This is a genomic window from Streptomyces sp. NPDC050264 (genome assembly GCF_040655895.1).
Taxonomy (GTDB): domain Bacteria; phylum Actinomycetota; class Actinomycetes; order Streptomycetales; family Streptomycetaceae; genus Streptomyces.
Map to the genome: position 1 here is coordinate 1 of NZ_JBFAKV010000021.1, position 113,579 is coordinate 113,579.

The window sequence follows — 113,579 nt, forward strand, 5'->3', positions numbered from 1 at the left end:
CCCCCACAAGAAGGCGCCGAAGAAGAGCCCGGTGCCGAAGGTCGCCGCGACGCCCGCGGCCGCCGTGCCCGTCCCGCAGAAGACCGCGACGAGCGAGCCGCCCAAGAAGAAGCCCACCCCCAAGGCGGCCCCGAAACCGCACTGGAGCACCGCGACCGTCTCCGCGCCCAGCGCCCTGGAGGTCAACCAGGCCTGGACGACCAACCGCATCCGCATGGTCATGCAGGCCGACGGCAACCTCGTCGTCTACAACGAGAAGGACAAGCCCATCTGGGCGTCCATGACCTTCGGCGCCAACCACCGGGCCATCTTCCAGAGCGACGGCAATCTCGTCATCCACAACGGCGACGACCGCCCCATCTGGGCCTCCAAGAGCCACGGCCACGAGGGCGCACAGCTCCTCCTGCGGGCCGACGCCAAGGTCGTCATCGTGTACAACGGCGGCGTCATCTGGTCGACCTGACCGAGGACCGAGGGTCTGGGGCCCAGGGCCGAGGTCAGGCTCTCAGGGGTGCGTCATCGAGACCACGTAGACCATGGGGTGGTCCGGGTTCGAGCGGTTCACCACGACGGTCTGGGTCGGCGACGGGTCCTTCTGGCTGTGCGTCAGGCCGTACCAGGGGCCGGGGCCGGTGAACTCCCAGCCGGCCACGGACCGGTCGCGGTCACTGACCGCGAAGTCGCCCTCCTTCAGCTCGGCGGGATCGCTGTCGATCTGCTCGAGGAACGTGTCCAGCCCCTCGTTGTCGGTGAGGAACTGCGCGTACAGGCGGCTGACCTTGTAGTTGTTCGTCTCGTAGTAGGCGACGTCGCGGGAGGACGGGGGGATCGGGATCCCGTAGAGACGGCGCTGCACCTTGGACGGCCAGCCGATGGTCAGCCCGGTCGCCGAGTACTTCGCCTCCTTGTCCTTGCCGCTGTTGCGGCTCTGGTTCGCGGAGATCACCAGGTACCCGGCGGGGATCCCGATGAGCAGCACGATGGTCAGGAGGGTGAGGGCACGGCGGCGGATCACCCGGCCCCGGTCCGGGCGCGGTGGCTCCTCGTCCGGGGACGAGGGCTGGCGGGGCACGGTCGTCATCGCTGGCATTCCTGTCGCTCCGCTCTCACTGGCCCTCGGCGTCGCCGCGTGTGCGGGTGTACCGCTCGTAGCGCTCGTACCGCTCCACGCGGCGGCGCTTGGCGCGACGGAAGCGGCGGGCGACCAGGCGGGCGAGGTCCGCGGCGCCGACCATGCCGGCCTCGGGGCCGAGCTGGGCGCGGGCGATGCGGGCCTCGGGGCGGTAGCCGCGGCCGGTGAGGTGCCGCTTGAAGGCCTCACGGGCGGGGCCGATGAGGAGGTCGTCCGCGGCGGACACGCCCCCGCCGATGACGAAGCAGGACGGGTCGAGGGCGGCGGCGAGGTTCGCGATGCCGACGCCGAGCCACTGGCCGATGTCCTGCAGCAGCTCGATGCACATGGCATCGCCCTCGCGGGCCAGCTCGGTGATGAGCGGCCCGGTGATGTCGGGGACGCTGCCCTTGACCCGTTCGATGATGTTGTACGCGACCGGAGAGTCGGCGGCGGCCAGTTCACGGGCCTCGCGGACCAGCGCGTTCCCTGAGCTGTACTGCTCCCAGCAGCCGCGGTTGCCGCACGGGCAGCGGTGCCCGCCCGGCACGACCTGCATATGGCCGAACTCGCCCGCGACGCCGAACTTGCCGCGCTTGACCTGCCCGTCCTCCAGGATCGCGCCGCCGATACCCGTACCGAGGGTGATCATGACGAGGTGGTCCTCGCCGCGGCCCGCGCCGAACCGCCACTCGGCCCACGCGGCGGTGTTCGCGTCGTTGTCGACCAGGACCGGGACGGAGAGGCGGCCCGCCAGACGGTCGCGCAGCGGCTCGTTGCGCCAGGACAGGTGCGGGGCGAACAGGACACGGTTGCGGTCCGCGTCGACCCAGCCGGCCGCGCCGATACCCACCGCGTGGACGTCGTGCCGGTCGGACAGGTCGAGGACCAGCTCGGTGATGGTGTCCTCGACGACCTTGGGGCTCTTCGACTTGTCGGGCGTCTCGGCCCGCAACGTCTCCAGGATGATGCCGTCCGCGTCCACGACACCCGCCATCACCTTCGTGCCGCCGATGTCGATGCCGACGGTGGGGACGCGGGGGGCCGTCAGGTGCGAGCGGCGCTCCCGGGTGCCGACGGTCCGCAGAACGGTGGCCCGGGCGCTGCCCCGGTGGGCTAGGTCGCGGTAGGTGCTCATTGCGGCGATTCTGCCTCACGCACCGGCTCCGCCGCATGCCGGGTTTCTGGTCCGGCGGGGCTCCCGCCCAGGGGTGGGGTGGTGCGGCTCTCGTCGGCGGCCGCGGGCCCGGTGGGGGCTGGTCGCGCAGTTCCCCGCGCCCCTGAGATGCGCGCTACGTGCGCCATCTCAGGAGGCGCACGTCACGCGCCCCCATGGGGCTGCGGCGAAGCCGCATGCTCCAGGGGCGCGGGGAACTGCGCGACCAGCCACGACGAAACCCGCACCCGCCGACGAAACAACCAGCGCTGCGGCGAACCGGCGCTACTTCTCGGCGCCGCCCGACGTGTGCCCGCCCAAATGCGTAGGCACGGGCGCCCGCTCCAGCTCATGACGGAGGTCGTCCAGCTCGTTGCCGCCCGCCATCTGACGGGTCAGCTCGTCGAGGGTGATCTCGTCGCGCGTGTGGCTGCCGAACATGGCGCCCCGCTTGAGGAGGACGAACCGGTCGCCGACCAGGTAGGCGTGGTGCGGGTTGTGGGTGATGAGGACCACGCCGAGGCCCGCGTCCCGCGCCGCGGCCACGTACTTCAGGACGACGCCGGACTGCTTGACGCCGAGCGCGGCGGTGGGCTCGTCGAGGACCAGGACCTTCGCGCCGAAGTAGACGGCGCGGGCGATGGCCACGCACTGGCGCTCGCCGCCGGAGAGCGTGCCGACGGGCTGGTCGACGTCGCGCAGGTCGATGCCCATGCGCAGGAGTTCCTCGCGGGTCGTCCTGCGCATCAGGTCGACGTCCAGGCGCCTGAAGGGGCCCTTGCCCTTCGTCGGCTCGGAACCGAGGAAGAAGTTGCGCCACACCGGCATCAGCGGGACGACGGCGAGGTTCTGGTAGACCGTGGCGATGCCGCGGTCGAGGGCCTCGCGCGGGTTGGCCGGCTTGGCCTCTTCACCGTCGATCGAGAAGGAGCCGGCGTCGTGCCGGTGCAGCCCCGCGATGATCTTGATGAGGGTGGACTTGCCGGCGCCGTTGTCGCCGAGGACGCAGGAGATCTCGCCCGCGTTCACGACGAGCGAGACGTCCTCCAGGGCCTTGATGTTGCCGTAGTACTTGCTGACGCCGTCGAGCTCGATCAGGGGCGTGGGTCCATCGGCGGCCGCTTGGTCCGTACTCACTTGATCGCCTCCGCGCGCTTGCGGACCCATGCGTTGAGCAGGGTCGCGAGGAGCAGCATCGCCCCGAGGAAGAACTTGAACCAGTCCGAGTTCCACTCGGCGAACACGATGCCCTTGCTGGTCATGCCGAAGATCAGCGCGCCGATGGCCGCGCCGACCGCGGAGCCGTAGCCGCCGGTGATCAGACAGCCGCCGATGACGGCCGCGACGATGTAGATCAGTTCGTTGCCGACCCCTTCGCCGGACTGCACGACGTCGTACGAGAAGAGCAGGTGCTGGCCGGAGATCCAGGCGCCGAACGCGACGCCCATGTACAGGCCGATCTTGGTCTTGTTGACCGGGACGCCGACCGCGCGGGCCGCGTCCAGGTCGCCGCCGACCGCGAAGATCCAGTTGCCGACGCGGGTGCGCAGCAGGATCCAGGTGGCGACCAGGATCAGGGCGATCCACCAGAGAATCGTGATCTTGAAGTCGACGCCGCCGATGGTGAACGTCGAGGCGAAGACGGACTTCGCGGAGGAGAAGCCCTGCATGTCGGAGATCGACTTCGTCGAGACCGTGCCGCTGATCAGCTTGGTGAAGCCGAGGTTCATGCCGGTCAGCATCAGGAACGTGCCCAGCGTGATGATGAAGCTGGGCAGTTTGGTGCGGGTCAGCATCACGCCGTTGAAGACGCCGATGGCGAGGGTGACCAGGAGGGACACTCCTACGCCGACCCAGGTGTTCGCCGTCATCTGGTAGCTGAACATCGACGAGATCAGCGCCGACGACGTCACGAGGACACCCGCCGACAGGTCGAACTCGCCGCCGATCATGAGCAGCGCGACCGGCACGGCCATGATGCCGAGGGTCGACGCCGCGTACAGGACGGTCGCGAGGCTGGCGGCCCGCAGGAAGCTGTCCGCGAAGATCGCGAAGAAGATGAAGACGGCGACGGCGCCGACGACCGAGCCGAGTTCGGGGCGGCCGAGGAGCTTCTTCCAGGGAGAGGCTCTCAGCACTCTCTCGTCGAGCTGTGGCCCGGGAGTCGTGGTGGTCATCGTGTCCCCCGCTTCGCGTATTCCTCCAGCTTGGCGGCCTCGTCCTTGGTGACGATCTGCGGGCCGGTGAGGACCGGCTTGCCGCCGCCGAGCACGTTGGCGTTGTACCGGTAGAGCCACAGCAGGTCCACGGCCTGGTAGCCCTGGAGGTAGGGCTGCTGGTCGACGGCGAAGCCGAGCGAGTCGTCCTCCAGGCCCTGGGCGACCTTCTCGTTCAGGTCGAACGTGTCGATCTCGGCCTTGCTGCCCGCGTCCTCCTTGGCCTTCACGGCGGTGGCCGCGAAGGGGGCGCCGAGCGTGACGACCGCGTCGACGGAACTGTCGGACTGGAGCTTGGCCTCGATGGAGGACTGCACGTCGGGCATGTTGGTGCCCTCGACGTACAGGTTCGTCATCGTGCCGTCGAAGGTCTCCTTGGCGCCCGCGCAGCGCTGCTCATGGCCGACGTTGCCCTGCTCGTGCAGGATGCACAGGGCCTTCTTCCTGCCCCGCTTGTTGAGCTCCTCGCCGACGGCCTCGCCCGCGATCTTCTCGTCCTGGCCGATGTGCGTGAGCGCGCCGAACTTCTTGGACTCCTCGGAGCCCGAGTTCACCGTGATGACCGGGATGCCGGCCTTCTCGGCGCGGGCCACGGCCGCCTTCATCGCGTCCGGCTTGGCGAGCGTGACGATGATGCCGTCGACCTTCTTGTCGATGGCGGCGTCGACGAGCTGCGCCTGCTGGTTGGCCTCGTCGTTGTGCGAGTAGAGGAAGTTGATGTTGTCCTTCACGGCGGCCTGCTTGGCGCCGTTCTGGACGATGTCCCAGAAGGTGTCGCCGTCGCCCGAGTGGGTGATCATGGCGAAGGTCCAGCGCGGGGTGTTCACCGCGGCCTTGCCCTGGGCGGTCTGCGCCTTCCTGGCGTCCTCCGCCCGCTTGCCGCCGGTGCTGCTGCATCCCGCCAGCGTGAGGCCGAGCGCCCCCGCTACGGCGATGCTCACCCAGGTCCGAAACCGTGCCACGAGGCCGTGCCCTTCTTGGTCTGCTGCGTCGTACACCGGGGCCGGCGACGAGCCGGGCCCGGTGGACCGTTTACCGGTCCTTGAAGACCGCTTTGCGGTCCCAAACGCACAAGTATGGGTCACGGGGATCATCCAACGGTTCACCGGGTACCGCGCGCGGTGTACTTCTCCAGCTGGGGCACGTCTTGCGCGGTGACGAGCGCGGGTCCGGTGAACACGGGTTTCCCGCCGCCCAGCACGTTGCCGTTGGTCTCGTGGAGCCACAGTTCGTCGACCGCCAGATAGCCCTGCAGATACGGCTGCTGGTCGACCGCGAAGGTGACCTCCTTCGCCTTCAGCCGCCGGACGACCTCGGCGTTCAGGTCGAACGTGGCGATCTCCGCCTTGCTGCCCGCGTCGTCCTTCGCCTTCACCGCGAGGGCGGCGACGGGGGCGCCGAGCGCGACGATCGCGTCGATGGACTTGTCGGCCTGGAGCTTGGCCTCGATGGAGGACTGGGAGTTCGGGGCGTTCGTCCCGTCGACGTTCAGGTTCTCGACCGTGCCCTTGAAGGTCTTCTTGACGCCGGCGCAGCGCTGCTCGAGGGAGACGTTGCCCTGCTCGTGAATGACGCACAGGGTCTTCTTGCGGCCCTCCTGCGCCAGCCTGGTGCCGACCGCCTCGCCGGCCACGGCCTCCTCCTGGCCGATGTGGCTGAGCGCGCCGAACTTCTGCGAGAACTCGGAGCCCGAGTTGATCGAGACCACCGGGATGCCCGCGGCCTTCGCCTTGGCGAGCACCGACCGCATGGCCTCCGGCTTGGCGAGGGTGACGACGATGCCGTCGACCTTCTTGTCGATCGCGGCCTGGACGAGCTCGGCCTGCCCCTTGGCTTCCTTGTCGTTCGAGTAGAGGAAGTCGACGTTGTCCTTGGCGGCGGCCTGCTTGGCGCCGCTGCGCACGATGTCCCAGAAGGTGTCGCCCTCACCGGAGTGCGTGATCATCGCGATCTTGAGGCGGGGCGTGGCGACCCCCTTGCCGCTTGACGGGGTGTCCGCCTTGTCCTCGGAGTCCCTGCCACCCGATCCGCTGCAGCCGGCGGCGAGGGCGATCACCGCGACGAGGGCCGCGGCCGTGCGAGCTGTGCGGGTCGTCGTACGCGTCGTGCGCATCGTGGAGCCACCTCTCCTCCGGCCGCGCGGTGCGGCTGGAGGATTTTGTAGCGGGGTCCCATCGCAGCGTCAATGACTTTGTCAGAACATTCGGACCACGGTCGCGGATCGCCTTCAGGGCCGTACGAAGATCACGACCGTACGAGGAGCTGGAACTCGAAGGAGTAGCGCGAGGCCCGATAGGTGTGCGAGGCGAACTCGACCGCGCGGCCCTTGTCGTCGAACGTCGTGCGCTGCATCGTCAGCAGCGGCGACCCCTCCGGCTCGGCGAGGCGTTCGCCCTCGGCGGCGGTGGCGGCGCGCGCGCCGACGGACTGGCGGGCGCTGTGCAGGGTGATCCCCGCGGCGCGCATCAGCCGGTACAGACCGGTGGCCTCCAGGCGCTCGTCCTCCAGCGGGAGCAGGCCGGTGGGCAGGTGGTTGCACAGGTACGCGACGGGTTCGCCGTGGGCCAGGCGCAGCCGCTCGACGCGGTGCACCTCCTCCCCTTCGCCGATCGCGAGCGCGGCGGCGATCTCGGCGGAGGCGGGCACCAGCGTGTTGCCGAGGACCCGGGTCTCGGGGCGCTGGCCCGCGGCCTCCAGGTCGTCGTAGAGGCTGGACAGTTCGAGGGGGCGCTTGACCTGGCTGTGCACGACCTGGGTGCCGACGCCGCGGCGCCGCACGAGGAGTCCCTTGTCGACGAGGGACTGGATGGCCTGGCGGACCGTGGGCCGGGACAGACCGAGGCGGCCGGCCAGCTCGATCTCGTTGCCGAGCAGGCTTCCGGGGGTCAGGGCGCCGCGCTCGATCGCCGACTCCAGCTGCTGGGAGAGCTGGAAGTACAGCGGGACCGGGCTGGTGCGGTCGACGCTGAGTTCGAGCCGGACGGTCGGGTCGGCGAGGGGTTTGGCCACGGGCCGAGCGTAGCGGCGGGAGATGTTGACGGGAAGTCCTGAAGTCCGATTGTCCGGACAAACCTGGGGCGGGTGTTTGTCAGGACAAAGGATTGACAGCATCTGGGCGGGACGGCACGTTGGGTCCATGCGCATCGGACTCATCGGAACGGGCCGGATCGGAACCTTTCACGCGGGTGTGCTGGAGCGGTACCGGGAGGTCGGCTCCCTCCTCGTCACCGACGCCGAGCCCGCGCGGGCCGTCGCGCTCGCCGACCGGATCGGGGCGACCGCGGCGCCCAGCGTCGACGAACTCTTCACATGGGGCGTGGACGCCCTGGTGATCACGGCGGCCACCGCCGCGCACGCCGAGCTGATCGGGCGGGCGGCGCGGGCCGGACTGCCCGTGTTCTGCGAGAAGCCGATCGCCCTCGACCTGCCCGGGACGCTGGCCGCGCTGCACGAGGTCGCGGCGGCGGGCACCGTCCTGCAACTCGGATTCCAGCGGCGCTTCGACGCCGGGTACACGGCCGCGCGGGAGGCCGTGCGGGCCGGGGCGCTCGGCCGGCTGCACACCGTGCGGGCGATGACGTCCGACCCGGCGCCGCCCCCGGCCGCGTATCTGCCGCTCTCCGGCGGCCTCTACCGGGACTGCCTCGTGCACGACTTCGACATCCTGCGCTGGGTGACGGGCCGCGAGGTCGTCGAGGTGTACGCGACCGGGTCCGACGCGGGGCCCTCGATGTTCCGGGAGGCGGGGGACGTCGACACGGCGGCGGTCGTCCTGACCCTGGACGACGGAACGCTGGCCACGGCCACGGCTACGCGGTGCAACGGCGCCGGGTACGACGTGCGGATGGAGCTCTCCGGTGAACGGGACACAGTGGTCGTGGGTCTCGACGACCGGACCCCGATCACCTCGACGGAGCCGGAGGGCCCGCCGGCCGCCGCGAAACCGTGGCCCGGATTCCTGGAGCGGTTCGCGCCCGCCTACGAGGCCGAGCTGAAGGCCTTCGTCGACGTGGTGCGCGGCGAGCGGCCCAATCCGTGCGACGGGTTCGAGGCGCTGGCGGCGCTGCGGGTCGCTGAGGCGTGCGAGCTGTCGCGGGCCGAGCGGAGGGTGGTGCGGGTGGAGGAGGTGCCCGGGGCTTGACCGGCTCGGGCCCGCTCTTCTGCGCGCATGCGCCGTTGCGGGCCGGCTTCGTGGGCGTGGCCAGGTCCCGTCGTCGTTGCTCGCGCCGTCCCCGTGCCCCTGGCGGGGCGCTTACCAGCGCACCGGGAGCTCCCGGACCCCGCGCATCAACACCCCGGGCAGCCACGTGTCCGGCTCGCCGTCCAGGGTCAGGTCCGGACAGCGCTCCAGCAGGGAGCGGATCGCCGTGCGGCCCTCGATACGGGCCAGTGGGGCGCCCAGGCAGAAGTGGATGCCGTGGCCGAACGCCATGTGGCCCCGCGCGTCGCGGCGGATGTCGAAATCGTCGGGGCGCGGGAAGCGGTCCGGGTCGCGGTCGGCCGAGGCGATACCGATCAGGACGGGCGCGTCCGCGGGGATCACCACGCCGTCGATCTCGACCGGGCCCGCCGCGAAGCGGATGGTGGCGGTCTCCACCGGTCCGTCGTAACGCAGCATCTCCTCCACCGCGCCGTCGAGGAGGCTCATGTCCGCGCGCAGTGCGGCGAGTTGACCGGGGTGCGCGAGCAGGGCCCGTACGCCGTTGCCGATCAGGTTCACCGTCGTCTCGTGGCCCGCGATCAGCAGCAGGAAGGCCATGCCGCGCAACTCGGACGGGGAGAGCCGGTCGCCGTCCTCCGCGGTGGTCCTGATGAGCGCGCCGAGCAGGTCGTCGGCCGGCTCCGAGCTGCTCTTCTCCTCGATCAACGCGTCCAGGAACCCGGCCAGTTCGACGTAGACGTCCGCCTCGTCGGCACCGCTCGTCGGCGCGACCACCTGCGTCGACATCCGGCGGAACCGCTCCCGGTCGATGTCGGGGACGCCGAGCAGCTCGCAGATGACGACGAGCGGGAGCGGGAAGGCCAGCGCCCCGATCAGGTCGGCGGAGCCCCGCGGCACCATGTCGTCGAGCAGCTCGTCCGTGATCTTCTGGATGCGCGGCACGAGTCCGGCCACCCGGCGTGCGGTGAACGCCCGGGTGACCAGGGAGCGCAGCCTGCCGTGCTCGGGCGCGTCCGCGAAGAGCAGATGCCGACCGATGACGTCGTCGTCGAAGCCCCAGGGCGGGGACTTGACCAGGCGCGGGTCGGTGAACGCGGCCCGGGACGCCTCGTGGCCGACGATCAGCCACAGCTCCTCCTGGGGCCCGGGGCCCGGCGTGCGCACGTGGTGCACGGTGCCTCGCCTGCGCAGCGCGTCGTACACGGGATAGGGGTCGGCGTAGAACGACCGTGCGCTGTCCGCGAATTCACCGAGGTCGACGATCTCGCCCAGATCTGCCATGACTGCGTGCTCCCGTCCTCGTCCCGCCGCCGGGCGGCTCTCACCCCATCCAACTCGCCTTGCTCACGATCCGTTCCCGCTCGGCCCCGCCCGCCTCCAGGAACCGGGCGAGGGGCAGCGTCGCCGCGCCGACCGTGACCGCGTCGGCGCCCAGGCGGCCGAGTTCGACGGTGGTCTGCGCGAAGGGGTGGCGCAGCGCGTACGCGGCGGCGGCGCGGCGCACCGGTTCGATGAGCCGCGGGCCGAGCAGCAGGCCGGCCCAGCCGCCGAGGACGATCCGCTCCGGGTTGAAGAGGTTGACCAGGTCGGCGATGCCCGCGCCCAGGAACACGGCCGTCTCGTCGAGGAGTTGACCGGTGCCGGGGTCGGCGAGGAGTTCGGCGAGCGCGCCCTCCTCGTCCGGCGACGTCCAGCTGCCGCCCGCCTCCCGCCACCGTTCGAGGAGCGCCTCCGCGCCGACGTACGCCTCCAGGCAGCCGCGGGACCCGCACCGGCAGGTCCGTCCGCCGACCTGGAGGACGGTGTGGCCCCACTCCCCCGCGCTGCTGGAGGAGCCCTGGTAGGGCACGCCGTCGGCGATCACGCAGGCGCCGACGCCGGAGCCGATGAGGGTGATCACCGCGTTGCGGGCGCCGCGGCCCGCGCCGAACCACATCTCGGCGCGGCCGAGGGTCTTGGCGCCGTTGTCCACGAACAGCGGGATCTCCGGCGGGAGTTCGCCGGATGCGCGCAGCATCGCTTCCAGGGGCACGGCCTCCCAGCCGATGGTCTGGCCGTGCACGACGGCGCCGGACGCGCCGGAGGCGTCCACTGTGCCGGGCACTCCGATACCGACGCCGATGAGCGACGCGGGCCGCACGTCCGCCCCGGCGAGGACCTGGGTGAGGCCGCCCGCGATGAGGCGTACGACCTCGTGGGCGTCGTACGTGCCGTCCGGCGCGGCGAGCGGCAACGGGGCTTCCACGCGCGCGAGTTCGCTCAGCGACAGGTCGAACAGCTCCACGCGGACCCGGGTCTCGCCGACGTCCACCCCGACGACGTGGCCGCTGCCGGGCGCGACGCGCAGCAGGGTGCGCGGGCGGCCGCCGTCGGAGTCGACGGAGCCCGCCTCCTCCACGAGCCCGTCGGTGATCAGATCGGCCACGACATTGCTGATGGAGCCCGAGCTGAGGGCCGTGAGCGGGCCCAACTCCTGTCTGCTGAGCGGTCCGTCGAAGTAGAGCTTGCTCAGTACGGTGGCCCGGTTGTTGCGGCGCAGATCGCGCACCGTCCGCCGACGTGGTCCTGCCATCCTTCGCTCCACCCCTAGACCCCTTCACCCCACACTTAGATCACGGTGTGAAATTTACCGTGGTTCCGCGGACGGTCAGGTGTCGAGCAGGCCCGCGTCGTGGACGAGCAGCGCGATCTGTACGCGGTTGTTGAGGTTGAGCTTGGTCATGATGCGCGAGACGTGCGCCTTGACGGTGGCGACGCTCAGGTAGAGGGTCGCGGCGATCTCCGCGTTGGACTTGCCCCGGCCGACCTCCACGGCGACATCGCGCTCGCGGTCGGCGAGATCGGCCAGACGGCGCCGGGCGCCCGCCGCGCGGACGTCGCGCTCGGAGGCCGCCGCGTGGGTCATCAGCTGGCGGGTCACGGCGGGCGAGAGCACCGGGTCGCCGGCCACGACGCTGCGTACGGCGTCGAGGATCTCGGCCGGGGTGGCGTCCTTGAGCACGAATCCGGCGGCGCCCGCGCGCAGCGCCCGTAGCACCTGCTCGTCCGCGTGGAACGTGGTGAGGACGACGACCTCGGGGGCGTCCGCCCGCGACCGCAGCCGCTCGGTGGCCGTGAGTCCGTCCATGTTCGGCATGCGGATGTCCATGAGGACGACGTCGGGCCGGGCCGTACCGGCGACCGCGAGGGCCTCTTCGCCGTCGGCCGCCTCTCCGACGATCTCGACGTCCCGCGCGCCGCCCAGCATCAGGGTCAGGCCCGAGCGGACCAGCGGGTCGTCGTCGACGAGCAGCAAACGGATCGCGTTCATGCGCCCCACCGTAGCCAAGCCGGGATCGTCACCGGGCCGGCCGGTCAGCCGCTCCACGGCAGCCAGGCCCGGACGACGAAGCCCCCGTCGGGCCCGGGTCCGTGGTCGAGGCGGCCGCCCGCGAGGCCGGCCCGCTCGGTCAGGCCGATCAGGCCCTGCCCGGAGCCGGGGACGTGCGGCACCTCGCCGGGCGGCGGCGGGTTGCCGACCGTGATGGTGAGGCCGTCACCGGGGGCGCCGCCGACCGTGACGGCCACCTCGGCGCCGGGCGCGTGCTTGCGGGCGTTGGTCAGGCCCTCCTGCGCGATGCGGTACGCGGTGCGGCCCGTGGAGGCGGGCACGGCCTCGGGGTCGGTGACGTGCTGGTCCAGGACGACCTCCATGCCCGCTTCGCGGGACTCGGCGACCAGCGTGTCCAGGGCGGCGAGCGTGGGCTGGGGGCGGCCGGACTCGTCGCCGTGGTCGGCGGCGCGCAGCACGCCGATGATCTCGCGCAGGTCCTGCAGCGCTTCGTGCGCGCTCTCCCGGATGACGCCGGCGGCCCGGGCGATCTCGGCCTGAGGCGCGTCGGGCCGGAACTCCAGGGCGCCCGCGTGCACGCTCAGCAGCGTCAGACGGTGGGCCAGCACGTCGTGCATCTCGCGGGCGATGGCCTCGCGGGCGAGGCGCTGGGCCTGTTCGGCGCGGAGTGCCGCCTCGGTCTCGGCGCGGTGGGCGCGGTCCCGCAGCGACAGCAGGAGCTGGCGCCGGGAGCGGACGTACATGCCCCAGCCGACACAGGTGGCCGCGATGATCACGGTGAAGGCGACCGAGACCAGGTAGGGCGAGCTCGGATCGGGGCGGACGGCGAAATACACCGGGACCAGCGCGATGGAGGCGCCGGCGACCCAGCCCACGAAGCGGAACGGACGGTGGACGGCCAGCGTGAAGATGGAGATCGCCACCGCGCCGCCCGCGCTGTCGGACACCACGCCGACCGGCACCATCGCGAGGGCGAAGCCGAGCGGCCAGCGGCGGCGCAGCCAGACCGCGGCGCAGGCCAGGGCGCCGACGAGCTGGTCGACCGTGGCGAAGTCGTGCGAGAGGTTCGGGTTCTGGTCGAGCTGGTCGGCGGCGACCAGGCCGATGAAGACCGCGATGACGAAGCAGACGAAGTCGACGATCCAGTCCCTGGCGGTGCGCCGCCTGCGGCCGGGGCGGCCGTCGGGGTCGAGGTCGAGTTCGCCGCCGGCCGTCACCGCCGGCTGCAGTCGGCGGCGCCATCCGGGCCGCGGTTCGACCGCCCGCCCGGGGGGTGCGGTCTGCTCCTTTGCCTCCATGGTCGACAAATCTACGCACCGTGGGGGCTCCGTACCGCCCCGCGCGAAGGGAAGGCGACCAAAGTCGCGCGGCGGCCGACTTCGGTCGCCCGACCGCCGCCCGGACAGCGACTCATGTCGTACGTGCCTCGCCCCGCGGCCGATGTGCGAGGGGGGTCCGCGGGGCGAGAGTTCCGTGGATGAACAAGAAGCAGTGGTGGCAGATCGTCGAGGTCATCGCCGCCTTCGCCCTGATCCAGGGCGCGGTCGGCCTGCTCCACGAGTTCACCGGCCGGCTGAGCTGGGGCCTGATCCGGCACATCGGCTTCCTCGACGGCCGCGAGGTCTACGGGAGCATCGCGCTGATCGTGCTCGCGATCGCCCTGTTCGCGGCAGCCGAGAGCCAGAAGAAGAGTTAGGTCCTGTCTTCGAACTCCCCTCTGCCCGTCCTCCGGGCGACGAGGGGAGTTCGAAGACAGGCCTCAGGGACTCAACAGTCGTGGTCGACGAGGTCGAAGGACTCGTAGTGGTCGGCCGTGTAGTAGTCCTGGCTCGCCGAGCCGGTGACGATGCGGCGGGCGCCGCGGTCGGAGGAGCCCGGCGTGATGACCGTGTACTCGTGGTAGTAGCCGGTCGACTGGGACGGCAGGACACCTTCCCGGTTCTGGAAGACGACACCGTCCTGGTCGTACGGGAACGGGCCGCCCTGCGCGATGAGGTCCAGGGTGTCGTGTGCCTGGGACGGCAGGGCGGAGTAGCAGATGTCGCCGACGGCGGCGGCGGAGAACGTGGACGCGGCGGCCAGGGGGGCGGGGGCGGCCTGTGCGGCGACCGTGGCGGGACCGCCGACGAAGAGAGCGGCGGCGAGGGCAGCGACGCTGATGAAGCGTGGGGGAATCTTCATGCCCCTAGTGTGACGCGCGTAGACGGGTACACGTCAACACCAACAACGGCTTGTTTTCCGTGAGTTAACTTGCCGCCCCTCGGCCCCAGCCGGTTCCGGCCAGCACCAGGGCCCCGCCCAACAGGCCCACCATGCCCAATTGTTCACCTCCCAGCGCGATGCCCGTGGCCGCCGCCCACAAGGGTTCGGTCCCGAGGAGCAGACTGACGCGGGAGGGCGAACTGCGTCGTACGGCCCACATCTGTACGAAAAACGCGAACAGCGTGCAGAAGACGGACAGGAACAGCAGCCCGGCCCAGTCGGCGGGTCCGAAGGCGGCCGCCGCGTCCCACGGTGCGGCGCCCGTGCCGGGCACGGCGCACAGCATGGCGAACACGACGACGGCCGTGCCGAGTTGGACGGTCGTCATCGGCAGCGCGTCGGCGCCCTGGGCCGACTTCAGCCGCGCCATGAACAGCACGTGCACGGTGCGGGCGAACGCCGCGAGGAGCATCAGGAGGTCGCCGCCCGACGGTGTCGTGAAACCGCCGCTCTGGGTGAGCAGGACGACGCCGAGTACGGAGGTCGCGGCCGCCGCCAGGAAGGTGCGGGACGGCCGGGTACGGGTGACCGCCGCCTCGGCGAGCGGGGTGAAGATCATCGTGAGGCTGATGATCAGGCCCGCGTTGGTCGCCGAGGTGTGCACGACGCCGTACGTCTCCAGGAGGAAGATCCCGCTGAGGATCAGCCCCAGCGTGCCCGCGCCGCGCCACTGGGCCGCTGTCAGAGCCTTCAGCGCCCGCCTGCCGGCCACGGCGAGTACGGGCAGCACGATCCCGAAGCGCAGGACGAGGACCGCGAGCACCGTGGACTGGGTGGTGACGCCCTTGGCCGCGAGATAGCTGGCGCCCCAGACGACGGCGACCGCGAGGAGCGGGACGTCGGTGAGCCAGGCACGGGGTCGGGGCGCGGGCAGCGCGAGCGAGGTCAAGGGCGTCTCTCCGGCTACGTATGCAGCTACGTATGAAGGGTGTCGAGACGTCGGTGGCTCGCACGGGAGCGATCACCGTACTCGCGGCGTGATCGGGTCGGCTACGGCCGACCGTCAGAAACTGCCGTACGTGGGGCGTCCTTCGAGGTCGTACGAGGAGATGACGACGCCCTTGCCGGTGGTGCGGGTGGCGGTGTGCCGGAAGGCGGTGGGCACGGCGCCTTCCTCGAAGAGGCGCTTGCCGGTGCCGAGCACGACCGGGAACGTCAGCAGGTGCAGCGTGTCGATCAGGTCGTGCCGGAGCAGGTACGCGGCGAGCGTGCCGCTGCCGTGGATCTGCAGCTCGCGGCCCGGCTGCTCCTTGAGCGCGATGACGTCCTTGACGAGGTCCGTGCCGCCGATGAACCGGGTGCCCGCCCAGTCGCCGCTGGTCAGCGTCTTACTGGCGACGTACTTGGGCAGGGCGTTGAGCTTGCCGGCCACCGGGTCGGACGGGTCGGTGTGCTCGGGCCAGTACCCGGCGAAGATGTCGTACGTGCGGCGGCCGAGCAGGAACGCGTCGACCCGCCCGAAGGCCTCGGTGACGAAGGCGCCGAAGTCCTCGTCGTCGTACGGGAACGACCAGCCGCCGTGCTCGAAGCCGCCGGACCGGTCCTCCTCGGGGCCGCCGGGCGCCTGGTGCACACCGTCGAGGGTGACGAACTGGGTGAGGGTGAGCTTCACGGTGGGCTCCGTCTCGTGGATGCGGATGCTTCTGTCCACTGAGACCCCGCCCGTGCCCGGAACTCATCGATCCCCGCCCCCGGTCTCGGAGTCCGATTGCCGCCGGATTCCGGCGCCGCACAGCGCTGTACTCGAAGCCACGGCAATCGATGACCTCAGGAGAGAGCATGAACAGCAAGGTGGCTCTGGTGACCGGCGGCAGCCGCGGCGTGGGCGCGGCGACGGCGCTGCGGCTCGCGCGGGACGGCTTCGACGTGGCGGTCACCTACGTCCAGGGCAAGGAGGCCGCCGAGGAGGTGGTCCGGCGCGTCGAGGCACTGGGGCGGCGCGGGCTCGCGGTGCGCGCCGACTCGGCGGACGCGGGCGAGGCGGCGGACGCGGTGTCGCTGACCACGGAGCGGCTCGGCCGGCACGGGCGCCTGGATGTCCTGGTCAACAACGCCGGCATCGGTGTCCTCGGGCCGCTGGAGAGCCTGACCCTCGCCGACGTGGACCGGGTGCTCGCCGTGAACGTGCGCGGCGTCTTCCTCGTCTCGCAGGCCGCGGCCCCGGTCATGGACGCGGGCAGCCGCATCGTCACGATCGGCACGTGCATGACCAAGTACGTGCCGGGACCGGGCGGCACGCTCTACGCGATGAGCAAGTCGGCCCTGATCGGCCTGACGAAGGCCCTGGCCCGGGAGCTCGGCGCGCGCGGCATCACGGCGAACATCGTCCACCCGGGCCCGATCGACACGGACATGAACCCGGCGGACGGCCCGTACGCGTCCGGCCAGGCGGAGATGACGGCGCTCGGCCGGTTCGGCACGGCGGACGAGGTGGCCCGGACGGTGGCCTACCTGGCGGGTCCCGCGGCCGCCTACGTCACCGGCGCGGAACTCGCGGTGGACGGCGGGCACGCCGCGTAAGGGGCGGGCACGGTCGTGCGGGGCACACCGGTGCTGTCGGGCCGGTGTGCCCCGCAAACCCTTGCGGGGCGGAGTCTACGCACCCAACTCCGCGCGGCGCGCCGCGAGTTGGGAAGCGCCTTGCTCCGTGAGGGAGCCGAACAGGCGCAGCCGAGAGATGCCGCCGTCGGGGTAGATGTCGACGCGCGCGTGGCTGCCGACGGCCGGCGCGTCGAGCACGAAGCGGTGGTTCGTGTCGGGCTGGAGGCGGGTACGGGGCAGCACCTCGACCCAGTCGCCGTCCTCTCCGTCCTTGACGGAGACGGACGCCCAGCCGGCGCTGTTCCCCTTGAGGTACGCCGTGTCGATCTCCAGGGCGCGGATCCGCGCCTGGGCGACGAGCCGGTAGCTGATCCAGTCGTTGCCGTTGTCGCGGCGGCGCCGGGTCTCCCAGCCGTCGTCCATCTTGCGGGAGTAGCCCGGCTGGATGGTGTTGGAGGCGGGCGAGTAGAAGAGGTTCGAGGCGTCCTCGGCACGGCCGCCGTTGGCCAGGGCGACGACGTCGAAGGTGCCGAGCGTCGCGAGCCACTCCGGGTCCGGGACGACCTCGCCGTACACGCGCAGGCGGGCGATGCCGCCGTCGGGGTGCTGGTTGACGCGCAGGTGCGTGAAGCGCTGCTCGACCGTCACCTCGAAGCCGTTGGCCGCGTGACCGCCGACCGCCGTGCGGGGGACGAGCGTGGTCCACTTCACGTCGTCGGAGAGGAGCTCCTCCGGCGTGGGGGCGCCCGCCACGGAGGCCGCCTCGACCGAGACGGCCTGCGGGTAGTTGCCGCGGAAGTGGGCCGTGTCGACGACGATGCCGCGGATCACGCCGGGGGCGCCGAGCCGGACGAGTGCCCAGTCGTGGTCCTCGGCGGTGGGCCACGGGTGGTCCGCGCCCGTGCCGCGGCGACGGCGGGTCTCCCAGCCGTCCATGATCTTGCCCTTGTGGCCGAAGTGCTCCGGGTCGAACTCGGCGCGCCCCGCGAGGAGGAGGTTCTCGCGCTGGGCGAAGAACTCGTCGTTCGCGGCGATCACCCCGGCGCCGAGGGTGCGGGCGGCGAGGTCGGCGTGCCGGGTGAAGGGGAAGTCCGCGGTGCGGTAGTCGGCGTACGGGTCGCCGCCGCCGTAGGGGCTGGCGTCGCCGGTGAAGCGGGGTATTTCGGAGGATGCGGCCACGGTCTTACTTGGTCCTTTCGAGCAGCTTGCCCTGCGGGGCGGTGAACTCGCCGTCGGCGACGATGCGTTCGCCGCGCAGCCAGGTCGACTTGACGACGCCGTGCAGCGTCTTGCCGGCGTACGCGGTGACGCGGTTGCGGTGCTGGAGCGCGGCCGGGTCGACGGTGAAGGTCTCGTCGGGGGCGAGCACCGCGAAGTCGGCGTCACGGCCGACGGCGATGGCGCCCTTGCGGTCGTCGAGGCCGACCAGCTCCGAGGTGCGCGCCGACATCCAGCGGACCACGTCGTCGAGGGAGTACCCGCGCTCGCGGGCCGCGGTCCAGATCGCGGAGAGGCTGAGCTGGAGGCCGGAGATGCCGCCCCACGCGGTGGCGAAGTCGTCGGTCTTCAGCTCGGCGGTGGACGGCGAGTGGTCAGTGACGACGCAGTCGATGGTGCCGTCGGCCAGCGCCTGCCAGAGGAGGTCCTGGTTGGCGGCCTCGCGGATCGGCGGACAGCACTTGAACTCGCTCGCGCCGTCAGGGACTTCCTCGGCGGTGAGCGTGAGGTAGTGCGGGCACGTCTCGACGGTGAGCCTGACGCCCTCGGCCTTGGCGGCGGCGATCAGCGGCAGCGCGTCGGAGGAGGACAGGTGCAGGATGTGGACGCGGGCGCCGAGCCGCTTGGCCGTGTCGATGAGTCCCTTGATCGCGGTGTCCTCGGAGATACGGGGCCGGGTCGCGAGGTAGTCGTCGTACTTGGGGCCGCTGGTGTGCGGGGCGACGTCCAGCTCGTGCGGGTCCTCGGCGTGCACGATGAGCAGCCCCCCATCAGCACCGAAGCCGGCGATCTCGGCCATGGAGGCGGTGAGCCGGTCACTGTCCAGGTGCGGGAACTCGTCGACGCCGGACGGCGACAGGAAGCACTTGAAACCGAAGACGCCGGCGTCGTGCAGCGGCCGCAGGTCCTTGACGTTGTCGGGCAGGGCGCCGCCCCAGAAGCCGACGTCGATGTGCGCCTTGGCGGCGGCGACCTCCTGCTTCGTGCGCAGGTTGTCGACGCTGGTGGTCGGCGGCAGGGAGTTCAGCGGCATGTCGACGAGGGTCGTGATGCCGCCGGCCGCGGCGGCGCGGGTGGCGGTCCAGAAGCCCTCCCACTCGGTGCGCCCCGGGTCGTTCACGTGGACGTGCGTGTCCACGATGCCGGGCAGCAGCGCGTGGTCGCCGAAGTCCTCGACACGGGCGCCGGCCGGTACCTGCGCGTCGTGCGCGAGCACCGCGACGATCTTCCCCGCGGCGACGGCGACCGACGCGGGCCGCGTACCGTCGGGGGTGATGACGCGGGTCGAGCGCAGCACCAGTTCGACTTCGACGTCCGACACCCTGGACCTCCTCTGTTCCACCATTTGTTTCAACGTTCTGTTGAAGGAGTCTTCACTCCTCGTTCGCGGTCCGTCAAGGGTCCGCGGCGCGCACCGGATGCCCCGCGCGACCTCTGGACGTTTCCACAAAGTGGAATTATGATTCCGGTAGGCAGAATGTAGCTACCGACGAACTTCCAGGTCAAGGGAGGACCGGCCGGGAACCCGCCGGTAGGCTGCAGCATCACCCGCTTGTCCTCGAAAGGAACGCGCTGTGCCGACGTCCGACGCCAGCACCACTGATGCCGCCAAGTCCGCGCCCAGCGGTGGTGTCCAGTCCCTCGAGCGCGCCTTCGACCTCCTGGAGCGGATGGCCGACGCCGGCGGCGAGGTGGGTCTCAGCGAACTCTCCGCGAGCAGCGGCCTCCCGCTGCCCACGATCCACCGCCTGATGCGCACCCTGGTCTCCTGCGGCTACGTACGCCAGCAGCCCAACCGCCGCTACGCGCTCGGCCCGCGCCTGATCCGGCTCGGCGAGTCCTCCGCGCGTCTGCTCGGCACCTGGGCGCGCCCCTATCTCGCCCGGCTCGTCGAGGAGACCGGCGAGACGGCGAACATGGCACTGCTCGACGGGGACGAGATCGTCTACGTCGCCCAGGTGCCCTCCAAGCACTCCATGCGGATGTTCACCGAGGTCGGGCGCCGGGTGCTGCCGCACTCCACCGGCGTGGGCAAGGCGCTGCTCGCGCACACGCCCGCCGGCGAGGTGCGCTCGCTGCTCGCCCGCACCGGGATGCCGGCGGCGACGGAGAAGACGATCACCACGCCCGACGGTTTCCTCGACGCGCTGGAGGAGGTGCGCCGCTCCGGGTACGCGGTCGACGACAACGAGCAGGAGATCGGCGTGCGCTGCCTGGCCGTGCCGGTGCCCGACTCGCCCACGGCGGCGGCCATTTCGATCTCCGGCCCGGCGGGACGCGTCACCGAGGCGGCCACCGACAAGATCGTGCCGGTGCTTCAGCAGGTGGCCCGTGAATTGTCGGAGGCGCTGGCCAGTTCGGGCGCGGGCGCCGGATCTTAGTTGTTCGTTGCCGAGTGCCGGCCGGCGGGGCTTCTCGCGCAGGCCGCCGCACCCCGCAACGAACCACCTAGAACACGGCCGCCGCGAGACGGCCGTCCACCATCTCGACCACCTGATCGGCGACGCCCAAGTGCCCCCGGTCATGTGTGACCAGCACCGTCGCGACCCCCCGCTCCCGAGTGAGCCGCGCGAGCAACTCCAGCACGACGACCCCCCGTTCAAAATCCAGCGCACTGGTCGGCTCGTCGACAAGCAGCACCCGGGGCCCGTTCACCAGCGCCCGCGCGATATTGATCCGCTGGCGCTGCCCGCCGGACAGCTGATGGGGCCGCCGATGAGCCAGGCCTGCCAGGCCCACCGCGTCCAGCAACTCCGCGGCGCGGCCCCGGACTTCACGCGGGCGGCGCCCGTCCAGATGCGCCATGACCTGGAGCTGTTCCAGGGCCGTCAGGGACGGCAGCAGGTTGGGCTGCTGGAACACGATGCCGACGGCGCGGCGGCGCAGCTCCGCCGCGGCGGCCCGGCTCAGTCCGGTCGCCTCGGTCCCGTCGATCACCACCCGCCCGCTGTCCGGGGTGACCAGGGTCGCGGCGACCGCCAGCAGACTGGACTTGCCCGAGCCCGACGGGCCCACCACGGCGCTCACCGTTCCGGCGGGGACCTCCAGGCCCACCCGGTCCAGAGCCGTGAGGCGGCCCTCCCCGTCGGCGTAGGTCAGGGTGATGTCGTCGAGCAGCAGGGTCATCGGGCGCTCCCGAGGGCGGTGAGGGGGTCGACGGCGGTGATCCGCCGGATGGACAGGGCGGCGCCGCAGACGCCGAGGACGGTCATGACGGCGGCGGGGCCGACGCTGGTCAGCGGCTCCAGTACGAACGGCACGCCGTCCGGCACGAACGCCCCGATGAGCGCGGCCAGCGCGGTTCCCACGGCGGTGCCGCCGACGAGCAGCACGACGGCCTGGCCGAGCGCGTCCCGCAGCAGGTAGGACGTGGAGGATCCGAGCGCCTTCAGGACGGCGACGTCCCCGCTGCGCTGGATCGTCCACACGGTGAAGAACGCCCCGATGACGAGGGCCGAGATGACGAAGAGGAAGCCGCGCATCAGTTGCAGCGAGCCGTTCTCGGCCTGGTAGGACCCTATGGTTTCGAGGGCGCCCCGCACGCTGGTGGTCGAGGTGCCCGCGGCCCGGTCGGCGCCCGCCGCGTCGTATCCGGAGGCGGTGTCGAGGGCGACGACCGTGGCCTGTTCGCCGCTGCCGCCGGCCCGGGGCGCGAGGGACTGCCAGTCGCCGAGGTCGGTCCAGACGACCGGGGTGTGGCTGTAGGAGGCGTCACCGGAGACGGCCGTGACCTTCAGCGTCGTACCGCCGAGCGTGAGGGGGCCGCCGACTCCGACGCCCAGTTCGTCGGCGGCCTTGTGCGACAGCACGGCGGTGCCGGGTGCGGTGGCGTCGGGCGCGAGGCCCGACTTCTTCTCGACGCCGAACGCGGAGACGGCCGCGGTGCGGGCGCCGGACCGCGCGTTGACGGTGCCGATGCCGAGCGGATGCGCGCCGGTGACGCCGGGCTGCCGGGCCAGCTCCCGCCATTGCGCGCGCTGGACGGCGGAGCCGGTGAACGACACCGGCTGGCCCCCGGCCGGGCGGGCGAACGCGAGGCGGTCGGCGGGCAGCCCGGTGAGCGCCGACGTGTTGTCCCGGGCCAGCCCGGCGGTCAGCCCCGACAACAGTCCCACCAGCAGCGTGATCAGTACGATCACGGTTCCCATCAGGGCGAATCTGCCCTTGGCGAACCGTAGGTCTCTCCATGCGACGAACATGGCTTCCACCCTGCTGCCCCGGGCCCGGCGCGGGCATCGCGCCACAGCACGCTTCACCCGAATCGAAGGAGGGAGGCCCCTTTCAAACTTTCGGTTGACCGGGTTTCGGGGGCCGGCTTCGTACGCTGGTGAGCAGTATGGATACCCGTTCCCTCACCCCCGCCCTGCGCGCCCTGCGCCTCTGCCTGCATCTGCTGATGGCGGGGCTGCTCGCGCTGGTCGTGGTCCGCGGCCTGTCCGGCCGCTCGCACGAGCCGGTCGGCGCTGTCGTGACCGTGGCCGTGGCCCTGGGCGGCGCCTACGCGGCGGGCCCGCTGCTTCCCGTCGTACGGGCCACGCGCGCGGGCGCCGCGTGCTGGCTCGGCGCGCTGGGCGCGGTCTGGGCGGTGCTCCTCGTCCTCTCCCCCGACGCGCTGTGGCTGGCCTTCCCGCTCTACTTCCTCCTCCTGCACCTGCTGCCCGCGCGGTGGGGCGTTCCCGCGGTGGCGCTCGCGGCGGGCGCGGCCATCGCCTCGTACGTCGGACATGACGGGGCGTTCAACCCGGGCGCCTTCATAGGCCCGCTGCTCGGCGCGGCCGTCGCCGTGGCGACCGTGCTCGGCTATCAGGCGCTGTACCGGGAGAGCGAGCGCCGGCGCCGGCTCATCGAGGAACTCGTCGCGACCCGCGCCGAACTCGCCGCCGCGGAGCGCGCCGCGGGCACCCTCGCCGAGCGCGAACGGCTCGCCCGCGAGATCCACGACACCCTCGCGCAGGGTTTGTCCTCGATCCAGTTGCTGCTGCGCGCCGCCCAGCGCGACCTGCCCGACGGCTCGCCCGCCGCCGCGCACGTCGAGCAGGCCCGGTCGACCGCGCAGGACAACCTCGCGGAGGCCCGCCGCTTCGTCCGCGCGCTCACGCCGCCCGGCCTGGCGAACGGTTCCCTGGCCGGATCCCTGGAGCGGCTGTGCGCCACGGCTCCCGCCCTGAGTGCCCGCTTCACGACGAGCGGCACCCCGCTCGAACTCCCCACCCCCTATGAGGTGGCGCTGCTGCGGATCGCCCAGTCGGCGCTCGGCAACACGGTGCGGCACGCGTCCGCGCGCCGCGCGGAGATCACCCTCAGCCTCATGGAGACCTCGGTGGCCCTGGATGTGGTGGACGACGGTCGCGGTTTCGACCCGGACCCGGCCCTCGCCGTGCCCGGCGGCGACGGCGGCTTCGGACTGCCCGCGATGAAGGCGCGGGTGCGGGCGCTCGGCGGTACGTTCACGGTCGAGTCGGCGCCCGGCCAGGGCACCGCGGTCGCCGTCACCCTGCCGGTTCCCGCCGGGGGTGGCGCGTGATCCGGTTGCTGCTCGCCGACGACCATCCCGTCGTACGCGCCGGACTGCGGGCCGTCCTCGACGCCGAGCCGGACTTCGCGATCGTCGCGGAGGCCGCCACGGCGGAACGGGCCGTCGAGCTCGCCGCGGCCGGGCGGCTGGACGTCGTACTGATGGACCTGCAGTTCGGCGCGGGCCTGCACGGCGCCGAGGCGACCGCGCGGATCGCGGCCCTGGACGAGGCGCCGCGCGTGCTCGTCCTGACCACGTACGACACCGACGCGGACATTCTCGCGGCGGTGGAGGCCGGGGCCTCCGGCTATCTGCTGAAGGACGCGCCGCCTGAGGAGCTGGCGGCGGCCGTCCGCACGGCCGCCTCCGGCCGGTCCGCGCTCGCCCCGGCGATCGCGCTCCGCCTGATGGACCGGTTGCGGGCGCCCTCCGAGGCGTTGAGCCGGCGGGAGCTGGAGGTTCTCCAGCTGGTGCGGGACGGCTTGTCCAACGCGGAGATCGCGCGTCAGCTGTTCTTGAGCCAGGCCACGATCAAGTCCCATCTGGTGCACATCTACGCGAAGTTGGGGGTCGATTCGCGGACGTCTGCTGTGGCCCAGGCTCATCAGCGAGGTTTGCTGAGACCCCGATAGGGGCTCAGAAATCCGCCGGAGTCATATGGCGCAGGGCACGCAATTCCGCCCGCCCTGCCAAGCGCACCGGAACCGAGAGGACCGGGCACACCGCGTGCCGCCGTACGAACCGGTGCACCCCGCCGCGGCGGCCTCGTACGCCGATGACGATGAGGTCCTCGGGACCGGTCGCCAAGGCGGTCAGCGCGGGTCCTGGCCGGGAGCGTACGACGCGGAGCGACACGTCCGGGCCGCCGGGCGGCGGTCCGCCCAGCGTCTCCCCGACGGCCCGGGTCAGCTCGGCGCGCGCGAAGGAATGCCAGTGCTCGGCCCACTCACGGTCCGGTCGGCGCCGGTACATGCCCTCGCCCTCCGGCGGCTCCCAGGCCCGCACGGCCACCAGTTCGCGCCCGCGCCGCGCCGCCTCGGCCGCCGCCGAGCGCAGGGCGACGCGGCTCGCCGGGGAGCCGCTGACGCCGACGACGACCCGGCCGGGCCGGTCCGGCGCGGCCGGGGATCGCGGCCTGCGGCGGGTCCCCCACAGGCGCCCGCCCGTCGCTTCCTCCGCGCGGCGCTGCAGCACCCGCTCGTACCGGTCGCTGAAGCCGCTCCTGTCGGCGTGCATGACGTGCCTCCTCGTTCCCACCCGGGCCACCTCTGTGGGCCACTTCCGAGTCTGTAGATAGATTGGCCTGGACAGCAGGGCCAATGACGGGAATGTGGCATGGCAGGCGGAGCAGGAGTCCACGGCCTGGACAGCGCGGCCGGGCGGCCGGGAGCCAAGCGCCTCGCCGCTCTGGTGACGGGCGTCGCCGGGGAGCGGCCGGGCTACCGCGCGCTCGCGCAGGGCATGCGGACGCTGCTCCTCGACGGGCGGGTGGCGCTGCACACGCGGCTGCCGGCCGAGCGCGGGTTCGCGGTGACGCTCGGGGTCAGCCGGGCCACGGTGACGGCCGCGTACGACCTGCTGCGCGAGAGCGGGTACGCGCGCAGCAGGCGCGGGGCCGGGACGTGGACCGAGCTGCCCGAGGGCGCGCGCCTGACGAGCGTGCGCACGCCGGAGGCCGGGGAGGACGTGATCGATCTGGCCATCGCGGCTCCCGGCGCGCTGGCGGACGAGCTGGCCGCCGCCTACGCCGCCGCGAGCCAGGATGTGGCCCGGCACGCGCTGACGCCCGGCTACCACCCGTACGGTCTGGCGGAGCTGCGGGGGGCGATCGCCGAGCGGTACACGCGGCGCGGTCTGCCGACGCGGCCGGAGCAGATCCTGGTCACGTCCGGCGCCCAGCAGGCGGTCGCGCTCACCCTCACTCTGCTCGGCAGGCCCGGCGACCGGATCGCCGTGGAGAACCCGTCGTACGCCAACGCCCTTTCCGTGATCCGGCAGTTGGGGCTGCGCACCGCTCCCGTGCCGGTGACGGAGGACGGCTGGGACGCCGAGCTGTTCGGCGCGACCCTGCGGCAGTCGGCGCCCCGGCTCGCCTATCTCATCCCCGACTTCCAGAATCCGACGGGCCGGCTGATGCCGCCCGACCAGCGCCGGCGGATCATCGCCGACGCCCGCGCGACGGGCACCTGGCTGGTCGTCGACGAGACGATCGCGGACATCGCGCTGGACACCCCGACGCCCCCGCCGTTCGCCTCGCTGGCGCCGAACGGCGGCGAACAGATCGTCACCGTCGGCTCGCTGAGCAAGGGGCACTGGAGCGGTCTGCGGGTCGGCTGGGTGCGGGCGGGCGCGCGGCTGATCACGGAGCTGACGGCGCAGCGTGTGATGGCCGACATGTCAGGTTCCGTGCTCGACCAGCTGGTGGCTCTGCGGCTGCTCGGGCGTGAGGAGGAGATCCTGCGCCGGCGTCTGCCCCTGCTGCGTGACCAGCGCGATCAGCTGGCCGGTCTGCTCGGGCAGGAATTCCCGGACTGGCGCTGGCAGGTCCCGCCCGGCGGGATGTCCCTCTGGATCGACCTCGGCCGGCCGATCGCCTCGGCGCTGGCCGGCGCGGCGCTGCGGCACGGGGTGCGGATCGAGGGCGGGTCACGGTTCGGCGCGGACCCCGGCACGTTCGAGCACCGGCTGCGCTGGCCCTATACGCAGCCGGCCGAGGTCGCCGAGGAGGCGGTGCGCCGGGTCGCCGCGGCCGTCGACGCGGGGGTCGGCGGCCTCGGCCAGGCGGGCGACGAACCGGGCCGCCCGCACTGGGTGGCCTAGGTCCAATGCCGTTGCGTTACGGGCGATCTTGCCCTTCGTCGCCCCAGGCTCATGAACCGCCGTGACACGGTGGACTCCTGCGGTTCTTGAGAATGTCACCAGGATGCGCGCCGCGCCTGCGCTCGGGGGTGCACGCACCAAGATCGCGGCTAAGGCAACGGCATTGGACCTAGGGCCTGTCACCGGTGCGGAGCCGGTCCCCCGAACAGTTCGATCGCTCCGCGCACCTCGGTGAGCGCTGCCGACAGGGCGCTGACCGACCCGATCGCGCCCGCGACCAGCAGCAGCGAGCGGCGCAGCCGTGGTACCTCGGGGCTGCCGCGGCCCACCATGGCGTCGAGGGCCGCCAGCTCGTCCTCGGCGATGCCCCGGTCCGCGAACTCGGCCGGGTGGGCGGCGAGTTCGCGGCGCAGCCGGGACACTGCCGTGCGCAGTTCCGCCACCCGCGGGTCCTCGTCGCTGCCGGTCACCGGAGTCCGCCCCTGTCTGTGCTCCACGCTCCGCAACACAGGTCTCCCCCTCGCACCTCGTTGTGCGCCTGTCGTACGCCTTCGCCGCGAACCCGCGCGGGGCGCTGATCGAGCGCCCAACTCGGGTTCGAGGGCGCCCAGTTAACGCCACGACCGCCTTTCGCGCCAGTCCGTTGCGTAAGGCAACTCTGCGTATGCGGGCACCGGCCGGCCCCGTGCGGTATGCAGGGGGCATGACGACCAGAGAAACGGACGGGGTGGCCGGACTGCTGCTCGCCGCGGGCGGCGGGCGGCGGCTCGGAGGGCGCCCCAAGGCCCTGCTGTCCCATCGCGGGCGCCCGCTCGTGGAACACGCGGTGCGCGTGCTGCGCGAGGGGGGTTGCGGGCCGCTGCACGTGGTACTCGGAGCGGCGGCCGGTGACGTACGGGCGCGGGCCGGGCTCGAAGGGTGCGTGATCGTGGAGAACCCGGAGTGGGAGGACGGCATGGGGTCGTCGCTGCGGGCGGGCCTGGACTCCCTCGCCGGCACGGGCGCGGCCGCCGCGCTCGTCCTCCTCGTGGACCAGCCGGGTATCGGCGCCGCCGCGGTCGCCCGGGTCCGGTCGGCGTACCGCTCGCCTGCGTCCCTGGTGGCGGCCGCGTACGACGGGGAGCGCGGGCATCCGGTGCTGTTCGGCCGGGACCACTGGGCGGGGATCGCGGCGAGCGCGGACGGGGACCGCGGGGCCCGCGCCTACCTCAAGGAGCACGCGGGGGCCGTGGAGCTGGTGGAGTGCGGGGAGGTCGCCGAGGCGTACGACATCGACACGGCGGCGGACCTCCGCCACCTTGAGTGAAAGACGTGGCACTGAGCGCCACGTTCTGTCGACTCAGAGAATCTCGACATCAACAAACGATTGAACTTCCACGATAAGGAAACTAATATCCACTGCTGAGAAGGGCCGGTCCCGGAAAACGGGGCCGTCAGCCGTACCCAGGCGCCCCGGCACCGCATGCCGCCCGCGCCGCCGCTCGCTGAAGGAAGTGACAGCCTCATGTCCGCACCAGCGCCGTCCCCGCTGGCCATCGTCGACGCCTCGCCCCTGCCCCGGCAGGACGAGGTGCTCACCGATGCGGCCCTCGCCTTCGTGGCCGAGCTGCACCGGCTGTTCACGCCCCGGCGTGACGAGCTCCTCACCCGCCGCGCCGAGCGCCGCGCCGAGATCGCCCGCACCTCCACGCTCGACTTCCGCCCGGAGACCGCCGCGATCCGCGCGGACGACTCCTGGAAGGTCGCCCCCGCTCCCGCCGCGCTGAACGACCGCCGCGTCGAGATCACCGGCCCGACCGACCGCAAGATGACGATCAACGCGCTCAACTCGGGCGCGAGGATCTGGCTCGCCGACTTCGAGGACGCGTCGGCGCCCACCTGGGAGAACGTGATCGGCGGCCAGCTGAACCTCACCTCCGCGTACACCCACTCCATCGACTTCACCGACGAGCGCACCGGCAAGTCGTACGCGCTGAAGGACGCCGACGAACTCGCCACCGTCGTGATGCGCCCGCGCGGCTGGCACCTGAACGAGCGCCACCTGGTGGACGGAAGCGGCACGCCGGTCCCCGGCGCCCTCGTCGACTTCGGCCTCTACTTCTTCCACAACGCCCAGCGCCTCATCTCGCTCGGCAAGGGCCCGTACTTCTACCTGCCGAAGACGGAGTCGTACCTGGAGGCCCGCCTCTGGAACGACATCTTCGTCTTCGCCCAGGACTACGTCGGCATCCCGCAGGGCACCGTCCGCGCCACGGTCCTCATCGAGACGATCACCGCCGCGTACGAGATGGAGGAGATCCTCTACGAGCTGCGCGACCACGCGAGCGGTCTCAACGCCGGGCGCTGGGACTACCTCTTCTCCATCGTCAAGAACTTCCGTGACGGCGGGCAGAAGTTCGTCCTGCCGGACCGCAACCTGGTGACGATGACCGCCCCCTTCATGCGGGCGTACACCGAACTCCTCGTGCGCACCTGCCACAAGCGCGGCGCGCACGCCATCGGCGGCATGGCGGCCTTCATCCCGTCGCGCAAGGACGCCGAGGTCAACAAGGTCGCGTTCGAGAAGGTCCGAGCCGACAAGGACCGCGAGGCCGGCGACGGCTTCGACGGCTCGTGGGTCGCGCACCCCGACCTGGTGCCGATCGCGATGGCCTCCTTCGACGCGGTCCTCGGTGAGAAGCCGAACCAGAAGGAGCGGCTGCGCGAGGACGTGGCGGTCGCCGCCGGTGACCTGATCGCCATCGACTCGCTCGACGCGAAGCCCACCTACGACGGTCTGGTCAACGCCGTCCAGGTCGGCATCCGCTACATCGAGGCGTGGCTGCGCGGCCTCGGCGCCGTCGCCATCTTCAACCTCATGGAGGACGCGGCCACCGCCGAGATCTCGCGCTCGCAGATCTGGCAGTGGATCAACGCCGGTGTCGTCTTCGAAAATGGCGACACCGCCACGGCCGACCTGGCCCGCAAGGTCGCCGCCGAGGAGCTGGCGAACATCCGCGCCGAGATCGGCGAGGAGGCCTTCGCGGCCGGCAAGTGGCAGCAGGCCCACGACCTGCTGCTCCAGGTCTCCCTGGACGCGGACTACGCGGACTTCCTGACGCTGCCGGCGTACGAGCAGCTCGGCTGAGCGACCCGTGTCCAAGCCCCCGGCATCGCACGGTGCCGGGGGTTTCGGCGTCCGTCGCCCGGTCGTCGGGTGCGGGTCTCGTCGTGGCTGGTCGCGCGGTTCCCACCGGCCGTACGCCGAAGGCCTACCCGCTCAGCCGAGATGCACGGACCAGTCCTGCTCCGCCCCGGGCTTGCCGTGCAGGTCGGGCACCTGCTTCAGCCAGGCCGGCCGGCCCTTGCGGGTGGCGGCGGCGCGCCGCGCGTCGGCGACCGCCAGTTCGTCGCGGGACGGGAAGTCCGTCGGCAGCCACACCGCCGAGCTTCGGGCGCGGGCGAGCAGATACGTGACGTAGGCGTCGCGCACCGCGTCGGGGCTCTCGAAACCCGGCTCGTCGGTGAGCCAGGCGTCCGGTACGAGGGCGACGACCTCGCGCAGCAGTTCCTCGGTGACACGGGGTGCCAGTTCGGCGTCGGCCGCGCGGGTGTCCGGGGCGTAGCCGCCGAGCGCGTGGTGCCGGAAGTCGTAGGCCTTGTCGGGCGCGGCCGCGTCCCAGCGGTGGTGGAAGACGAGCGCCGCGCCGTGGTCGATCAGCCAGAGCCTCGGCCGGACCGTGCCGGACGTGGGCCAGACCATGAGGTTCGAACTGTGCACCGTGCGGTCGACGTTGACGGTCAGCGCGTCCAGCCAGACGATCCGGCCGGCCTCCAGCGGGGTGACCGGGAACTCCTCGGCGACCTCCGGCGTGAAGTCCGCGGCGCCCGGCAGGAAGTCCATGCCGAGGTTCAGCCCCGCGCTCGCCCGCAGCAGGTCCTGGACCTCCTGGTGCGGCTCGTCGGCGGCGACCGCCGGGTCGAAGTGGGCGAGCACCAGCTCCGGGAAGCGCAGCCCGAGCCGCCGGGCCAGCTCCCCGACGACGATCTCGGCGACCAGCGCCTTGACGCCCTGCGCGGAGCCGGTGAACTTCAGCACATACGTCCCCAGGTCGTCGGCCTCCACCACCCCGGGTACGGAGCCTCCGGTGTGCAGCGGGTTCACGTAGCGGGTGGCGGTGACTTCTCTCAGCATTTCCTCAGGTCCCCTGCCCCTTCGACCTTGCGAGCCGGCATGAAGGGGGCATAGTAACCGAGGGTGATCGCCGGATGCCCGAGAGCCCTTTCCGGCGGCTTTCAGATCGCGATCGACTGCTGAAGCCATCGGCTGACGCGATACGGCAGCCACCACGCGTACGCGCCCACTTCGAGGACGAGTTGTTCCGTGCGGAAGTCGTCGAGGACGCTCTTCGCGACGGTGTCGGCGGGGGCGCCGTAGTCGAGCAGGCCGATGGCCGTGTCGTACTCGGGTTCGTCGGCGGTGAAGCGGCGCAGTTCTCCCCAGCGGCGGTCGCGGATCTGAATGAAGCCAGGACCTTTGCGCCACAGGCACTTGCACAGGTAGTGGCCGCGCCGCCACGTCCTCAGCGCTTCCTCCTCACCGCCGTCGGGGCCGTGCAGGGAGGCGGGCGGCTGGAGGTGGCTGAGCGGCCGCCAGCTCTCCCCCGCCCGCGGGTCCAGTCGCAGCTCCCACTCGACCATGACCGCGCGCGCGGTCAGATCCCGGACCAGGGAGAGGCCGTACAGGGCGGCGGCCGGGTCCGCGGCGGCGGTCAGGTCGATCGGGGCGGGCAGCCGTACCCGGCGTGCGCCCAGCTCCCACAGGCGCGCGGCCTGGCCGCGGGCCGGTCCGGGCAGCGGCACCTCGCCCAGGGACATGCCGGGCAGTTCACATGCGGCGGGGTCGTAGTCGCGCCAGGCCAGGAGCGTCGGCGCGGTGACGGTGGCGGTCATGTCGGGGTCCTCCGGTTGCGTCCGGGACGGGCGGGGTCAGGCCGGCTCGGGGACGGCGGTGCCGTCCTGCGCGACGGCTGCGCGGTCGGCGTCTGCTTCGGCTTCGGCCGCGTGGATGTGCCGCATGAAGTCCAGGCGCAGCAGGTCCTCGTTGACGGCCGCCGGGGCGATGTGGACGTACTGGCCCGCGTCGGCGAAGACGATGCCGAGAGCGCGCCAGGAGTCGAGGAGCTGCTGGACTTCGTCTTCGTCGCGGGCCGTGCCGGTGGCGCGGGCCGCGGCCTTGCGGGTGAGTGCCTGGACGCTGTGGGGCTGGTCGAGGAGGCGGAAGACGGTCAGTTCGAAGGGGTCCGTCAGTTCCATGGCACGCCAGGCGAAGGCGCGGCGGCGGCTGACCAGGACGATGCGGTCTCCGTGGTCGTCGTGGGTGAGGCGGGCGTCGGTGTGGTGCTTCTTCCAGTCGGCGAGGGCCGCGTTGAGCCCGCTGACGGTGGGTTCGCCGATGCCGCGGGCGGGCGCCTCGAAGACGTACGCCATGCCGTACAGCTCTTCCTCGGGCAGATCGTAGGTGAAGCGGTAGTGGGCCTCGGGGCGCAGGCCGGTGAAGCCCAGTTCGGGGCGCTCGAAGTAAGGGCTGAAGCGTTCGATGGCGATACGGGCGGACAGGTCGACCGGCGGGTCGAGGTGTTCCAGGGCGGGAAGCTGGGCGATGACGGGGTCGTAGTCCTCGGCGCTCTCGCCGGGGAAACCGTGCAGGTAGTTCCAGGCGACGGAGAGGCCCGTCTCGGCGCCGTCGCGGAGCATCCGCACGTTCTGGCAGCCACTGACCCCCTTGTCCATCAGGTCGAGGACCCGGCTGTTGAGGCTCTCGATGCCGGGCTGGACGTAGATGAGTCCGGCGTCGGCGAGGGTGCGCAGCTGGCTGCGCTTCATGTTGGCCTTGATCTCGATGTGCAGGCGCAGGTCGTAGCCGCTGTCGATGATGCGGGGCAGCACGGTGGTGAGGTAGCGCATGTCGAGGATGTTGTCGACGACGTACATGTCGAGGACCCGGTGGCGGCGGGCCAGCTCCATGATCTCGTCGTAGAAGGTGTCGGGACTCTTCGAACGGAACTCCATGAACGAGCCGTTGAGCCCGCAGAAGGTGCAGTGGTGTTTCTCGCCCCACCAGCAGCCGCGCGCGCCCTCGACCACGAGTTTGGGTTCCACCCAGTTGCGGGCCACGGAGGCGGCGAGGCGCTCGAAGTAGCCGCTGTAGTCGGGAGGCAGGATCGCGGCGGGTGGCAGCGGCCTGGTGGCCATGGCGTTGGCGACGCTCCGGCCGGTGGCGTCGCGGTGGCAGAGGCCCGTGATGCCGTCCAGCGGGGTCTTCTCCGCGAGTGCGGCGAGGAGGGCGGGGAAGGCGGCCTCGCCCTCTCCTCGTACGACGTGGTCGACGAAGGGGAAGTTGCGGTGCACGGTGGCACCTTGTTCGCCGTCGCAGTTGGCACCGCCCATGACGGTCACGATGTGCGGGGCGAGTTCCTTGACCCGGCGGGCCGCGGCGAGCGCGGCGGTGTTCTGCTGGAAGGTGGAGGTGAAGCCGACGACGTCGGGTTCGCTCGCCACGATCTGCCGGGCGATCATTTCGACGAACTCGGGGGCGATCCTGTGCAGTTCGCGCGTCATTCTCATCCGCGCGGACTTGAGCCTGCCGGTCATCGTGGCGACGAATTCGTCCTCGCGCCAGGCCGGATCGTCGTACAGGGCGGAGGAGAAGACCCAGTCGCCGCAGCCCATGAAGTAGGAGGAGAGGGCGTAGTACTCGTAATCGTCACCGGTGAACTCGGTGCGCTCGGTGATCCAGTCGGTGAACATGAGGTTGGCGTGCAGCACTTCGGCGGTGGCGTCGGGAACGCGCTCGTCCACGCTCCGTTTGAGGATGCCCAGGGCCAGTGACGGCAGGTCGATGGGCGACCAGGGCATGTTGACCAGCAGTACGCGCATGGGCATTTCCTCCTGACGGTGGTGAGAGCCCGGGACATGACACAGGCTCTGAGGGCCGGCCGGCCCCGGGCGTCCGGGGCCGGCCGGTGTGGATCAGTCCTCGACGGTGTCGTCGCCGTCTTCGGCGTTACGGAACGGGACGGTGACCGTGATGCCGACGCTCGGCTTCCGGTTCGTCTCGTCCTCCGCCAGCGGGTCGTTGTGGATGACGTCCTTCTGCATGGGCTTTCTCCTTCGGCTTCAGTGTTCGACGGTGTGGTGCACTGACCCCTCTCCGGACGGAGAGGGGCGTCTTGGTGGGGTGGTGCGAGCGGTGCCGCGGAGCTCCTGGTCGAGGAAGCGCACCGCGCGGCGCAGCACGGTCACGTGGTCGCTGCCGTCGTAGCCGTCGTGCCCGGAGTCGAGCCACAGGGACTCGTGCGGGGCGCCGGCCGCGTGCAGGGCGGCGAGGTAGGAACGGACCTGTGCCGGGGGGCATTTGGTGTCGTGTGTGGCGGCGACGACCAGGAGCGGATCGCGCACCCGGGCGGCATAGCGGATCGGGGAGCTGCGCGTGTACGCGTCCGGTACTTGTTCGGGGGTGCCGCCGAACAGTCGCTCGTCCAAGGCGCGCAGTGCGGGCGGGGCGGCGACGTGGGCGGCGGTGTAGTCGGCCACGGGTTTCACGGCGACGCCGGCCTGCCACAGTCCTGGGTGGGTACCGAGGGCGAGCAGGACGAGATAGCCGCCCCAGGAGGTGCCCCACAGCCCGGTGGCGTCCGGGCGGATCAGTCGCCGCCCGGTGAGGTCGGCGTGCACGGCGGCGAGGTCGGTGACCTGGGTGTGCCCTACGCCGTTTCGGTAGGAGCGCTGCCAGCGAGAACCGTAGCCGGTGGAGCCGCGGTAGTTGACCCGGGCCACGGCGAAGCCGGAGGCGACCAGGGAATGCACGGTGCCGTCGTAGGCGTCGCGGTCGTGATCGGCGGGGCCGCCGTGCACGAGGAACACGGCGGGGTGGGGTCCGGGCCCGGACTCGGGGAGGCTGAGCAGGGTGTGCACCGGGCCGTCCGGGCCCGGGGTGTGGATGTCACGGAGGGTGCCGGGGACGCGGCCGTCGACGGTGCCGAGCGGGGGCAGCGGGGTGCCGGCCGTGGAGGTCATGCGGGGCGGGTGGGCGCTGTCGGTCCACAGCGTGTGCAGGTCGTCGCCGGGGCGGGGGGCCGCGTCGAGCAGGGCGCCGGGCGGGGTGGGGACGGGGTCGAGGGTGCGGCGTGCGAAGTCCGCGCGGTGGAGCAGGGAACGGCCGTGGCGGTCCTGGCGAATCAGTGCGGCGTTGCCGTCGGGGTACCAGCGGGCGGTGAACTGGGTGTCCAGGGTGCACCAGTCGTGGGTGACGGTACCGGTGGCGGCGGTCCAGGTGGCGAGCGCGTAGCAGTCCTCGCGCTCGCGGGCCAGCAGCAGTGTGGTGTGGTCCCGGGCGGGGCTGAAGCCGAGGGCCCACAGCCTGCCGTGCGGGCCGTCGCCGGGCAGGACCGCGACAGTGATGCCGTCGGGGGTGAGGAGGGTGACGGCGCGGGACGCGTCGGCGGTGCGGGCGAGGGCCAGCAGTTCGCCGCGGGGGGCGAGTCCGGCGAGCGAGGCGGGGCCGTCCACGCGCGTCACCTCGCGGCCGGGGCCGCCGCGCGGCCCGACGCGGATCGTGGTGTGGTCGTCGAGGCCTACGCCGAGGGCGGCGGTGGCTTCGGCGGTGACGGCGAGTCCACGGGCGGTCCCGTCGGGGACGCCGGTCAGACCGGGCCGGTCGCGGCCGCCCCCGAAGGGCTGGAACCGCCAGTGCCCGACGCCCCGGGCGTCCTCGGCGAACCACCACACCCGTGCGTCCGCGTCGATCGCGCCGTGCAGGGTGCCGCCCGGCCGGTGGGTGACGCGGCGGGCGCGGCGGGCGGCGGCGTCCCAGGTGAAGACCTCGCAGCGGCCCTCGGCGTCGGCGGTGAACACCATGCGGTGCGGATCGGTGGCGCACACCTCGGGCAGGGCGGCGCGGTAGACCTGGAAGCGGCTCACGCTGCGGCCTCCGTGAGGGCGGCGCGCCGGGTGGTGTACGCGGCGAGCAGGACGAGCAGGGCGGCACAGCCCAGTGCGGGGACGGCGGAGTCCACCTGGTCGGCGAAGAGACCGGCCAGGACCGGCGCGAGGGCGGCGGTGGCGCCGGAGGCCGTGGCGATCACCGCGCCGACCCGGGCCTGCAGTTGAGGCTCTGTCGTCAGCAGGGCGCGTGCCTGAAGGACGACCGCGGGCAGCGGCAGGAGGAGGCTGATCCCGCCGAGCAGCACGCCGTACGTCCACGGCCCGTCGGCGAGTGCGAGGGCCGCGGTGAGCGGGACCAGCAGCCAGGTGACCACGATGAGGATGCGGGCGGCGCCCAGTCGGGCCGCGGCCCTGGGTGCGGCGAGAGACCCGGCCAGGCCCGCGGCGCCGGTGACGGCGAGGACGAGGCCGAGCGGGAGCGCGCCGGTGCCGGAACGTTCCAGCACGAACACGGCGGAGTAATACAGCGTCACGGCCACGCCGTTGACGAGCGCGACCCATGTCAGGACGAGACGCAGCAGTGGCCTTCGCCGCACCAGCCGCAGCCCGGCGGCGGCCTCGCGCAGCAGTCCGTCGTCCGAGTCGCCTGAGCGGCCTGGGTTGTCCGGGTCGTCCGAAGGGACGTCACCGGCCTTCAGGTCCGTGCGCATCGCACGTACGCAGCAGGCGACGACGGCATAGGAAAGGGCGTCGGCCACGAAGGGCAGGGCGCGGAAGAGCTGGTAGGCGGCTCCGCCGAGGGCAGGACCCAGGACGAGCGCGCCTTGGTCGGCGGACGCGAGCCGGGCCACGGCGCGCGGCTGATCGCCGGGTGGGCAGACCAGGGCGACCGTGCCGCGCGACGCGGCGTCGTGGCAGGCGGTGGCGAACCGCTCGACGAGGACGGCGACGACGAGGTGCGGGAGCGTGAGGTGTCCGACCACGAGGGTCACGGCGATGGACCCCATGGCGAGCGCGGCGACGGCCGCGGACCAGACCATGATGGCCTTGCGGGCGCCGCGGTCGGCGGGAACGGCGGCGAGCGGCCCGAGCAGCAGTCCGGCGGCCAGCGAGAGCCCGGCGACGAGCCCCGCGGTCTGCGGTGAGTGGCCGAGACCGAGAAGCAGCAGCGGCAGAACGGCTCCGGACGCCTGGGTGCCGAGCGCGTCGGCGGCGTTGGCCCACCAGAAGAGGCGGAAATCCCTCGCGGAAGCCTTCTTCGACGGGGAGGGAGAACCTCCGGGGCGCAAGGAACCGGAGGAGGTGCGGCGGCCCCGGAACAGCCGGGGCCGTGTTAAGTCATCGCGGTGGTGCGGCGCTCCCGCCTGCGTAAACGACTCCACGCACTTCCCTCACATAAATGAAGTAATCGTGCAGGGTATGTAGAAAGCGAAACGAGCGGGATCGTAGCCAGCGCTCAGAGCGAGCTACAAGGTGGCGAAGTGACTGGCTGAAAAGAGTGCAGGCGCGGAGGAGCGGTGGAGGTTCCCGCGTCCACGCCTGAGGGAAGGGGGCCTTCCGGTGCTGTCTGCGAACCGGGTGGGGTTTGAGTGGCAGGTGTGAACTGTGAGGCACGCCGATTCGACGTATCCCCTCAGGCGCCACCGAGGTGAGAGCGAATGGTGAGGCGTCGGCTCCGCTCCTGGACAGGGCCGGCGCCGGTTCCCTCCCGGCCGAGGATGGCCAGTTCTTGTCGCCCCGTTCCGCCCACGTCCTGGCTGAACGACCGGGCGCCGTACGGCGCCCGCCCCGGGTTCTCGCCCGGTGGCTCGCACCTGCGAGGATCATCCGCGGCTTCCGCCAGCGGACCGCCCCCTTCCCCTACCAGAACGGAACGGACACACGGACATGGGCAAGAGCACAGCATCCGTCGCGGTCGTCGGCGCCAGCATCGCGGGCTGCGCCGCGGCCCTCGCCGCGCACCGCGGCGGCCTGCGCGACATCACGGTCCTCGAGCGCGCCACCGGGCCGCTCGGCGAGCGGGGTGTGGGGATCACGTTGCACAACGCCCGTTACGCCGAGCTGGAGGCGTCCGGCTATGTGGACGCCGGGATGCCTTGGGTGCAGATGACGACGCGGCGCTGGTACGTGCGGGACAAGCGGGCCGGGGCGCCGACCGGGCGGGCACTGTGGACGACTCCGCTGCCCTTCCGCACCTACAACTGGGGACCTCTGTGGCAGGAGTTGAGGCGCCGGATCCCCGCGAACGCCGACTTCCGGGCCGGGGCACAGGTCCAGCAGGTGACGCCGGCGCCGGACGGCGCGGGCGCCCTCGTGGATCTCGGCGCCGGCTCGCCCGAGCACTTCGACCTGGTGATCGGCGCGGACGGCTACCGGTCCGTGGTGCGGGCCGCGGCCTGCGGCGACGTACGCCCCGCCTACGCGGGGTACTTGGCGTGGCGCGGCGCGTTTCCCGTCGAACGGCTCACCGCGCCGGAGCTCTGGCCCGAGGACGAGGCCGCGTACGTCGTCTTCCCCGGCGGCCACCTGGTCGTGTACCGCATCCCCGACCCGGCGACCGGCGGGCTGCGCGCCAACTGGATCCTGTACACGACGCCGCCGCCCGGCCACGACGCGGCGCTCTCCTCCCCCACGAGCCTGCCGCCGGGCACCGCGTCGGACACACTGCGGGACCATCTGGCGTACGTGGCAGAGGAGTTGCTGCCCCCGTTCTGGGCCGAGGTGGTCATGGCCACCACCCCGGACGAGCTGATCCTCCAGCCCCTCTACGACTTCACGGCCGACCGGTACACGGCGCCCGGCATGCTCCTGGTGGGCGACGCGGCGACCGTGGCCCGGCCGCACACCGGCGCGGGCGCGGTGAAGGCCCTCCAGGACGCGACGGTCCTCGAATCCGCCCTGACGTCGACCGCCACCCTGCCCGACGCCCTGGCCGCGTACGACGCGGACCGCACCCCGGCGGGCCGCGCGATGGTCGGCCTGGGCCGCGGCATGGGACAGGCGATGGTGACGGAGACCCCGGACTGGGGTGCGCTGGACGCCGCCGGGATGGAGGCCTGGTGGGCGGGGATGGACAAGGCGGGTGCTTTCGGGGGACGGGAGTTGGCGCGAGGGCGCGAGCAGAGGTCTCGTTTTGGCGTGTCTCCGTCCTGATCCATAAGATCCGCCGATGATCACAAGACAACGGCTGGCGGCGGGCGCGTGCGCCGCGCTCGCCGCCCTGGCCCTGGGCGGCCTCGCGCCCACCGGCATCGCGGCGGCCGCCGACGAGCCCGCCGGGGACACGCCCGCCCCCAAGGTCGAACTCGTCCTGGACGTCAGCGGTTCCATGCGCGCCCGCGACATCGACGGCGACTCCCGGATGGCCGCGGCGAAGCAGGCGTTCAACGAGGTCCTCGACGCGACGCCCGAGGAAGTGCAGCTCGGCATACGCACGCTCGGCGCCAACTACCCGGGCGAGGACCGCAAGACGGGCTGCAAGGACACCGAACAGCTCTATCCCATAGGCCCGTTGGACCGCACCGAGGCGAAGACCGCCGTCGCGACGCTGCAGCCCACCGGCTGGACCCCGATCGGCCCGGCCCTGCTGAAGGCCGCCGACGACATGGACAAGGGCGAGGCCGGCGGCACCCGCCGCATCGTCCTCATCAGCGACGGCGAGGACACCTGCCAGCCGCTCGACCCGTGCGAGGTGGCCCGCGAGATCGCCGCGAAGGGCATCGGCCTCACCATCGACACGCTCGGCCTGGTGGCCGACGCCAAGACCCGCGCGCAGCTCTCCTGCATCGCCGACGCCACCGGTGGCACGTACACCTCGGTCCGGCACAAGGAGGAACTGAGCGACAGGGTCGGGCAGTTGGTGGACCGGGCGGCCGACCCCGTGGTCACGCCCGTCGCCACCGAAGGTGCCGCGCAGTGCGCGGACGCGCCCGAGCTCAAGTCCGGTCTCTACACGGACCGCGAGAAGTTCGGCGAGCACCGCTACTACCGGGTGGACGTCGAGCCCGGCAAGGAGCTGCGCGCCTCCGTGAGCATCGCCGCCGACCGGGCCGTGAACCGTGACTACGGCGTGCTGCTGCGCGCGGTCACGAAGAGCGGCCGGGAGATCGTGCGCGGCCAGGAGTCCGGCGACGGCCGCACCGATGTCGTCTCGACCGGGCTGCGTTACCCGAAGGCCGAGCAGGACTCCGACGACGACGGCGGCGAGGCGCAGGCGGAGACGGTCTGCCTCCAGGTCTCGAACTCCTACTCCGCGCCCGCCTCCGTGAAGACGACCCCGGGTCTGCCGGTCGAGCTGACGGTCGACGTGGTGGACGGCCCGGACGCGGCGTCCGACGTGGCGGCGTTCGGCCTGGGCCGCGGCTGGTGGCTGCTGGGCACGCTGGTCGTGGTCGGTTTCCTCGCGGGTGTGCTGTGGGGCTGGGTCTCGCGCTGGCGTGTCGCCGTATGGAGGACCAACTGATGCGACGTACAGGGTTGTTGACAGGGCTGCTGCTGGGCCTCGCCTCGCTGGCGGCATTCACGGGGACCGCCGTAGCCGACGACGGTGACGGCGCGGAGAAGGCGCCGACGGAGGCGGGCACGTCGTTCCGTACGGCCACGTCGATCGCGCAGGAGCAGAAGGCGACGGCGAGCGCGTCCACGGGCGACTACCTGTACTGGTCGTTCGCGGCCGACTCGGGGCAGCGGCCGACGGTGAAGGCCACGGTCGACCTGCCCGAGGCGCAGGCCCGGCACGGCGCGCAGACCTGGCGGATCGACGTGTACGACGGGCTGCGCCGCCGCCAGTCCTGCATGTACGGGACCCAGGCGCGCACGGTGGCCGCCGACGCGGCGCACGTCGACCTGGCGTGCACGCTGCGCACGGTGCGGGCCTGGTCCGAGCCGTGGGCGAACGACCCGCTGCCCGGCACGTACTACGTACGGCTGACGGTGACCGGGCTTTCCGACACCGACCTGGGTGTGCCGGTGTCGGCGTCGGTCGAGGCCGCGTCCAAGGAGATCGGCGGCGCGGCGGCGGTGGACGGTTCACTGTCGACCCCGCTGGTTCCGGGCTCGACCGTCTCCGCCGACGACCACGACTGGGCCTCCGGCTGGTGGACCAGTCGCTGGGTCTGGACCGGTGCGGGCGCGGTGCTCGCCGCTCTCGCGGGTATCGGGGGTTACGCCCTGACGCGGGGCTCGGGCCGCCCCGGGCGGATCCCGCCCACCGTCTGACGCGAGCGGGTGCGCCCCGTCAGGGGCGCGGGGAACCGCGACCAGCCACGACGGTGGCGCACCCGCGAACGCGATCCCAGCCCCTACGGCGCGAGGGCACGGGGCTCCGCCCCGGACCCGCTCCTCGAACGCCGGAGGGGCTTGATCAGTTGGAGGAGCCGGACGGATTCGGACCCCTCAGCACCTTGGCCAGCGCCCCGTCCCCCGCGACATCGGCCCGCCCCCCGCGCACGGCCTCCACCAGCCGCACCGCTCCCCGGGCGACATCACCGCCGACCTCCCCGTCGAGCACGATCCGCACATCCGGTTCGCCCTGCGTGTACGCGCCCTCGCCGTACACCGGCTCCCCGCCCACGCGTACGTGGAACGCCCCTTCGTCCAGGCGCACCTCGACCACCCCGGGTTCCCCGAATTCCGCCAGCTCGCGCAGCAGGGGCAGGGCCAGCCAGTGCGCGCGCACCGCGTCCGTGGGCCGGCGCTCGCCCAGTTCGGGCGCGCCCCACTCGCCCAGTGCCAGCAGGACGGGCAGCAACCCCTGTCCGCGCCCGGTGAGTTCATAGACGTACGCCGAAGCGGGTGCCGGAAGTCTGCGGCGGGTGGCGAGCCCGTCGCGCTCCATGTCCTTCAGGCGTGTGGCCAGCATGTCCGTGCTGACACCGGGCAGGTCGGCGTGCAGATCGGTGTAGCGGCGCGGACCCGCGAGGAGCTCCCGGACGATCAGGAGCGTCCAGCGGTCCCCGACGGCGTCGAGAGCGCGGGCGGCGGCGCAGTACTGGTCGTAGCTTCGGCGTGGCATGGCTCGCAGTCTATGCAACTTGTTGGACTTTCCAAGCTCAAGCTTGGTAAAACCAAGTAACAACAGTCGCCTGGTCCGTACAGACAGGTCCGCACAGTCCGCACCGACACCCTGGTCCGCCTGGAGGGCACGCGCATGGAGTTCCGGCAGTCGAGCAAGCTCAGCGAGGTCTGCTACGAGATCCGCGGCCCGGTGATCGAGCACGCGAACGCGCTCGAGGAGGCCGGCCACAGTGTGCTGCGCCTGAACACGGGCAACCCGGCGCTGTTCGGCTTCGAGGCGCCCGAGGAGATCGTCCAGGACATGATCCGGATGCTCCCGCAGGCGCACGGCTACACCGACTCGCGCGGCATCCTCTCGGCCCGCCGCGCCGTCGCCCAGCGCTACCAGGGGCTCGGCCTGGAGGTCGGCGTCGATGACGTCTTCCTCGGCAACGGCGTCTCCGAGCTGGTGACGATGGCCGTGCAGGCGCTCCTCGAAGACGGCGACGAAGTCCTCATCCCCGCCCCCGACTTCCCCCTGTGGACCGCGGTCACGACACTCTCCGGCGGCAAGGCCGTGCACTACCTCTGCGACGAACTGTCCGACTGGTACCCGGACCTGGACGACATGGCCGCCAAGATCACGGACCGCACCAAGGCCGTCGTGATCATCAACCCGAACAACCCCACCGGCGCCGTCTACCCCAAGGAGATCGTCGAGGGCATCCTCGATCTCGCCCGCCGGCACGGCCTGATGGTGTTCGCGGACGAGATCTACGACCAGATCCTCTACGACGACGCGGTCCACCACAGCGCCGCCGCCCTCGCCCCCGACCTCGTCGTCCTCACCTTCTGCGGCCTCTCCAAGACGTACCGCGTCGCGGGCTTCCGCTCGGGATGGCTGGTCGTGACGGGGCCGCGGCAGCACGCGAAGAACTATCTGGAGGGCCTGACGATGCTGGCCTCCATGCGGCTGTGCCCGAACGCGCCCGCCCAGTACGCCATCCAGGCCGCCCTCGGCGGCCGCCAGTCGATCCGTGAACTCACCGTGCCCGGCGGCCGGTTGCACGAGCAGCGCGACAAGGCGTGGGAGAAGCTGAACGAGATCCCCGGCGTCAGCTGCGTCAAGCCGAAGGGCGCCCTGTACGCCTTCCCCCGTCTCGACCCGAAGGTCCACCGGATCGTCGACGACGAGAAGTTCGTCCTCGATCTGTTGCTGCGCGAGAAGATCCAGGTGGTCCAGGGCACCGGCTTCAACTGGCCGCGGCCCGACCACTTCCGCATCCTCACCCTCCCGTACGCTGACGATCTCGATGCCGCCATCAGCCGGATCGGCCGCTTCCTGAGCGGCTACCGCCAGTGACGCGGCCCCTCGCCGGACCGACGGGAGAGTCAGTGACGCCCTGCACCACCTGCGCGTACCCCAGCCAGACCCAGTTCGCCTCACCCGAGCTGGTCGGCCCGATCGTCTCGGGCGGGTTCGACCGGGCGCTGGACCCCGCGTGGCGGGAGTCGGGGGCGGCGACGGTGGAGGACTACGCGCGCTGGTGCGGGCATCTGTGCGGGGTGACGTGCCTGCGCATGGCGCTCGGCGCCGGGGCGCCCTCGCTGTTCGAACTGCGCGACGGAGCCCTGAAGTTCGGCGCGTACACGGTGGACGCCGACGGCGAGATCCATGGGATGGTCTACGCGCCCGCCGTCGAGTACGTACGGGAGGTGCACGGCGTCGAGGCGCGGGTGCACCGCGAACTGACGACGGACGGGATCGGCGAGCTGCTCGACGCGGGGCGGCTCGTCATCGCCTCCGTGCACTACGCGATCCGCCGCCCCCACGAGCCCTCCCCCGGCCGCGGCGGCCACCTGGTCCTCGTCACGGCCCGCACGCCGGACGGCACGGGCTTCCACTTCCACAATCCGTCGGGCACGGATCCGGCGACGCGCATGGCGGAGCTGCCGGTGGAACGGTTCGGGGAGTACTTCGCGGGGCGGGGCATGTCGGTGGGCCCGAGGGCGTAGCCGGCCCCCGGGCCCGTTGAATGCCACTCGTGTCGCACACCGGCCCACTTGAGGACCTCGGTCAGTTTCACGATCCCGTGTCCTGCCGTTGGACCACCGCCCATCGAGCTGGGCGGGCCGGATTCGAACCGGCAATTCGGGATCCTGGGCCGGGCCCGGTCGATCCGGTGCTGAGCGGCGAATGCTGAGTCTGGAGCGAGAGTCTGAGATTGACGGCGGTACGCGTCACGGGTCGTACCCGGCACGCACCACTTCCTTCACGACAAGCTTCAGTTTCAGCTTTGCGCTCCTCGCGCACCCCGGCCGCGGTTCACGACGCACGGCCGGGGAGTCTTCATGGTGACAGCGGTTCAGCCGAAGAGGTAGCCGAAGACCGGGTCGCCGACGCGGCGGTCGGTGACCTCCGCCGCGTTCGCCTCCTCCCGCGCGAACTTCACCGCCTGCTGCAACTTCTCGACCCGGTCGAGCAGTTGGCTGATCCGGCGGGCGGGCAGCGCGCCCGAGAACTTCACCGTCGTCCAGTAGCCGACCGGCACGTCCTCGTAGTACACCTCGACCTGCGCCGGGTGCTTCTCCGTGGCCTCCGCCTTCACGTGGTTGCGCGGCACCTTCTTCGTCCGCACGGTGCGCACCGGCTCGGTGCGCCAGTCGTCGGTCGAGGGGTCCTGCGTCCACGACTCGGCGGCGTCGAGCACGGGCAGCCTGCGCACGAAGGTGTTCAGGTCGGTCAACTGCTTCTCCAGGAAGAGGAGATAGGAGACCGGCACCTGGCTGATCAGCACCTGCCCGTCGACACTCACGTCCGCGCGGGCCTCGCGGTTCGCCCAGTCCTTCGTGGCGGTCACGTCGAAGAGCCGGGTGAGCGACTCGGCCGTCCTGCGCAGCACTTCCTCGGCGCGCACCTGCACCCGCGTGGACTCCGGGGGCAGCTGCTCGCCCTCCTCGTCCTTGGGCTGGTACGTGCGCGCGATGCCGGTCAGCAGCGCGGGCTTCTGCAATCCGTGGTGAGCTGCCGTCAGGTCCTGGTGGGCCTTGGCCTTCACGCCCTTCTCGACAGCGATGATCTGATTGAGTTTCGTGGACACGCCCCTGACGGTAGTCAACGGGGGCGCTTGAAATCGACCTGTTTTATCGCCCGTTGACATCGATCGGCACTGACCGGCCGATCGGCATTGAGGAGTACGGAACGTTGGACGCGGCACTGATAGCGGTGTTCGGCACCCTGCTCGGCTCGGTGGTCACCCACTACTTCCAGGGCCGCGCGACAGTGCGCGGCGCGGAACTCGCGCGCGCCGAGCAGCTGCGCCAGGAACGCATCGCGAGCTACAGCGGGTTCGCCGGCGCCCTCTTCGACTACCGGCGCGGCCAGAACGACCGCTGGTTCCGCGCCCATGAGAACCCCGGCGCGCCCGAGGCGGAGGCGGCACGCTTCGCCTCGTACGAGGCCCGCATCGCGGCCCGCCAGGCGCTGGCCCGGGTCCAACTGGTCTGCGATGTACCGCGAGTGCGGCAACTCGCCGAGATCGCCTTCGAGTTGGTGAACTGCCTGCACGAGGCCGCGGACGAACAGGACCGCGACCGCCGCTCGCAGCGCTGCAAGGACGCGTTGTCCGCGTTCGTGGAGGCGGCGGCGCCGAGCGTGCAGTAGGCGCGCCGGGGCCGCGCCGGAGGGGTGGAAGGGTTCACGGGTGCCGCGGAAGGCGAGCGAGGCGGCGGCCACCGCGCCGGGGCGCAGCTCCTCGATCCGGCCCGCGTCCGCCAGGGCCGGGCCCAGAACCTGCTGCACTGCGGGCAGGCCGCGGGCGACCGGAGCGGAGGCGCGGAGGCCGCGGAGCCGGCCGCCTCCCTGGGTGCGGCGCCCCTGACCCGCCGCATCACCCTGGCCGCCCGTCCTCCCACGACCGACAGCGGCCTCACCGCCCGCGAACACGACGTACTCGCGCTCATGGCGCAGGGTTTGAGCAACCGTCAGATCGCCGCACGCCTGCACATCTCACCCAGCACGAGGGGCCGCGGGCATCGCCCACCGGCGCGGGCTGACGGGCGAGCCCGGGTCAGACCCCGCCGAGCAGTGAGTCCAGGGCCGACACCGGGTCGGGGGCGGGCTCGCCCCTGGGCCACCAGTCCTCGCGGCCCGCGTCGGACTCGTAGCCGTACCACAACCCGTCGCGGCCTAGCCGGAGTTGGAGGGACTGCGTCGACAGGTGGTTGCGGCGGGGGCGGAACTCCGGGTGGCCGGTGGCGAGGAGCGCGGGGCGGGCTCGGTCGAACGGGCCGGCCGGCGGGTCCCACTCCTCCTCCAGGACGGAGAGTCCCGCGAGGCCGCCCTGGCGCCAGGCGGCGACCGCGCGGGCGAGGTCGGCGGGGGTGCGTCCGGTGCCGCGGGCGAGCGAGGCGTACAGCGCGCGGGTGGTCGCGGTGAGGCCCGAGCCGGGGTGGGCGGCGGCCAGGCGGACGGCGTCCTGCCAGGGCGTGAGGCTCGCGAGCGGATCCGCTCCCGTGGTCAGCAGGGTGTGCGCGCGGGTGGCGGCCTCCGTGGCCAGCAGGTCGAGGGCGAGCGGGTCGGGGGCGCCGGGCGCCTGAGGGTAGGACGGCGGCCGCCCGGGGTGCGCGGGTGCGGCGAACTCCGGGGGCAGCGGCGGCAGTTGAGCGGAGCGGGCGAGCACTTCCCGGGCGGGCACCGAGTCGAGGGACGGCGTCTCGGCGGGGCGCTGCTCCTGCGCGGTGTGCGCCGCGTTGCGCCGCGTGAGGTCACCGAGCAGCTCCTGCTCGCCGCGGCCGCGCAGCAGGAACAGGACGAACGGGTCCTCGTCGACGAGCCGCGCCGTCTGGTAGCACAGCGCCGCCGCGTGCTTGCAGGGGTGGACGCGGTCCGGGCAGCTGCACTCGGGGATCAGGTCGTCGACCGCGGGCAGCAGGTCGACGGCGGCGGCGAGCGCGTGCGGCACGTCCTTGTCGAGCAGGGACGCCATGTGGTCGGGACGGGCCGCGGCCGTCTCCACGAAACGGGCCCACTCGTCGTCCGACAAGGTGCGCAGGCGCAGTTCGGCCCGGTAGGGGCGGGGACGCGAGCCGTGGACGTAGGCGACGACGCGGCCCGGGGTGACCGTGATCGCGTCGACGTGGCCGCGGTCGGCGTAGGTGCGGCCGCGCGCGAGGCGGGCCGGGTCGAGGGCGGTGTCCTCCAGGGCGTCCACCCACGCGTTCCCCCACCAGGTCAGGGCGGATCCGTCGCCCTGCTGGGCGCGCGGCGGCAGCGGCGGGAAGGTGCGGCGGGTGTCCGTGTGCCGGGCCTGCGCCTGTTCCCCGGCGCCGGCCCGCCCCGGGATGTGCGCGCTGTGCCGTCCCGTACGAGAAGGACTCATGCCGGCTCCCTCCGCAGCGAGACCAGATCGGTCAGCTCCCGGTCGGACAGCTCGGTGAGCGCCGCCTCGCCGGAACCGAGCACCGCGTCGGCCAGCGCCCGCTTGGCCGCGAGCAGTTCGGCGATCCTGTCCTCGACGGTCCCCTCGGTGATGAGGCGGTGCACCTGGACGGGCTGGGTCTGCCCGATGCGGTACGCGCGGTCCGTGGCCTGCTCCTCGACCGCCGGGTTCCACCAGCGGTCGAAGTGGACGACGTGGCCCGCGCGCGTGAGGTTGAGCCCGGTGCCCGCGGCCTTCAGCGACAGCAGGAACACGGGGACCTCGCCGGACTGGAAGCGGTCCACCATGCGCTCGCGCTCGGCGACCGGGGTGCCGCCGTGCAGCAGCATGCTGGGGATGGCGCGGGTGTCCAGGTGCGTGGCGAGGAGCCTGGCCATCGACACGTACTGGGTGAAGACGAGGACGGAGCCGCCGGAGCCGTCCTCGGCGACGATCGTGTCCAACAGCTCGTCCAGCAGGTCGAGTTTGCCCGACCGGCCCGCGAGGCGGGGACGCCCGCCCTCGCTCTCGCCCTCCTTCAGGTACTGCGCGGGGTGATTGCAGACCTGCTTGAGAGAGGTGAGCAGCTTCATGATGAGGCCGCGGCGGCCGATGCCCTCGGCGGCCTCGATGTTCGCCATCGACTCGCGCACCACGGCCTCGTACAGCGACGCCTGCTCCCTGGTGAGCGGCGCCGGATGGTCGGACTCGGTCTTGGGCGGCAGCTCGGGCACGATGCCCGGGTCGGACTTCTTGCGGCGCAGGATGAAGGGGCGTACGAGGCGGGACAGGCGCTCGATCGCCTCGGGGTTCTCCAGCGGACCCTCGCCCTCCACCGCGCGCGCGTGCCGGGCGCGGAACGCCTTCAGCGGGCCGAGCAGGCCGGGGGTCGTCCAGTCGAGCAGGGCCCACAGCTCGGACAGGTTGTTCTCCACGGGGGTGCCGGTGAGCGCGACGCGCGCGGGGGTGTCGATCTGGCGCAGCGCCTTCGCCGTCGCCGAGTTCGGGTTCTTGACGTGCTGCGCCTCGTCGGCGACGACCATGCCCCAGGTGTGGCCCGCGAGTTCGGTGGCGCGGGTGCGCAGGGTGCCGTACGTGGTGAGGACGAAGCCGCCGTCGAGCCCGTGCAGGGTGCGGTCGGCGCCGTGGAAGCGGCGCACGGGGACACCGGGGGCGAACCGGTTGATCTCCCGCTGCCAGTTGCCGAGCAGGGAGGCGGGGCAGACGACCAGGGTGGGCGCCGTGCGATTCCTGCGCAGGTGCAGGGCGATGAGCGTGACCGTCTTGCCGAGGCCCATGTCGTCGGCGAGGCAGCCGCCGAGTCCGAGCGAGGTCATGAGGTCCAGCCAGGCCAGGCCGCGCAGTTGGTAGTCGCGCAGTGTCGCGTGGAGGGCTTCGGGCTGCTCGACGGTGTCGATGCCGCGGGTGAGGCGGTCGCGCAGCTCGGCGAGGCGGCCGGTGGGCACGGCCGCGACCCGCTCCCCGTCGACGTCGGCCTCCCCGGTGAGCGCGACGGCGAGTGCGTCGACGGGCTGCAGGAGGCCCAGCTCCCGCTTGCGGGCCTTGCGGACCAGGTCGGGGTCGACGACGACCCACTGGTCGCGCAGCCGGACCACGGCGCGGTGCGACTCGGCGAGCAGGTCCATCTCGGACTCGGTGAGCGGGTCCCCGTCGAGCGCCAACTGCCAGTTGAACGCGAGGAGTTCGTCGCTGTCGAAGAAGGTCGTGCCGTCGGTGGCCGAGCCGGGCGCGGCCTGCGCCCGCACCACGGCTGTGGCGGCGAGCGAGCGGGCCAGCTCGCGCGGCCAGTGCACCGTGACCCCTGCCGCGGCGAGCCGGGCCGCACCGGGCCCGAGCAGATCGATCAGCTCGCTCTCGGCGAGGGCGAGCACGTCCGGCACGTCCTGCTCCAGGAGCCGGCCGAGCGGCGGCCAGGCGGCGACGGCGCGGCGCACGGCGAGGACGGCGTCGATCCGGGCGCGCGGCCCGAAGTGGTCGTCGGCGACGCCCTCCCACAGGTGCGCGGCGTCCACCACGCGCGTGGGGTCGGCGAGGCTGTGCACCTGGACGACGGCGGCCCCGGCGCGCCGCTCCCCCGGGTCGTCCGGCGTCTCGCTCTCCTCGGCGGCGTCGAACAGCAGGTGCTGGGAGAGGTCGAGCCGCAGGGACACCCGCACCCCCGCGTCGAGCCCGGCCGCGGCCTCGACGGCCCAGGGCCGCGCGTGCGGGATGTGCTGGGGTGCGGCGGCGGCGAACGGGGCGCCCGCCGCGTGCGCCGCGGCCGGGGTGCGCGGCAGCGCGTCGGCGACCGCGTCGAGGAAGGCGCGGACCAGCGCCTCGGGATCGGGCAGCCGGACCGGTCTGCTGCCGGGGACCGGTGTCGCGTACCCCTCCGGGGGCAGGGCGGCGGCGATGCCCTGGAGCTGCGCGACGTCGTCGGCGTCCAGCGGACCCGCGCGCCACGCGTCGTGGTCGGACGCGGTGAGCCCGGGCAGCAGCCGGCCGCGGGCCACGAGATGCAGGGCGTGCGCGGCGGCGGCGCCCCAGGCGGCCGCGGCGGGATGGGCGTTCCGGGTGCGGCGGGCCCGTACGAGCAGCGGCAGCGCGTCGACGACCGGCAGGACGAGCGCGGGCACCTTGCGGCCGCGCACCCCCGGCCCGTGCGGCCGCACGACCGTGATCTCGGCGTCGGTGGCGGGGAGGCCCGCGCCGTCCGGCGACCAGAACGCGACCTTCCCCTCGCGCGGCAGCGCTGCGGGCAGGAAGACGGCGGCGGCGCCGAGGGCGACGCCGGGCAGCTCCGGCACGGCCATGCCACCTCCCCTCTCCGCTCATCCGGCTCACACGATGTTGGACCTCTAGACCTTACGGGCCGGGTCCGACAATCCCTGATCCGTGGGGTGCCGCGCGAGGTCCGCGCCCGCTGCGGCGCGGGGTGCGCAGGCCCGGGCCCCGGGGCCCCGTGTACGGTTCGTTCAACAATGTCCCCGTCCCGAACCGACCCCAGAACAGGCGTGCACCGTGGGTGATCTGCTCCTCGTCCGGCACGGTGAGACCGAGTGGGCGCTGACCGGTCAGCACACCGGCCTCACCGACATCCCTCTCACCGAGAACGGCCGCGAAGAAGCGCGCAGGGTCGCGCCCCTCGTCGGCAGTTACCACATCGGGGCCGTCTTCGTGAGCCCCCTGGAGCGGGCCCGCGAGACCGCCGAGCTGGCCGGCCTGCACCGCTTCACCATCGACCCGGACCTGCGGGAATGGGACTACGGCGGCTACGAAGGCGTGACCACGCGGGAGATCCAGCGCACCCGCCCCGACTGGTACCTGTTCGACGACGGGGTGCCGCCGGGACCGCCCGAGCACCCGGGCGAGACCCCGGAACAGGTCGGCGCGCGCGCCGACCGGATGCTCTCCAAGGTGGACGCGGCGCTCTCCAACAACGAGGGCAGTGTCGTCCTGGTCTCGCACGGTCACTTCCTGCGGGTCCTGACCGCACGGCGCCTGGGCCTGCCCCCGTCGGGCGGCGCGCACTTCCTGCTGGCGACCGGCACGGTCAGCCGGCTGAGCACGGAACACGGCAGGCCCGTGGTCTCGGGCTGGAACCTGCGGCCGCCGACCAGCTGACCCCGCCCGGCCACTGGTCCCAGCGCGTTGTCAGTGCCGTCGTGCACCATCGTCGGCAGGAGGTGCGCCATGACCAGACCGCCGACCGCCGCGCAGCGGCGCATCATCGACGCCGCCGATCCGCGGACGGGCCGGATCAGCGGCAGCGCGGCCCAGCTCACGCGGCTCGTCGTGCTGAAGCTGGCGTTCCGGCATCCGCGGCCGCCGCACGACCACTTCCTCACCCCGGCCGGGCACCTGCTCCGCGAGGCCGGCCCGGAATCCGCCCCGCCCGAGCCCCCGCCGGCCGCGTCCGACGGCGTGTTCACGGCACGCCTCGGCGGCGAGCCGGACACCGTGGCCTCGCCGGTCCGGGCGCGTGAGGTGCGCACGGCCTGGCAGGGGCTCATGGAAATACGCCGTATGACCCATCCGGACGGCGCCACCGACCGGCCCTGCGCCTGGGAGCGGGGCCGTCTGCCGCACGCGGCGGCGCTCGCCCTGGAGGCGGCGGGGTGCCCGCCGGCGAGCGGCACGGCGCCCGGCTACCGCGTCACCGCCACCCCGCAGCCCGAGGCCGTCGCCGTGCGCCATCCGGAACCGGCCGGCCTCGCGGAGTGCGCGGCGGCGCTCCAGCGGGCCGGGTGGCAGGTGAGCGAGCACGCGGCGGCGCGCGGCGGCGGCCGGTATCTGCTGGCCTCGCCCAGACGGGCGTAGCGGCGTCGCGGAATGACCCGTGTACCGTCCCAGCACCGTCAGATCGTCGAGAGGAACGCCGTGTCAGAGCCGTTTTCCGTCCGGGTCGAGGTCCGTGGATACGAGACCGACTCGCAGGGGCACCTCAACCAGGCGGTGTATCTGCAGTACGCCGAGCACGCGCGCTGGTCGATCCTGCGGCACGGCGGCATCGAGCAGAGCAAGCTCCTCGGCCACGGGGTGGGCCCGGTCGCCCTGGAGACGAACATCCGCTATCTGCGGGAGCTGCGCGCCGGCGACCTTGTGGACGTGGACTGCGTTTTCGAGTGGGGCGAGGGCAAGACGTTCCGTATCCGGCAGACGGTGAAGAAGAGCGACGGCACCGTGTCGGCCGAAGTGGCCTCGGTGGGCGGCCTGTTGGACCTCACCGAGCGCAAGCTGGTCAAGGACCCGAGGGAGGTCTTCAAGGAGCTGGCGACGGACCCGGGCGTCTTCGGTCTGTGACCGGACACCCTGGATCCACGGCTGTCGCCCCGGGGGCCGGGCGGTGAGCCCTGAGCGCCCGGTGGCCCACCGCGCCGTCCCACCACGGGCCCCGCCGAACCCCCCGTTCATGTGCGCCACGCCTGCCCGCCCGCGCGGCGTCACGCACCACGCGGCGCGGCCGGGTATGTACTCACCATGCCCCTGGCCCGCCGTACGTTCCTGACCGCGCTCGCCGGATCGGCCGCGGTGTCGTGCACCGGCTCCTGTGCCGGCCGCGCGGACTCCGCCGATCCGAAGAACCCCGCCGACCGGGAAGACGGCGCGTCCCCCTCGTCGTCGTCCCCGCATGCCGCGGCGGCCGCCGCGCGCCGCCTGCTCGGCCACCACGCGGACCAGCTGTCCTTCCGTCCGCTGCCGGGCGCGCGCGACAGCTTCCGTGTCGACGGGCGGCCCGGCCGCATCCGGATCGCCGGCACCTCGCCCGCGGTGCAGCTCGCGGGAGTGCGGCAGTATCTGAAACAGGTGGCGCACGCCAACATCTCCTGGGCGGGCGAGCAGCTGAACCTGCCCGGCCTGCTGCCCGCGCCGCCGCAGCCGCTCACCGGCCGCGCGAACGTCCCGCACCGCTTCGTCCTCAACGACACCAACGACGGGTACACGGGGGCGTACCACGACTGGGCGTACTGGGAGCGGGAGCTGGACGTGCTCGCCCTGCACGGCTTCAACGAGGTCCTCGTGTACGCCGGGGCGGACGCGCTCTACCACCGGGTGATGACCCGCTTCGGCTACAGCGACCAGGAGACGCGGGAGTGGATCCCCTCCCCCGCCCACCAGCCGTGGTGGCTGCTGCAGAACATGGCGGGTCCGGCGGGCGGCCCCGTGTCGGCAGGGCTGCTCGCCGCGCGCGCCCGACTCGGTCGCCGGATCACCGACCGGTTACGGGAGTTGGGGATGGAGCCGGTGCTCCCCGGCTACTTCGGGACGGTGCCGCCGGGGTTCGCGGCGCGCAATCCGGGTGCGCACGTGGTGGAGCAGGGCGACTGGTACGGGTACCGGCGGCCCGACTGGCTGGATCCGCGCGGCCCGCACTTCGGGCGGGTGGCGGCCGCGTTCTACCGTACGCAGGAGGAGATGTTCGGCCCGGCGAAGCTCTTCAAGATGGATCTGCTGCACGAGGGGGGCAAGGCCGGTGACGTGCCGGTCTCCGACGCGGCGCGCGGTGTCGAGAAGGCCCTGCGCACGGCCCACCCGGAGGCGCTCTGGGTGATCCTCGGCTGGCGCCGCAACCCGCCGAAGGAGATCGTGAACGCCGTCGACAAGCGCCGCATGCTCGTCGTCGACGGCATCTCCGACCGCCTCCCTGCGGCGCCCGACCGCTCCGCGGACTGGGACGGGACCCCCTACGCGTTCGGCTCCATCTGGAACTTCGGCGGGCACACCACGCTGGGCGCCAACACCCCGGAGTGGGCGGAGTTCCACAACAGCTGGCGCACCCGGCCGGGCGGCGCCCTGCGCGGTACGGCCCTGATGCCCGAGGCCGCGGACAACAACCCGGCGGCGTTCGAGCTGTTCTCCGAACTCGCTTGGCGCGAGGGCGCTTTGGAGCTGCGCGACTGGTTCGAGGAGTGGTCCGTGGCGCGGTACGGCGGGCGCGACGCCGAGGCCGTCGCCGCCTGGGACGTGCTGCGGCGCACCGCGTACGGCACGACGCGCGCCGACGGCTGGGCCGAGGGCGCGGACGGCCTGTTCGGGGCGCGGCCCTCCCTCGCGGTCCGCACCGCCGCGACCTGGTCACCGAAGCAACTGCGCTACGACGCCACCGAGTTCGAGCGGGCGCTCGACCACTTGCTGGCCGTGCGGCCGGGGCTGCGGCGCTCATCGGCGTACCGCGGGGACCTGCTCGACGTGAGCCGCCAGGCCCTCTCGAACCGCAGCCGGACGCTGCTGCCCCGGATCACGGATGTGTACGAGGCCGGGGACGCGGCGGGCCTCGACCGGCTGGCCCGCGACTGGCTCGGCCTGATGGACCTCCTGGAGCGGTTGCTCGCGACCGACTCCCAACAGCTGCTGGGCCGCTGGGTGGAAGAGGCGCGCGCCTGGGGTTCCGACGACGCCGAGCGCGCCCGTCTCGCGTACGACCAGCTGTCCCTGGTCACGGTCTGGGGGACGCGTTCGGGGGCCGAGGCCGGGCTGCACGACTACGCCAACCGGGAGTGGGCCGGCCTCGTCGGCGGCCTCTACCGCGAGCGCTGGAAGACGTACTTCGGCGCGCTGCGCACCGCGCTCGACGAGCGGCGCCCGCCGCGTCCGATCGACTGGTTCGCACTGGAGGAGGCCTGGGTCCGCGCCCCGGGCAGGCTTCTCACCCGCCCCACCGGAGACACGTACAAAGTCGCTGTTCAGGTGCGCGAACGCCTGCGCAGAGCCTGAACTTCCCGCCCGCCCCGGTCTCAACTCACGTCACACAAAGCCGTCTTGACGGTATACGCCACTCGAATTCTCTGGTAGGAAACCTTCCTAACAGTCGACGGAACGACGAACTCCCCCCAGGAGGCCCCGTGTCCACCCCCCACATACGCACCTCCCGTCGCACGCTTCTCACCTTCCTCGGCGCCGCCGTCGTGACGGCGCCACTGCTCACCACGCAGCTCGCCGGCGCCGCCCCCGGCGCGGCGGCCGCGAGCGGGCTCGACGACCCGGCGAAGAAGGAAATCGCCATGAAGCTGGTGTCGAGCGCGGAGAACTCCTCGCTCGACTGGAAGGCCCAGTACGGGTACATCGAGGACATCGGCGACGGCCGCGGCTACACCGCCGGCATCATCGGCTTCTGCTCCGGCACCGGCGACATGCTCGACCTCGTGGAGCTGTACACCGACCGCGAGCCCGGCAACGTCCTCGCGACGTACCTGCCCGCTCTGCGGGAGGCCGACGGCAGCGACTCGCACGACGGCCTCGACCCGGGCTTCGAGGGCGACTGGGCGGAGGCGGCCGAGGACGCCGCCTTCCAGCAGGCCCAGAACGACGAGCGCGACCGGGTCTACTTCGACCCGGCGGTCCGGCAGGGCAAGGACGACGGGGTCGGCACGCTCGGCCAGTTCACGTACTACGACGCCATCGTGATGCACGGCAACGGCTCCGACGGCACCGGCTTCGGCGGCATCCGCAAGCGCGCCCTGGGCCAGGCGAAGCCACCGGCACAGGGCGGTGACGAGGTGACGTGGCTGAACGCCTTCCTCGACGCGCGGGTCTGGGCCATGAAGCAGGAGGAGGCGCACAGTGACACCAGCCGCGTCGACACGGCACAGCGCGTCTTCCTCGACCAGGGCAATCTGAACCTGGACCCGCCGCTGGACTGGAAGGTGTACGGGGACAGCTACCACATCGGGTGACAGTCCGGCGGGCGGCGCCCCGCGCACCCGGGCCCTAGCGGGGCGCCACCCCCTCAAGCTCCTCCACCGAACCCGACATGATCAGCCGGACATGCTCGGTGATGTGCTCCAACGGCCAGTCCCACCAAGCCAGTTCGAGCAAGCGGGCGACCGTGCCAGCGTCGTGCCGGGTGCGGATCACCCGCGTCGGGTTGCCGCCCACGATCGCGTACGGCGGGATGTCCTCGGTGACCACCGAACCGGTCGCCACGATCGCGCCGTGCCCGATCGTGACGCCCGGCATCACGGTGACCCCGTTGCCGAACCAGACGTCGTGGCCGACGGTCGTGTCGCCCCGGGTCGGCAGGCCGGTGATCAGGTCGAAGTGGTCCGCCCAGCTGCCGCCCATGATCGGGAAGGGGAACGTGGACGCGCCGTCCATACGGTGGTTGGCGCCGTTCATGATGAAGCGGACGCCGGTGCCGAAGGCGCAGAAACGGCCGATGCGGAGCTTCTCGGGGCCGTAGTGGTAGAGGACGTTGCGGGTCTCGAACTCGGTGGGCGCGTCCGGGTCGTCGTAGTACGTGAACTCGCCCACCTCGATCAACTCCGAGGTGATCAGCGGTTTCAGGAGCACCACGCGCTCCTGGCCGGGCATCGGGTGCAGCGCCGTCGGGTCGGGAAGTGTCGGTGACATACAGACGATCATCACCCGCGCCCCACGCCCGCCGCACCCGATATCGCCGGACCGTCAGTGCACCGTGGCCGTGGACGTGCCCGTCCGCTGTTCGGCGATGGCCCCGCCCGACTCCATCGGCGCGGTGACCTCGTCCGCGTCGCCGCGCCGCCCCAGGTGGTTGAAGACGAAGTTGAGGAGCACGGCCGCGACACAGCCCGTCGAGATGCCCGAGTCCAGGATGATCTTCGCGGTCTCCGGGAACGCGTGGTAGAACTCCGGCGCCGCGATGGGGATCAGGCCCACGGCGAGCGAGACCGCGACGATCAGGACGTTGTTGTCCTTCTCCAGGTTCGCCTTGACCAGGGTCTGGATGCCGCTGGCCGCGACCGACCCGAACAGGACGACACCCGCGCCGCCGAGCACCGGTCGCGGCACGACCGCGATCAGCGAGGCCGCCACCGGGCACAGCCCCATCAGGACGAGGAAGGCGCCGCCGGTCGCCACGACGTACCGGCTGCGGATCTTCGTCATCGCCACCAGGCCGATGTTCTGCGCGAACGCGCTGCACATGAAGCCGTTGAAGAGCGGGCTGACCGCCGTGCCGAGGGTGTCGGCGCGCAGGCCCGCCGCGATCGTCTTCTCGTCGGCCGGGCGGTCGACGATCTCCCCGAGCGCGAGCATGTCGGCGGTCGACTCCGTCATCGACACCACCATCACCACGCACAGCGACACGATGGCCGCTCCCGCGAACTGCGGTGCGCCGAAGTGGAACGGCGTCGGGAAGCCGATGATGTCCGCGTCGCCGACCGGCGAGAAGTCCGTGACGCCGAACGGGATCGCGACGACAGTGCCGATGACCAGGCCGAGGAGGACCGCGATCTGCTTGACGAACCCGGTCGTGAAGCGGCGCAGCAGCAGCACGATCACCAGCGTGATGCCGGCCAGGGCCAGGTTCTTCATCGAGCCGTAGTCCGACGCCTTGGTGTCGGGGCCCTGCGCCCAGCCGAACGCGACCGGCATCAGGGAGATGCCGATGAGGGTGATGACCGTGCCGGTGACGACCGGCGGGAAGAAGCGGATCGCCTTGGAGAAGAAGGGCGCCGCGATGAACCCGAGGACACCCGCGACGATCACCGCTCCGAAGATGATCGGCAGCGCGTCGTCCTTGTCCTTCGTGGAGTCGACGACGGCGAGCATCGGGGCCACGCCCGCGAACGTCACGCCGTTCACGAAGGGCAGCCGGGCGCCGATCTTCCAGATGCCGAGCGTCTGGAGGAAGGTGGCGAGGCCTGCTGTGAACAGACAGGCGCCGGTGAGGAAGGTGAGTTCCTTCGCCGAGAGGCCTATGTACGCGCCGACTATCAGCGGGGGCGCGACCACGCCCGCGTACATCGCCGCCACGTGCTGCAGCCCCGTCGTCGCCATCTTCAGCGCGGGCAGCTTCTCGTCGACCGGATGTTTGGTATGCCCCGCTGTCTCTTCCGCGGGGGTGGTGCCTTGCTTGGTGAACCTGGGCTTCGTAGCCACTTCGGCTCCTCCGGTTGTTTTCCAGCCCCGGCGGGCCGCCGGCACTTTTCGCTTCTGGGAGGTGGTGCAAGGTCGTGCTGTCGAGCTCTGTTATGGAGTTGTGGTGGTGCGCCCAGGTGGTTCAGGTAGTACTGACCGCCCCGGGAACGTGAAGCTTTGGGCCACGTGCCGGGGCGGCACCCGAGCAGCCCGCTCGGCTGCTCGGGTCCGGCCGGGGACCGTCCTCCCCGGCCGGAGTTCCAGGCGTGTCAGGCCTGCGCGGCGATCCGCGCGAGCCGCTGTGCCTCGTCCCGCGTGGAGCGGGCGATGGCGTCCTCGTCGACATGCAGGAGGCGGCTGTCCGCCACGACCGGCTTGCCGTTGACGAGGGAGAGGGTGACCGGCGCTGCCGCGCCGAAGACGAGCGCGGTGACCGGGTCGGCAATGGAGGAGTGGGCCAGGGTGTCCAGCTTCCACAGGACGAGGTCGGCGAGCTTCCCGGCTTCGAGCGAGCCGATCTGGGTCGCGCGGCCGAGGACCTGGGCACCTCCGTACGTCCCCAGGCGCAGCGCCTGACGGGCGTTCAGGGCGGCCTCGCGGTGGGCGCCGAGCCGGTTGATGAGCAGCGCGTTGCGGAGTTCGGTGTGCAGTTCGCCGGACTCGTTGGAGGCGGTGCCGTCGACGCCGAGGCCGACCGGTACACCGGCGGCGAGCATGTCGGGGACGCGGGCGATACCCGCTGCCAGCCGGGCATTTGACGACGGGCAGTGCGCCACGCCCGTCTTCGTACGGCCGAAGGCGGCGATGTCGGAGTCGTTCATGTGGACGCTGTGCGCCATCCACACGTCCTCGCCGAGCCAGCCCGTCGACTCGAAGTAGTCGGTCGGGCCCATGCCGAACAGCTCGTGGCAGAACTTCTCCTCCTCGACCGTCTCACTGCCGTGGGTGTGCAGGCGTACACCGAGGCGGCGCGCCAACTCGGCGCCCTGCTTGAGGAGTTCGGTGGAGACGGAGAACGGCGAACAGGGCGCCACCGCGACCTGCGTCATCGCGTCGAAGGACGCGTCGTGGTGCTTCTTGACCGTCTCCTCGGTCGCGGCGAGCGCGCCGTCGAGGGTCTCGACGGCGAAGTCCGGCGGCAGGCCGCCGTCCTTCTCGCTGCGGTCCATGGAGCCGCGGGCCAGGGTGAAGCGCACGCCCATCTCGGAGGCGGCGCGGATGATCGACCCGGAGAGGTCGCCCGAGCCCTGCGGGAACACGTAGTGGTGGTCCATGGCCGTGGTGACACCGCCCCGGACCATCATCGCGAGGGAGCCCTGCGCCGCCGCGTACGTCATCCGCTCGTCGATGCGCGCCCACGTCGGGTACAGCGTCTTCAGCCAGTTGAACAGGTTGTGGTCCGTGGCGAGGCCCCGGGTGATCCACTGGTAGAAGTGGTGGTGGGTGTTGACCAGGCCGGGCGTGGCGAGGTGGCCGGTGCCGTCGATGCGACGGACCACGTTCTCCAGGCCCTCCGGTGCCCGGCCGGCCCCGATGGACTCGATCCTGTTCCCGGCCACGACGATGTGACCCGACGCGTACTCGGTGTCGTGGGCGTCGACGGTCGCGATGGCGACGTTCTCGATGACGATGCGGTCGGTGACGGTGCGGTCTGCCGTGGAAGGTGCCATGGTGCGTCCTTCATTTCGGTGGTGGCGATGGGGCACGGCAGGACCCTAGGTTGATTTGAGTGCCGCGGCGGCGTTGGCGCTGCCGCGGGTGCCGAGATGGTGGAAGAACAGGTTCAGCGATACGGCGACGAGCGCGCCGGCGCTGATGCCGGAGCCGAGCACGGTCTGTGCCCAGGCGGGGAAGTCGGCGTAGAAGGTGGGGGCGGCCAGCGGGATGATGCCGGCACCGAGCGAGACGGCCACCAGGATGATGTTGGAGCTGTCGTCGAGGCCCGCCTCGGAGAGCGTACGGATGCCGCTGACGGCGATGGAGCCGAAGAGGACGATGCCCGCGCCGCCCAGGACCGGCATGGGGACCAGCGAGACGACCGCGCCGAGCATCGGGAACGCGCCCAGGATCAGGAGCGCGCCGCCCGCCACCGCGACGACGTACCGGCTGCGCACCTTGGTCAGCGAGACGACGCCGACGTTCTGGGCGAAAGCGGAGGTCGGGAAACCGCCGAAGACCGGGCCTGCCAAGGTGGCGATGCCGTCGGTGCGCAGGCCGCGCGTGATGGTGCGGCCCGAGGTCTCGCGCTCGCAGATCTCACCGATGGCGAGCATGCCGGCCGACGACTCGGTCATCAGGACGAGCATCACCAGGCAGAGCGAGACGATCGCGGCGGGCTGGAACTGCGGGGCCCCGAAGGCGAACGGCGTCGGGAGGGCGGCGACCGGCGCGGACCCCAGTGCGCTGAAGTCCGCCATGCCGAACGGGATCGCGGCGAGCGTACCGATCAACAGGCCGAAGAGCAGGGCGACTTGCTTGACGAAACCCTTGCCGAAGCGCTGGATCAGCAGGATCACGACGAGCGTGAAGCCGGCGAGGGCGAGGAAGCGCATGTCGCCGTAGTCGGCGGCGGTCGCGTCGCCGCCCTGGGCCCAGCCGACGGGCACGGGCATCAGCGTCACCCCGATGAGGGTGATGACGACGCCGGTGACGAGCGGCGGGAAGAAGCGCAGGAGGCGTCCGAAGAACGGGCCGATGGCGAGACAGAAGACGCCCGCGACCATCACCGCCCCGTAAATGGCGGGGAGTTGGTCGCCCTTGGCGTTGGTCTCGGCGATCGCGAGCATCGGTGCGATGCCGGCCGAGGAGGCGGCGTTGACGAAGGGCAGCCGGTTGCCGACGAAGCCCTTGACGCCGAGGGTCTGGAGCAGGGTGGCCACACCCGCGATGAGCAGGGACGCGGCGATCAGCCGGGTCCGGCCCGCGGCGTCCAGGTGGACGGCCTGCCCGATGATGAGCGGAGGGGTGACGACGCCCGCGTACATGGCGGCGATGTGCTGGAGAGCGGCGGGGACGAGCCGCGAGGGGTGGAGCTTCTCATCCACCGGGTGCACCTGTGTCGAGGCACTCAACGGTGGGGTGGAACACGGGCCTTCGGCTTCAGCCGACCCCTTTGCTGGCACTGCCATTGCGATGTTCCCTCCGGTGCGGCGCACCCCCGCCGACCGTGGTGGACGGGGGCGCGCTGTCGCGTCCGACTACGCCTGGGGCGTCAGAGGTTGGTCATGTCGACCGGGATGCGCTGCTCGGCGCCGTCCCGCAGGATGGTGGCCTCGATCAGGCCGTAGGGGCGGTCGGCGGCGTAGTACACGGCGCCGTCCTTCGCCTCGTTCTCCAGGCCGAAGGGCGACAGGTCCTGGCGGAAGTGGTGCTTGTTCGGCGCGGAGAAGCGGATCTCGTCGATCTCGCTGCGGTTGTTGATGACGCGCGAACCCATTTGGTACAGGGTCTGCTGCAGCGAGAGCGAGTACGTCTCGACGAAGGCCTGGAGTATGTGCTTCTTGGACTGCTCGTAGGACTTCTCCCACTGCGGCATGCGCTGCTCGTCGCTGGTCCAGTTGTGCCGCCACCAGGTGGACAGCGACGTCGCGAGGATGCGGTCGTAGTCCTCCTTGAGCGTCGTGTACTTGTCCTTGATGTAGCCCCAGAACTCGGAGTTCGTGGAGTTCATCACGGTCAAGTCCTTGAGCCCGGACAGGACTTCGAAGCTCGTGCCGTCGTACGTGATCTGCGCGAGGCGCGTCTCCTGGCCCTTGCGGACGAAGGAGTGCCTGACCTCGTCGGCGCCGATGAACTTGGCGTTCGCGTCGGAGCCGGCGATGCGCTCCCAGGAGTACTCCTCGATGCGGATGCGCGCCCGGTGGATGGACGGCTGGCTGTCGACGAAGTGCCGGGCGAGGTGGATGCCGTACTGCTCCGCCGAGTCGATGCCGTATTCCTTGGCGAAGGCGAAGCAGGTGTTCTTCGTGGTGTCGGTCGGCAGGCAGTTGGCGTTGGACCCGTTGTAGTGGACGTCGTCGAGGTCGCCGCTGAGCGCGACCGAGACGTTCAGGTCCTTTATGTGGTGGGTGTCGCCGTCCCGCGTGATCTTGACGACGCGGTTCTCTGCTTTGCCGTACTGGTTCTGGCCGAGAATCGTGGGCATGTCTGCTAGCTCCCTCGGTAAACGGAGTAGCCGAACGGGTTGAGCAGCAACGGCACGTGGTAGTGCTCGCCCGGTGTGACGGCGAACGTGATCGCCACCTCCGGGAAGAACGCTCCGGTCGCGCCGCTGTCCCGATTCGCGGGGGCGTCCTGCTGCGCATCGGCTTGCTGTTTGTCGAAATACGCTTCCGTCTCGAAGTCGAGACGGACGTGGGTGGTTCCTTCCGGCAGCGCCGGCAGGTCCTTGCAGCGCCCGTCCGCATCGGTGGCCGAGCCGCCGAGTGCCACCCAGGCGGCGCCCGAACCGGCGCGCGCCGCAAGGGAGATGGCGACACCCCCGGCGGGGCGTCCGATGCTGGTGTCCAGGATGTGCGTGGACACCGAAGCGGTGCTCTCGGTGCTCATCAGGCGTTGTCCCCTTGTTCTTCGAGACGTTGATCCACGAGACGGGTCAGGCGGATACGGTTGATCTTGCCCAGTTCGGTGCGGACGATCTCCCGCTCCTGCTCGGGCGTGTTGCCGATCCGCGTCGTGAGCGCTTCGAGCATCTGCTCGGCGCTCGCCCCGGTGGCGCAGATGAGGAAGACATGTCCGAACCGGTCCTGGTAGGCAAGGTTCCGGCTCAGCATCTCCGCCTTGAGTTCCTCGGAGGCCCCCGCCATGCCGCGCTGCTCGCGCGACGACGTCGGGTCGCCGGGCTTCGGGCGGCCGATCGGCGGGTGCCCCGCCATCGCCTCGGCGAGATCCTCCGCGGTCAGTTCGGCCATCGCGGCGTCACTGGCCTCGAAGAGGGACTCGGTGGTGGCGAAGGGGCGCTGGGCGATGATCCTGTTCCCCCACGCCGATGAAGCACACACCTCGTGGAGTTCGGCCTGGGCCGCGCTCTCGTCCGAGGTGTTGAACCGGGCGAGCCCCCGATGAGTAGGTGTCGTTCCTGAAGTCACGGGAAGCCTCCGTGGCCTGGTGCTGGACGGGCTGCGGATAGCTAACGCCCTCGGAAACACCGCGTCAACACTTTGTTGAAAACTTGGAGTTACAAAAACCGCCGTCCGGTATCCGGACGGCGGTTCGGTGATCGCGCGATCACCGCAGGTCAGGGGCGGGCGACAGCTCAGGTGGCCTTCTCGCGATTGAGATAGTTGTACACAGTGAACCGGGAAACCCCGAGCGCGCCGGCCACCGTCTCCACCCCATGCCGCACGGAGAACGCGCCGCGCGCCTCCAGGAGGCGGACGGCCTCCTGCTTCTCCTTGCGGTCGAGCTCGGCGAGCGGTTTGCCCTCCTTGCGCTCCATGGCGGCCAGAATGTGATCGAGGGAGTCGGCCAGCTGGGGCAACCGCACGGCGATCACCTCCGCGCCCTCCCAGCTCAGCACGATGTCGTCCTTGCCCGCCTCGCCCGGCGGCAGCATCTCGGCCCCCATGGCGTCGACGAGCGGCTTGACCGCCCGGACGAAGGGCTCGTCCCCGAGACCGGTCACTTATCACCCTCCCCGGACACGGCCGCGGCCTCGTCGGCGAGCACATTGACCTGGAGCGAGACCCGGGTGGCTCCCGCTTCGAGGGCCTGGCGCAGCAGCGCGTCGACCGCGGTGAGCACGCGGCCCGCCTCCCCCTCCGCCGTGTTGCCGAACGGCCCGACATCGACCGCGTCCAGGTCGGCCCGCTGCACGACGTCCCGGGCGACGACCGCGTGGGGCGGCGCCTCGTCGAGGTCGAAGGGCTCGGTCGTGAACTCCACTCTCAATCGCACGCGCTCAACCTAATGCCGATCGGCGCTTTTCTGGCAGCCCCTCTTGACAGCCCCCCCGCATCACAGGCAACCTTCCGACAAGCAGAAACGAACTTCCGCAATACGGAACTGAACGTCACGCGGAACACGAACCAGAAGGGAGCGCCGACCCCGATGGGATTCGCCGACCAGCGCTTCAACGTCAACCTGTCGATCCTCTTCACGGAACTCCCGCTTCTGGAGCGTCCCGCGGCCGCCGCCGCGGCCGGCTTCACCGCGGTCGAGCTGTGGTGGCCCTGGGTCGACGCCCCCACTCCCGAGCAGTCCGAGCTCGACGCCCTGCGCGACGCGATCAAGGACGCGGGCGTCCAGCTCACCGGCCTCAACTTCTACGCGGGGCAGCTGCCGGGCCCCGACCGCGGCGCCCTGTCGATCCCCGGCGAGGAGAGCGCGAAGTTCCGCGCGAACGTCGACGTCGCCGCCGACTTCGCCGCCTCGCTCGGCTGCAAGGCTCTCAACGCGCTGTACGGCAACCGCGTCGAGGGCGTGGACCCGGCCGTCCAGGACGAACTCGCCCTGGAGAACCTGGTCCTGGCGGCCCGCGCCGCCGACCGGGTGGGCGCCGTGCTGCTGATCGAGGCGCTGAACAAGCCGGAGTCGCCCGCCTGCCCGATCGTGAGCGCCCCCAAGGCGATCGAGATCGTGGACAAGGTGAACGCGGCGACCGGCCTCGGCAACGCCACGTTCCTCATGGACCTGTACCACCTGTCCATGAACGGCGAGGACCTGCCGGCCGTCATCGACGCCTACGCCGACAAGACGGCCCACGTGCAGATCGCCGACAACCCGGGCCGTGGCGCGCCGGGCACCGGCTCGCTGCCGCTGGAGGAGCTGCTCGGCCGGCTCACCAAGGCCGGTTACCAGGGCTATGTGGGCCTGGAGTACAAGCCGGGCGACGCTCCCAGCGCCGAGTCCTTCGGCTGGCTGCCGCACGAGGCCCGCGCCGCGCGGAACTGAAGCGCGCGCCAACTCATCGACGCATCACGACTTTCCTGAGCTTTTTGGAGTGCCCCTCATGAGCAACAATCTCCCCAAGGTCGCGTGGATCGGTCTCGGCATCATGGGCTCGCCCATGGCGGAGAACCTGATCAAGGCCGGTTACGACGTCACGGGCTTCACCCTGGAGCAGGACAAGCTGGACCGCCTCACCGCGGCCGGCGGCACCGCCGTCAAGTCCATCGCCGAGGCCGTCAGGGACGCCGACGTGATCGTGACGATGGTCCCCGCCTCCCCGCAGGTCGAGGCGATCGCCTACGGTGCCGAGGGCATCCTGGAGAACGCGAGGTCGGGCGCGCTGCTCGTCGACATGTCGTCGATCACGCCGCAGACCTCGGTGGACCTGGCGAAGGCCGCGAAGGACAAGGGCATCCGCGTCCTGGACGCCCCGGTCTCCGGTGGCGAGGCCGGCGCGATCGAGGCCGTCCTGTCCATCATGGTCGGCGGTGAGCAGGCCGACTTCGACGAGGCCAGGCCGCTGCTCGACGCGCTCGGCAAGACCATCGTGCTGTGCGGTCCGCACGGCTCGGGCCAGACCGTGAAGGCCGCCAACCAGCTGATCGTCGCCGTGAACATCCAGGCGTGCGCCGAGGCCGTGGTCTTCCTGGAGAAGTCCGGTGTCGACCTGAAGGCCGCGCTCGACGTCCTCAACGGCGGCCTGGCCGGCTCGACCGTCCTGACCCGCAAGAAGGACAACTTCCTGAACCGGGACTTCAAGCCGGGCTTCCGCATCGACCTCCACCACAAGGACATGGGCATCGTCACCGACGCCGCCCGCAATGTCGGCGCGGCCCTGCCCGTCGGCGCCGTGGTCGCCCAGCTGGTCGCCTCGCTGCGCGCCCAGGGCGACGGCGGCCTGGACCACTCCGCGCTGCTGCGCTCGGTCGAGCGCCTCTCGGGCGACCAGGTCGCGTAACCACCCCCAGACTTCCGGGCCGTGGCGGCGCTGACACCTGTCCTGTCGCGCCCAGGCGTCGCCGCGGCCCGGAACCATGCCTTTTTGTTCAACCAAAAGTTGAACGAAGTACGCCCATAACTTCAACAAACTGTTGACGCAGCAGTTCAGGGGTGTTTACGCTCCCCGGCATCGTCAGCAGCCATTGCACGGAAGGTCGCCTCTCCACCATGCCCAAGCGTGTGCTCACGACCGAGTCCGGCGCCCCTGTCGCCGACAACCAGAACTCCGCCACCGCAGGCGTCGGCGGCCCGATCCTGCTCCAGGACCAGCACCTCCTGGAGAAGCTCGCCCGCTTCAACCGTGAGCGCATCCCGGAGCGTGTGGTGCACGCCCGTGGCTCCGGCGCGTACGGCTACTTCGAGGTGACGGACGACGTCACCGCCTTCACCCGCGCCGGCTTCCTGAACACCGTCGGCAAGCGCACCGAACTGTTCACGCGCTTCTCGACCGTGGCGGACAACCTCGGTGGCGCGGACGCCGTCCGTGACCCGCGCGGCTTCGCGGTGAAGTTCTACACCGAAGAGGGCAACTACGACCTCGTCGGCAACAACACCCCGGTCTTCTTCATCAAGGACCCGCTGAAGTTCCCCGACTTCATCCACTCCCAGAAGCGTGACCCGTTCACGGGCAAGCAGGAGCCGGAGAACGTCTGGGACTTCTGGGCGCACTCCCCCGAGGTCACGCACCAGGTGACCTGGCTGATGGGCGACCGCGGCATCCCGGCGTCGTACCGCCACATGAACGGCTTCGGCTCGCACACCTACCAGTGGACGAACGAGCAGGGCGAAGCCTTCTTCGTGAAGTACCACTTCAAGACGAACCAGGGCATCCGCTGCCTCTCCGCCGAGCAGGGCGCGGAGCTGGCCGGCAAGGATCCCAACTCGCACCAGACGGACCTGCTGCAGGCCATCGAGCGCGGCGTGAACCCGTCCTGGACGCTGTACGTGCAGATCATGCCGGCGGCCGAGGCCGCGGAGTACCGGTTCAACCCGTTCGACCTCACCAAGGTGTGGCCGCACGCGGACTACCCGCTGCAGCGCGTGGGCCGGATGGTCCTGGACCGCAACCCGGACAACGTGTTCGCCGAGGTCGAGCAGGCCGCGTTCTCCCCGAACAACTTCGTGCCCGGCATCGGTCCCTCGCCGGACAAGATGCTCCAGGGCCGGCTGTTCGCCTACGCGGACGCGCACCGCTACCGCCTGGGCGTCAACCACACCCAGCTCCCGGTGAACGCGCCGAAGGCCGTCGTCGGCGGCGCCGACAACTACGGCCGGGACGGCCTCATGGCGGCCAACGCCTACGCCCGCTCCCGCAAGAACTACGAGCCGAACTCCTTCGACGGCCCGGTCGAGACCGGCAACGCGCTCGCCGCGCCGCTCGCGGTCTCCGGCCACACGGGTACGCACGAGGCCCCGGCCCACACCAAGGACGACGACTTCCTCCAGGCGGGCCTGTTGTACCGCCTGATGTCGGAGGACGAGAAGCAGCGCCTCGTCGCGAACATCGCCGGCGGTCTCTCGCAGGTCTCCCGCGACGACATCGTGGAGAAGAACGTCGCCCACTTCCACGCCGCCGACCCGGACTACGGCAAGCGCGTCGAGGAAGCGGTCCGCGCCCTGCGCGAGGACTGACGGCCAATCACCCCACAGACTGCGTACGGAGCTTGACGGGAGGTCGGCTTCGTACGCACAGGCCCGCACCGCCTGCGCGACCCGGATGAGGGGTGGACGCGCAGGCGGCTGCGGGAGGACGAGGACCGCGGCGGCTCCGTGTTCATGCGAGCCAGTGCGGTGGTGAAGGTCCCGTCGCCCCCCTTTCGACCTGAGGGAGGGGGCCGACGAAACTGTCGCAGAACACGACAGCCGCCGCGGTCCCAGCCAACTCCCTTACGGGACACCGAATTCCGTCCGGCGGCACGCATGCATGTTCCGCCAGTCGCGCGCCGTCGGACGGCACCAACCTCCTGAACCAGCCCCGGGTACGACGGTCCGTACCCGGGGCTTCGGCATGCCCCGCGCCGGCGGCGTCACCGGGGTGCGCGGAGTGCGCCTTCAGCGGTGCGGGGCAGCGCCGATCAGCGGCTCCGCCGCGGGGCGCGGACAACCACAGCGGACGGACGGACCGCGAGGCGACAACAACCAGGCAGACGCGACACGGACCCACCGCCCACACCGCGCCCCACACCCCGTCCCCGCACCCCGGCGCACCCGCCAAAAGGGGGCGGGCCCACCGGTCGTCAACCGGTGGGCCCGCCCCCTCACCCGCACCCCGAAGGGCCGGGGTCAGACCTTCAGCGGACGGATGGACGTGGGCGCGTGCCCCGGCTCCGTCGCGATCTCCTCGAACTCCTTGACCGCGCTGATGTCGGCCGTGGGGCTCATCGAGATGTTCGTGATGCGCTCCAGGATCGCCTCGACGACGACCGGGACCTGGTGCTCCTGGGCGAGCTTCTTGGCCCGCTCCAGGGCCTCGCCCAGCTCGTCCGGGTCGGTCACCCGGATCGCCTTGCAGCCCAGGCCCTCGGCGACCTTGACGTGGTCGACGCCGTAGACGCCGAGCTCGGGGCTGTTCTGGTTCTCAAACTCCAGGTTGACCTGGAAGTTGATGTCGAGGCCGATCTGGGCCTGGCGGATCAGGCCCAGGTAGGCGTTGTTCACCAGGACGTGGACGTAGGGGATGCGGTGCTGGGCGCCGACCGCCAGTTCCTCGATCATGAACTGGAAGTCGTAGTCGCCGGAGAGGGCCACGACCTGCGTGTCCGGGTCTGCCTTGGCGACACCGAGCGCGGCCGGGATGGTCCAGCCGAGCGGGCCCGCCTGGCCGCAGTTGATCCAGTGCCGCGGCTTGTAGACGTGCAGCATCTGGGCGCCGGCGATCTGCGAGAGGCCGATCGTGGTGACGTACCGCGTGTCCTTGCCGAACGCCTTGTTCATCTCCTCGTAGACGCGCTGCGGCTTCATGGGGATGTTGTCGAAGTGCGTACGGCGCAGGAGGGTCTCCTTGCGCTCCAGGTGCGAGGCGACCCACGCGGAGCGGTCGGGGAGCCTGCCCGCTGCCTTGAGTTCGCGTGCGACCTCGACGAAGAGTTCGAGCGCGGCCTTGGCGTCGGAGGTGATGCCGTAGTCCGGGGCGAAGATCTTGCCGATCTGGGTCGGTTCGATGTCGACGTGCACGAACTTGCGCTCACCGCGGTACACGTCGAGCTTGTAGCCGGTGTGGCGGTTGGCCCAGCGGTTGCCGAGGCCGAGGACGAAGTCCGACTCCAGGAACGTGGCGTTGCCGTAGCGGTGGCCGGTCTGCTGGCCGACCATGCCCGCGTTCAGCTCGTGGTCGTCGGGGATCGTGCCCCAGCCCATCAGCGTAGGCACGACAGGGGTGTCGGTCAGCTCGGCGAACTCGACGAGCAGGTCGCTCGCGTCGGCGTTGATGATGCCGCCGCCCGCGACGATCAGCGGCCGCTCGGACTCCAGGAGGAAGCCGATCGCCTTCTCGATCTGGGCGCGGGTCGCGGCCGGCTTGTAGACCGGCAGCGGCTCGTACGTCTCCGGGTCGAACTCGATCTCGGTCTGCTGGACGTCGATCGGCAGGTCGATGAGGACCGGTCCGGGACGGCCCGAGCGCATCAAGTGGAACGCCTGCTGGAACACGCCGGGGACCTGTGCGGCCTCCAGGACGGTGACGGCCATCTTCGCCACGGTCTTGGCGATGGAGGCGATGTCGACGGCCTGGAAGTCCTCCTTGTGCAGGAGGTGGCTCGGCGCCTGGCCGGTGATGCACAGGATCGGGATCGAGTCGCCGATGGCGGAGTACAGGCCGGTGATCATGTCGGTTCCGGCCGGGCCCGACGTGCCGATGCAGACACCGATGTTGCCCGGGTTCGCGCGGGTGTAGCCCTCGGCCATGTGCGAGGCGCCCTCGACGTGGCGGGCGAGCGTGTGGTCGATGCCACCGCTCCCCTTGAGCTCTTTGTAGAAGGGGTTGATGGCGGCTCCGGGCACGCCGAACGCGTTGCTGACGCCTTCGCGCTTGAGGATCTCAACGGCCGCGCGGGCGGCGGTCATTCGAGCCATGAGTGCTCCCGACTTCTGCTGTGACTGAGTACGTCTGTGTCCGGATGTCGGATTCGCGCTCCCGTCGCGCCCCGCGGCGAGCTCTGAATTCCGTCGTGCTTTCACGTTGCAGAGTTTCCATAATGCGGAAACTATGTTCTGCTATATGGAAGCAATGTAGAGGGGGGTCTCGGAGGCCGTCAAGGTGGATGATGAGACAGACGTCGAAGTGGAACCCGCGGGGCCCGAGGGGGTGCGCCATGGCCGAGCCGGTACGCGTACGGTGTCCCGCCTGCCTGCGCGAACACCTCTACCAACCCGCGGTGCTGCCCTGCGCGTGCGGCGCTCCCGTCGCTCCCCCGCTGCTGCGCGGCGCCGCCGCCGAGCCGGTCAGCGACCGCACCTGGGCCGACGACTGGGTCACCCTGCGCTGCCCGATGTGCGGCCGCCGCGACCGCTGGCCCCGCCCGGAGCTGGGCTGTGACTGCGGCACCCTGCTGCGCGTCCCGGTCCAGAGCGACCAGGCCCCCGTGCCCTCCCACATACCGCTGCCGCGGACGGCGGCCACGCCGCGGCCCGCGTTCCAGCCCGTCGCCATCCGTACCGCGCGCGACGCGGTGACCGCCGCCGCGCTGTATCTGCGCTGGCTCGGCTACCGGGACGTGCGCCGCGCCGACCAGCGTCCCGTGTCCGGCATCGGCCTCGCGGCGCAGGGCGTCGTCGCCCAGATCGAGCCGTCGGTACGGCCCGCGACGGAGCGCGACGTGGAGTGCCTGTGGCTCCAGTCGATGACCGAGTCCGCGGCGTCCGTGTTCTTCTCGCTCGCCGGGTACGCGGACGGGGCCCGCACCCGCGCGGACGAACTCGGTGTCCCGCTGTTCGTCCTCGACCTGGCCGGGGTGCCGCAGCCGGTGAACAGCCCGGCGGACGAACTGATCGCGAGCGGGGCCTGATCCGGCGCCGCCGCGATACTGGCCCGATGATCCTTCGCAGCGCCGAGCCGGCCGAACTGCCCCGCCTCCAGGACATCGAGGTCGCGGCGGGCGCCGCCTTCCGCCCGCTCGGCATGGCCGCCGTCGCCGACGACGCGCCACCCACCATCGAGGAGCTGGACCGCTACCGGCGCGCGGGACACGCCTGGGTCGCCGTGGAGGACGACGGCACGGTGGTCGCGTATCTCGTCGCCGAGGTGATCGACGGCGCCTTCCACATCGAGCAGGTCACCGTGCACCCGGACGCCGCCCGGCGCGGCGTGGGCCAGACCCTGATCGCGTGTGCCGCCGACTGCGCGCGCGACCAGGGCCTGGCCGGACTCACCTTGACCACCTTCGCCGATGTGCCGTGGAACGCTCCCTACTACGAGCGTCTCGGTTTCCGCCGGCTCAGCGAGGCCGCCTTGACTCCGGGCCTGCGCTCCCTGCGCGCGGCGGAGGCGGACAGCGGACTCGACCGGTGGCCGAGGGTCTGCATGCGGCGCGAGCTGTAGCCGCCGCACACCCTCTACAACTCCCTATACCCTTCCCGCAGTTCCACCTTGCGGACCTTCCCGCTGACCGTCATCGGAAAGGAGTCGAGAATCCGCAGGCGCGTCGGAACCTTGTAGTGCGCGAGCCGGTCACGGCAGTAGGCGCGCAGTTCGTCGAGGGTGAGTCCGTCGGCCGGGTCCCGCAGGATCACGCAGGCCAGCACCTCTTCGCCGTACCTCTCGTGCGGCACGCCGACCACCTGCACATCGGCGATCCGCGGATGCCCGTACAGGAACTCCTCGATCTCGCGGGGATAGACGTTCTCGCCGCCACGGATGATCATGTCCTTGATGCGGCCGACGATCTGCGCGTAGCCGTCCTCGCGCAGCACCGCGAGGTCCCCGGTGTGCATCCACCGGCCGGGATCGATGGCCTCGGCGGTTCTCTCCGGCTCGTCCCAGTAGCCGAGCATCACGCTGTAGCCGCGGGTGCAGAGCTCGCCGGGTTCGCCGCGCGGCAGCGTGACGCCGGTGACCGGGTCGATCACCTTGACCTCGATGTGCGGCAGGACGCGGCCCACGGTGCCGGTGCGGCGTTCCAGGTCGTCGTCGCGGCGGGTCTGCAGCGAGACGGGCGAGGTCTCGGTCATGCCGTAGCAGATGGACACCTCCGCCATGTGCATCTCGGCGACGACCCGCTTCATCACCTCGGCGGGGCACGGGGAGCCCGCCATGATGCCGGTGCGCAGCGAGGACAGATCGTACGAGGCGAAGTCGGGCAGGTTCAGCTCGGCGATGAACATCGTCGGTACGCCGTACAGCGACGTGCACCGCTCGTCCTGCACGGCCCGCAGTGTCGCCGCCGGTTCGAAGGACGGGCCGGGGATGACGATGCAGGCGCCGTGCGAAGTGGCTCCCAGATTGCCCATCACCATGCCGAAACAGTGGTAGAAGGGCACGGGCAGACAGACCCGGTCCTGCTCGCTGTATCCGACCGTCTCGCCCACCCAGTAGCCGTTGTTGAGGATGTTGTGGTGGGAGAGCGTGGCACCCTTCGGGAAGCCGGTGGTGCCGGAGGTGTACTGAATGTTGACGGGGTCGTCGCACGACAACTCCGCCTCGCGTGCGGCCAGTTGCCCGGGCTCTGCCGCTGCCGCGGCGGCGACGAGCGCGTCCCAGCTGTGATCGCCGATGAAGACGCGCTCACGCAACCGCGGGCATTCGGGGGCGGCTTCGCCGACCAGCTCGCGGTAGTCGACGCCCTTGTGACCGGGGGACGAGATCAGCACCGAGACACCGGACTGCTTCAGCACGTACGCCAACTCGTGCGCCCGGTAGGCCGGGTTGATGTTGACCATGATCGCGCCGATCCGGGCGGTCGCGTACTGGACGAGGACCCACTCGGGACAGTTGACGGCCCAGATGCCGACACGATCCCCCTTGGCGACACCGCGAGCGAGCAGCCCGCGTGCCAACTGACTTACGGCATCTCCGAATTGGGCGTAGGTCCAACGCCGTCCGCTCGCCACGTCGACGAGGGCGTCGCGGTCCGGCCAGGCCTCGACGGCCCGCTGGAGGTTGCCGCCGATGGTGTCGCCGAGGAGGGGCGTGGTGCCGGTGCCGTGCGCGTACGAGAGTTCCGTCGTCACCGGAAGTCCTCCTCGCGGTACTCGCCGGCCGAGCCCTGCGCGGTGCGTTCGCGCAGCTCGATGCGGCGGATCTTGCCGGAGACGGTCTTGGGCAGCTCGGCGAACTCGATACGGCGCAGCCGTTTGTACGGGGCGAGGACGGCGCGGGAGTGTTCGAAGAGCAACTTGGCGGTGTCCGGGCCGGGTTCGAAGCCCTCGGCGAGCACGATGTACGCCTTCGGGACGGAGAGCCGGAGCGTGTCGGGCGCGGGCACGACCGCCGCCTCGGCGACGGCTTCGTGCTCCAGGAGGGCGCTCTCCAGCTCGAATGGACTGATCTTGTAGTCGCTGGCCTTGAAGACGTCGTCGGAGCGCCCCACGTACGTCAGGTAGCCGTCGGCGTCGCGGGAACCGATGTCGCCGGTGCGGTAGTAGCCGCCCGCCATCGCCTCCGCGGTGCGCTCCGGGTCGCCGTGATAGCCGACCATCAGGCCGACCGGATGCGCGGCCATATCGAGGCTGATCTCGCCCTCGGCCGCGCCGGGTTCGCCGGTGACGGGGTCGAGGAGTTCGACCTTGTAGCCGGGGCTGGGGCGGCCCATGGAGCCCGTCTTGAGCAGCTGGCCGGGGCTGTTGGAGACCTGCACGGCCGTCTCGGTCTGCCCGAAACCGTCGCGGATGGTGATGCCCCACGCGCGCTTGACCTGCTCGATGACCTCGGGGTTGAGCGGTTCCCCAGCGGCGACCACTTCCCTCGGAGGCGTGGCGAGTTGGGTGAGGTCCGCCTGGATGAGCATGCGCCACACGGTGGGCGGCGCGCAGAACGACGTGACGCCCGCGCGGTCCATCGCGGCCATCAGCCGGCCCGCGTCGAAGCGCGTGTAGTTGTAGAGGAAGACGGTCGCCTCGGCGTTCCACGGCGCGAAGAAGTTCGACCAGGCGTGCTTGGCCCAGCCGGGCGAGGAGATGTTCAGATGGACGTCGCCGGGGCGCAGTCCGATCCAGAACATCGTCGCCAAGTGCCCCACCGGGTAGGAGACATGGGTGTGCTCGACGAGTTTGGGCCGGGCCGTCGTGCCGGACGTGAAGTACAGCAGCAGCGGGTCGTCGGCGAAGGTCACTCCGTCGGGCTCGAAGGTGTCAGGGGCGTCGGCCGCGTCCTCGTACGAAAGCCACCCCTCGACCGGCGCCTCTCCGCCGACGACGATCTGGTGGTAGTCCCCCGGCACCTCGGCGAACTTGGCGACGTCCTCGGGGCGGACGACGACGTGCCGCGCGCGGCCGCGCTCGACGCGGTCGGTGAGGTCGGCGGGGCCGAGCAGCGGGGTGGCGGGGATGAGGACGGCCCGCAGTTTCATCACGGCGAGCATCACCTCCCACAGCTCGACCTGATTGCCCAGCATCAGCAGGACCCGGTCGCCCGGCCGCACCCCCTGGGCGCGCAGCCAGCCGGCTACCTGGTTCGAGCGCCGGCGCAGCGTGTCGAAGGAGAAGCGGTGGTCGTCGCCGTCCTCCTCGACGATGTGCAGGGCGGTCTTGCCGTTGCCGTCGGCGATGACGTCGAACCAGTCGAGGGCCCAGTTGAACCGGTCGGGCCGGGGCCAGGCGAAGCCCTCGTACGCCGTCCCGTAGTCCTGCGCGTGTTGCAGCAGGAAGTCCCGGGCCGTACGGAACTGCTGCGTGGGGCTGTCCGGCGTCGTCATGTGCGCTCCTGGAGTCCTTGCTCGTCCCGCGTCGTCGCGGACCGAGGCATGGGGGCGTGCCACGGGGCCTCGGCACGCGGGACCGTGCCATGGGCAACCGTGTCTGCCATCGTGTACGCGTGACGCAGGTCTCACCACCCCCGAACGGGGGTGAACAGAGCACGGCGAGGAGATCGAGGGTGACGGCAGAAGCCGCCGAGGCGGTCGAGATACGCGCGGCGCTGGTGCGGCTGCGCCGGGGCACGGGGCTGCCCGTGGCGTTCGGCGGGCTCACTCCGAGCGCGGGCCAGGTCCGGATCGCCGAGCTGAGCGGCGCGGCGACGAGCGCACTGTGCGGCCTCGCGGTGTCGGCCGGCAACGGCCTGGGCGGCAAGGCCCTCACCCTGGCCAGGGCCTGCGCGGTCACCGACTATCAGGGCTCACGGCACATCAGCCACGAGTACGACGCCGCCGTCGAGGCCGAGGGGCTGCGCTCGGTCCTCGCGGTGCCCGTCGTCGTACGCCGCCGGGTGCGCGGCGTGCTGTACGGGGCGCTGCGCGCGGCTCATCCGCTGGGCGACCGGGCGTTGGGCGCGGCGATGACAGCGGCCCGTGACGTGGAGCAGGCGCTGGTGGTGCGGGACGAGGCCCGGACGCTGCTGGCGGCAGCGACCACGCCGGTGTGCGACGGGGCCGGCGCCTGGGAGGAGGTCCGCGAGGCGCACGGGGCGCTGCGGGCGCTCGCCCCGAAGATCGTCGACCCGGTGCTGCGGGCCGAACTCCTCGCGGTGTGCGGCCGGCTGGCGTCGGCCTCGGCACCGCGGGCGCGGGAGGCGGCGGTGGTCCTCGCACCCCGCGAGGTGGACGTCCTCGTCTGCGTGGCGGCGGGCACGACGAACGCGGCGGCGGCCGAACGGCTCGGGCTGCGCCCGGAGACCGTCAAGGGATATCTCCGCGCCGCCATGCGCAAGCTCGGGGCGCACACCCGGGGCGAGGCGGTGGTGGCGGCGCGGCGGGCGGGGCTGCTGCCGTGATTCTTCCGGTACCGGCCCGGCGTCCGCCCCGCGCGGCTCGGTGCTTGTCAGTGGGATGGTCTTCAATGGTGTGCGGGGGTGAGGCACATGGTGTCGACGGACCGGTTCCTGGCGTTCGCCGCGATGTCGTTGCTGGTGATCGTGGTTCCGGGGCCGAGCGTGCTGTTCCACGGCGGTGGCGACGGCGCTCGGCAATGTGGTGGGCTCGTACCTGCTGGTGGTGGCCGTGGCGCTCGGCATCGGGGCTCTGGTGGAGCGCTCGGCGGAGCTGTTCGTCGCGGTAAAGCTCGCGGGCGCCGCGTACCTCGTCCACCTCGGCATACAGGCGTTCCGGCACCGGCACGCCATGAAGGCGGCGGACATCAGCGGTCCCGTGGGCCCGGCGCGCGGTGATCTGCGTACCGTGCTCGACGGGGCGCTGGTGGGGCTCACCCATCCGAAGGGCATCGTGTTCCTCGCAGCGGTGCTGCCGCAGTTCGTGAACCACGACGCGGGCCGACTGCCCGCGCAGAGGCTGCTGTTGGGGCTCGTGCCGATCTCCATCGGCCTTGTCACGGACACGCTGTGGGGCCTGACGGCGTCGGCGGCGCGCAACTGGTTCGCGCGCTCGGACCGCCGTCTCTCACTGATCGGCGGGACGGGTGGCTTCGCGCTGATCGGACTGGGTGTGACGGTCGCGGCGACGGGCCGCGCGGACTGACCTTCTCGCGGACCTTGAGCTATGTCCGCGCGGCTTTCCGCACCGCTTTCCGTACGGTGCCGAAGTCCACGGTGACCGCGCCGGGCGCCTCCAGGACGGCGGCGGTGCGCTCCGCCTCGGCGACGAGTTCGTCGCGCTGGGCGCGGGTCAGCTCGCGGAAGGGTTCCAGGGTGAGGGAGCTGCCCTCGCCCCTGCCGGGCCCGCCCTCCTTGAGGGCCCACAGTCCGGCGACCGTGCCGTCGACGAGGAAGGTGGCATGGGCCACGTTGCCCTGCCAGGTGCGGCCCCGGTCGGCGTCCCGCACCACGCGGGTGCGGTCGGCGTGCGAGAGCAGCAGGTTGTCGAACTCGGCGAGGAGCCGCGGCGGCGCCGGGACGTCCTCGTCGGGGCGGGGCGCTTCGGGCAGGTCGAACAGCTCGGCGCCGTGCTCGTCGCGGAACGTCACGAGGCGCGGGCGCAGTCGCTCGAAGGCCTCTCTGGTGCGGGTGAGCCCCGCCCACTGCTGGAAGTCCCGCACGGAGGCGGGACCGAAGGCGCCGAGGTAGCGCAGGATGGTGGCATCGGCCGTCGGTGTCGCCTCGGACTCCCGCCCCAGCCACCGCTCGGCGGTGGTCAGCCGCACGCCGCCGCCGCGCCGCCACAGGCCGCGCGGGGTGACCTGGACGAGCGGCAGGGAGCAGCGGGCGGCGACCGACAGGGACTGCGGGTCGGCCGCGGGCCACTCCTTCAGGAGCAGCTCCCGCAGCTCCTTCGGGGTGCGCGGCTCGGCCTCGGCGTACTCCCGGGTCAGGGCGCACAGCCGCGCCGGGTCCACGCCGACGAGCCCCTTGCGGAACATGCGCAGCTCCCGCTCGCGGGCGGGCTGCACGAGGGGGCGCAGCGTCATGCAGTCCGCGGCGGTGTGCAGATGGATCGTGGAGCGCATCGTGACGAGGCGGGCCACACGCCGCTCCTCCAGTGCCGTCGAGAGAGCGGCCGGTCTGAAGCCGGCGAGCCGGGCGGCGAGGGTGACGTACGGCGGCCGGACCTCCTGCGCCTGGAGCCCGACGAGGTGGGCGACGGCCTCGGCCACGTCCAACGGTGCGCGCCGCAACAGCAGTTGGCGCTCCAGGGTGGCCCGGCCCAGGGCGCGGACGGTCATCGGCTTCGTCGTCATACGGGGACGGTAGCGGTCATCGAGGCCAGCGCCTGTCCTAGATGGCGTCGGGCGCCCCTGGACGCCGCTCCCGAGGTGCGACACCTTCGCTGGTTACGCTGCCCGGGACCGACGGCGGAAGGAGGCGGCGATGCCGCGACGGCAGGAGCGACCGGACCGGGACCAGCGCGGCGGTGCGCGCCGCTACACCTGGCGCCGGGGTTCGGCCGCGGGCCCGGCGGCCCAGCCGCCCGCGCCACCTGCCGCCGAGGGGGCGTCGCCGCTGGAGCCGGAGGACAGCGTCGTGCACACGGCGCTGTACCGGGACGGCCTGCGGGTGGCCAGTCCCGAGACGCTCACGGACACGTACCGGCAGCTGCACGAGCATCCGCGCACCGTGGCCTGGATCGGTCTCGCCCGCCCGACGGAGGCCGAACTGAAGTCGCTGGCCGCCGAGTTCGACCTGCACCAGCTCGCGGTCGAGGACGCCCTTGAGGCGCATCAGCGCCCGAAGCTGGAGCGCTACGGCGAGACCCTCTTCGTCGTCCTGCGCGCGGCCCGCTATCTGGACGCGTCCGAGGAGGTCGACTTCGGCGAACTGCACGTGTTCGTCGGCGCGGACTTCGTCATCACGGTGCGCCACGGCGCGGCCCCCGATCTGTCGGCCGTACGCCACCGCATGGAGGCGAGCCCCGAACTCCTCAAGCTGGGCCCCGAGGCGATCCTGTACGCGATCCTCGACGCGGTCGTGGACGGTTACGTCCCGGTCGTCGACGGCGTCCAGAACGACATCGACGAGATCGAGACCGAGGTCTTCTCCGGCGCCCCGCAGGTCTCGCGCCGCATCTACGAACTCTCCCGCGAAATGGTCGAGTTCCAGCGCGCGACCCGCCCCCTGGTCGGCATGCTGCACGCCCTGATGGCGGGCTTCGCGAAGTACGGCACCGACGAGGAACTGCAGCGCTACCTGCGCGACGTCGCCGACCACGTCACCCACACCAGCGAACGCGTCGACGGCTTCCGCCAGGCTCTCGCCGACATCCTCACGGTGAACGCGACGCTGGTCACGCAGCAGCAGAACGCGGAGATGCGGGCGCTCGCGGAGGCGGGGTTCGAGCAGAACGAGGAGATCAAGAAGATCTCGTCGTGGGCGGCGATTTTGTTCGCGCCCACGCTCGTAGGAACGATCTACGGCATGAACTTCGACCACATGCCGGAGCTGCACTGGCTGCTCGGCTATCCCTTCGCGATCGCGCTCATGGCAGTCGTCTGCACCAGTCTGTACGTCATCTTCAAGCGCCGGGACTGGCTCTGAACTCCTCAAGCCGGCGCGAGGAGGCCGCGGGCGGTGGCGAGGATGCCGGTCGCGCGGGGGAAATCCTTGAGCTGGTTCAGCAGCGAGTCCAGAGCGGGCAGCAGGCTCCGTGACGGGACGCCGCGGGCTTCCAGAATGTCCGCGGTCCACGTGATGAACCTGCTGAACAGGTCGGGGTCGTCGACGTAGACGGCCGTGGCGAGGTAGCCGACGATGAAGTCGATGTCCTCGACGGTGCGTTCCCGCTGGTACTCGCTGTACCGGCTCATCTCGGGACAGTCCACCTCGACGTCGGCGAGGGTCTGCTTGACCAACTGCAGCTTGCTTCGGCTGACCATGGTGTATTCCTGGTCGCCCAGGTGGGGCAGGTCCATACCGGGCATGCGGGTCGCGTGCGCACCGGGCCCCGTCGGGCGCCGGCCGAGTACGGCGGCCGCGCCGGGCGCGTCTGCCGCCCACTCGGCTCGCATCAGCCGCGCATAGCGGCCCTGCGGGCCGAACGCGGCTCCTCCCGCGAGCACCGGGACGCCGGTCCCCTGGCACGCGGTGATCGCGTTGTGGGCGCCGGGCAGAAGCGTCGGGATGGACGAGGACAGCAGCACCGCCTGTGCACCGGTGCGGTGCACGTGCGCGACCAGATGCTCGGTGGGGGTCTGCGCCCCGAGATAGTCGACACGCCAGCCCCGAAGCCGCAGCACCTCACTGAGCAGTCGTGTGGGCAGGGCATGCCACTCGCCGTCGACGCATGCCACCAGGACCCTTCCCACAAATGTGCCGGCACGGGCGGGGGTGGTGGCGTCGGCGACTGCTGAGATGCACCTCTCGCTGATCGCCGTGGCAGCGTGTTCCTGCGCCACCGTGATGTCATTGGCCGCCCAGGCCAGACCCACCCGCTCCTGAGCCGGGGCGATCAGTTCGAGCAGGACCCGCTCGCCCGCGGCGAGCAGCCGTTCAGTAGCCGACATGTCCTCGGCGGGTGCCTGCTCGGGTTCTGCCGCGTCGATCGCGCCGCGCACGATGGCGACGGCGCGGGTCTCGTCGCACTCACCGAGCGCCTGCCACAGTCGATCACGCCACTCGGCGAGGGAGTTGGTGTCCTTGTCACCGTTCACGCGGTTCACCTTCTCGGGGTTGGCTCGTTCGGAGTTGCTCGTTCAGAGTTGTCGGACGGTGTCGCGGGGTGCGCCGATCGCCAGAACGGCCATGTCGTCATGCCGGCCCTCCCCCACCCACTGGGCCGCGACCAGCTGCACGCGTTCGGTGACCACCTCGGCCGGCATCCCGGCGCACTGGGCCAGCACGGTGCGCAGCCTGTCCTCGCCGAACATCACGTCCCCCAACGGCCCGCCACGTGCTTCGGTGATCCCGTCGGAGTACAGCAGGCAGGTGTCACCCGGTTCCAGGGTGACTTCGGCGGTCTCGAACTCGAGGTCGGCGAACGCGCCGATCAGTGTGCCGCTGGTCCGCGTCTGTTCGACGTGGCCGGTGGTGCGCACGATGAGCGGGACGGGATGGCCCGCGCTCGTGATGCGCAGCCGTACCTGTGCGTCCTTTCGTACCGCTGTGGCCAGGGCCAGCGTCACGAAGGGTGTCCGGTCCGAGGACAGCAGTGTGCTGTTGAGGAGGGTCAGCAGGCGGGTGTGGTCGGCGGCGAACGGCACCAGTGCCGTCAGCGCGTTGCGCACCTTGCCGGCCGTGACCGCGGCTTCCAGCCCCTTGCCGCATACGTCACCCAGCACCGCGACGGTCTCGGCTTCCGGCGCGTCGGCGGGGTGCAGGTCGTAGAAGTCGCCGCCGATGCGTTCGCCCGCGGCCGACGCACGGTAGCGGCCGGAGAAGCAGATGCCTTGTACCCGGCCGAGGTCGGGCGGCAGCAGGTCGCGCACCAGCACTTCGGTGATGTGCGCCTGGCGGGCGTGGCTGCGGGCTATGGACAGGGCGGCGCCGGCGCGGGCGGCGAAGAGCTGGGCGAAGGACTCCTCACCGGGGGTGAACGCCTCTTCCTGGCGATGGCGCAGCAGAATGAGGCATCCGACCGGCGCGCCGTGCCCCGGTAACGGCACCACGACCATCGAACCGATGTCGGCGGGGTCGTCCACGAAGCTGTCGGGCATCGCCCAGGACGGCACCTGGTGGGGATCGATCCAGCGGGAGGACCCCGCGGGGAGCCCCAGCAACGCCTCGGTCAAGCCCGGGAGTTGACCGGGATCCAGGGCGATCCGCTCCTGCGCCATCCGCCCGTCGGCAGTGCACCGCGTCACGGGGAAAATGTGTCCGTCGCCCGTCCCGACGATGACCGCCGCGTCCGCCAGATGCCGCGCCGCCCGTCGCACGGTCACCGCCACGCAGTGCTCGACGTTCAGCGAGGCGAGCAGTTCCGAGGAGAGTTCCTGCAGCAGACGGGCCCTCGCCCGTTCGCGCGCGAGCTCCTGCGCGGCGCTCAGCGGAGTACTGTCACCGACCAGCCACCAGGTCACCGTGCCGTTCACGCCCGGCCCCGCGAGCGCCTTCACTCCGTGCCCGCCGATCCGGCCGCACGCCCATGCCGTCAACCTCTCCCCCGTACCGCTGACATGCTGTCGGTGGGCCTCGACCAGCCATGCGGGCGCGACCCTGGCCAGGGCAACGCCGACACCGATCCGCGCCAGCAGAACACCGGCCTTCTCGTTGTGCGACAGCACAACGCCGACCGCGTCCACCGTCACCACCGGGTATGGGTCACAGTGCTGCGCTGCGGGCCTTACCACACAAGAGCTCTTCTGCTCCGGCAAAGAGACCATCGGCCTGGAACCCACTGGCGCGGATCCCCACCACCCATCCACTCGAAGGCAGGTAGCCGAACAATACCGACGGCATATGACCTTCAGCCGTACTTCGCGATACTTCCGACATCCTCCTCCCGACTAGTGAACAATTCGCCCAGCACTCTTCGCGGGGCGGGAGCAGACCCGGCCGGCGAGACCTCGCGCCGATGACGATCTTCTTCGTGGCACGGTCGTCTGGACGGTGCGTCATCGGCCGACGGAGGATGCTTGCATGACGCACCCTCCGATCTCCGCACGCTCGCTGCCGGCCGCCGCCCCCTCCGAGACGGACGTCGACGCCCGCGGCATCGCCCGCTTCGTCGACGCCCTCGACGCGCACCCCGGCATCGAGCCGCACAGCCTCATGGTGCTCCGCGGCGGGCGCACCGTCGCCGCGGGCTGGTGGGCCCCGTACGGGCCGGACCGCGTTCATCTGCTCTATTCGCTGAGCAAGAGTTTCACCGCGACGGCCGCCGGCCTGGCCTACGGCGACGGGCTGCTGGACCTGGACGCACCGGTCATCTCCTACTTCCCCGAGTTCGCCGACGACATCACCGATCCGCGCTCCCGGGGCATGCTGGTGCGCCACGTCGCCGCCATGGCCAGCGGCCACCTGGAGGAGCAGATCGTCCTCGCCCACCGGACCGACCGGGCCGAGCCGGTCCGCGGGTTCCTGCTCAACCCTCCGGAGCGCGACCCGGGCACCGTCTTCGCCTACAACCAGCCCAACACCTACACGCTTGCGGCGATCGTCTCGAAGGTGACCGGACGCCATATCGACGACTATCTGCGCGAGCGGCTCTACGGGCCGCTCGGCATCGGCGAGGCTCTGTGGAGCGAGCAGACCCCGGGCCGGGTGATGGGCTTCAGCGGACTGCACACCGCCACCGACGCGATCGCGCGCCTCGGCCAGCTGTACCTGAACGGGGGCGTGTGGCAGGGCGAGCGGCTGCTGCCCGAGCAGTGGGTGCGTGAGGCGACGCGGAGCCAGGTGGAGACCTACCACCGCTCGCCGGCGCCCGACGGGAGCCCGGACTGGCAGCTGGGGTACGGGTTCCAGTTCTGGATGGGCCGTCACGGTTACCGCGGCGACGGTGCGTACGGACAGTTCTGCCTGGTGCTGCCGGAGCGGGACGCGGTGGTGGCGATCACCGCTGCCACCGTGCAGATGCAGGATCTCCTGGACGCGGCCTGGGAGCATCTGCTGCCGGCCCTCGGCGCCAAGGGCACCCCGGAGGCGGACTCCGAACTCGCGGACAAGCTGGCCGAGTTGGCGCTCCCTGCGGTTGCCGGGGCGGCCGCGCCCAGCAGCGGTGCAAAAGCGTGGACGTCCGCGCCGTTCACCCCTGGCGCGCGGGCGGAGCCCGCGGCCGGCGCGTCCCTCGCGACGGGCCCGGACGGCACCTGGACCCTGACCCTGTCCGACCCGTCGGGCGCCGGCCTCACGGTTCCCCTGGGGCTGGACGGCTGGGCGGTGACCGAAGGCACCGCCGACGCCCCGCCCGTCGCCGTCAGCGCGGCCTGGGACACGGACGGCACGGTCCTGCGCGCCGCCGTCCAGTTCCTGGAGACCCCCCACCGTCTCGACGCCACCCTCACCCTGACGGGCCGTCACCTGAAGACGTCCTGGCGCACGGTGCCGCTCGGCCGGGCCTCGCTCCTCGATCAGCGGGCGCCGCGGTAGGCGGGGCGGTCACTGGCCGGCGGCCTGCTTGATCAGGGGGGGGTCACCACGGTCGGCTGCGACAAGTAGACGGAGTGGCCGGCGGCGACCTCGACGACGTGGGCGCCGGCCCGCTCCGCCATCGCGCGCTGGGCCGGCGGCGGGATCATGCGGTCGTCGGCCGTGACGAGGTACCAGCCGGGCTTCGAGCGCCGGGCCGGTTCGGCCACGGCGCCGCAGAGCGCGTCGACTCCCCACGGGACCTGGGAGTCGGCCAGGAACGCCGCCTGTTCCGCGGGCAGGTCGGCGGCGAAGGCGGCCGCGAACCTCTCGCGGTCCAGGAGCAGGAAGCCGTCGCCGGGAGGCAGGATCGGCGGGACGGCGGCGCCCGGCGGCGGGTCCGCGATGAGGGTGTTCACCGACTCGCCCTTGTCGGGTGCGAAAGCGGCGATGTAGACCAGCGACGCCACCTTCGGGTGGGTGCCGGCCACGGAGATCACGGCGCCGCCGTAGGAGTGGCCCACCAGGACCGCCGGACCGTCCTGGGCGTCGAGGACGAGCCGTACCGCGGCGGCGTCGCCTTCGAGGGAGACGGTCGGGTTCTGGACGACGCCGACGTGGTGGCCGGGGACATCGTCAAGACCCGGGGACGGCTGACGTTCCGGGAGGGCGGGCGCGGCGCGCTGAGGGTCACCTCCGACGTCACGTACGTGTACCCGGTGGTGCGCGCGGAGTCCGGGAGCAACGAAGTGGTGCGCACCGTCGTGCGCCGTGAGGTGGTGGTGGACTGGGACGATCCGGCGAGGACGACGACCGAGTCGGGCACCTTCTCCGTCGTGCGGACCAGCCTCGAAACCACCAACGCAGGCTGCGACACCTACACCGGCTTCTTCCGGCCCGACCTCGACGCCGCGCTGCAGGGGGACGGCCCGGCCGTCGACCCGTACGACCGCGGCACCGCGATCAGAGGCGGCGACGGCCAGGAGTGCGGGACCGCCACCCGGTCGTGAGAACCGGGCCCGGCTACCCGGCGCGCAGCGCGTCGACCGCGATCCGGGCGGCCGTGCCGATGACCGCGTCGGCGGCGGGCAGGGTGGCCGCCGTCTGCGCGGTGCGGGTGAACACGGCGACGGCGTAGCGGCCGCCGTCCGGGTACTCGACGACGCCGGCCTCCGCGCGCAGCGTCGGCAGCGAGCCGGTCTTGCCCGCGACGTGCACGTCGTCGAACGGGAAGCCGGAAGCCAGCCGGTGCGGCCAGACCTGAAGGCCCATCAGGCGCCTTATGGCGGCGCCGTGTTCGGGCGTCGCCGCCTCGTCGCGCCAGACGGCGGCGAGCAGCCGGGTCAGGTCGCGCGGGGTGCTGCGGTTGGAGCGGGCCGGGTCGAGCGCGCGCAGCCGCCCGATGACGTGCGGGTCGGTCAGCGCCTGGGCACCGGCGGGGCCCGCGTCCTCCTTGATGGAGGCCATCATCGCGCCGAAGGTGTGCACGGCGTGCGTCGCTTCGAGGCCGAGGCGGGCCGTCGTGCGGTTGACGGCGTCGAGGCCGACGCGGGCGAGCAGCAGGTCCGCCGCGGCGTTGTCGCTGACGGCCATCATCAGGTACGCGAGGTCGCGCACCGAGAGCCGCGCCGCGTCCAGCATCGCGGCGAGGCCGGTGGGCCCCGGGGTGCGGCCGTCGGGCGGGCAGTCGATCCGCTCGGTGAGGTCGAGGTGTCCGGCAGCCGCCCGCTCGTGCAGGGCGACCAGCAGCGGGAGCTTGTGGACGCTCGCCGTGCACACCGGTTCGTCCGGGCCGACGCCGAGCCGGTCGCCGGAGTCGATGTCGAGGGCGTGCAGCCGGCCGGTGACGCCGGCGTCGGCGAAGGCTGCGCGGATGCGGTCGGGGGTGTCGGTTCGGATCGTCACAGCCAGTACTCCGCTGCCGGGCGCAGGTGCATGGGGCGCGTGGGGGTGTCGGGTCGGGCGCCGGCGGTGGTGCGCAGCGCGTGCGTGGCCGCGTCGGCGAAGGCGCGCACGGCGGCGTCGCCGTGTCCGCGCGGCCAGGCGACGGAGTGCCGCCAGGCCAGCGGGGCGCCGGCCAGGGGCCGCCACACGAGGTCGGCGTCGTCCTCGGCGGGCCCCGCGTCGCGCGGGCCGAGGGCGACGGCGCCCGCGGAGAGCACGAGTCCGCGGACGAAGCTGGCGCCCTGCCCGTGCCGGACGGCGGCCGGGGTGTAGCCGCCGCGGGCGCAGCCGGTGAGCAGGTCGTCGTAGAGCGCGGGGGCGCCGGAGCGCGGGAAGAGGATCAGGTCGGATCCGGCGAGCGCGGCGAGGGGGACCTCGGCGCGTGCGGCCGCCGGGGCGGAGCGCGGCAGCAGCACGCCGAGCTCGCGGCGGAGCACGGGGCCGAGTTCGAGGCCGGTCACGTCGCAGGGGTGGTGGATGAGTCCGACGTCGAGTTCGTGTGCGGCGAGGCGTGCGAGCTGTTCGGCGGTGGACAGTTCGTGCAGCTCCAACTCCACGCCCGAGTTGCGTTCCTGAAAGCCCGTCAGGACCGCGGCCACGGTGCCGCCCGTGATGTCCGGCGGCAGGGCGGCGCGCAGCAGCCCGCTCTCCCCGTCCCGGATGCGGCGTGCGGCGGCCCGCAGCGCTTCGGAGCGGGCGAGCAGCTCGCGCGCCTCGGGCAGCAGCAGCATCCCGGCCTTGGTGATCGTCACCTGTCTACTGGTGCGGTCGAAGAGGCGGACCTGTAGTTCCCGCTCCAGCCGCTGGACGCGCTGCGACAGGGGCGGCTGCGCCATGCCGAGGCGGGCCGCGGCGCGGCCGAAGTGTGACTCTTCTGCAACAGCCACAAAGCACTCCAGGTGCCGTATCAGGTCCACAACCAGCAATGATATGCGATTTTGATTGATCTCCAATCGATATGGGACTTGGACAGGCACGGGGACGGATTGCTCTCCTCGCGGCATGACGCACCTTTCCTCTCCTCTCAAGGCCACCGTCGCCGTGACCGTGGTCCTCGCCGTCGCCGCGGGCGGCGCGTACGCGGCGGGGCTCGGCCCCTTCGACCGGGGCGAAGAGGCCCCCGACCCGGCGGCGGCCGCCACGGCCCGGGCGTTCCTCGCGGACTGGGCGGGCGGCCGCCTCGACGGCGCGGCCGCCCGCACCACGAACCCCGCCACGGCGCAGGAGGTGCTGCGCAACTTCACCGCCGGGCTCGACATCGACAAGCCCCGGCTGACCGCGGCGGAGGCGACCCGGGCCGACGACGGCTCGGTCCGGGTCCCCTTCACCGCGAAGATGCCCGTCAAGGGCCTCGGCACATGGACGTACACCTCCCAGCTCCCCCTGCGCGCGCAGGACAACGGCGGCTGGAAGGTGGACTGGAAGCTGTCGCTCGTCCATCCGCATCTGAGCGAGAGCGCCAAGTTCCGGCTGGAGCGCGAGGACACGGCCACCCCGAAGGTCACCGACCGCACCGGCGCCTCACTGACCGGCGACTCCTATCCGTCCCTGCAGGCGGTGCTCTCGCAGTTCGCCGGGGGCGGCGGCGGCCCCCGCGGGGCGATCCGGCTCGTCGACCGGGTCACCGGCGAGGTCGAGGGGACGGAGACCGGCTTCGGCAAGAAGGCGGCCACCACCGATGAGCCCGTCGCCACCACGCTCGACGCCTCCTGGCAGTCCGCGGCCGAGAAGGCGATGGCCGAGGCCGGCGGCAAGAACGCCTCGCTCGTCGCGCTGCGCGTCGACAACGGCGAGGTGCTCGCCATGGCCAACTCGCCTGCCACGGGCTTCAACCGCGCGGTCTCGGGCACGTACGCGCCCGGCTCCACCTGGAAGATCGTCACGAGCAGCGCGCTGCTGCTCAAGGGCGCCGTCGCGCCGGACGACGTCGTGGACTGTCCCAAGCACCTCACCGTGGGCAAGGAGTTCCACAACGTCGAGACGTCCGAGTTCCCCGGCGCGACCTTCCGCAAGGACTTCACCGAGTCCTGCAACACGGCCTTCATCAGCCTGCGCGGCAAGCTCGGCGGGTCCGAACTCGGGGACGTGGCGCGCAAGTACTTCGGGGTCGGGCAGGAGTGGCATGTCGGGATCCCGTCCTACGACGGGTCGGTGCCGGTCCCGAAGGACGAGACGGAGAAGGCGGCGTCGATGATCGGGCAGGGCCGCATCCAGGCGAATCCGCTGATCATGGCGTCGGTGACGGCGACAGCCGCGTCCGGCACGTTCCACCAGCCGGTGATCGTGCGCGGCGGCGAGGACACGACGACCACCACCGCGCTGCCCGGGCCCGTCGTCACACAGCTGCGCGCGCTGATGCGGGCGACCGTCACCGAGGGGACCGCGCACGTGCTGGCCGATCTGCCCGGTGAGATCGGCGCGAAGACCGGCACGGCGGAGGTCTCCGAGGGCGAGGAGAACAACGGCTGGCTCGTCGCGCGGCGCGGGAACGTCGCCGTCGCCTGCGTCGTGGAGCAGGGCGTCACCGGCGGCGGTTCGGCCGGCCCGATCCTGCACAGCCTGCTGTCGGCCGTGCCCGGTGACCCGTCGTGAAAAGCCCTCAGCCCCAGAACGCCTGGGCCAGCGCCGCTCCCGTGAACGCCGCGCCGAGGCCCGCGGCGACGCTGCCGATGACGTTGGCAGCCGCGTAGAAGCGGGCCCCGGTCTCCGCGAGGCGCAGGGTCTCCCACGAGAACGTGGAGTACGTCGTCAGGGCGCCGCACAGGCCGGTGCCGATCAGGAGCTGGAGCTGGGACGAGGCGGCGCCCGCGGCGACCGCGCCCGTGATCAGGCCGAGGACGAGGGAGCCGCCGACGTTCACGGCGAACGTGCCCCAGGGGAACACCGTGTCGTGCCGGGACTGGACGGCGCGGTCGGTGACGTAGCGCAGCGGGGCGCCGACCATGGCGCCGGCGATCACCAGGAGCCAGTTCATCGGGGCCTCCGTCCGACGACGAGAAGGCGCGTGAGGTGCGCGCCGGTCCACACCGCGGCCAGCGCGACGCACACGGTCAGGGCCAGGTACCCGAGGGCGGTGCGGGCCTCGCCGAGGTCGGTCAGCTGCCGGATGTCCACCGCGTACGTGGAGAACGTGGTGAAGCCGCCGAGGACGCCGGTGCCGAAGAACGGCCGGACGAGCCGGTGGGCGTCCCGCTTCTCCGTGATCACGACCAGGAAGACGCCGATGACGGCGCAGCCGGCCGCGTTCACCCCGAGGGTCGTCCAGGGGAAGGCGCCGGGCACCGTCGGCCAGAGCAGCGACGCGCCGTAGCGGGCGGAGGCACCGAGCGCGCCGCCGAGCGCGACGACCCCGAGGACGGGTCCCTGCCCCCGCCACAGCTCGGAGCCCCGGGCGGGGGCGGGTGGTCCTGCGTCGGGGTCGACAGGTTCGTCCGCCAGGGGCGCGCGGGCCTTTTCCACTGATACGTCTCCTACTCGCCGGGCCTCCGCACCGGTAGCAGGGTACGGACGCACATCGTCGCAAGTAGGGACTGTTGGCGGCGTGCAAGCCGCGGTTGGGTGCGGCGAGCCCCACCGCCGCGCGCCGGCCACCGGCCGACGCGCCGTCCAGCCTACCCGGGCCGCGGTGGAGCGGTGTTCGTCGGGGGCGGCCGGGCACCGGCCTCAGAGATCCGCGCCGAGGCCGCTGCTCACCACATAACTGCACTGCGTATAGGTGTATCCGGGCTGGACGCTGCCGCCCGCGGCGCGACTGCGGGCCGTGGCCGAGGGGCCGCTGGGCTTGTGCAGGAAGTGGTAGGTCCCCGCGGGCAGCCGGAGCGTCTTCTTCGGGTAGGTGCGGCCGCTCGCCTTGCAGGCCCTGCTGCTGCCCGCGGCCTCGCTGCCGTACGTCGAGCAGGCGTCGCACCCGCCGATGGTGACGCGGCCGGTGACGGGCCCGGTGTAGAGGATCTCGACCGGATCGGGACCGTCGTTGCTGATCACCATCTGCATGCGCGTGCCGCCGGGTGCGCGCGTCGGCGGCAACCGCGTTCCCGCGGAGGGGCGTTGCTCGGCGATCTCGGCGGCGATGGCCACCTGCCGGGCGCGGCTGCCGCGCCGGTCGCTCTTGTAGGTGCCCGCGAAGCCGGCGAGTGTCTTGCGGGCGTCCGCGAACTTCCCGTCCTTGAACTGGTCCATCCCGCACGCGTACGCGCCGTCGCGCACGGCCCCGTCGACCTTGCCCCGCAGCTGTGCGGGGGCGGGCGCGGGCAGGGCCTTCGCCGTGTCACCGATACGGCGCAGCTCGTCGGTGGCGCGGCACGGCTGCGCCCCGGACAGGGCGCCCGCGCGCTGGTCGACGGCGGCGCGCACCGCGGGCGTCACCTTCGCCGCCTGCGCGGACTTCGGGAACGTACGCAGGAGTTGGCCGAGTTCGCCGCCGTGTCCGTCGCTCTCGGCGGTGCCGAGTTTCCCGGTGCCGCATTCCAGGAGGGAGACGGCGAGGGGCTTGTCGGGCCAGGCGGCCAGGGAGCCGAGGGTGTCGCGGTCGATGGACGTCGGTACGTCGCGGAGGTATTCGAGCGGGCGGACCGCTGCGCAATGGTCCTTCTCGGCGTACGGCGCGGCGACCGTCTTGTAGTAGGTGTCGAGGCTGCCGTGGACGCGGTGCGCCGCGCGGGAGTCCGGGTGGTCCACGATGAGGGCGCGGTAGCGGGCCAGGGCGGTGCGGTAGGCGGGGCGCGCCTGGGCGAAGTCCGCGGTGGAGGCGTCCTGGACGAGGGCGTCGGTCGCGGCGAGCCGGTCGAGCAGCATCTCCTCGACGGCGTCGTCCCGCAGCCCGGTGTACGCGACGGCTCCCCCGGCGGGCACCGCGAGCAGGGCAACCGCGAGGGCGACGACCAGAACGGGTCTTCTCTGTACGGAAGTTGAGCGGGCGCGCAGGCCCCGGCGCGCCCCGTCCGCCGCCGCGATCAGGAGCAGCGCCGGGTATCCGACGAGTGCCCATCCCGGCACTCCGTCCGGGTCGGCGGGCAGGGCGACGACGAGCAGCGCGGCCGTCGCGGCGAGACACAGCGCGGCGAGCAGCCGACGGCGCAGGAACACGTAACCCAGGCCCAGGCCGGAGAGGTTGAGCAGGCCGGCGGCGAGCGCCCGGGCCGGGTCGGCGGGGCCCGGCGGCGGTTCCGGCGGCCGCGTGGGCATCGGCGGGGGCGCGGGCGGCATCGCGGGCGGCGGCATCGCGGGCGGCGGTCCGAACCCGCCGCCTCCCGAGGGCCCCGCGTCCCCCTCCCGGCCCGCCCGGTCCGCCCCACTGCCGTACGCGTCCCCCGGCCACCCCATCGCGGTCCCCCAACCGTCAGGTGTCACAACACAGTTGACACGATCCGGGGCGGCGACGCGGCTGTCAATCGATGGCGGGCCGCCAACTCCCTTTACGTTCCGAAGACTTGACGGTCTCCCGGCACCCCCTTTAACTCAACTCTTGAATTGAGGCACTCCACGATGCACCACCATCACCCGCAACGGGAACATCGGGAGAGAATCTTGCGCCACTTCACACACACCCCCGCACCGGGCCGCAGAAGACGGGCCGCCCTGCTCGCCGTCTCCGCACTCGCCGCGGGACTGCTCCCCCTCACGGCCGCCGGGACGGCCTCGGCCGACGACCCGGCGCCCGTGCCCGTCGACCGCTTCGAGGGCGAGGTGCCGTTCGCCCCGCAGCCCGCCGAGGGCCTCTTCACCTGGGGCGGCGACGCGGACGACAACCCGCAGCTGGAGCTGAAGGAGCGCGCGGACGCGCCCGAGGGCGCCAAAGTGCTCGAAGGCTCGTACGACATCAGCGGCTACGGCGGCTTCACGCACGACTACGCCGCCGATCAGCCGGCCCACGACTGGTCCGCGTCCAAGGGCATCCGCTTCTGGTGGTACGGGCAGAACACCGCGCCGCTGCCGCCCGGTTCGGGCAGGAAGGTCAGTTTCGAGATCAAGGACGGCGGCGCGCACGGCGAGGCGTCCGAGCTGTGGACCACGTCGTTCACGGACGACTGGCAGGGCTGGCACCAGGTCGAGATCCCGTTCACGCAGTTCGCGTACCGCACGGACTACCAGCCCGTCGGCGGCATCGACCACGTCCTCGGACTCGACCGGATGTGGGGTTACGCCCTCACGCTGCCGACCGGCGTGAAGGGTCAGTTCGCCCTCGACGACGTCGAGTTGTACGGCAAGGCCGATCAGGCGCTGACGGCGCAGGTGTCGACGGACGCCGCGGTGTACCCGGTGAAGGAGGGCGGCGCGGCCAAGGTCGGGCTCTCCGTCACGACCACCGGGAACGTCCCGATCGAGGACGACGTGACCGTGGAGTACGCGAGCGACGGCGGCACCGCCGAGCCCGGCAAGGACTACACACCGGTCAGCGGCAAGGTCACCTTCCCGGCGGGCACCGCGTCCGGCGCGTCGAAGACCGTCACGGTCGCGACCGCCAAGGACCGCGAGAAGGCCGAGAGCGCCGAGACGATCCCGCTGAAGCTGACGGTCACCGGCGCCAAGCCGCCCGCCGAGAACCCGCAGGTCGTCATCGACGCGCACGGGCTGCCCTACCTCGACGCGAAGCTCCCGGTGAAGAAGCGGGTCGCCGACCTCGTCTCCCGGCTGTCACTGGAGGAGAAGGTCGGCCAGATGACGCAGGCCGAGCGCAACGCCCTCAAGTCCCCTGGCGACATCGCCGGTTACGACCTCGGCTCGCTGTTGTCGGGCGGTGGCTCGGTTCCTACCCCGAACACGCCCGAAGGCTGGGCCAAGATGATCGACGGCTATCAACTGCGGGCGCAGGCGACGCGGTTCCAGATCCCGCTGATCTACGGCGTGGACGCGGTGCACGGCCACAACAACGTCGTCGGCGCCACGATCCTGCCGCACAACATCGGCATCGGCGCCACCCGCGACCCCGCACTCGCCGAGAAGACGGGCGCGGTGACCGCCTCCGAGGTGCGCGCGACCGGCATCCCCTGGGACTTCGCACCCTGCCTGTGCGTGACGCGCGACGAGCGCTGGGGCCGCTCCTACGAGTCGTTCGGCGAGGACCCCGCGCTGGTGAAGTCCATGGAGACGATGATCCAGGGCTTCCAGGGCCGCGCGGACGGCAACGACCTCGACCGTGACGACAAGGTGCTGGCCACCGCCAAGCATTTCGTGGGCGACGGCGGCACCGGGTACGGCTCGTCGACCACGGGCTCGTACACCATCGACCAGGGCGTCACGAAGGTGACGCGGCAGGAGCTGGAGGCGGTGCACCTCGCGCCGTTCGGTGAGGCCGTGAAGCGGGGCGTCGGCACAGTCATGCCGTCGTACTCGTCGCTCGACATCATCGGCGACGACCAGGGCCCCGTGAAGATGCACGCGAACGCCGCGATGATCAATGGGGAGTTGAAGGACAAGCTCGGCTTCGACGGCTTCGTCATCAGCGACTACGCGGGCATCGACCAGATCCCGGGCGACTACGCCTCCGACGTCCGTACGTCCATCAACGCGGGCCTCGACATGATCATGGTGCCGACTGCCTACGCGGACTTCGAGTCGACGCTGCTCGCCGAGGTGAAGGCGGGCCGGGTGAGCCAGGCGCGCGTGGACGACGCCGTGTCGCGCATCCTCACGCAGAAGTTCAAGCTGGGACTCTTCGAGAAGCCGTATGCCGACACGTCGCACCTCGACGAGATCGGCGGCACCGCGCACCGCGCCGTGGCCCGGCAGGCCGCGGCCGAGTCGCAGGTACTGCTGAAGAACTCCGGCAACGTGCTGCCGCTCAAGAAGTCCCAGAAGGTCTACGTCGCCGGGTCGAACGCCGACGACCTCGGCAACCAGACCGGCGGCTGGACCATCACCTGGCAGGGCCGGTCCGGGAAGAACACGGACGGCACCACGATCCTCCAGGCGATGAAGAAGGCCTCCCCGGGCGCCGCGATCGACTACTCCAAGGACGCCTCGGCGCCGACCGCCGGGTACGACGTGGGCGTGGTCGTCGTCGGCGAGACCCCCTACGCGGAGGGCGTGGGCGACGTCGGCAACGGCAACGACCTGGAGCTGACCGCCGCGGACAAGGCGGCGGTGGACAAGGTCTGCGGCGCCATGAAGTGCGTGGTGCTGGTGGTCTCGGGCCGCCCGCAGCTGATCGGCGACCGGCTCGCGGACATCGACGGCCTCGTCGCGTCCTGGCTGCCGGGCACCGAGGGCGACGGGGTGGCCGACGTGCTCTACGGCAAGCGGGCGTTCACCGGGCAGCTCCCGGTCACCTGGCCGAAGTCGCAGGCGCAGCTGCCGATCAACGTGGGCGACTCCTCGTACGATCCGCAGTTCCCGTACGGCTACGGGCTGACGACGCTGACGAAGGTGCGGGGCGGCGGCGAACCCACGCTCAGGGCACTCGCGCTCGCGGCCCGGCACGTGCGCGGCGCGACGGCCGGGCGCGCGCTCGTCGAGCGGGCGCGGCTGATCGTCCAGCGGAAGGCGGGCGACCGGGTCACGGCCGCCTGGGCCAAGCCGTTCGCGGACGCCGACCACCTGTCCCTGAGCGGCGACTACGTGGGAGCGCTCACCACGCTACTGACTGCCTACAGGGAGGCCTGAGCTCCAAAAACCGCAGCTCAAATAGCTACACACTCAGTGTATACACCGTGTGTATAGTGCTGGCATGCCTGCCGCACCTGAGAAGATGATGAAAATACGAAGAGGGTTCCGAGCGGCCGCCGTACTGGCGGCCGCCGGAGCCCTCTCCCTCGGTCTGAGCGGCTGTACGCGGTACGACACGACCAGCCCGAGCACCGCCCGCAAGGTCTCCGGGGAGGCCGGCCGTTTCGGCACGGTCGACTGCCGCAGGGCCAAGTGCGTCGCCCTGACCTTCGACGCGGGCCCGAGCGAGAACAGCCCGCGCCTCCTCGACATCCTCAAGGACAAGAAGGTCCCCGCGACGTTCTTCCTGCTCGGCAAGAACCACATCGCCGACCACCCCGACCTGGTCGAACGCATGGCCAGGGAGGGGCACGAGCTCGCCGGCCACACCTGGGACCACAAGATCCTGACGGACATCGACGACACGCAGATCCGCGAGGAGTTCCGGCGCACCGACGACGCCGTGGAGAAGCTGACCGGCAAGCGCCCCACGCTGATGCGGCCGCCCCAGGGGCGCACGAACGACCACGTGAGCGAGCTCGCCGAGAAGGAGGGCCTCGCGCAGATCCTGTGGGACGTGACCACCAAGGACTACACGACCACGGACTCCGCGCTGATCCAGAAGCGCGCCGTCGAGCAGACGAAGCGCGACAGCATCATCCTGCTCCACGACATCTACAAGGGCACGGTCCCGGCCGTCCCCGGCATCATCGACACGCTCAAGCAGAAGGGCTACGTCTTCGTGACGGTCCCGCAGCTGCTCGCACCGGGCAAGGCGGAGGCCGGCAAGGTCTACAGGCCCTGAGCGCCCGCCCGCGCCCCCGCCCCTATCCCGCGACACGCGTGACGGGATACGGCCCGGCTCGCCGGTCGGCGGCCTACGCTCGCGGCGTGGCCCTTGTCCGGATCGTCCGCGAGACCCCGCTGTCCGCCGCCGAGGCGTGGCGGCGCCTGACCGACTGGGAGCGCCACGGCGACCTGGTGCCGCTCACCCGCATCACGGTGACCACGCCGCCGCCGACGGCCGCCGGCACGGCGTTCGTCGCGCACACCGGGGTCGGCCGCCGGTTCGGCTTCGACGACCCGATGGAGGTCGTCGCGTGGCAGCCGCCGCGCCGCTGCCGGCTCGTCAAGCGCGGCCGCCTCGTCACCGGGTGGGCCGAGGTCGAGGTGCGGCCGCTCGGCGCGGGCGGGGCGCGGGTGGAGTGGCGCGAGGAGCTACGGGTGCGCGGTGTGCCCGCGTTCGCGGACCCGGTGCTCGCGGTGGCAGGGCGATGGATGTTCGGGCGTGTGGTGAACGGGCTTCTGCGGCAACGGAGTTGAGTGACTCGGCAACTCGTCGGCAGGGCGGATGAGTTGTATCTTGTCCCACTTGGTCACCCTCCTTCGTACGGAAGTGAGCCGCCTCATGGCCATAGCCGTCTACGGCGCCACGGGACACACCGGGCGCCTCGTCACCGCCGAACTCCTCGCCCGCGGCCAGGACGTGATCCTCGCCGGGCGCGGCGAGCCGGGCCTGCGCGCCCTGGCCACCGAACTCGCCGCCCCGGACCGCGTCAACGTCCATGTCGCACCCCTGGACGATGCCCGCGCCCTGCGCCGGCTCGCCGAGCGGGCCGACGCGGTGAACCACTGCGCGGGGCCTTTCACCACGACGGGCGCCCCGGTCGCCGCCGCCGCGGCCGAGGCCGGCATCCCGTACGTCGACCACGCCATAGAGCCGCATCCGGTCAAGCACCTCTTCGACGCGTACCAGGGCGTCGCCGAGCGCACCGGAGCCGTCCTGGTCCCGCAGATGAGCTTCTACGGGGGCGTCGGCGACCTGCTCGCCGCGGCGGCGGCCGCGGGGCTGCCGCCCTCGGAGGGCATCGAGAAGGTCACCGTCGGCTACGCCGTCACCGGCTGGCGGATGACGCGCGGCGCGGTGGACACCGCGAACCTGCTCATCGGGGAGATCGACCGCATCTCGTACGCGCAGGGGGCGCAGCGCGTCGGCCCGGTGGAGGTCCGCAACTCCGTCTTCCCGTTCCCGCCGCCGGTCGGGCCGCGCACCACGATCGTGCCGTTCCCCTCCCCTGAGGTCGTCACCGTGCCCCGGCACGTCCCGACCCGCGCGGTCGAAGTGCAGCTCACCGCCTCGACGTTCGAGGAGGAACAGATCTTCAGCAGCCTCGACGCGAGCCCCGAGGAGCGGGCCCGCACCGAGTTCACGGTCGCCGTCCAGGTCGTGCGCGCCGGTGGCGGCGGCCGCAACGCCCATGTGCGCGGCCGGGACATCTGGCGGGCCGGGGCACTGGTCTCCGTGGAGGCCGTGCTCCGGCTCACCGGCGGCGAGGGACCGCGCAAGGCCGGGGTGTTCAGCCCGGCCGAGGCGTTCGAGGCCGCTCCGTTCCTGCGCTCCCTGGCCGACCAGGAGGCGTTCGAGGTGTTGAAGCTCCCGTAGAACTGAACTCCCCCTACAAGAGCGGGGGGTTGGCGAACCGCACCAGCTCAAGTGCCTGCTGTGGGAACCAGTCCCCCGCCTTCGGGTCGAGGCCCCCGCGCTCGGGGTCCTCGGGCCCGTCCGTCCCGCGCAGGCACAGCCCGTCCGACTCCCCCGGTGTCTTGATCCACAGGCGCGCTCCCAAACGAGCGTCGGGGACGGGACGCACGGCGTCAAGTACGGTGCACGGGACGTTCGTTGTCCCGCGTCTCCCACGCGTCACGGACCGGGCGGATACGATCTCCGGGCGGGCTCCGGACGGTGCGCGCGGGCAGGAGGAGGGGCCGTGCACGAACTGGAGCTGCGCGTCGACATCGGTGACGACGCGCCCGCGGACCAGCTGGACCGTCAAGTACGCGCCCTCTTCCAGGACTTGCGCAGGCTCGGCGCGCTGCGCGTCGAGCGCGGGACGCGGCCGGCCCCGGCCGGGTCGATGGCCGGCGCGGGGCACGACATCGCCGTCCTGGTCCTCAGCGGCGTGTTCTCCGCGGCCACTCTCAAAGCCGTCGGCAATGTCGTCATCGCCTACGTGAACCGCTCGAAGGCGCGTGCCGTGGAGTGGGAGTTCGACGGGAACAAGGGCTCGTTCACCGCCCTGTCCGCGAAGGATCAGCAGACCCTCGTGGACGTGGTGAGCGCCCGGATCGCGGCGGGCGCGGCGGCCGGGGACGCGACGGACGAGGCGGAGGAGACCGATGGCGGGGCGCCGGCTCGCACTGCTGGTCGCGACTGACGGCTACCAGGACCCGGGGCTCAACCAGCTGCGGGCGCCGGCTCGCGGCGCCGTCGAACTGCAGGCGCTGCTGCGGGATCCGGCCATCGGCCGGTTCGACGAGGTGCGGGCCCTCATGAACCGGCCGAAGGAGGAGGTGGAGGGGGCGATCGAGGACCTCCTCGCCGACCGGGAACCCGACGACTTCGTCCTGCTCTACCTCGCCTGCCACGGCATCCGCAACGACGGCGACCGGCTGTTCTTCGCCACCCTCGGCACGCGCCTGAACCGGCCCGCCGCCACGGCGGTTTCGTCGATGTTCCTGCACGGCCTGCTCGACGAGAGCCAGGCCGGCACCAAGGTCGTCCTGCTCGACTGCTGCTACAGCGGCCTCTTCCACCGCGGCACACCCATGTCGCCCGCCCCGGTGGACGTGGAGGCCGCGCTCGCCGGGCGCGGCACGTTCGTCATCACCGCCACGACGGCCCTGGAGTACGCCTACGAAGGCGACCAGCTGAAGATCGACAACGGGGTCTCCGCACCGCGCTTCACCAACGCCGTCATCGAAGGGCTCAGCACCGGTCTCGCCGACCTCAACCGGGACGGCGTGATCACCCCCGACGAGCTGTACACCTACGTCCACGACGCCGTCCGCAACCAGACGGGCCCCGACCAGACGCCCACCAAGTCCGGCCACTGCGAAGGAGATGTGGCCCTCGCCTACGCGCCGGAACTGGACGTCACCGCGGGCCCCGCCGGACGCGCCGCGGCCACCCACGAACTGCCTCTCGGGACGCTGCTCCCGCCCCCGATGGAGACCACCGACCGCGGCTTCACCTGCGACGCCTGGGAAGGCGCCGCCCAACTGCGCATCCCCGTCGGCCGCCTGGAGCACTCGGCGGACGGCGAGCTGATGTGCGTCGACTTCTCCGGCCGGGAGGGCAATGCCGCGGTGGTCGGCAAGCTCGGCAGTGGCAAGACCACGCTGCTGCGCTCGCTCGTCCTGTCCCTCGCGCTGACCCACACCCCGGGCGAGGCCGAGTTCGTCCTCCTGGAAGGCGCCGTCAACCGGCTCGGGGTCCTGCGCACCCTGCCCCACGTCCGCGGCGTCGCCGCACCGCACGAAGGGGGCCAGGTGAGCCAGGCGCTCGCCACGGTGAAGGACGCCATCGCCGCGCGCCGCTCCCTCTTCCGCGACCACGACATCGACTCCATCGAGGCGTTCCGCGCGCTGCGCGCGGAAGGTGCCCTCGGCACGGTGGAGACCAGCGACCTCTTCCTCGTGATCGACGGCTGGCTGGACTTCTGCTGGGAGCGCGGCGGGTTCGCGGACGAGGTGCACCGGCTGGCGAACACGGGACTCAACTACGGCGTCCACCTGTGCGTCACCGCCCGCCGCTGGAGCGATTTCACCCCCGAACTGCTCGGGCTGCTCGGCACCCGGATCGAGCTGGCGCTCGACCACGCCCAGGACTCCCAGGTCGACCCCGTGCTCGCGGCGAGCGTGGGCGTCGGCTGGGCGCTGTCCCGGCGGCGCCGGTTCCGGGTGGCGGTGCCCCGCCTCGACGACGTCACGGGCCACGTGGCAGCGCGCAGCTCGCTGGCCGACACCGTGGAGCGGATCCGGGCGGGATGGCGCAGGGGCCCCTCGCCGGACCACGCCGCGCCGGCCTGGGTCTCCTTCGCGGAGCTGCTGGGGATGGACCGGCCGGCCGACTGGGACCCGGCCCGCCTCTGGCGGGACCGGCCGCCCGCCGACCGGCTGACCACGCCCTTCGGCACGACGGCTTCGGGCGCGCCGGTGCGGCTCGACCTCAAGGAAGGGGCCTCCGGCGGCGCGGGCCCGCACGGGCTGCTGGTGGGCACCGCCGGTTCCGGCAAGACCGAGTTCCTGCGCACCCTGGTCCTCTCGTTCGCCACGACGCACGCGCCCGCCGAGCTGAACTTCCTGCTGGTCGGCTCCCCCGGCCGGGGCACCTTCCGGGGCCTGTCGGCGCTGCCGCACACCTCCGCGGTGCCCGAGCTCGGCCGCGAGGACGCCCCGGGCGTCGCCCGGCTCGCCCAGTCCCTGACCGGCGAGATCGAGCGCCGCGCGGCACTCCTGCGCAACGCGGGGCACTACTCCTCGCACGGCGACTACCGGCTCGCCGGCAGCCGCGGCGCCGCGCTGGAGCCGTTGCCCACCCTGCTCGTGGTGTTCGAGGACTTCACCGAACTCACCGACGCCTCACCCGACTTCATCGACACGCTGATCTCCGTCGGGCGCGTGGGCCGCTCCGTCGGCGTGCACATGCTGCTGGCCGCACGGCGGCTGCCCGACACCCTGCTGCGCGGCCTGGAGACCTTCCTCTCGTACCGGATCGCGCTGCGCACCGCCTCCGCGACGGAGTCCCGGACCGTGATCGGTGTCTCGGACGCCAACCGGGTGCCTCTCGACCCAGGTGTCGGCTATCTGCGGACCGGTTCCGAAGGCCTCGTCCGCTTCAAGGCCGCGTTCGCCTCGGCGCCGGGCCCCGAGGAGACCGAGGAGGACGCCTCGGTCCTGGACGCCGTCGTGGCCCGGCTCGCACGCCACGGCCCCGCGAGCCACCCTGTGTGGCTTCCGCCGCTGGAGGTGCCGCCGACCCTGGACGAGCTGATGCCCTCGGCCGTGGTCGACCCGGAGCGCGGCCTGCAGGCGCAACCCTCCCCGATCCCTTACCAGTTGTGCGTTCCACTGGGGTGGTGCGACGTGCCCGAGGAGCAGCGGCGCGACCCCCTGCTGCTCGACTTCTCCGAGGAGGACTGGGCGCACGCGTTGTTCGTCGGCGGCCCGCGCTCCGGCAAGTCGACGCTGGTCGCGACCTTCATCATGTCGTTCGCGCTGACCCACACCGCGCAGGAGGCCCGCTTCTACGTACTCGACTTCGGCGGTGGCCAGTTGGCGGACCTGGCCGGCCTGCCCCACGTGGGCCAGATCGCCCGCCGCACGGAACAGGAGCTGGTGCGGCGCACCCTCGCCGAGGTCGTGGAGATCCTGGCGTGGCGGGAGCGCGAATGCGCTGCCGGCGATGTCGGTTCGATCGCGGAGTACCGCGAGAAGTACCTCGGGCGGGAAGAACTCACCGCCCCCTGGAGTGACGTCTTCCTCGTCATCGACGGGTACGCCACGCTCCGCACCGAGTACGAGCAGCTGGAGCGCGCCGTCCTCGACATCGCGGGGCGGGGCGAGGAGTTCGGCATCCATCTGATACTCACCGCCGCCCGGTACGCAGAGGTCCGCCCGACCCTGCGGGAGCGGCTGCACCACGTCGTCGAACTGCGTCTCGGCGACCCCTCGGAATCGGAGATCGACCGCAAGAGCGCCCAGCACGTCCCGGCGGGCCGGCCGGGGCACGGGCTCACGCCCGACCGGCGTCATTTCCTCGCGGCCCTGCCCCGGCTGCGGGGCAGCGGGGACCTGCCGCTCGGCCGGGCCACGGCCGCTCTGGTGGACCGGGTCCGGGCCGCCTGGGGCGACCGTCCCGGGGCGCCGCCGGTCCGGCTGCTGCCGCGTGTGCTCCCCCCGGCCCAGTTGCCGGCGCCGGCCGACACCCCGGCCGGCACCCTGGCCATCGGGATCGACGGCACGGCCATGGCACCGGTGGTCGTCGACTTCGTCCAGGACCCGCTGCTCCTCGTCCTGGGCGAGACGGGGTCGGGCAAGACGTCGCTGCTCCGGTTCCTGGCCCGCTCCGTCGCCGAGAAGTACCCGGCCGAGGAGGCCCTGATCTTCGTGGCGGACTTCCGGCGGACGCTGATCGGCGATCTGCCGGAGTCGCATGTGCGGGCGCACTGCACCTCGCACGCCATGCTCCGGGACACCGTGGCGGCCTTGCGCGAGGTCCTCGACAGCCGTCTGCCGGGGCCCGATGTGACGCCGCAACAGATGCGGGACCGGAGCTGGTACACCGGACCCGCGATCCATCTCTTCGTCGACGACTACGAACTGGTCGCCACCTCGTTGGGCAACGAGCTGCTGCCACTGCTGGAACTACTGCCGTACGCCAAGGACATCGGCCTGCGGGTCGTGCTGACCCGCAGCTCGGCCGGTATGCACCGGGCCCTGTACGAACCGTTCGTCCAGCGGCTGCGGGACCACGGCGACCACGGCATCATCCTGTCCGGCGACCCCCAGGAGGGCATGCTCCTGGGGCAGACGCGGGCGACGCCCAAGCCGCCGGGGCGCGGCACCCTGGTGAGTCGCAAGTGGACCGGTGAGATCCAACTGGCCTACTCCCCTTCGTCCTTCGAGGCGTCAGGCGACTGACCCGATCCGCCGGGTGGCCGCCGCCTCGTGGTGGATCGGCGTGTGCGCGCCCGTCAGGGACACGCCGCTGCCGCCCCGCCGGTGCGCCACGATCTCCGAGGCGATGGACAGCGCCACCTCCTCCGGCGTACGCGCTCCCAGGTCGAGGCCGATGGGCGAGCGCAGGCGGGCCAACTCCAGTTCGGTGACCCCGACTTCGCGCAGGCGCTCGTTGCGGTCGAGGTGGGTGCGGCGGGAGCCCATGGCGCCCACGTAGGCGACGGGCAGGCGCAGGGCGAGGTGGAGCAGCGGGACGTCGAACTTGGCGTCGTGCGTCAGCACGCACAGCACGGTGCGGCCGTCGACCTCGGTGCGCTCCAGGTATTTGTGCGGCCATTCGACGACGATCTCGTCGGCGTCCGGGAAGCGGGCGGCCGTCGCGAAGACGGGCCGCGCGTCGCACACGGTGACGCGGTAGCCGAGGAACTTGCCCATGCGGACGAGCGCGGACGCGAAGTCGATCGCGCCGAAGACGATCATCCGGGGTGCAGGGACGGAGGACTCGACGAGCAGCGTGAGCGGTGCTCCGCAACGAGAGCCCTGCTCGCCGATCTCCAAAGTGGCGGTGCGGCCCGCGTCGAGATACGCGAGCGCCTCGCCCGCGACCGTGCGGTCGAGTTCGGGGTGGGCGCCGAAGCCGCCTTCGGTCGAACCGTCGGGGCGCACCAGCAGGGCGCGGCCCATGAGTTCGGCCGGTCCGGACACGATCCGCGCGACCGCCGCCGCCTCCCCCGTGGCGGCGGCGGCCAGCGCGGCCGCCAGCACGCCGCGTACGGCCTCTTCCGAGGCGCGTACCGGTGTGACGAGGATGTCGATGACGCCTCCGCACGTGAGACCCACGGCGAAGGCGTCGTCGTCGCTGTACCCGAAGCGTTCGAGGACCGGCTGCCCGTCCTGGAGCGCCTGGCGGCACAGCTCGTAGACCGCGCCCTCCACGCAACCGCCCGAGACCGAGCCGATCGCGGTGCCCTCGCTGTCGACGGCGAGCGCCGCGCCCGGCTGCCGGGGCGCGCTGCCGCCGACGGCCACCACGGTGGCCACGGCGAAGTCGCGCCCCTCACGGACCCACCGGTCGAGCTGTTCGGCGATGTCCAGCATGGATCGGTCTCCTTAGCGGTGACGAGGAAGAGCGGGCGGGCGGGGTCAGTGCACGCCGAGCCAGCTCTCGATCGGGTTGAGGGCGAAGTACACGAGGAAGATCACCGTGAGGCCCCACATGAAGGCCCCGATCTCCCGCGCCTTGCCCTGGGCGATCTTGATGGCGACCCAGGAGATGACACCCGCGGCGACACCGGTGGTGATGGTGTACGTGAAGGGCATCAGGACCACGGTCAGGAACACCGGGATCGCGGTGGCGCGGTCGGCCCAGTCGACGTGCCGGGCGTTCATCATCATCATGGCGCCGATGACGACGAGCGCGGCGGACGCGACCTCCTGCGGGACGATCGCGGTGACCGGCGTGAAGAAGAGGCAGGCCGCGAAGAACAGGCCGGTGACGGCGGAGGCGAGGCCCGTTCGGGCGCCTTCCCCCACGCCCGTCGCCGACTCGACGAAGACGGTCTGGCCGGAGCCGCCCGCCACGCCGCCGATCGCGCCGCCTGCGCCGTCGATGAACAGCGCCTTGGACAGGCCCGGCATGCGGCCCTTGTCGTCGGCGAGCTTCGCCTCGGTGCCGACGCCGATGATGGTGGCCATCGCGTCGAAGAAGCCGGCGAGCACCAGTGTGAAGACGATCATGCCGACCGTCATCGCGCCGACCTCGCCCCAGCCGCCGAACTCGACCTTGCCGAAGAGCGAGAAGTCGGGCGACGAGACCGCGCTGCCGTGCAGCTCGGGGGCGCCGTTGGCCCACTGCTTCGGGTCGATCACGTCGAGCGCGTTGAGGATCATCGCGACGACGGTGCCGGTGACGATGCCGATCAGGATCGCGCCGGGGGTGTTGCGCGCCTGCAGCATGAAGATCAGGAGCAGGGTGCCCGCGAAGAGCAGGACGGGCCAGCCGGCGAGTTCGCCGGTGGCGCCCAGTGTCAGCGGGGTCGCCTTGCCGACCTGCACGAAACCGGCCTTGTAGAGGCCGATCAGGGCGATGAACAGGCCGATGCCCATGGTGATGCCGTGCTTGAGGGCGAGCGGGATCGCGTTCATGATCATCTCACGTAGGCCGGTGACGACCAGGAGCATGATCACGACGCCGTACATCACGCACATCCCCATGGCCTGCGGCCAGGTCATCTGCGGCGCGACCTGCGAGGAGATCACACCGGAGACGGAGAGTCCCGCGGCAAGGGCGAGCGGGACCTTGCCGACGAAGCCCATCAGGAGCGTGGTGAACGCGGCGGCGAAGGCGGTCGCGGTGATCAGGGCCTTCTGGCCCATGATGTCGCCCGCGGCGTCCTTGCCGGACAGGATCAGGGGGTTGAGCAGGAGGATGTACGCCATGGCCATGAAGGTCGTGACACCGCCGCGCACCTCACGCGCGACCGTCGATCCTCGGTCGGATATGTGGAAGTACCGGTCGAGCCAAGATCTGCCGGCGGGCTGACGCGAACCCGCGCCCGCCTCGTCGGCGGTCTTCGGCTCCAGGGACTGCTGGGTCATGGTGCCTCGTTTCCCAAGGTTCAAAGGGGCACCCGCGAACTACTCGTGCGCGTGCGGGATTTGGGATCGCTGCACGACCCGGGGGACGGCCCGAGACGGACGGCAACTGTGGTTCCGGGGGACGAAGGCCCCCGTGTCTCTTGACGCGGCCCGGCCCCGGCGGGGCCGGGCCGCACACGGCTACTTCGAAGCTGCCGTGCCCGTCAGGTGCTCGGGCCGGACGGGCGTCCGGTCGAGCTGCAGACCCGTCGCGTTCCGGATCGCCGCGAGGACGGCCGGGGTCGACGACAGGGTCGGGGCCTCGCCGATGCCGCGCAGCCCGTACGGGGCGTGCTCGTCGGCGAGTTCGAGCACGTCGACCGGGATGGTCGGCGTGTCGAGGATGGTGGGGAGCAGGTAGTCCGTGAAGGAGGGGTTCCTGACCTTCGCGGTCTTGGGATCGACGACGATCTCCTCCATCACCGCGATGCCCATGCCCTGGATGGTGCCGCCCTGGATCTGGCCGATCACGGAGAGCGGGTTGAGCGCCTTGCCGACGTCCTGGGCGCAGGCCAGCTCGATGACCTTGACCAGGCCGAGCTCGGTGTCGACCTCGACGACGGCGCGGTGCGCGGCGAACGAGTACTGCACGTGCCCGTTGCCCTGGCCGGTGCGCAGGTCGAAGGCTTCCGTGGGCCGGTGGCGCCACTCCTCCTCCAGCTCCACGGCCTCGTCCTCCAGGACGTCGACCAGGTCCGCGAGGACCTCGCCGCCGTCGGTGACGACCTTGCCGCCCTCCAGGAGCAGTTCGGCGGTGGCCCACGCCGGGTGGTAGGTGCCCAGCTTGCGGCGCCCGATCTCCAGGACCTTCTCGCGGAGGAGCTCGCAGGCGTTCTTGACGGCGCCGCCGGTGACGTACGTCTGACGCGACGCGGACGTCGAACCGGCCGAGCCCACCTGGGTGTCGGCGGGGTGGATGGTCACCTGCGCGACGCCCAGCTCGGTGCGGGCGATCTGCGCGTGGACGGTGATGCCGCCCTGGCCGACCTCCGCCATGGCGGTGTGCACGGTGACGACGGCCTCGCCGTTGATGACCTCCATGCGCACCTTGGCGGTGGAGTAGTCGTCGAATCCCTCGGAGAAGCCGACGTTCTTGATGCCGACCGCGTATCCGATACCGCGCACGACACCTTCGCCGTGCGTGGTGTTGGAGAGGCCGCCGGGCAGCTGGCGCACGTCGGAGCCCTCGCTGGACTCCCACTGGCGCTCGGGCGGCAGCGGCATCGCCTTGATGCGGCGCAGCAGTTCGGAGACGGGGGCCGGGGAGTCGACCGGCTGCCCGGTCGGCATGAGCGTGCCCTGCTCCATGGCGTTGAGCTGACGGAACGCGACGCGGTCCATGTTCAGCTTGTCGGCCACCTTGTCCATCTGGGCCTCGTACGCGAAGCACGCCTGGACGGCGCCGAACCCGCGCATGGCGCCGCAGGGCGGGTTGTTCGAGTAGAGCGCGATCGCCTCGATGTCGACGTCCTCGATGACGTACGGGCCGACCGACAGGGACGAGGCGTTGCCGACGACGGCCGGCGACGCGGAGGCGTAGGCGCCGCCGTCGAGGACGATCCTGCACTTCATGTGCGTGAGCTTGCCGTCCTTGGTCGCCCCGTGCTCGTAGTGGAGCTTGGCGGGGTGGCGGTGGACGTGTCCGAAGAACGACTCGAACCGGTTGTAGACGATCTTGACCGGCTTGTCCGTGCGCAGGGCGAGCAGGCAGGCGTGGATCTGCATCGACAGGTCCTCGCGGCCGCCGAACGCGCCGCCGACGCCGGAGAGCGTCATGCGCACCTTGTCCTCGGGCAGGCCGAGGACCGGGGCGATCTGCTTGAGGTCCGAGTGCAGCCACTGGGTGGCGACGTACAGGTCGACGCCGCCGTCCTCCGACGGCACGGCGAGACCCGACTCGGGGCCGAGGAACGCCTGGTCCTGCATGCCGAAGTAGTACTCGCCCTCGACGATGACGTCCGCGCGCTTGCGGGCCTCTTCGACGTCTCCGCGCACGATCGGCTGGCGGTGCACGATGTTGGGGTGCGGGACATGGCCGATGTGGTGGTCGTCGCGGCCCTCGTGGACGAGGATCGCGTCCGGCGCGGTCGCGGACGCCTCGTCGGTGATGACGGGCAGCTCGCGGTACTCGACCTTGATCTTGGCGGCGGCGCGGCGCGCGGTCTCCGGGTGGTCGGCGGCGACCAGCGCGACGGGCTCGCCGTGGTGGCGGACCTTGCCGTGCGCGAGAACCGGGGTGTCCTGGATCTCCAGGCCGTAGTTCTTCACGTCGGTCGGCAGGTCGTCGTAGGTAAGTACCGCGTAGACGCCGGGAGTTGCCAGTGCCTCGCCGGTGTCGATGGAGACGATCTCGGCGTGCGCGACCGGGGAGCGCAGGATCTGGCCCCACAGCATGTCCTCGTGCCACATGTCGGACGAGTACGCGAACTCGCCGGTGACCTTGAGGGTGCCGTCCGGGCGCAGCGTGGACTCGCCGATACCGCCCTTGGTCTGCGCCCCCTGGGTCACGTTGAAGGGGATACCTGTGGTGCGGGTGTCAGCCATCGACTCAGACCTCCTCGGACTGGCGCGCGGCGGCGAGCCGGACCGCGTCCATGATCTTCTCGTAGCCGGTGCAGCGGCACAGGTTGCCGGAGAGCGCCTCGCGGATGTCCGCGTCGGACGGGTCCGGGGTGCGCTCCAGCATCTCGTCGGCGGCGACCAGCAGACCCGGCGTGCAGAAGCCGCACTGGACGGCGCCGGCGTCGATGAACGCCTGCTGGATCGGGGCGAGTTCGGCGCCTTCGCCGGTCTGCGAGTCGTTGCCCTTCGCACCCCAGCTCTGCGCGTCCTGGAGCGACGTACCGCTGGAGGCGCCCTCATGCCCGCCGCAGGAGCGGTTCTTCGCGAAGTCGGCGAGGCCCTCGACGGTGACGACCTCGCGGCCCTCGACCTGTCCGGCGGCCACCAGACACGAACAGACCGGCACGCCGTCGAGTCGGACGGTGCACGAGCCGCACTCACCCTGCTCGCAGGCGTTCTTCGAGCCCGGCAGGCCCATCCGCTCGCGCAGGACGTACAGCAGGGACTCGCCCTCCCACACGTCGTCGGCTTCCTGCTTGCGGCCGTTGACCGTGAAATTGACGCGCATTACGCGACTCCCTCCGTGCTTGCCGCGCTACCGCGGTAGGACTCCCAGGCCCAGGTGAGCGTGCGGCGGGCCATGATGCCGACCGCGTGGCGGCGGTACGAGGCGGTACCGCGCACGTCGTCGATCGGGTTGCAGGCGGCGGAGCACAGGTCCGCGAACTGCTTGGCGACCGACGGGGTGATGATCTTGCCGTTGTCCCAGAAGCCGCCCTCGTCGAGCGCGGCGTTGAGGAACTGCTCGGCCTCCTTGGCGCGGATCGGGGTCGGCGCGGCCGAGCCGATGCCGGTGCGCACGGTCCGCGTCCCGGGGTGCACCGCGAGGCCGAAGGCGCACACGGCGATCACCATGGCGTTGCGGGTGCCGACCTTCGAGTACTGCTGAGGTCCGTCGGCCTTCGGGAGGTGGACGGCGCGGATCAGCTCGTCCGGGGCGAGCGCGTTGCGCTTCACGCCGGTGTAGAACTCGTCGATCGGGATGCGCCGGGACCCGCGGACGGACTCGGCCTCGACCTCGCAGCCGGAGGCGAGCAGCGCCGGGTGGGCGTCCCCGGCCGGGGAGGCCGTGCCGAGGTTGCCGCCGACGCCGCCGCGGTTGCGGATCTGCGGCGAGGCGACCGTGTGCGAGGCGAGCGCCAGGCCCGGCAGCTCGGTCCGCAGGTGTTCCATGATGTCGGCGTACGGGACGGAGGCGCCGAGCCGGACCGTGCCGGCGGGACCCTCGCCCACCTCCCACTCGCCCAGCTCGCCGATGCGGTTGAGGTCCAGGAGGTACTCGGGTCGCCGGTGGTCGAAGTTGATCTCGACCATCACATCGGTGCCACCCGCAATCGGCACAGCTGTGGGGTGCTCGGCCTTGGCGGCGAGCGCCTCCTCCCAGCTGGCGGGGCGAAGGAAGTCCATGAGCGGCTCTCTTCTTCGTCGTTCGTGGTTCGTTCGATCGGATCGAGCCACGGATGTGCGGATCGCGGAGGCTCGTTCATGTGCTGTTAACGCGGAGTGGGCCCAGTACACCGTCCTGTGCTCCACCAGGGTCAGTCACGGAAACCATGAAGGAGTTGGCTGACCAACACAGGTGTCTTGTAGATTCGTATGAACGGAGAACATCAGTAACCTCTCCGTTTTCCTGCAGAAACCCAGGAAACAGTTCGAGACAGATCGGCGGCGACGACGACATGCGGCTGCGCGCATTGCTGGACACGGACGCGCTGGGCCTCAGGCTCCTCGGTGGCGACGACGAGCTGGACCGGACCGTCCGCGGGGTGATGACCACGGACCTGCGGGACCCCAGCCGCTACCTGTCCGGCGGCGAGCTGGTCCTCACGGGCCTCGCCTGGCGCCGGGACGCCGCCGACTCCGAGCCGTTCGTGCGGATTTTGTCCGCCGCGGGCGTCGCCGCGCTCGCGGCCGGCGAGGCCGAGCTGGGCGCCGTCCCCGAGGACCTGGTGGAGGCCTGCGTCCGGCACCGGCTGCCGCTGTTCGCGGTGCACGAGTCGGTGGCGTTCGCGACCATCACCGAGCACGTCGTACGGCAGGTGTCGGGCGAGCGGGCGGGCGATCTGGCGGCGGTGGTGGACCGGCACCGGCGCCTGATGACGTCGGGCCCCGCGGGCGGCGGCCCCGACGTCGTCCTCGACCTGCTCGGCAGCGATCTGGATCTGCGGGCCTGGGTGCTGTCCCCCGCGGGCCGCGCCATCGCGGGGTCGAACTCGACCGGGCCCGACCTGCCCGCCGCCGTCTGCGCGCGGCTGGCCGCCGAGCACCTGTCGGCCACCCGCGCGGGCCGCCGGGCCCCGCACCGCGTCACGATCGACACCACCACGTACTCGGTGTTCGGGATCCGCACCGGTGGCCGGAGCACGGCGCCGGGCGCGCGGGACGTACGCGAGACGGTCCTCTCCGACTGGCTGCTCGCCGTGGAGGCAGACGCGGGCGACTGGCCCGAGGAGCGGCTCGACCTGCTGCAGGGCGTCACCCAGCTGATCTCCGTGGAGCGCGACCGCCGGGACGCGGCCCGTACGGTGCGCCGCCGCCTCGCCCAGGAGGTCCTGGAGCTGGTGCAGACCGGCGCGGCCCCGGCCGAGATCGCCGCGCGGCTGCGGGTGGCGGCCCCCGTGCTCCTGCCCGGCCTGGGCGCGGCCCCGCACTGGCAGGTCGTCGTGGCCCGCGTCGAGTGGGCGGGCGGGGAGATCGAGGGCGGCCCGGTGGCCCAGTCGCTCCTGGAGGAGATCCTGGTCGACCCGCTGTCCTCCGGCCCCGAGCCGTCCGACCGGATCGCGGTGGCCCACACGGGTGACGAGGCGATCGCGCTGGTCCCGCTGCCCGCGGTCGCGGCGGAGCACGACGGTTCGGAGCAGGGCCTGATCGCGGACTCCCTCCTCGCGGCCGTACGGAACCCGCTGTCGGCGGGGCTCGCGGACGACGGGCGTCTGACGATCGGGGTGAGCGCGGCCGTGCATTCGGCGGAGGGGCTGCGCGGCGCTCTGGAGGAGGCCCGGCACGCCCGCCGGGTGGCGGCCGCCCGCACGGGCTCGGTCTGCGCCGCGGGCCATCAGGAGCTGGCCTCGCACGTCCTGCTGCTGCCCTTCGTCCCGGACGATGTGCGCCGCGCGTTCACCGCCCGGCTGCTCGACCCGCTGCGCGACTACGACCGCAAGCACCGCGCGGAGCTGATCCCGACGCTGGAGGCGTTCCTCGACTGCGACGGCTCGTGGACCCGCTGCGCCGCCCGCCTCCACCTGCACGTGAACACCTTGCGTTACAGGGTGGGCCGGATCGAGCAGCTGACGAACCGTGATCTCGCGCGCCTGGAGGACAAGTTGGACTTCTTCCTGGCCCTGCGCATGAGCTGACGCGCCCGCGGCGCCGGTCCGGGACCGGAACGCCATCCCTTTGTGAAATCTTTCACCCATCCCCTTGGCCGGGTGCCGTGATCCGTGCTGAGATGCCCCACGACAACTCGGCTCGATGGCGTGCTCGGGGAGGGCAACGTGGCGCATACCGCCATGTCTGGTACGGGAACGAACGCAGGCGACGATCCACTCCAGACCGCGGTATGGCGGCTGCGCTCACGCGGCTGCTGGGCCGACGCGGCCGCACTCCTCGACCCGCACGCGACGACGGATCCCGCCGCCGCGCTGCAGCGCGCGGCGCTGCTCGGCGAGCGGTGCCTGTACACGGAGCAGGGCTGGGCCGAGGCGGAGGACGCGCTGCGCGCCGCGGAGGCCGTCACCCACACGGACGAGGAACGCGGCGCGGCGGCCTGCGAGCGCGGCCAACTCGCTTACGCCTCTACGTTGTTGAAGGTCCGGGACCGGGTCGACGAGGCCCGCTCGGCGTTCGGCCGGGCCGCGGCGCTCATCGCGCCCGGCGCGGCTCCGCGCGCGCTGCTCGACCTCCGCCGCGGCCTGATGGCGGAGAACCTGGCCGACTCGCCCCAGGCGGCGCGCGCCGCGTACCGCAGGGCGCATGCGGGGGCCACGGCCCACGACGACGCGCTGCTGCTCTCCTTCACCTGGCGCCAGCTGGCCGGACTTGCCCTGCGCGAGGGCGAGTTGGCGGAGGCACGGCACGGGTTCGCGGAGTCGCTGCGGCTGCGCGAGGAGCTCGGCTATCTGGTGGGTACGGCTCCGGCGCTGGTCTCCTTGGCGGAGGCGGAGCCCGAGCCCGAGGTTGCCGCGCGGCTGCGCGCGGAGGCGGGGCGGTTGTTCCGGCTGCTCGGGGGCGTGCCCACGTGGTTGGCGGGGGCGTTGCCGGCGGCGGCGTAGGGACCGTATTCGAATCAGCCGAAATGCTGGCGGACCACGGCGCTCACCCCGGCCAGGTCCTCGGCCTCCAGCGCGTCCAGCAGCGCGACGTGCTGCGCCGCGTCCGCCGCGAGATCGCAGCCGGCCCACACCACCCGCCGCCGCAGATCGTCGGCGACCCGTACGAGCTGCTCGTTCCCGGCCAGGGACAGGACGGCCCGGTGGAACGCCCGGTCGGCGTCCGCGTAGCGCGCGAGGTCGCCGGAGGCCGCCGCGTCGACGGTGTCCTGCGCACGAGGCCGGACGGCGGCCCAGCGGCCCGCGGGGAGGGTCCGGGCGAGGCGCAGCACGATGGGCGCCTCGACGAGGCCGCGCACCTCGGCCAGCTCCGCCCGCTCCCTGGCACTCCGCTCGGCGACCCGGAACCCCCGGTTCGGCACGACCTCGACGGCACCTTCCCCGGCCAGCTGCTGCATCGCCTCGCGCACCGGCGTCGCCGAGACCCCGAACCGCTCCCCGAGGACGGGCGCCGAGTACACCTCGCCGGGGGCCAGCTCGCCGGAGACGAGCGCCGCCCGCAGGGCGTCGAGCACCTGCCCGCGCACCGAGGTCCGCTCGACCCTTCCGCGCACCGCGGCGCGCGGCGCGGGCGGCTCGCTGTACGTGTGCTCGCCGCGGCTCTGCTCGGGCACCGGTACGGGCGCCCCGGCCCATGCCGCGGCGGACCGCTGCCCGGGTACTCCGAAGGCAGCCGCGGAGCCGTGCGCCGGACGGGCTCCGGCCTGCTGTCCGGCCTTGTTCACCCGGTCATCCCCTTCGCCGCCGTTCATGGCCGATACCGACCCTTTGTCCTTGGCTCAACGAAGCACCTTAGGCCGCTCGCGTCAGAGTTCAAACCCCGATTCCTTCCGGTAAGGTAAGGCTTACCTGCAAACGATCGTGATTCGGTGGTCATTGCATGCCTCTCCTCACCCCGGCGCCTGCCGCGACGCACAGCGCGGTCTCGGCCGCCTACGCCCGCCTCACCGAGGTGTTCCCGAGCCTGCGCATCGACGAGCTCGGACCCGGACAGCCGCTGCCCGAGGACGCCGGCTGGGTCGGCACCCGGCAGCTCGCCGAGGGCGGTGCCGCGCTCGACGCCTTCCTCGCCTGGGACGACGCGCAGGTCCTCAAGGACTACGGGCAGCAGGCCCGGCCCGACGTGGTCGCCAGCTTCGGCCTGCACCGCTACGCGTGGCCCGCCTGCCTGCTCATCACCGTCCCCTGGTTCCTGCACCGCCGTGTGCCGCGGCTGCCCGCCGCCCACGTCTCGTTCCAGCGGGCGCTCGGCCGGATGGCCGTACGCGTCACCGACTTCGCCTGCCTGCCCGGCGACCCGGCGGCGAACCAGCCCGGCGCGCACGTCGTCCCGGACGAGGAGGCCCTGCGCGCCGAGCTGCGGGCGGCCGTCGCCGACCACCTGGAGCCCGTCCTCACCGGCTTCGGACCCCGGATGCGGCGCGGACCGCGCGCCCTGTGGGGCATGGCCACGGACGAGATCGTCGAGAGCCTCTGGTACATCGGCCACCTGCTCGGCGAGGAGCGCCGCGCGATGGCGGAACTGGAGGAGCTGCTGCCGGGCACGACCAAGCCGTACGTGGGGAAAGCCGCTTTCCGTGAACTGACGGGCCCCAACGGGGAGTTGCTGCCGACCCGCGACCGGGCGAGCTGCTGCCTCTTCTACACCCTGCGGCCGGAGGACACCTGCGTGACCTGCCCGCGCACCTGCGACGCGGACCGGATCGCGCGGCTCACTGAACCCGCCGCGGTCTGAGCACCACCCGCACTCTTCCGAACCGCTCATCTGAACCACCCGTACGAGTGACGTAAATCGAACTCAACCGCCTTTTCCACAGCGGGAGTTCGAGCGTACGGCCGTTTTACGCGCCCCCTTGCACTCCAATGGCGTTGTCTTGTCCCGAAACCCCCTGCGAGCTCGGGCAGCTGGGCCAATATGGCGCCCGAAACGCCCTATCGCTCTGCAAGGGACCCCAGATGAGACTGACCGACATATCGCTGGACTGGCTGCTTCCGGGCGCCGTGCTGCTCCTGGGCCTGCTGGCGGCGGTGGCGGTGCTCGCGCGCGGCAAGCGCGCCGGGGACCACGCGAAGAAAGGCGCGTCGTCGACCGACGAGTCGTGGGAGCGCAGCGAGGAGCGCCGCAGGCGCAAGGAGACCGTCTACGGCTCCGCTTCGTACGTGCTGCTGTTCTGCTGCGCCGCCGTGGCCGCCGCCCTGTCCTTCCACGGCCTGGTCGGCTTCGGCCGGCAGAACCTGAGCCTGTCCGGGGGGTGGGAGTACCTCGTCCCGTTCGGGCTCGACGGTGCCGCGATGTTCTGCTCGGTGCTCGCGGTGCGCGAGGCCAGCCACGGTGACGCCGCACTCGGTTCGCGGATACTCGTGTGGACGTTCGCGGGCGCCGCCGCCTGGTTCAACTGGGTGCACGCACCACGGGGGTTGGACCACGCGGGCGCCCCGCACTTCTTCGCGGGGATGTCCCTGTCGGCGGCGGTGCTCTTCGACCGCGCCCTGAAGCAGACGCGCCGTGCGGCGCTGCGCGAACAGGGCCTGGTGCCACGGCCGTTGCCGCAGATCCGCATGGTGCGGTGGCTGCGCGCGCCCCGGGAGACGTTCAGTGCCTGGTCGCTGATGCTCCTGGAGAACGTGCGGACGCTGGACGAGGCCGTGGACGAGGTGCGCGAGGACAAGCGGCAGAAGACGCACAACCGGCTGCAGCGGCGCGAGCACGGAAAGCTGGAGCGGGCGCAGCTGCGGGCGCTCAGCCGTGGCCACCGCTCGTTCGGCGGGCGTGGCGGACGCCAGGTGGAGGTGCCGGCCGTGACCGCAGCGGCAGGCTCCGCGCAAAGCGGCGCGGAGCCTGCCATATCACCCGGGAGCACGCCCTCCGATCTCTCGCAGGACCAGCTTCCGCTGCGCGCCCGGCCCTCGCTCCAGGCCGTCGGGAGCGGCTCTGAGCCGCCCCCGCCGGTCTCCGTCGATCTGACGGCGGAGGACGACACGCAGGCGCTGCCCCGGCTCGACTCGCTCGAGCGAAAGCTCAAGGACCTTGAGCAGCAGTTCGGCTGACGCCCCGTCCGGCCGGAGGGGCGGTACGGCGGTGCCGTGGTGACGTGGAGGTCACACGGTGCCGCCGTCCAGTTCGAACCAGACCACCTTTCCCGTCCGGCCCGCGCCGAGCATCATGACGCCCCAGGCGTCCGCGAGGGACTGGACGAGGAGCAGGCCTCTGCCGTTCGTACCGTCGTCGGCGATCGGTACCCGCAGTTTCGGCCTGCGCGACGTGTCGTCCCGGACCTCGACCCGTAGGCCGCGCGGGCCCACCGTCGCCGTGAGTTCCGCGTCGCGGTCCGTGTGTACCAGCGCGTTGGTGACCAGCTCGCTGGTGAGCAGCTCGGCAATTTCCGACCTGCCCGGCCTGCCCCATTGACGGAGCAGTTCGCGCAGTGCGCGCCTGGTTTCCGGCACGGCCCCCAAGTCCGCCTTGCCCAGCATCCGCTTGAGCTGTTTCGGCGGTCCGTCCCCCTGCGCGG

Annotated in this window: 97 protein-coding genes and 5 pseudogenes; 43 read left to right on the forward strand and 59 right to left on the reverse strand. The window is 71.8% G+C overall.

Translation table 11 applies throughout. From position 1 onward, the window contains the following. A pseudogene (locus AB0J02_RS30825) lies at positions 1 to 463 on the forward strand (mannose-binding protein); the annotation flags it as partial. 42 nt (positions 464 to 505) lie between these two features. Here the strand turns inward: AB0J02_RS30825 and AB0J02_RS30830 are convergent. The 7 genes from AB0J02_RS30830 to AB0J02_RS30860 form a co-directional block, all read right to left on the reverse strand. Then, positions 506 to 1,081: a sugar kinase gene (locus AB0J02_RS30830; protein ID WP_363197094.1), complete on the reverse strand. Its 576-nt coding sequence runs from the start codon at positions 1,079 to 1,081 to the stop codon at positions 506 to 508. A gap of 25 nt (positions 1,082 to 1,106) precedes the next feature. Continuing rightward, positions 1,107 to 2,249 carry an ROK family glucokinase gene (locus AB0J02_RS30835; RefSeq protein ID WP_363197095.1) on the reverse strand — a complete coding sequence of 381 codons (1,143 nt, stop codon included), beginning with the start codon at positions 2,247 to 2,249 and terminating at the stop codon, positions 1,107 to 1,109. 303 nt (positions 2,250 to 2,552) lie between these two features. Continuing rightward, on the reverse strand, positions 2,553 to 3,434 hold the full coding sequence (locus AB0J02_RS30840) for an ATP-binding cassette domain-containing protein (protein ID WP_363197096.1): 882 nt from the start codon (positions 3,432 to 3,434) through the stop codon (positions 2,553 to 2,555). After that, positions 3,401 to 4,444: an ABC transporter permease gene (locus AB0J02_RS30845; protein WP_363197097.1), complete on the reverse strand. Its 1,044-nt coding sequence runs from the start codon at positions 4,442 to 4,444 to the stop codon at positions 3,401 to 3,403. Before AB0J02_RS30845 ends, AB0J02_RS30840 begins: the two co-directional genes overlap by 34 nt. Beyond that, positions 4,441 to 5,445 (reverse strand): sugar ABC transporter substrate-binding protein, encoded by a 1,005-nt coding sequence (locus AB0J02_RS30850; protein ID WP_363197098.1) that lies wholly within the window; start codon positions 5,443 to 5,445, stop codon positions 4,441 to 4,443. Before AB0J02_RS30850 ends, AB0J02_RS30845 begins: the two co-directional genes overlap by 4 nt. A 140-nt stretch (positions 5,446 to 5,585) precedes the next feature. Further along, positions 5,586 to 6,596 (reverse strand): sugar ABC transporter substrate-binding protein, encoded by a 1,011-nt coding sequence (locus tag AB0J02_RS30855; RefSeq protein WP_363197099.1) that lies wholly within the window; start codon positions 6,594 to 6,596, stop codon positions 5,586 to 5,588. 131 nt (positions 6,597 to 6,727) lie between these two features. After that, positions 6,728 to 7,492, reverse strand: coding sequence for a GntR family transcriptional regulator (locus AB0J02_RS30860; RefSeq protein ID WP_363197100.1), 765 nt, complete (start codon positions 7,490 to 7,492; stop codon positions 6,728 to 6,730). Positions 7,493 to 7,619: 127 nt separating this feature from the next. Between AB0J02_RS30860 and AB0J02_RS30865 the strand changes: the two genes are divergently transcribed. Then, complete coding sequence (locus AB0J02_RS30865) at positions 7,620 to 8,624, forward strand: Gfo/Idh/MocA family oxidoreductase (protein ID WP_363197101.1); 1,005 nt, start codon at positions 7,620 to 7,622, stop codon at positions 8,622 to 8,624. A gap of 111 nt (positions 8,625 to 8,735) precedes the next feature. On the opposite strand, the gene AB0J02_RS30870 is transcribed toward AB0J02_RS30865, so the two are convergent. From AB0J02_RS30870 to AB0J02_RS30885, 4 genes are all read right to left on the reverse strand, one after another. Then, the gene (locus AB0J02_RS30870; protein WP_363197102.1) at positions 8,736 to 9,926 is read right to left on the reverse strand and encodes a cytochrome P450; all 1,191 of its coding nucleotides are present in this window, start codon (positions 9,924 to 9,926) and stop codon (positions 8,736 to 8,738) included. Between the two features lie 40 nt (positions 9,927 to 9,966). Then, a complete protein-coding gene (locus AB0J02_RS30875; RefSeq protein ID WP_363197103.1) occupies positions 9,967 to 11,217 on the reverse strand; it encodes an ROK family protein in 1,251 nt (416 codons plus the stop codon). Between the two features lie 75 nt (positions 11,218 to 11,292). Next, positions 11,293 to 11,955 (reverse strand): response regulator transcription factor, encoded by a 663-nt coding sequence (locus AB0J02_RS30880; protein ID WP_363197104.1) that lies wholly within the window; start codon positions 11,953 to 11,955, stop codon positions 11,293 to 11,295. Between the two features lie 44 nt (positions 11,956 to 11,999). Continuing rightward, positions 12,000 to 13,274, reverse strand: coding sequence for a histidine kinase (locus AB0J02_RS30885; RefSeq protein ID WP_363197105.1), 1,275 nt, complete (start codon positions 13,272 to 13,274; stop codon positions 12,000 to 12,002). Positions 13,275 to 13,453: 179 nt separating this feature from the next. Between AB0J02_RS30885 and AB0J02_RS30890 the strand changes: the two genes are divergently transcribed. Further along, positions 13,454 to 13,672, forward strand: a complete 219-nt coding sequence (locus AB0J02_RS30890) for a hypothetical protein (protein ID WP_363197106.1) — start codon at positions 13,454 to 13,456, stop codon at positions 13,670 to 13,672. Positions 13,673 to 13,743: 71 nt separating this feature from the next. Here AB0J02_RS30890 and AB0J02_RS30895 read toward each other — a convergent pair whose 3' ends face one another. The 3 genes from AB0J02_RS30895 to AB0J02_RS30905 all read right to left on the reverse strand — a co-directional run bounded on the left by AB0J02_RS30895 (position 13,744) and on the right by AB0J02_RS30905 (position 15,889). After that, positions 13,744 to 14,157 (reverse strand): ribonuclease, encoded by a 414-nt coding sequence (locus AB0J02_RS30895; protein ID WP_363197107.1) that lies wholly within the window; start codon positions 14,155 to 14,157, stop codon positions 13,744 to 13,746. A 64-nt stretch (positions 14,158 to 14,221) separates the two neighbouring features. Beyond that, positions 14,222 to 15,127 carry a DMT family transporter gene (locus AB0J02_RS30900; RefSeq protein WP_363197108.1) on the reverse strand — a complete coding sequence of 302 codons (906 nt, stop codon included), beginning with the start codon at positions 15,125 to 15,127 and terminating at the stop codon, positions 14,222 to 14,224. A 114-nt stretch (positions 15,128 to 15,241) separates the two neighbouring features. Next, positions 15,242 to 15,889 carry a dihydrofolate reductase family protein gene (locus AB0J02_RS30905; RefSeq protein ID WP_363197109.1) on the reverse strand — a complete coding sequence of 216 codons (648 nt, stop codon included), beginning with the start codon at positions 15,887 to 15,889 and terminating at the stop codon, positions 15,242 to 15,244. Between the two features lie 128 nt (positions 15,890 to 16,017). On the opposite strand from AB0J02_RS30905, the gene AB0J02_RS30910 reads away from it, so the two are divergent. After that, positions 16,018 to 16,758 carry a 3-oxoacyl-ACP reductase family protein gene (locus tag AB0J02_RS30910; RefSeq protein ID WP_363197110.1) on the forward strand — a complete coding sequence of 247 codons (741 nt, stop codon included), beginning with the start codon at positions 16,018 to 16,020 and terminating at the stop codon, positions 16,756 to 16,758. 75 nt (positions 16,759 to 16,833) lie between these two features. Here AB0J02_RS30910 and alc read toward each other — a convergent pair whose 3' ends face one another. Together alc and allB are read right to left on the reverse strand one after the other, a co-directional pair. Further along, positions 16,834 to 17,958, reverse strand: a complete 1,125-nt coding sequence (gene alc, locus AB0J02_RS30915) for an allantoicase (RefSeq protein ID WP_363197111.1) — start codon at positions 17,956 to 17,958, stop codon at positions 16,834 to 16,836. Positions 17,959 to 17,962: 4 nt separating this feature from the next. Beyond that, the gene (allB, locus tag AB0J02_RS30920) at positions 17,963 to 19,318 is read right to left on the reverse strand and encodes an allantoinase AllB (RefSeq protein WP_363197112.1); all 1,356 of its coding nucleotides are present in this window, start codon (positions 19,316 to 19,318) and stop codon (positions 17,963 to 17,965) included. A 253-nt stretch (positions 19,319 to 19,571) separates the two neighbouring features. On the opposite strand from allB, the gene AB0J02_RS30925 reads away from it, so the two are divergent. Continuing rightward, entirely contained in the window at positions 19,572 to 20,378 is an 807-nt protein-coding gene (locus tag AB0J02_RS30925) for an IclR family transcriptional regulator (protein WP_363197113.1), read from the forward strand. 67 nt (positions 20,379 to 20,445) lie between these two features. On the opposite strand, the gene AB0J02_RS30930 is transcribed toward AB0J02_RS30925, so the two are convergent. Both AB0J02_RS30930 and AB0J02_RS30935 read right to left on the reverse strand, forming a co-directional pair. Then, positions 20,446 to 21,123, reverse strand: a complete 678-nt coding sequence (locus AB0J02_RS30930; protein ID WP_363197114.1) for an ABC transporter ATP-binding protein — start codon at positions 21,121 to 21,123, stop codon at positions 20,446 to 20,448. Next, positions 21,120 to 22,196 carry an FtsX-like permease family protein gene (locus AB0J02_RS30935; protein ID WP_363197115.1) on the reverse strand — a complete coding sequence of 359 codons (1,077 nt, stop codon included), beginning with the start codon at positions 22,194 to 22,196 and terminating at the stop codon, positions 21,120 to 21,122. Before AB0J02_RS30935 ends, AB0J02_RS30930 begins: the two co-directional genes overlap by 4 nt. A gap of 137 nt (positions 22,197 to 22,333) precedes the next feature. On the opposite strand from AB0J02_RS30935, the gene AB0J02_RS30940 reads away from it, so the two are divergent. Together AB0J02_RS30940 and AB0J02_RS30945 are read left to right on the forward strand one after the other, a co-directional pair. After that, positions 22,334 to 23,521 (forward strand): sensor histidine kinase, encoded by a 1,188-nt coding sequence (locus AB0J02_RS30940; RefSeq protein WP_363197116.1) that lies wholly within the window; start codon positions 22,334 to 22,336, stop codon positions 23,519 to 23,521. Beyond that, the gene (locus AB0J02_RS30945; protein ID WP_363197117.1) at positions 23,518 to 24,144 is read left to right on the forward strand and encodes a response regulator transcription factor; all 627 of its coding nucleotides are present in this window, start codon (positions 23,518 to 23,520) and stop codon (positions 24,142 to 24,144) included. Before AB0J02_RS30940 ends, AB0J02_RS30945 begins: the two co-directional genes overlap by 4 nt. A 4-nt stretch (positions 24,145 to 24,148) precedes the next feature. Here AB0J02_RS30945 and AB0J02_RS30950 read toward each other — a convergent pair whose 3' ends face one another. Beyond that, positions 24,149 to 24,748 (reverse strand): universal stress protein, encoded by a 600-nt coding sequence (locus tag AB0J02_RS30950; RefSeq protein ID WP_363197118.1) that lies wholly within the window; start codon positions 24,746 to 24,748, stop codon positions 24,149 to 24,151. Between the two features lie 99 nt (positions 24,749 to 24,847). On the opposite strand from AB0J02_RS30950, the gene AB0J02_RS30955 reads away from it, so the two are divergent. Continuing rightward, a complete protein-coding gene (locus AB0J02_RS30955; RefSeq protein ID WP_363197119.1) occupies positions 24,848 to 26,332 on the forward strand; it encodes a PLP-dependent aminotransferase family protein in 1,485 nt (494 codons plus the stop codon). Between the two features lie 179 nt (positions 26,333 to 26,511). Here AB0J02_RS30955 and AB0J02_RS30960 read toward each other — a convergent pair whose 3' ends face one another. After that, complete coding sequence (locus tag AB0J02_RS30960; protein WP_363197120.1) at positions 26,512 to 26,841, reverse strand: DUF5955 family protein; 330 nt, start codon at positions 26,839 to 26,841, stop codon at positions 26,512 to 26,514. Between the two features lie 194 nt (positions 26,842 to 27,035). Between AB0J02_RS30960 and AB0J02_RS30965 the strand changes: the two genes are divergently transcribed. Both AB0J02_RS30965 and aceB read left to right on the forward strand, forming a co-directional pair. Further along, complete coding sequence (locus AB0J02_RS30965; RefSeq protein WP_363197121.1) at positions 27,036 to 27,638, forward strand: nucleotidyltransferase family protein; 603 nt, start codon at positions 27,036 to 27,038, stop codon at positions 27,636 to 27,638. A 198-nt stretch (positions 27,639 to 27,836) separates the two neighbouring features. Then, positions 27,837 to 29,459: a malate synthase A gene (gene aceB, locus AB0J02_RS30970; protein ID WP_363197122.1), complete on the forward strand. Its 1,623-nt coding sequence runs from the start codon at positions 27,837 to 27,839 to the stop codon at positions 29,457 to 29,459. 132 nt (positions 29,460 to 29,591) lie between these two features. On the opposite strand, the gene AB0J02_RS30975 is transcribed toward aceB, so the two are convergent. The 6 genes from AB0J02_RS30975 to AB0J02_RS31000 form a co-directional block, all read right to left on the reverse strand. Further along, positions 29,592 to 30,506, reverse strand: coding sequence for a HipA family kinase (locus AB0J02_RS30975; protein ID WP_363197123.1), 915 nt, complete (start codon positions 30,504 to 30,506; stop codon positions 29,592 to 29,594). 101 nt (positions 30,507 to 30,607) lie between these two features. Next, positions 30,608 to 31,264 (reverse strand): DUF5825 family protein, encoded by a 657-nt coding sequence (locus tag AB0J02_RS30980; protein WP_363197124.1) that lies wholly within the window; start codon positions 31,262 to 31,264, stop codon positions 30,608 to 30,610. A gap of 36 nt (positions 31,265 to 31,300) precedes the next feature. After that, positions 31,301 to 33,250: a RiPP maturation radical SAM C-methyltransferase gene (locus AB0J02_RS30985; RefSeq protein WP_363197125.1), complete on the reverse strand. Its 1,950-nt coding sequence runs from the start codon at positions 33,248 to 33,250 to the stop codon at positions 31,301 to 31,303. A gap of 93 nt (positions 33,251 to 33,343) precedes the next feature. Next, positions 33,344 to 33,472, reverse strand: a complete 129-nt coding sequence (locus AB0J02_RS30990) for a hypothetical protein (RefSeq protein WP_256359348.1) — start codon at positions 33,470 to 33,472, stop codon at positions 33,344 to 33,346. An 18-nt stretch (positions 33,473 to 33,490) separates the two neighbouring features. After that, positions 33,491 to 35,293, reverse strand: a complete 1,803-nt coding sequence (locus tag AB0J02_RS30995) for an alpha/beta fold hydrolase (protein ID WP_363197126.1) — start codon at positions 35,291 to 35,293, stop codon at positions 33,491 to 33,493. Then, complete coding sequence (locus tag AB0J02_RS31000) at positions 35,290 to 36,546, reverse strand: MFS transporter (RefSeq protein ID WP_363197127.1); 1,257 nt, start codon at positions 36,544 to 36,546, stop codon at positions 35,290 to 35,292. Before AB0J02_RS31000 ends, AB0J02_RS30995 begins: the two co-directional genes overlap by 4 nt. A 598-nt stretch (positions 36,547 to 37,144) precedes the next feature. Between AB0J02_RS31000 and AB0J02_RS31005 the strand changes: the two genes are divergently transcribed. From AB0J02_RS31005 to AB0J02_RS31015, 3 genes are read left to right on the forward strand one after another with little or no spacing between them, the layout of a single operon-like run. Next, positions 37,145 to 38,410: an FAD-dependent monooxygenase gene (locus tag AB0J02_RS31005; protein ID WP_363197128.1), complete on the forward strand. Its 1,266-nt coding sequence runs from the start codon at positions 37,145 to 37,147 to the stop codon at positions 38,408 to 38,410. A 16-nt stretch (positions 38,411 to 38,426) separates the two neighbouring features. Next, the gene (locus AB0J02_RS31010; protein ID WP_363197129.1) at positions 38,427 to 39,719 is read left to right on the forward strand and encodes a VWA domain-containing protein; all 1,293 of its coding nucleotides are present in this window, start codon (positions 38,427 to 38,429) and stop codon (positions 39,717 to 39,719) included. Continuing rightward, complete coding sequence (locus tag AB0J02_RS31015) at positions 39,719 to 40,474, forward strand: hypothetical protein (protein ID WP_363197130.1); 756 nt, start codon at positions 39,719 to 39,721, stop codon at positions 40,472 to 40,474. The genes AB0J02_RS31010 and AB0J02_RS31015 overlap by 1 nt, the downstream gene beginning before the upstream one ends. A gap of 145 nt (positions 40,475 to 40,619) precedes the next feature. Here AB0J02_RS31015 and AB0J02_RS31020 read toward each other — a convergent pair whose 3' ends face one another. Further along, the gene (locus tag AB0J02_RS31020) at positions 40,620 to 41,270 is read right to left on the reverse strand and encodes a helix-turn-helix domain-containing protein (RefSeq protein ID WP_363197131.1); all 651 of its coding nucleotides are present in this window, start codon (positions 41,268 to 41,270) and stop codon (positions 40,620 to 40,622) included. A 135-nt stretch (positions 41,271 to 41,405) separates the two neighbouring features. Between AB0J02_RS31020 and AB0J02_RS31025 the strand changes: the two genes are divergently transcribed. Beyond that, positions 41,406 to 42,614, forward strand: a complete 1,209-nt coding sequence (locus AB0J02_RS31025; RefSeq protein WP_363197132.1) for a pyridoxal phosphate-dependent aminotransferase — start codon at positions 41,406 to 41,408, stop codon at positions 42,612 to 42,614. A 32-nt stretch (positions 42,615 to 42,646) separates the two neighbouring features. Next, positions 42,647 to 43,267 carry a peptidase gene (locus tag AB0J02_RS31030; protein WP_363197133.1) on the forward strand — a complete coding sequence of 207 codons (621 nt, stop codon included), beginning with the start codon at positions 42,647 to 42,649 and terminating at the stop codon, positions 43,265 to 43,267. Between the two features lie 350 nt (positions 43,268 to 43,617). On the opposite strand, the gene AB0J02_RS31035 is transcribed toward AB0J02_RS31030, so the two are convergent. Next, the gene (locus tag AB0J02_RS31035) at positions 43,618 to 44,352 is read right to left on the reverse strand and encodes a hypothetical protein (protein WP_363197134.1); all 735 of its coding nucleotides are present in this window, start codon (positions 44,350 to 44,352) and stop codon (positions 43,618 to 43,620) included. A 104-nt stretch (positions 44,353 to 44,456) separates the two neighbouring features. Here AB0J02_RS31035 and AB0J02_RS31040 point away from each other — a divergent pair, with 104 nt between their 5' ends. Beyond that, positions 44,457 to 44,915, forward strand: coding sequence for a hypothetical protein (locus AB0J02_RS31040; RefSeq protein ID WP_363197135.1), 459 nt, complete (start codon positions 44,457 to 44,459; stop codon positions 44,913 to 44,915). Positions 44,916 to 44,939: 24 nt separating this feature from the next. Then, positions 44,940 to 45,260: pseudogene (locus AB0J02_RS31045) on the forward strand (LuxR C-terminal-related transcriptional regulator); the annotation flags it as partial. Between the two features lie 61 nt (positions 45,261 to 45,321). Here AB0J02_RS31045 and AB0J02_RS31050 read toward each other — a convergent pair. Further along, entirely contained in the window at positions 45,322 to 46,632 is a 1,311-nt protein-coding gene (locus tag AB0J02_RS31050) for an SWIM zinc finger family protein (protein WP_363197136.1), read from the reverse strand. After that, positions 46,629 to 49,484: a DEAD/DEAH box helicase gene (locus AB0J02_RS31055; protein ID WP_363197137.1), complete on the reverse strand. Its 2,856-nt coding sequence runs from the start codon at positions 49,482 to 49,484 to the stop codon at positions 46,629 to 46,631. Before AB0J02_RS31055 ends, AB0J02_RS31050 begins: the two co-directional genes overlap by 4 nt. A 208-nt stretch (positions 49,485 to 49,692) precedes the next feature. Here AB0J02_RS31055 and AB0J02_RS31060 point away from each other — a divergent pair, with 208 nt between their 5' ends. The 5 genes from AB0J02_RS31060 to AB0J02_RS31080 all read left to right on the forward strand — a co-directional run bounded on the left by AB0J02_RS31060 (position 49,693) and on the right by AB0J02_RS31080 (position 54,845). Next, entirely contained in the window at positions 49,693 to 50,295 is a 603-nt protein-coding gene (locus tag AB0J02_RS31060) for a histidine phosphatase family protein (protein WP_363197138.1), read from the forward strand. 69 nt (positions 50,296 to 50,364) lie between these two features. Continuing rightward, complete coding sequence (locus AB0J02_RS31065) at positions 50,365 to 50,991, forward strand: hypothetical protein (RefSeq protein WP_363197139.1); 627 nt, start codon at positions 50,365 to 50,367, stop codon at positions 50,989 to 50,991. 60 nt (positions 50,992 to 51,051) lie between these two features. After that, the gene (locus AB0J02_RS31070) at positions 51,052 to 51,474 is read left to right on the forward strand and encodes a thioesterase family protein (protein ID WP_363197140.1); all 423 of its coding nucleotides are present in this window, start codon (positions 51,052 to 51,054) and stop codon (positions 51,472 to 51,474) included. 177 nt (positions 51,475 to 51,651) lie between these two features. Continuing rightward, positions 51,652 to 53,886, forward strand: coding sequence for an alpha-N-acetylglucosaminidase (locus AB0J02_RS31075; RefSeq protein WP_363197141.1), 2,235 nt, complete (start codon positions 51,652 to 51,654; stop codon positions 53,884 to 53,886). Between the two features lie 128 nt (positions 53,887 to 54,014). Then, positions 54,015 to 54,845: a chitosanase gene (locus AB0J02_RS31080; protein ID WP_363197142.1), complete on the forward strand. Its 831-nt coding sequence runs from the start codon at positions 54,015 to 54,017 to the stop codon at positions 54,843 to 54,845. A 34-nt stretch (positions 54,846 to 54,879) separates the two neighbouring features. Here AB0J02_RS31080 and AB0J02_RS31085 read toward each other — a convergent pair whose 3' ends face one another. From AB0J02_RS31085 to AB0J02_RS31125, 9 genes are all read right to left on the reverse strand, one after another. Then, complete coding sequence (locus tag AB0J02_RS31085; RefSeq protein WP_363197143.1) at positions 54,880 to 55,521, reverse strand: CatB-related O-acetyltransferase; 642 nt, start codon at positions 55,519 to 55,521, stop codon at positions 54,880 to 54,882. 54 nt (positions 55,522 to 55,575) lie between these two features. Beyond that, positions 55,576 to 56,943 carry a nucleobase:cation symporter-2 family protein gene (locus tag AB0J02_RS31090; RefSeq protein ID WP_363197240.1) on the reverse strand — a complete coding sequence of 456 codons (1,368 nt, stop codon included), beginning with the start codon at positions 56,941 to 56,943 and terminating at the stop codon, positions 55,576 to 55,578. A 335-nt stretch (positions 56,944 to 57,278) separates the two neighbouring features. Beyond that, positions 57,279 to 58,679: an 8-oxoguanine deaminase gene (locus AB0J02_RS31095; protein WP_363197144.1), complete on the reverse strand. Its 1,401-nt coding sequence runs from the start codon at positions 58,677 to 58,679 to the stop codon at positions 57,279 to 57,281. A 45-nt stretch (positions 58,680 to 58,724) separates the two neighbouring features. Then, complete coding sequence (locus tag AB0J02_RS31100; protein ID WP_363197145.1) at positions 58,725 to 60,137, reverse strand: nucleobase:cation symporter-2 family protein; 1,413 nt, start codon at positions 60,135 to 60,137, stop codon at positions 58,725 to 58,727. An 83-nt stretch (positions 60,138 to 60,220) separates the two neighbouring features. Then, entirely contained in the window at positions 60,221 to 61,153 is a 933-nt protein-coding gene (gene pucL / locus AB0J02_RS31105; RefSeq protein ID WP_363197146.1) for a factor-independent urate hydroxylase, read from the reverse strand. 5 nt (positions 61,154 to 61,158) lie between these two features. Next, positions 61,159 to 61,557, reverse strand: coding sequence for a hydroxyisourate hydrolase (uraH, locus tag AB0J02_RS31110; RefSeq protein ID WP_363197147.1), 399 nt, complete (start codon positions 61,555 to 61,557; stop codon positions 61,159 to 61,161). Beyond that, complete coding sequence (gene uraD / locus AB0J02_RS31115; RefSeq protein WP_363197148.1) at positions 61,557 to 62,096, reverse strand: 2-oxo-4-hydroxy-4-carboxy-5-ureidoimidazoline decarboxylase; 540 nt, start codon at positions 62,094 to 62,096, stop codon at positions 61,557 to 61,559. The genes uraH and uraD overlap by 1 nt, the downstream gene beginning before the upstream one ends. 167 nt (positions 62,097 to 62,263) lie before the next feature. Then, positions 62,264 to 62,632, reverse strand: coding sequence for a helix-turn-helix domain-containing protein (locus AB0J02_RS31120; protein ID WP_363197149.1), 369 nt, complete (start codon positions 62,630 to 62,632; stop codon positions 62,264 to 62,266). Next, the gene (locus AB0J02_RS31125) at positions 62,629 to 62,904 is read right to left on the reverse strand and encodes a hypothetical protein (RefSeq protein ID WP_363197150.1); all 276 of its coding nucleotides are present in this window, start codon (positions 62,902 to 62,904) and stop codon (positions 62,629 to 62,631) included. Before AB0J02_RS31125 ends, AB0J02_RS31120 begins: the two co-directional genes overlap by 4 nt. A gap of 153 nt (positions 62,905 to 63,057) precedes the next feature. On the opposite strand from AB0J02_RS31125, the gene AB0J02_RS31130 reads away from it, so the two are divergent. From AB0J02_RS31130 to AB0J02_RS31140, 3 genes are all read left to right on the forward strand, one after another. Beyond that, positions 63,058 to 63,900 carry a TIM barrel protein gene (locus tag AB0J02_RS31130; protein WP_363197151.1) on the forward strand — a complete coding sequence of 281 codons (843 nt, stop codon included), beginning with the start codon at positions 63,058 to 63,060 and terminating at the stop codon, positions 63,898 to 63,900. Positions 63,901 to 63,958: 58 nt separating this feature from the next. Next, complete coding sequence (locus tag AB0J02_RS31135; protein ID WP_363197152.1) at positions 63,959 to 64,855, forward strand: 2-hydroxy-3-oxopropionate reductase; 897 nt, start codon at positions 63,959 to 63,961, stop codon at positions 64,853 to 64,855. Positions 64,856 to 65,064: 209 nt separating this feature from the next. After that, the gene (locus AB0J02_RS31140) at positions 65,065 to 66,528 is read left to right on the forward strand and encodes a catalase (RefSeq protein WP_363197153.1); all 1,464 of its coding nucleotides are present in this window, start codon (positions 65,065 to 65,067) and stop codon (positions 66,526 to 66,528) included. 651 nt (positions 66,529 to 67,179) lie between these two features. Here the strand turns inward: AB0J02_RS31140 and gcl are convergent. Beyond that, positions 67,180 to 68,958, reverse strand: a complete 1,779-nt coding sequence (gene gcl, locus AB0J02_RS31145) for a glyoxylate carboligase (RefSeq protein ID WP_363197241.1) — start codon at positions 68,956 to 68,958, stop codon at positions 67,180 to 67,182. Between the two features lie 248 nt (positions 68,959 to 69,206). On the opposite strand from gcl, the gene AB0J02_RS31150 reads away from it, so the two are divergent. Next, entirely contained in the window at positions 69,207 to 69,899 is a 693-nt protein-coding gene (locus AB0J02_RS31150; protein WP_363197154.1) for a hypothetical protein, read from the forward strand. A gap of 26 nt (positions 69,900 to 69,925) precedes the next feature. Then, the gene (locus tag AB0J02_RS31155) at positions 69,926 to 70,432 is read left to right on the forward strand and encodes a GNAT family N-acetyltransferase (RefSeq protein WP_363197155.1); all 507 of its coding nucleotides are present in this window, start codon (positions 69,926 to 69,928) and stop codon (positions 70,430 to 70,432) included. A gap of 14 nt (positions 70,433 to 70,446) precedes the next feature. Here AB0J02_RS31155 and AB0J02_RS31160 read toward each other — a convergent pair whose 3' ends face one another. Then, the gene (locus AB0J02_RS31160; RefSeq protein ID WP_363197156.1) at positions 70,447 to 72,060 is read right to left on the reverse strand and encodes an AMP-binding protein; all 1,614 of its coding nucleotides are present in this window, start codon (positions 72,058 to 72,060) and stop codon (positions 70,447 to 70,449) included. Further along, the gene (locus AB0J02_RS31165) at positions 72,057 to 73,742 is read right to left on the reverse strand and encodes an AMP-binding protein (RefSeq protein WP_363197157.1); all 1,686 of its coding nucleotides are present in this window, start codon (positions 73,740 to 73,742) and stop codon (positions 72,057 to 72,059) included. The genes AB0J02_RS31160 and AB0J02_RS31165 overlap by 4 nt, the downstream gene beginning before the upstream one ends. A 179-nt stretch (positions 73,743 to 73,921) precedes the next feature. On the opposite strand from AB0J02_RS31165, the gene AB0J02_RS31170 reads away from it, so the two are divergent. Then, complete coding sequence (locus AB0J02_RS31170; protein ID WP_363197158.1) at positions 73,922 to 74,755, forward strand: LuxR C-terminal-related transcriptional regulator; 834 nt, start codon at positions 73,922 to 73,924, stop codon at positions 74,753 to 74,755. A gap of 87 nt (positions 74,756 to 74,842) precedes the next feature. Beyond that, positions 74,843 to 75,455: pseudogene (locus AB0J02_RS31175) on the forward strand (LysE family translocator). Between the two features lie 19 nt (positions 75,456 to 75,474). Here the strand turns inward: AB0J02_RS31175 and AB0J02_RS31180 are convergent. Beyond that, positions 75,475 to 76,611 carry a winged helix DNA-binding domain-containing protein gene (locus AB0J02_RS31180; protein ID WP_363197159.1) on the reverse strand — a complete coding sequence of 379 codons (1,137 nt, stop codon included), beginning with the start codon at positions 76,609 to 76,611 and terminating at the stop codon, positions 75,475 to 75,477. Positions 76,612 to 76,741: 130 nt separating this feature from the next. Here AB0J02_RS31180 and AB0J02_RS31185 point away from each other — a divergent pair, with 130 nt between their 5' ends. Next, positions 76,742 to 77,905 (forward strand): magnesium and cobalt transport protein CorA, encoded by a 1,164-nt coding sequence (locus tag AB0J02_RS31185; protein ID WP_363197160.1) that lies wholly within the window; start codon positions 76,742 to 76,744, stop codon positions 77,903 to 77,905. 5 nt (positions 77,906 to 77,910) lie between these two features. On the opposite strand, the gene AB0J02_RS31190 is transcribed toward AB0J02_RS31185, so the two are convergent. Further along, entirely contained in the window at positions 77,911 to 79,017 is a 1,107-nt protein-coding gene (locus AB0J02_RS31190; RefSeq protein ID WP_363197161.1) for a cobalamin B12-binding domain-containing protein, read from the reverse strand. A 42-nt stretch (positions 79,018 to 79,059) separates the two neighbouring features. Beyond that, on the reverse strand, positions 79,060 to 80,613 hold the full coding sequence (locus tag AB0J02_RS31195; RefSeq protein ID WP_363197162.1) for a GAF domain-containing SpoIIE family protein phosphatase: 1,554 nt from the start codon (positions 80,611 to 80,613) through the stop codon (positions 79,060 to 79,062). Between the two features lie 328 nt (positions 80,614 to 80,941). Between AB0J02_RS31195 and AB0J02_RS31200 the strand changes: the two genes are divergently transcribed. Then, on the forward strand, positions 80,942 to 82,393 hold the full coding sequence (locus AB0J02_RS31200; protein WP_363197163.1) for a serine hydrolase domain-containing protein: 1,452 nt from the start codon (positions 80,942 to 80,944) through the stop codon (positions 82,391 to 82,393). A gap of 9 nt (positions 82,394 to 82,402) precedes the next feature. On the opposite strand, the pseudogene AB0J02_RS31205 reads toward AB0J02_RS31200, so the two are convergent. Further along, positions 82,403 to 82,998 (reverse strand): annotated as a pseudogene (locus AB0J02_RS31205) (alpha/beta hydrolase); the annotation flags it as partial. Here AB0J02_RS31205 and AB0J02_RS31210 point away from each other — a divergent pair. After that, positions 82,888 to 83,382 carry a hypothetical protein gene (locus AB0J02_RS31210; RefSeq protein ID WP_363197164.1) on the forward strand — a complete coding sequence of 165 codons (495 nt, stop codon included), beginning with the start codon at positions 82,888 to 82,890 and terminating at the stop codon, positions 83,380 to 83,382. The pseudogene AB0J02_RS31205 and the gene AB0J02_RS31210 sit on opposite strands and share 111 nt — an antisense overlap. A gap of 13 nt (positions 83,383 to 83,395) precedes the next feature. Here AB0J02_RS31210 and AB0J02_RS31215 read toward each other — a convergent pair whose 3' ends face one another. Both AB0J02_RS31215 and AB0J02_RS31220 read right to left on the reverse strand, forming a co-directional pair. Continuing rightward, the gene (locus AB0J02_RS31215; RefSeq protein ID WP_363197242.1) at positions 83,396 to 84,271 is read right to left on the reverse strand and encodes a serine hydrolase; all 876 of its coding nucleotides are present in this window, start codon (positions 84,269 to 84,271) and stop codon (positions 83,396 to 83,398) included. Between the two features lie 2 nt (positions 84,272 to 84,273). After that, entirely contained in the window at positions 84,274 to 85,203 is a 930-nt protein-coding gene (locus AB0J02_RS31220) for a LysR family transcriptional regulator (RefSeq protein ID WP_363197165.1), read from the reverse strand. A 115-nt stretch (positions 85,204 to 85,318) separates the two neighbouring features. Between AB0J02_RS31220 and AB0J02_RS31225 the strand changes: the two genes are divergently transcribed. After that, complete coding sequence (locus AB0J02_RS31225) at positions 85,319 to 86,908, forward strand: penicillin-binding transpeptidase domain-containing protein (protein ID WP_363197166.1); 1,590 nt, start codon at positions 85,319 to 85,321, stop codon at positions 86,906 to 86,908. A 7-nt stretch (positions 86,909 to 86,915) separates the two neighbouring features. On the opposite strand, the gene crcB (AB0J02_RS31230) is transcribed toward AB0J02_RS31225, so the two are convergent. The 3 genes from crcB (AB0J02_RS31230) to AB0J02_RS31240 all read right to left on the reverse strand — a co-directional run bounded on the left by crcB (AB0J02_RS31230) (position 86,916) and on the right by AB0J02_RS31240 (position 89,638). After that, on the reverse strand, positions 86,916 to 87,290 hold the full coding sequence (gene crcB / locus AB0J02_RS31230; RefSeq protein ID WP_363197167.1) for a fluoride efflux transporter CrcB: 375 nt from the start codon (positions 87,288 to 87,290) through the stop codon (positions 86,916 to 86,918). Then, positions 87,287 to 87,775: a fluoride efflux transporter CrcB gene (gene crcB, locus AB0J02_RS31235; protein WP_363197168.1), complete on the reverse strand. Its 489-nt coding sequence runs from the start codon at positions 87,773 to 87,775 to the stop codon at positions 87,287 to 87,289. Before crcB (AB0J02_RS31235) ends, crcB (AB0J02_RS31230) begins: the two co-directional genes overlap by 4 nt. A 204-nt stretch (positions 87,776 to 87,979) precedes the next feature. Further along, positions 87,980 to 89,638 carry a hypothetical protein gene (locus AB0J02_RS31240; protein ID WP_363197169.1) on the reverse strand — a complete coding sequence of 553 codons (1,659 nt, stop codon included), beginning with the start codon at positions 89,636 to 89,638 and terminating at the stop codon, positions 87,980 to 87,982. Between the two features lie 162 nt (positions 89,639 to 89,800). Between AB0J02_RS31240 and AB0J02_RS31245 the strand changes: the two genes are divergently transcribed. The 4 genes from AB0J02_RS31245 (at position 89,801) to AB0J02_RS31260 (ending at position 95,402) form a co-directional block, all read left to right on the forward strand. Beyond that, complete coding sequence (locus tag AB0J02_RS31245) at positions 89,801 to 92,917, forward strand: glycoside hydrolase family 3 N-terminal domain-containing protein (protein ID WP_363197170.1); 3,117 nt, start codon at positions 89,801 to 89,803, stop codon at positions 92,915 to 92,917. An 85-nt stretch (positions 92,918 to 93,002) separates the two neighbouring features. After that, positions 93,003 to 93,764: a polysaccharide deacetylase family protein gene (locus AB0J02_RS31250; RefSeq protein ID WP_363197243.1), complete on the forward strand. Its 762-nt coding sequence runs from the start codon at positions 93,003 to 93,005 to the stop codon at positions 93,762 to 93,764. Between the two features lie 86 nt (positions 93,765 to 93,850). Further along, positions 93,851 to 94,282, forward strand: coding sequence for an SRPBCC family protein (locus AB0J02_RS31255; RefSeq protein ID WP_363197171.1), 432 nt, complete (start codon positions 93,851 to 93,853; stop codon positions 94,280 to 94,282). Positions 94,283 to 94,331: 49 nt separating this feature from the next. Beyond that, positions 94,332 to 95,402, forward strand: coding sequence for a saccharopine dehydrogenase NADP-binding domain-containing protein (locus AB0J02_RS31260; protein ID WP_363197172.1), 1,071 nt, complete (start codon positions 94,332 to 94,334; stop codon positions 95,400 to 95,402). Positions 95,403 to 95,415: 13 nt separating this feature from the next. Here AB0J02_RS31260 and AB0J02_RS31265 read toward each other — a convergent pair. Then, positions 95,416 to 95,580, reverse strand: a pseudogene (locus AB0J02_RS31265) (glycoside hydrolase); the annotation flags it as partial. 147 nt (positions 95,581 to 95,727) lie between these two features. On the opposite strand from AB0J02_RS31265, the gene AB0J02_RS31270 reads away from it, so the two are divergent. Together AB0J02_RS31270 and eccCb are read left to right on the forward strand one after the other, a co-directional pair. Next, positions 95,728 to 96,174, forward strand: coding sequence for a hypothetical protein (locus AB0J02_RS31270; protein WP_363197173.1), 447 nt, complete (start codon positions 95,728 to 95,730; stop codon positions 96,172 to 96,174). Further along, a complete protein-coding gene (gene eccCb, locus AB0J02_RS31275) occupies positions 96,137 to 100,441 on the forward strand; it encodes a type VII secretion protein EccCb (RefSeq protein ID WP_363197174.1) in 4,305 nt (1,434 codons plus the stop codon). The genes AB0J02_RS31270 and eccCb overlap by 38 nt, the downstream gene beginning before the upstream one ends. Here eccCb and AB0J02_RS31280 read toward each other — a convergent pair. The 5 genes from AB0J02_RS31280 to AB0J02_RS31300 form a co-directional block, all read right to left on the reverse strand. Beyond that, positions 100,430 to 101,578 (reverse strand): XdhC/CoxI family protein, encoded by a 1,149-nt coding sequence (locus tag AB0J02_RS31280; RefSeq protein ID WP_363197175.1) that lies wholly within the window; start codon positions 101,576 to 101,578, stop codon positions 100,430 to 100,432. The two genes, eccCb and AB0J02_RS31280, sit on opposite strands and share 12 nt — an antisense overlap. Positions 101,579 to 101,623: 45 nt before the next feature. Further along, on the reverse strand, positions 101,624 to 103,078 hold the full coding sequence (locus AB0J02_RS31285; protein ID WP_363197176.1) for an NCS2 family permease: 1,455 nt from the start codon (positions 103,076 to 103,078) through the stop codon (positions 101,624 to 101,626). A gap of 180 nt (positions 103,079 to 103,258) precedes the next feature. Next, positions 103,259 to 105,661: a molybdopterin cofactor-binding domain-containing protein gene (locus AB0J02_RS31290; RefSeq protein ID WP_363197177.1), complete on the reverse strand. Its 2,403-nt coding sequence runs from the start codon at positions 105,659 to 105,661 to the stop codon at positions 103,259 to 103,261. Between the two features lie 4 nt (positions 105,662 to 105,665). Further along, complete coding sequence (locus AB0J02_RS31295; RefSeq protein ID WP_363197178.1) at positions 105,666 to 106,247, reverse strand: (2Fe-2S)-binding protein; 582 nt, start codon at positions 106,245 to 106,247, stop codon at positions 105,666 to 105,668. Continuing rightward, on the reverse strand, positions 106,247 to 107,146 hold the full coding sequence (locus tag AB0J02_RS31300) for a xanthine dehydrogenase family protein subunit M (protein WP_363197179.1): 900 nt from the start codon (positions 107,144 to 107,146) through the stop codon (positions 106,247 to 106,249). The genes AB0J02_RS31295 and AB0J02_RS31300 overlap by 1 nt, the downstream gene beginning before the upstream one ends. Before the next feature lie 272 nt (positions 107,147 to 107,418). Between AB0J02_RS31300 and AB0J02_RS31305 the strand changes: the two genes are divergently transcribed. Together AB0J02_RS31305 and AB0J02_RS31310 are read left to right on the forward strand one after the other, a co-directional pair. Next, a complete protein-coding gene (locus tag AB0J02_RS31305; RefSeq protein ID WP_363197180.1) occupies positions 107,419 to 109,095 on the forward strand; it encodes a PucR family transcriptional regulator ligand-binding domain-containing protein in 1,677 nt (558 codons plus the stop codon). Positions 109,096 to 109,233: 138 nt separating this feature from the next. Continuing rightward, positions 109,234 to 110,010: a hypothetical protein gene (locus tag AB0J02_RS31310; RefSeq protein WP_363197181.1), complete on the forward strand. Its 777-nt coding sequence runs from the start codon at positions 109,234 to 109,236 to the stop codon at positions 110,008 to 110,010. Positions 110,011 to 110,024: 14 nt separating this feature from the next. Here AB0J02_RS31310 and AB0J02_RS31315 read toward each other — a convergent pair whose 3' ends face one another. After that, positions 110,025 to 110,819, reverse strand: coding sequence for a GntR family transcriptional regulator (locus AB0J02_RS31315; RefSeq protein WP_363197182.1), 795 nt, complete (start codon positions 110,817 to 110,819; stop codon positions 110,025 to 110,027). A 128-nt stretch (positions 110,820 to 110,947) separates the two neighbouring features. On the opposite strand from AB0J02_RS31315, the gene AB0J02_RS31320 reads away from it, so the two are divergent. After that, positions 110,948 to 111,802 (forward strand): (2Fe-2S)-binding protein, encoded by an 855-nt coding sequence (locus AB0J02_RS31320; protein WP_363197183.1) that lies wholly within the window; start codon positions 110,948 to 110,950, stop codon positions 111,800 to 111,802. 221 nt (positions 111,803 to 112,023) lie between these two features. Continuing rightward, positions 112,024 to 113,115 carry a DUF2637 domain-containing protein gene (locus tag AB0J02_RS31325; RefSeq protein ID WP_363197184.1) on the forward strand — a complete coding sequence of 364 codons (1,092 nt, stop codon included), beginning with the start codon at positions 112,024 to 112,026 and terminating at the stop codon, positions 113,113 to 113,115. A gap of 51 nt (positions 113,116 to 113,166) precedes the next feature. On the opposite strand, the gene AB0J02_RS31330 is transcribed toward AB0J02_RS31325, so the two are convergent. After that, positions 113,167 to 113,541: an ATP-binding protein gene (locus AB0J02_RS31330; RefSeq protein WP_363197185.1), complete on the reverse strand. Its 375-nt coding sequence runs from the start codon at positions 113,539 to 113,541 to the stop codon at positions 113,167 to 113,169. Between the last annotated feature and the right edge of the window lie 38 nt (positions 113,542 to 113,579).

Excerpts from the sequence above, each read along its gene's own strand:
- AB0J02_RS31055 (WP_363197137.1), bottom strand. The coding sequence starts at position 49,484 with ATGGCCGTGCCGGAGCTGCCCGGCGTCGCCCTCGGCGCCGCCGCCGTC.
- AB0J02_RS30940 (WP_363197116.1), top strand. The coding sequence starts at position 22,334 with ATGGATACCCGTTCCCTCACCCCCGCCCTGCGCGCCCTGCGCCTCTGC.
- AB0J02_RS30930 (WP_363197114.1), bottom strand. The coding sequence starts at position 21,123 with ATGACCCTGCTGCTCGACGACATCACCCTGACCTACGCCGACGGGGAG.
- AB0J02_RS31065 (WP_363197139.1), top strand. The coding sequence starts at position 50,365 with ATGACCAGACCGCCGACCGCCGCGCAGCGGCGCATCATCGACGCCGCC.
- AB0J02_RS31285 (WP_363197176.1), bottom strand. The coding sequence starts at position 103,078 with ATGACCCAGCAGTCCCTGGAGCCGAAGACCGCCGACGAGGCGGGCGCG.
- AB0J02_RS31180 (WP_363197159.1), bottom strand. The coding sequence starts at position 76,611 with ATGACGACGAAGCCGATGACCGTCCGCGCCCTGGGCCGGGCCACCCTG.
- AB0J02_RS31290 (WP_363197177.1), bottom strand. The coding sequence starts at position 105,661 with ATGGCTGACACCCGCACCACAGGTATCCCCTTCAACGTGACCCAGGGG.
- AB0J02_RS31250 (WP_363197243.1), top strand. The coding sequence starts at position 93,003 with ATGATGAAAATACGAAGAGGGTTCCGAGCGGCCGCCGTACTGGCGGCC.
- AB0J02_RS31320 (WP_363197183.1), top strand. The coding sequence starts at position 110,948 with ATGCCTCTCCTCACCCCGGCGCCTGCCGCGACGCACAGCGCGGTCTCG.
- AB0J02_RS31020 (WP_363197131.1), bottom strand. The coding sequence starts at position 41,270 with ATGCCACGCCGAAGCTACGACCAGTACTGCGCCGCCGCCCGCGCTCTC.
- AB0J02_RS30950 (WP_363197118.1), bottom strand. The coding sequence starts at position 24,748 with ATGCACGCCGACAGGAGCGGCTTCAGCGACCGGTACGAGCGGGTGCTG.
- crcB (WP_363197167.1), bottom strand. The coding sequence starts at position 87,290 with ATGAACTGGCTCCTGGTGATCGCCGGCGCCATGGTCGGCGCCCCGCTG.
- pucL (WP_363197146.1), bottom strand. The coding sequence starts at position 61,153 with ATGCCCACGATTCTCGGCCAGAACCAGTACGGCAAAGCAGAGAACCGC.
- aceB (WP_363197122.1), top strand. The coding sequence starts at position 27,837 with ATGTCCGCACCAGCGCCGTCCCCGCTGGCCATCGTCGACGCCTCGCCC.
- AB0J02_RS31325 (WP_363197184.1), top strand. The coding sequence starts at position 112,024 with ATGAGACTGACCGACATATCGCTGGACTGGCTGCTTCCGGGCGCCGTG.
- AB0J02_RS31005 (WP_363197128.1), top strand. The coding sequence starts at position 37,145 with ATGGGCAAGAGCACAGCATCCGTCGCGGTCGTCGGCGCCAGCATCGCG.
- AB0J02_RS30895 (WP_363197107.1), bottom strand. The coding sequence starts at position 14,157 with ATGAAGATTCCCCCACGCTTCATCAGCGTCGCTGCCCTCGCCGCCGCT.
- AB0J02_RS31130 (WP_363197151.1), top strand. The coding sequence starts at position 63,058 with ATGGGATTCGCCGACCAGCGCTTCAACGTCAACCTGTCGATCCTCTTC.
- AB0J02_RS31165 (WP_363197157.1), bottom strand. The coding sequence starts at position 73,742 with ATGACGACGCCGGACAGCCCCACGCAGCAGTTCCGTACGGCCCGGGAC.
- AB0J02_RS30870 (WP_363197102.1), bottom strand. The coding sequence starts at position 9,926 with ATGGCAGATCTGGGCGAGATCGTCGACCTCGGTGAATTCGCGGACAGC.
- AB0J02_RS30885 (WP_363197105.1), bottom strand. The coding sequence starts at position 13,274 with ATGGAGGCAAAGGAGCAGACCGCACCCCCCGGGCGGGCGGTCGAACCG.
- AB0J02_RS31305 (WP_363197180.1), top strand. The coding sequence starts at position 107,419 with ATGCGGCTGCGCGCATTGCTGGACACGGACGCGCTGGGCCTCAGGCTC.
- AB0J02_RS30910 (WP_363197110.1), top strand. The coding sequence starts at position 16,018 with ATGAACAGCAAGGTGGCTCTGGTGACCGGCGGCAGCCGCGGCGTGGGC.
- AB0J02_RS31280 (WP_363197175.1), bottom strand. The coding sequence starts at position 101,578 with ATGCTGGACATCGCCGAACAGCTCGACCGGTGGGTCCGTGAGGGGCGC.
- AB0J02_RS30840 (WP_363197096.1), bottom strand. The coding sequence starts at position 3,434 with ATGGGTCCGCAAGCGCGCGGAGGCGATCAAGTGAGTACGGACCAAGCG.
- AB0J02_RS30855 (WP_363197099.1), bottom strand. The coding sequence starts at position 6,596 with ATGCGCACGACGCGTACGACGACCCGCACAGCTCGCACGGCCGCGGCC.
- AB0J02_RS31085 (WP_363197143.1), bottom strand. The coding sequence starts at position 55,521 with ATGTCACCGACACTTCCCGACCCGACGGCGCTGCACCCGATGCCCGGC.
- AB0J02_RS31185 (WP_363197160.1), top strand. The coding sequence starts at position 76,742 with ATGCCGCGACGGCAGGAGCGACCGGACCGGGACCAGCGCGGCGGTGCG.
- AB0J02_RS31015 (WP_363197130.1), top strand. The coding sequence starts at position 39,719 with ATGCGACGTACAGGGTTGTTGACAGGGCTGCTGCTGGGCCTCGCCTCG.
- AB0J02_RS31140 (WP_363197153.1), top strand. The coding sequence starts at position 65,065 with ATGCCCAAGCGTGTGCTCACGACCGAGTCCGGCGCCCCTGTCGCCGAC.
- AB0J02_RS31295 (WP_363197178.1), bottom strand. The coding sequence starts at position 106,247 with ATGCGCGTCAATTTCACGGTCAACGGCCGCAAGCAGGAAGCCGACGAC.
- AB0J02_RS31240 (WP_363197169.1), bottom strand. The coding sequence starts at position 89,638 with ATGGGGTGGCCGGGGGACGCGTACGGCAGTGGGGCGGACCGGGCGGGC.
- AB0J02_RS31315 (WP_363197182.1), bottom strand. The coding sequence starts at position 110,819 with ATGAACGGCGGCGAAGGGGATGACCGGGTGAACAAGGCCGGACAGCAG.
- AB0J02_RS30865 (WP_363197101.1), top strand. The coding sequence starts at position 7,620 with ATGCGCATCGGACTCATCGGAACGGGCCGGATCGGAACCTTTCACGCG.
- AB0J02_RS31200 (WP_363197163.1), top strand. The coding sequence starts at position 80,942 with ATGACGCACCCTCCGATCTCCGCACGCTCGCTGCCGGCCGCCGCCCCC.
- AB0J02_RS30965 (WP_363197121.1), top strand. The coding sequence starts at position 27,036 with ATGACGACCAGAGAAACGGACGGGGTGGCCGGACTGCTGCTCGCCGCG.
- AB0J02_RS30845 (WP_363197097.1), bottom strand. The coding sequence starts at position 4,444 with ATGACCACCACGACTCCCGGGCCACAGCTCGACGAGAGAGTGCTGAGA.
- AB0J02_RS31050 (WP_363197136.1), bottom strand. The coding sequence starts at position 46,632 with ATGAGTCCTTCTCGTACGGGACGGCACAGCGCGCACATCCCGGGGCGG.
- AB0J02_RS30935 (WP_363197115.1), bottom strand. The coding sequence starts at position 22,196 with ATGTTCGTCGCATGGAGAGACCTACGGTTCGCCAAGGGCAGATTCGCC.
- AB0J02_RS30880 (WP_363197104.1), bottom strand. The coding sequence starts at position 11,955 with ATGAACGCGATCCGTTTGCTGCTCGTCGACGACGACCCGCTGGTCCGC.
- gcl (WP_363197241.1), bottom strand. The coding sequence starts at position 68,958 with ATGACCGCCGCCCGCGCGGCCGTTGAGATCCTCAAGCGCGAAGGCGTC.
- AB0J02_RS31245 (WP_363197170.1), top strand. The coding sequence starts at position 89,801 with ATGCACCACCATCACCCGCAACGGGAACATCGGGAGAGAATCTTGCGC.
- AB0J02_RS30835 (WP_363197095.1), bottom strand. The coding sequence starts at position 2,249 with ATGAGCACCTACCGCGACCTAGCCCACCGGGGCAGCGCCCGGGCCACC.
- AB0J02_RS31075 (WP_363197141.1), top strand. The coding sequence starts at position 51,652 with ATGCCCCTGGCCCGCCGTACGTTCCTGACCGCGCTCGCCGGATCGGCC.
- AB0J02_RS30955 (WP_363197119.1), top strand. The coding sequence starts at position 24,848 with ATGGCAGGCGGAGCAGGAGTCCACGGCCTGGACAGCGCGGCCGGGCGG.
- AB0J02_RS30990 (WP_256359348.1), bottom strand. The coding sequence starts at position 33,472 with ATGCAGAAGGACGTCATCCACAACGACCCGCTGGCGGAGGACGAGACG.
- AB0J02_RS30890 (WP_363197106.1), top strand. The coding sequence starts at position 13,454 with ATGAACAAGAAGCAGTGGTGGCAGATCGTCGAGGTCATCGCCGCCTTC.
- eccCb (WP_363197174.1), top strand. The coding sequence starts at position 96,137 with ATGGCGGGGCGCCGGCTCGCACTGCTGGTCGCGACTGACGGCTACCAG.
- AB0J02_RS31025 (WP_363197132.1), top strand. The coding sequence starts at position 41,406 with ATGGAGTTCCGGCAGTCGAGCAAGCTCAGCGAGGTCTGCTACGAGATC.
- AB0J02_RS31010 (WP_363197129.1), top strand. The coding sequence starts at position 38,427 with ATGATCACAAGACAACGGCTGGCGGCGGGCGCGTGCGCCGCGCTCGCC.
- AB0J02_RS31100 (WP_363197145.1), bottom strand. The coding sequence starts at position 60,137 with ATGGCAGTGCCAGCAAAGGGGTCGGCTGAAGCCGAAGGCCCGTGTTCC.
- AB0J02_RS31300 (WP_363197179.1), bottom strand. The coding sequence starts at position 107,146 with ATGGACTTCCTTCGCCCCGCCAGCTGGGAGGAGGCGCTCGCCGCCAAG.
- AB0J02_RS30975 (WP_363197123.1), bottom strand. The coding sequence starts at position 30,506 with ATGCTGAGAGAAGTCACCGCCACCCGCTACGTGAACCCGCTGCACACC.
- AB0J02_RS30875 (WP_363197103.1), bottom strand. The coding sequence starts at position 11,217 with ATGGCAGGACCACGTCGGCGGACGGTGCGCGATCTGCGCCGCAACAAC.
- AB0J02_RS31150 (WP_363197154.1), top strand. The coding sequence starts at position 69,207 with ATGGCCGAGCCGGTACGCGTACGGTGTCCCGCCTGCCTGCGCGAACAC.
- AB0J02_RS30985 (WP_363197125.1), bottom strand. The coding sequence starts at position 33,250 with ATGCGCGTACTGCTGGTCAACATGCCCTGGTCGCCCATCGACCTGCCG.
- AB0J02_RS30980 (WP_363197124.1), bottom strand. The coding sequence starts at position 31,264 with ATGACCGCCACCGTCACCGCGCCGACGCTCCTGGCCTGGCGCGACTAC.
- AB0J02_RS31155 (WP_363197155.1), top strand. The coding sequence starts at position 69,926 with ATGATCCTTCGCAGCGCCGAGCCGGCCGAACTGCCCCGCCTCCAGGAC.
- AB0J02_RS31330 (WP_363197185.1), bottom strand. The coding sequence starts at position 113,541 with ATGCTGGGCAAGGCGGACTTGGGGGCCGTGCCGGAAACCAGGCGCGCA.
- AB0J02_RS31095 (WP_363197144.1), bottom strand. The coding sequence starts at position 58,679 with ATGGCACCTTCCACGGCAGACCGCACCGTCACCGACCGCATCGTCATC.
- AB0J02_RS30830 (WP_363197094.1), bottom strand. The coding sequence starts at position 1,081 with ATGACGACCGTGCCCCGCCAGCCCTCGTCCCCGGACGAGGAGCCACCG.
- uraH (WP_363197147.1), bottom strand. The coding sequence starts at position 61,557 with ATGAGCACCGAGAGCACCGCTTCGGTGTCCACGCACATCCTGGACACC.
- AB0J02_RS31135 (WP_363197152.1), top strand. The coding sequence starts at position 63,959 with ATGAGCAACAATCTCCCCAAGGTCGCGTGGATCGGTCTCGGCATCATG.
- AB0J02_RS31225 (WP_363197166.1), top strand. The coding sequence starts at position 85,319 with ATGACGCACCTTTCCTCTCCTCTCAAGGCCACCGTCGCCGTGACCGTG.